We start from the raw sequence: 108,763 nt of genomic DNA on the forward strand, positions 1-108,763 counted from the left end.
ATGAGTGGTGGACACTCCACATATACGCCGAAGACCGGCATCGAAAAATGGGTCGACGAACGGCTTCCCTTGCCGCGTCTGGTCTATGATTCCTTCGTGGCCTATCCGACGCCGCGTAACCTGAACTACATGTACACCTTTGGTGGCATTTTGAGCTTCATGCTCATCTCGCAGATTCTGACCGGCATCGTTCTGGCGATGCACTATGCTGCGGATACGGGCATCGCGTTCAATTCCGTCGAAAAAATCATGCGCGACGTCAACTCCGGCTGGCTTCTGCGCTACATGCACTCCAACGGTGCATCCTTCTTCTTCATCGCCGTTTATCTGCACATTGCACGCGGTCTGTACTACGGCTCCTACAAGGCGCCGCGCGAGCTTCTGTGGATCCTCGGCGTGGTGATCTTCCTTCTCATGATGGCGACCGCCTTCATGGGTTATGTGCTGCCATGGGGCCAGATGTCCTTCTGGGGTGCAACGGTTATCACCGGCTTCTTCACGGCCTTTCCGGTCATAGGCGAGCCGATACAGCAGCTTCTCCTTGGCGGCTTTGCGGTCGACAATCCGACGCTGAACCGCTTCTTCTCGCTGCACTACCTGCTGCCGTTCATGATTGCCGGCGTTGTCGTCCTGCACGTCTGGGCGCTGCATGTCACCGGCCAGACCAACCCGACCGGCATTGAAGTGAAGTCGAAGACCGATACGGTTGCCTTCACGCCTTATGCGACCATCAAGGACGCTTTCGGCGCGCTCGTCTTCTTCGTGTTCTTCGCCTATTTCGTCTTCTACATGCCAAACTTCCTCGGCCACCCGGATAACTATATCCCGGCCGACTCGCTCAAGACGCCTGCTCACATCGTTCCTGAATGGTACTTCCTGCCGTTCTACGCGATGCTGCGCGCCATCACCTTCAATATCGGCCCGATCGATTCGAAGCTCGGCGGTGTTCTGACGATGTTCGGTTCGATCGCTATCCTCTTCGTGGTTCCCTGGCTCGATACGTCGAAGGTTCGTTCGGCTGTCTATCGCCCGTGGTTCAAGCTGTTCTTCTGGCTCTTCGTGATCAACGCCATCTTCCTTGGATGGCTGGGTTCGCGTCCTGCAGAAGGTTCCTATGTCTTCATGGCGCAGCTCGGTACGCTTTACTATTTCGCTTTCTTCATCGTCATCATGCCGGTTCTCGGCCTGATCGAGACGCCGAAGCGTCTGCCCAACTCGATTACCGAGGCGGTGCTGGCGAAGAGCGAAGGCAAGGCCGAGATTGCCCCCGTGGAAATCAAGGGCTGAACCAGCGAGAGATATGAAGGACGTAATGATGAAAAACATCCTCAAGAGCTTCGCTGCCTTTGGTATCGCTCCGCTGGTCGCACTTGGTCTTTCCATGAGCGGTGCCTTCGCTGAGGAGGGCGGCAATGCGGCGGAACCTACGCATTTCCCGATCCACCACCCGACGCAGGAAAAGTGGAGCTTTGCCGGTCCGTTCGGCACCTATGACAAGGGCCAGCTGCAGCGCGGTCTGAAAGTCTATAAGGAAGTATGCTCGGCCTGCCATTCCATGAACCTGGTGGCCTTCCGTACGCTGGAAGACCTCGGCTATACGCCGGAACAGGTCAAAGCCTTTGCAGCCGAGTATGAAGTGCAGGACGGTCCGAACGCCGAAGGTGAAATGTTCACCCGCAAGGCGCTGCCGACCGACCATTTCCCGTCGCCATTTCCAAATGCGGCCGCAGCTGCTGCCGCAAACAATGGTGCGGCTCCGCCTGACTTCTCGCTGATCGCCAAGGCGCGCGCCGTGGAACGCGGCTTCCCGACCTTCATCTTCGACATTTTCACGCAATATGCCGAAGGTGGGCCGGATTATATTCACGCGCTTCTGACCGGCTTCGATGAGCAGCCGCCAGCGGGGATGCAGATTGCCGAAGGTACGCATTACAATCCGTACTTCATTTCGGCAAAGGCGCTTGCCATGGCCAAGCCGCTGAACGATGGTCAAGTGACCTATGATGATGGCTCGCCGCAGACGGTGGACCAATATTCGCGCGACGTTTCGGCATTCCTGATGTGGGCCGCTGAGCCGCATCTGGAACAGCGCAAGCGCACCGGCTTCCGGGTGATTGTGTTCCTGATTCTCTTTGCGGGTCTGGCTTATATCGCCAAGCGGTCGATCTGGTCTGATGTGAAGCACTGAGCATTCAGCTGATCTTTGAAAAGAGGGCGCCAGAAATGGCGTCCTTTTTGTTTGTGCGGGGCTGAATTACAATCGGCATCAGCCAAACCTGGCGCCGGAGCTGCCGTTTTGGATAAGTCTGCCCGCTGATGCGCGAATAAGCTTGGCGTGGCTGCGATATCGTGGTTGAAAGAGCGTAATAGCAAGATGCGCGCTCAGAGATGTCCCAGTTGGGACATCTCGACCATGGGCCAGCGCTGGCAATGTTTCAACTGAAAGGACTGAACATGGAATCCGGGCTCAACGCCAGTTTGAAGGATGCCATCAGAACCATTCCGGATTATCCCAAACCCGGCGTGCAGTTCCGCGACGTGACGACCCTTATGGGCGATGCACAGGCGTTCCGCCGTGCGGTCGACGAACTGGTCTATCCCTATGCCGGTAACAAGGTAGATAAAGTCGCGGGCATCGAAGCGCGCGGCTTCATTCTGGGTGGCGCCATTGCTCACCAGATTTCCGCCGGTTTCGTGCCGATCCGCAAGAAGGGCAAGCTGCCGCGCGATACGGTGCGTATTGCTTACAGCCTTGAATATGGCATTGACGAAATGGAGATGCACCGCGACGCCATCGAGAAGGGCGAGCGCATCATTCTCGTGGACGATCTGATCGCCACCGGCGGCACGGCTGAAGCCGCTGCCAAGCTGTTGTTGCAGATGGGGGCGAATATCGTCGCCGCCTGCTTCATCATCGATCTGCCGGACCTCGGCGGACGCAAGAAGCTGGAAGCGCTCGGCGTACCCGTGCGCACGCTGGTTTCGTTCGAAGGCGATTGAGCACAAATATCTGCTTATGAAAAAGCCCGCTGCATGGCGGGCTTTTTCATGTCAGGCATCGAGCTTGGGCGGCAACTTGACCATGGCCGCATTGTCGAAGGACAGCACGTCTTCACCATTTTGATTATGCGCTCGCAAGGACATGGTCAGCATCGACCAGCCCGGACGCGACGCAAGCGCGCGCATCGCGTGAACGGTGCGCTTGAAGGTGATTGTGTCGCCCGCATAGACCGGCTTTGACCATTTCAGGTTTTCGAAGCCCGGCGAGGGGCCGAAAACCGGCGGGGTCTCGCCGCGCTTGAGGGCCTCGTTGGTCGCCTGCACGATGGAGGCGACATTCAGCTTCATGAATACAGCCGTCGTGTGCCAGCCAGAGGCGCACAGGCCGCCGAACAGACTGTTCTTTGCCGCTTCCGCATCGAGATGGAAAGGTTGCGGATCATATTTCGTGGCGAAGTCGATGATCTCTTCGGCGGTAAATGTATAGCTGCCGATATCCTGCTCGCGACCGAGATTGTCTTCAAGATAGCTCATCATGCCCCCGCCTTGGCTTCCTGTGCCGCAACGTAATCGCGGCGTCCCATCATACAGGGATGCTGCATTTCGCACACGGTTTCACCGCGCTGATTGACGAGCGCGTGGTGCAGCGTGACGAGACCGATTTCCGGGCGGCTCTTGGAAAGGCGACGGTCGATGACGGTGGTAACACCGCTCAGCGTATCGCCAGCCAGAACCGGGCGCTTCCAGCGGGTGAATTCGACGCCGGGGCCGCCTTGCGATGTGGAATTGGTGAGAAAGGCGTCGCAGACCAGACGCATGATCAGCGATACGGTCTGCCATCCCGAGGCGGCAAGACCGCCAAGTACGCTGGCTTTGCCCGCTTCTTCATCGAGGTGGAAGGGCTGCGGATCGAATGCGCTGGCGAATTCGATGATCTCTTCCTTGTTGATCGTGCGCGGACCGAAACGGATTTTCAGTCCCGGCACCATATCCTCATAGGCGTATTTCTGCTGGGGCTTGCTCACCCTCTATCTCCTCCAAATCGGTTTCAGGAAATGCTCTGAATATGCAAAGGCCGCCGGGAAACGGCGGCCTGATCGTATCAGGTGTTGAAGCGGAACAGCATCACATCGCCGTCATGGACGATGTATTCCTTGCCTTCGTCTCGGGCTTTGCCCGCTTCCTTGGCGCCGACTTCACCGTTGTATTTGACGTAGTCTTCATAGGCGATAGTCTGGGCGCGGATGAAGCCGCGCTCGAAATCGGTGTGGATCACACCGGCAGCGCCGGGAGCCTTGGTTCCGCGGCGGATGGTCCAGGCGCGGGTTTCCTTCGGTCCAGCGGTGAAATAGGTGATAAGGTCGAGAAGCTTGTAACCGGCGCGGATCAGGCGGTCGAGGCCCGGTTCCTCAAGGTCCATGCTTTCCAGATATTCCTTGGCTTCCTCATCGGGCAGCTGGGCAACTTCCGCCTCGATAGCCGCGGAGATGATGACCGTCTGCGCGCCCTGTTCCTCGGCCATCTTTTCGACGGCTGCACTATATGCGTTGCCCTTGGCGGCATCGCCTTCGGCGACGTTGCAGACATAGAGAACAGGCTTGGAGGTGAGAAGGTTCAGGCCCTTCAGCGTCAGCAGGTCTTCGGCTGCGATGTCTTTCAGCATCAGGCGCACCGGCTGGCCATTCTGAAGCAGTTCAAGCGCTGCTTCCATCACCGGCAGGATGGTCAGCGCTTCCTTGTCCTTGCCGGTGGCGCGCTTGCGGATCTGCACGATGCGGCGCTCGATGCTTTCGAGGTCCGAGAGCATCAGTTCGGTTTCAACGGTCTGCGCGTCCGATACCGGATCAATGCGGCCTTCGACATGGGTGATGTCGTCATCTTCGAAGCAGCGCAGCACATGCACGATGGCATCGACTTCGCGGATATTGGCGAGGAACTGGTTGCCGAGGCCTTCGCCCTTCGAAGCGCCGCGCACAAGGCCGGCGATATCAACGAAGTTGATGCGGGTCGGGATGATTTCCTTCGAACCGGCGATCTTGGCAATATCGTTCTGGCGCGGATCGGGAACGGCCACTTCGCCGGTGTTCGGCTCAATGGTGCAGAACGGATAGTTTGCGGCCTGTGCGGCGGCCGTTTTGGTCAGCGCGTTGAAAAGCGTCGACTTGCCAACATTTGGCAGACCGACGATGCCGCATTTGAAACCCATGATCGTACCTGTCAGACTAGAATAGAATTACCGTCGCTATGCGACATTGAGGTGTGAAGCGTCAAGAGGCGCAGCCGTCGCGAAGGATTAATCCTTCTTCCCCAGCAGCTTTTTCAGCATTTCAGCCATCGGGCCGCTTTCGGGAATGGCCGGCTTCTTCTGGTTCTGCCGCGCCTGACGGATATGGCTCTGCGCCTTGGGCGGGGCCTTTTCCAGTTGCGCGGGATCGGCCTTGAAACCGTTGGGCCGCTGATTGCCGTCGCCCATGGCGAGCGCAATGCGGTTCATGAAGCTGTTGTCATCGCCCGGCTTGGCGAGCAGGCCAATATTGTCGGCGACAGCGCCTAAGAGCGTGTCCAGCCATTCATTGTCGGCCTTGGCGAAATCGCCGAGAACATAATTATGCACCAGTTCCTTCGCGCCCGGATGGCCGATGCCAAGCCGCATGCGGCGATAATTCTGGCCGCCGGGGAAGGACTGTACATGCGCGTCGATGGATTTGATGCCGTTATGGCCGCCGGAGCCGCCGCCGGTCTTGATGCGCAGCTTGCCCGGAATGAGGTCGAGTTCGTCATAGATCACGACGAGATCGGCGGAGGTGAGCTTGTAGAAGCGCATGGCCTCGCCGATGGATTGGCCGGAAAGGTTCATGAAAGTCTGCGGCTTGATCAGCAGCACTTTCTCGCCGTCAATCACGCCATCGGCAATCTCGGCCTGAAATTTCTTCTGCCAGTTGGAGAAACGATGGCGGCGGAATATTTCATCCGCCGCCATGAAACCGATATTATGCCGGTTATGCGCATATTTGGGGCCTGGATTGCCAAGACCTGCGATGAGCAGCATGGTTCAGAGCCCCCAAAATACGGAAAGCGATTATTCGCCGTCCTTGGCTTCTTCTTCAGCGCCTTCAGCAGCAGCTTCGTCCGACTTCAGGCCGGCAGGAGCAGCAATGGTGGCGATGGTGAAGTCGCGGTCCTGAATGGCAGCCGACACGCCCTTTGGCAGCTTGATTGCCGAAATGTGGACGGAGTCACCGATTTCAAGGCCGGTCAGGTCGAATTCGAGCGCTTCCGGAATTGCATTGGCCGGAACGATCAGTTCAACGTCGTGGCGAACGATGTTGAGAACGCCGCCGCGCTTGATGCCCGGTGCAGCTTCTTCGTTCTTGAAGTGAACAGGAACGTTCACGTGAACGACCGACTTGGCGGATACGCGCAGGAAGTCGACATGCTGCGGGAAGTCGCGGACTGGGTCCAGCTGGTAGTCCTTCGGGAGGACCTGAATCTTCTTGCCGTCTACTTCGATCGTGGCAACCGTGGTCTTAAAACCACCGCCATGAATCTTGTAGAAGATCTCCTTATAGGAGACGGCGATTGCGAGGGGCTCCTGCTTGTCGCCATAGATGACTGCAGGAATCTGGCCGTTGCGACGCAGTTCGCGGGAGGACCCCTTACCAACCCGGGTACGCAGATCGGCCTTGAGCACGTAAGTCTCGCTCATGGCATTTCCTTTCAAAGTTACTGGAGTGTCGTTCGCTTTCTGCGCATGATCTTGTGCGAAAACCGGTTTCGACTTTTCGGGATCATGCTTCAACAAACGACATGAAACAGCCCGTATCGTCTGTCACAAGGTGAAAGACCGGACCGCTCCATTCCGCGTTGCCTCCAAGGGTGTCTACGCGGATGGCGGTGGCTATAGACCATAGCGTGCGGCAGCGCAAGTTTTTTGGGCTGCCAGCGGCTCCCGTGCCCGGCATCTGTGGGCATTTGTCTTAACGGGTGGCATTCGCCGCGCCAAAGATGTTAAGCGGATGCCTGATCGACTGCCGGTTTTACCGCGCGAGTCGTTTGTTCCTGCAATGTTGAATCAAGGAGGCGAGATGCAGGTCGGTATCGACATGGGTGCTGTTGCTGGAAGCGGTTCTGCCTCGGCAGCGGCGCTTGGCGGTGGCAAGCAGGCCATGCTTGATCTTGAGGAGCTTCTCGCCACGCGCCTGCTCGTGCAGGGCAATTCCGGCTCTGGCAAGTCGCATCTTCTGCGCCGCCTGCTGGAACAGAGCGCGCAATGGGTGCAGCAATGCATCGTCGACCCGGAAGGTGATTTCGTCACGCTGGCCGATCTTTACGGCCATGTCGTCGTTGACGCCGCCCGCACCGAAGCCGAATTGACCCGCATTGCCGGACGTATCCGCCAGCACCGTGTTTCGGTGGTGCTCAATCTCGAGGGCCTCGATGTCGAGCAGCAGATGCGCTCGGCGGCGGCGTTTCTCGGCGGTCTGTTCGATGCCGAACGAGACTACTGGTATCCGATGCTTGTGGTGGTGGATGAGGCGCAGCTTTTTGCGCCAGCCGCTGCTGGCGAAGTGTCTGACGAGGCGCGCAAGCTTTCGCTCGGCGCGATGACCAATCTCATGTGTCGCGGGCGCAAGCGTGGTCTCGCCGGTGTTATTGCAACGCAGCGTCTGGCCAAGCTTGCCAAGAACGTGGCTGCCGAAGCCTCCAACTTTCTGATGGGCCGCACCTTCCTCGATATCGATATGGCGCGCGCCGCGGATCTGCTGGGCATGGAGCGTAAGCAGGCGGAAATGTTCCGCGATCTGGAGCGCGGGCATTTCGTGGCGCTTGGACCGGCGCTGTCGCGGCGTCCGCTGCCGATCCGCATCGGCACGGTGGAAACTTCGGCCCGTTCGTCGTCGCCGAAGCTGATGCCGCTGCCCGATGCGCCGGAAGATGCGCTTGATTTGATCTTTACGCCCGCGCCACAGGAAATCCGCACCGTCGTGCGTCGGACGCCCCCACCTCCACCGCCGCCATCCACGGCGGAAATTCTGGCACAGGTGGCCAAGCCCAAGCCCGAGGCAGAGCCCGTGGAAGCGCCGCTTTTCCCCGGTATCGTGGAAGCGGAACGCGACGAGCTTCTCGATAAGGTCATGCGCGAGATCGTAGACGACCCGGAAGCCTCGTTCCGGTCTGTGGCGGTTCTCTATCAGGACTTTCTGGTGCGCTGTCGCATTCACCGCGTTCCGGGCGAACCGCTGGCACTGCCTGCCTTCCGCCGCAGGCTGGCGGTGGCGCAGGCCAGCATTGAAAGCGATGTGGCGAGCAGCGAAACATGGCAGCAGGCGCTGTCGCTGTCGGAAAGCCTCACCGACGATGTGCAGGGCGTGTTCCTGATCGTGGCGCAGGCGGCCGTCACCGGTGCGCCTTGCCCCTCCGATGCGGCGCTGGCGCGGGCCTATGGCACGCATTCGTTCAGCCGTGCCCGGCGTTTGCTGACTTATTTCGAGGAGCGTGGGCTGCTGGTGGTCCGCAATGATTTCAAGGGAATGCGCATCGTGAATTTCCCTGATCTTGGCTGCGAAACGGCACCGGGTGATCCCAATGCCCCGGACGATATGGTGGAAGAGGGTGCTGCCGCCGAGTAGACTGTGAAGACCGTCATGAACCTGTAATGTTTATCGCCGACAGCTTGCGGTGGAATCAATCAGGACGGTCACGTGACAGAGCCAGTAAAGCAGCCAGATTTCAGAGAGCTTTTCACGACTTTCGGCAAAGTGGGTCTGCTGTCTTTTGGCGGTCCGGCGGCTCAGATCGCCATGCTGCAACGTATCATCGTCGATGAGAAGAAATGGATGGATCAGGAAAGGCTGATCCATGCGCTGAACTTTTGCATGTTGTTGCCGGGGCCGGAAGCCATGCAGCTTGCGACCTATTCCGGCTGGGCGGTTAAAGGCTGGCGCGGCGGCCTGCTGGCGGGGCTGTTGTTCGTGCTGCCCGGCGCTGTCGTGATGCTTGGTCTCTCCGCGCTCTACATCGCCTTCGGGCATGTGGAGGTCGTGGCCGGCTTGCTGTTCGGGCTTAAGGCAGCGGTGCTGGCTGTGGTGTTCGAAGCGCTTTACCGCATGGCCAAGCGGACACTGGCTTCAGGCTTTTCCTACGCCGTGGCGATTGCGGCGTTTATTGCCATCGCGCTTTTGAAACTGCCGTTTCCGCTTGTTGTGCTGCTTGCAGCTTTGGCAGGCGGTCTGCGCCATATCGTGCAGGGCAGCGGGGCGGGAACTGGTCTGGGCGAGGCGAGACCCGGAGCATTGCGCGAATTCACGCAGCAAACGCTGGTCTGGGGCGGGCTCTGGCTCGTGCCGCTCATCCTTCTTTATCTGGCCTTCGGCGGCACGCATGTCTTCGTGCAGGAAGCCGCCTTTTTCTCAAAGCTTGCCGCTGTGACTTTCGGTGGCGCCTATGCGGCCCTTTCCTATACGGCGCAGCAGGCGGTCGAACATTTCGGCTGGATGAAGCCGGGCGAAATGCTGACCGGGCTGGGGCTGGCCGAAACCACCCCGGGACCACTGATCCTCGTGCTGGTTTTCGTGGGCTTTGTGGGGGCGGCCAACCTGTCCGGCCTGCCACCAATTCTGGGTGGCTTTGTCGGCGGCTTCATTGCGCTCTGGTTTACCTTCGTGCCGTGTTTTCTATGGATATTGGCGGGCGCGCCATTCGTGGAGCGGCTGCGTCAGGTGCGCTGGCTTTCGGCCATGCTGGGTGGCATCACGGCGGCGGTGGTGGGTGTGATCGCCAATCTGGCGCTGTGGTTCTCGCTGCATGTGCTGTTTGCACAGGTGCTGGATAAGACGGTGGGGCCGTTCAGCGTGCCCTTGCCGGTCTGGAGCACAATAGACAATGCCGCCGTCCTGATTGCAGGCGCGGCGGCATTGCTGCTTGTCGTCTTGAAACTCAACATGCCGCTCGTGCTGTTGCTGGCGGCATGCCTCGGAATTGCTATCCGACTGGTGTTTTAATCGAACAGGCTCGAAACGGACTCTTCCGCTGCGGTGCGCGCAATGGCTTCGCCGATCAGATCCGAGATCGAGAGAACGCGGATATTTGGTGCATCGTTGATCGCGGTGGTCGGCTGTATGGAATCGGTGATCACCAGTTCCTTCAGCTTCGACGCAGCGATACGAGCAACCGCGCCACCCGAGAGAACGCCATGCGTGATGTAAGCGGTGACGCTGTTCGCGCCCTTGGCCAGCAGGGCCTCGGCTGCGTTGCAGAGCGTGCCGCCGGAATCGACGATATCGTCGAACAGCAGGCAGTCCTTGCCAGCCACTTCACCGATGACGTTCATGACTTCCGATTCACCCGGACGTTCGCGACGCTTGTCCACGATGGCGAGCTGCGCGTCGATGCGCTTGGCCAATGAGCGGGCGCGAACCACACCGCCGACGTCCGGCGATACGACCATGCAGTTGCCTGTGGCGTAATTGGCCTTCACGTCGCGCGCGATAACCGGAACGGCATAGAGATTGTCGGTCGGGATATCGAAGAAGCCCTGAATCTGACCGGCATGAAGATCAAGGGTCAGAACGCGGTTTGCACCGGCTTCAGTGATGAGGTTGGAAACCAGCTTTGCCGAAATCGGCGTGCGCGGGCCGGGCTTGCGGTCCTGACGGGCATAGCCGAAATAGGGCAGGACAGCGGTGATGCGGCGCGCCGACGAACGGCGGAAGGCATCGATCATGATGAGCAGTTCCATCAGGTGATCATTTGCCGGATAGGACGTTGATTGCAGAACGAACACGTCTTCGCCGCGCACGTTTTCCTGAATCTCTACGAAAATCTCCTGATCGGCGAAGCGGCGAACGCTTGCCTTGCCGAGCGGGATGTTGAGATATTTAGCAACGGATTCGGCAAGTGCCCGGTTGGAGTTGCCTGCGAAAAGTTTCATTCTTTTTGCCTCTGAGCCGATGCGATAGGTTTGCGGTTTCGTTCTGTCGCAAAAAGTCCGTATAACGGACGTAATCTTGTTTCGCGCATGGACCGCAACGATGCGGGGCCCAGCAACGTCATCCTTTAAAAACTTTAAAGCCGCGTACTTTTGGCCGGTCAGGTTAAGTACAGCAGCTTACAAGGTTTTCTCGAATGTGGGGCCTATTGCAAAGAGTCACCGTCATTGCAAGGCCCGACTGTTCACAATTGTTGAAAAAGGCCGGAAATCCGGCCTTTCCGCGTGTCAAAAAGCGGGGATTCAGTAAGGGATTTCAGTTCCTTGCTGAAAATGCTCAAAGTTTATGCGCGATTTGCCGCAAGCCAGGTAGAATATTCCTGCATGGTGCGGTCGGCGATGGCCTGCATGGTGGCGGGCTGCACCACGCTCCATGAGTCTGCCGCTGCACCTTGCACTTTCTCCTGTCCCTGAATGCGGTGCAGCCGGTTGCCGGAAGCATCCAGTACATCCCAGACATAGAGAACGGTCGTCTGGTTGTCCTCGGAAAGAACCGAGAAGTACCCCTTCATGACATAGGCTGCGCTGGTGTCATTGGAGCCTGCCAGCTCGACGCCCTTGGCTTTGGCGTCGTCATTCATGCGGTGCGTCAGCGGCGTCACCACATTGACGGGCGCGCCGACAATGGGCGCGATGTGCAATTTGCCCGGCTTCAGTGTTGCCGTTCGCGCCGATGTCGTGGGCGGTGTTGTGGAAGGCGGTGTTGTCGTATTGGCAGTTGCGGGCGCAGTCGTGCCGGCGGGCGTGGTCGCCTGTCCGTTAGCTGGTTGCCCGGCAGTTTGGCCTGAGCCCTGCACGTTCAGCGCGGATTCGGTGCTGTTGCAGGCAGCGAGCGCTCCGGCAAGCAACAGCATCATCGAAATATGTGCCTTGTTCATGGTCGGCTTCATGCTCCTGAAAACACATGGTCCTGAAAATACAGGCGGTTCTCACGTCAGGCCGATTTATCGCCGATCGTGGGCCGTTTGACAATGATGTCAGGCGATAAGCATATCAAGAGAATGGCGGGATAATGGCTGAGCAGCACCATTTGTTGTGAGATATGTCTGTCCGAGCGTCATTGCAGCGCCGCTGTCGGAGTCCATGATGATCATGTGCGCAAAGAGCGTCATGTCCGGCTGGATGCTTTCCGGATTGCCCGCATAGAACATTTGCGGGTCCATCCAGGAGGGTGTGAAGCGTGCCCCGACCGAGTAGCCGCAGGCATTCAGGCGGTGGCGGGTCAGCCCGTGTGCTTCCATGGTGCGGGCATGGGCGTCGAACACATCACCGAATGTTGAAGCCGGTGTCATCGCCGCCTCGACGGCCTCCAGCGCCTCGCGGGCGGCATCGTAAAGCTTGACGTGGTGTTCTGTCGGCTGGCCAATCAGGATCGTGCGCATCATCGGCGCGTGATAATGGCGGAACACGCCCGACCATTCGAGCGTAAGCTGGTCCGTGGCAGCAAGCGTGCGGCGACCGGATTTATAGCGGCAGAGCAGGGCGTCTTCGCCGGAGCCGATGATATATTCATTGGCCGGATAGTCGCCGTCGCCGGAAAAATTGGCGCTCATCATGGCGGCCAGAATATCAGCTTCGCTTGCGCCCGCGCGGGTGGTTTTCAGCGCGGCGTCGAGCGCATCATCGCTCAGTTGCGCTGCGCGCTTGGCATAGGCGATTTCCGCCGGGCTTTTCAAAAGGCGTAGGCTGTCCACCATGCCGGATGCGTCGAACAATTTGGCAAAGCTCTGCAATTGCTCGTCGAGCCTGCGGGCATTCGCGCCGGTGAGGCCGTGGGTCTGGTATTCGATGCCGATGCGTGTGCCGAGCAGATCAAGCTCGGTCAGGATATTGCGCAAATCCGCTGCCGGATTGGCATTGTCGCGGTCGGTCCAGACAACGATGTTCTCGATATTGGATGTCTGGCGCGCCTGGCGCAGATCCGCCGAGCGCGTCATCAGCACCATCGAGCCGTCGGCCTTCACAACAAGGCACTGGAAGAAGCAGAAGCCGAACGTGTCATAGCCGGTCAGCCAATACATGCTTTCCTGTGCGAACAGCAGCAGGGCATCAAGCTTGTCCTCCTCCATCTTCAAGATCAGACGGTCGCGGCGTGCGGCGAATTCTTCCGGCTCGAAGTGAAGGGCCATGCGGTTCTCCTCAAATGGAATCTTTGGTGTCCAGAATAGCAATGGCTGCAATCTGGCGTCCATAATCCGGCTCTTTGCGGTGCGTCGTGCGCCGGTAGGAATAGAACTGGTCTTCGTCGGCATAGGTGCACTGGCGAAGGGATTCTGCCTGTACGCCCGCTTTGGTCAGACGGTCGGTGATGAAGGTCCACAGATCGAAAAGCTTGTGATCCGGCTTGTCCGAGGCGCGGAAATAGCGTGCATAGGCCGGGTCTTTGCTCAGAAACTCCGTATAGAATTCCGGTCCGACTTCATAATTGTCGGGGCCGATTGTCGGCCCAAGAACCGCGACGATGTTCTCGCGCTTAGCGCCAAGCCCGATCATCGCGTCAATGGTGTTTTCCAGCACGCCGCTGAATGCGCCCCGCCAGCCCGCATGGGCGGAACCGATGACACCGGCCTCGTGGTCTGCAAACAGGACGGGACCGCAATCGGCAGACAGCGCGCCGAGCGCAATGCCGGGAACATTGGTCACCATGGCATCGGCCTTGGGGCGTGGCGAATCAAAAGGCGCGGTCACATGCAGCACGTCGGGCGAATGAACCTGATGCACCGTCAGGAGATGATCCGGTGCGACGCCAAGCGATTCTGCCACACGGCGGCGGTTTTCCGCGACATGTTCGGCCACATCATCCGATCCGGCTCCGACATTCAGCCCGGCATAAATACCGTCCGAAACGCCGCCTTTTCGAGTGAAAAAGCCGTGCGCAATGCGCTTGCCGGCCTGACCGGCGGGCTTGTCGAGCAGAGGCGAGCGGAGCGGTTGCGGCATGTCGGTCATAGCATATTGGCCTTATTAAACGGCGGGATGGTGGGGGAGGCAGGGTGGCTTGTCAATTGCAGCTTTTTGAAGGGCAATTGGCGCTAGCTTTGTTCGAACGGTATGAGCCGGGTGTCGCGATCGCTGAACGCCAGCACCTTGAACAAGGTGCCCATCTGTTCAGGTGCTGCCAGGCGTTCCACATCCTGCCGGATCTTTTCCTGAAAAGCATTGTCGCGCCCGCTACCCAGACGACCTGCGCGGTCGAGCAGGCCCATGGCCAGCAGGAATTCGCCTTGGGTCATGGTGCCGGTCTTGCAACGCGAGGCGCGTGCTGTCTGCTCCAGAATATCGAAATCGACATGACTGGTCAGGTCGGCGTCCCCCGGGTGAGCAAAAACATCGTCATAGGCGTGTTTGAGCATGGCTTGCAGCGTGTCGCCAAAGCCGGATTGAAGATGGCCGTAATCGATGTTGAGCGCCGCGCCGCGCGTCTTAGCGATACGCTGCGCGATTTCCTGCAACAGAGCGGTTCGTGCGGGAGCGGCTTCGAAGATTGTGCCGTCAGGGGCCTGCGCATGGTCTTTTGGTAGAAGCGCCGGGTCGATCCCGCCCACGCCGCTGACAAAATGAAATTCATCATTTTCATCAAGCGAAATCAGCCGTTCCACAAAACGCCCGTTCGACTTGACGAATTGCCGGAACGGGATCGCGTCGAACAACTCGTTCGAAACGAGGACCAGTGGGCCGGTGGGGATGTCGGCAAAACGTTCGAACCAGGTGACGGAGACGCCCGTATCGGCGAGCTTCTGCTTCTGCTTTTCGACAAGGCGCGGACTGGTCTCGACCATCGCAACCTGCAGGCTCGCCAGCATTTGCGGGGCAAGCTTGCCAATGCTGCGTAACATGTCGCTCATCAGCGTCCCGCGTCCGGGTCCGATTTCGCACAGCACGGTGTTGGCAGGGCGGCCAAGCGCATCCCATTGCGCGACACACCAGATGCCGATCAACTCGCCGAACATCTGGCTCACTTCTGGCGCGGTGATGAAATCCCCCTCGCGACCGAACGGTTCGCGGGTCGTGTAATAGCCGGATTCCCGGTCACCGAGACATGCGGCCATATAGTCGGCAACGCTGATCGGTCCCGTCGTGGCGATCAGCCGTTTCAGCCGGTCTTTGAGCGAAGTTTCAGGCATCTTTGGCTGCTGCGCGGTTGGCGCGCCACATCGCCCACAGGCCGATCAGCACCATCGGCACCGAAAGCACCATACCCATGGTCAGCCAGCCGCCAACCAGATAGCCGAGCTGTGCATCCGGCTCGCGGAAGAACTCGACGGCAATGCGGCTGAGGCCATAGCCGGTCACGAAAGCGCCCGCGATGAAGCCCGGCTTCTTGAGCTTGCGACCGACCCAGACCAGCAGGAGCAGAACGAAAAACAGCACGAACCCTTCGAGGAACGCTTCATAAAGCTGGCTTGGATGGCGCGGCAGCGGTCCGCCATTCGGGAAATAGACAGCCCATGGCGCATCGCTGACGCGGCCCCAGAGTTCGGAATTGATGAAATTGGCGATACGCACCACGCCGAGGCCGACCGGCACACCGGCGGCGACTACATCGAACATGCTCCACACCTTGATGCCGCGTGAGCGGGCAAACAGGATCATGGCGATGGTGGTGCCGAGAATGCCGCCATGGAACGACATGCCGCCATCCCAGACAGCGGGAATGGCAAGCGGGTTGGAGAGATAATAGGAGAAATTATAGAACAGCACATAGCCGATGCGACCGCCCAGCACGACGCCGAGTGCTGCCCAGATGACGAAATCATCCAGCGCCTCTGGCGCCATGGGCGGCTGATTGTGCGCCCAGAGGCGATGGCTGCGCAGAAGCTTCTTGCCATACCACCACGCGAACATGATGCCGACGACATAGCCAAGCCCGTACCAGTGCACGGCCAGCGGTCCGATGGAAAAGATCACCGGGTCAATGTTCGGAAAGGCAAGGGCCGAAGCGGGCAGCAACGTCGCTAACATGAAATCACTCCATTTTGTGACGGAACATGCTGGACGAACCGGCAACGGTCAAGCTGTCCTGCAAACGCCTTACAACACGATCACTTTCTATAGCTGCGCTTGCATCGGAACTGAGACGGCCCTATTTCAATTTTATGTTTTCAACAGGTCTCTCCTGCAAATAAGGAACGATTGCCATGACCAGCGGACAGAACCGGGTTCTCGACGAACTCGCCAAGCTTGTGACGGATGCGGCAGGCGCTGCGCAAGGCGTGCGCCGTGAAGTGGAAACGGCCTTGCGCTCGCAAGGGGAACGTGTACTCAACACGCTCGACGTCGTGCAGCGCGAAGACTTCGAAGCCGTGCGCGAAATGGCCATCAAGGCACGTGCCGAAAACAGTGCATTGCTGGCAAGAATCGAAGCACTTGAAGCACGACTTGCCAAATTTGAAGTTGATTCTGATGCCAAATCGGCAAAATCGGCATCTTCGACGGCAAAATCCAAAAATAATTCCTGATTATTTATTAACAGGCCGCGGGCGGTAAAAACCCTTGTCTTAGAGTCGCTTAAGGCAATGCTCGCGGCCAGTCCCTTTCATGTTTCCACATGCTTTCATGTCTCTTTTCTGAAAAGGGACTGGCGTTCAGATTCAGCTTCAATAGACTGAAAACACTACATGATTCGAAGTGTGGTCATGTAGGCGGCGGCGAGGGGCTGTAGTTCTAGTTTTCGCGTCTTTCAGGCTGCTTTCCAGTATCAGTTGCGTATGTGCGTGTGCCATTGAGGCGCTTGCATGCTGTTTGGCATGCCGGTTCCTCGACCGATCAATTCGTGCCTGTTTTTCTGCGCTTGTTCTTGCGCGGCGGCGGGTGCGGGCGAGCAATTCTTGCACGCCGGGAATTTGAGATATCCAGCTTGAGGGTGTCTCACAGAACAGGAAACGGACATGAGCCTTCTTGAGCTTGAATTCGCACGCGAGGCGCATCCGGTGGATGTGATCGAGCAGGTTGCGCATTCAAACGACTGGACATTCGAGCGGACTGGCGACGATGAAATCGCAATTTCGGTTGCGGGCAACTGGACTGACTATCACATCTCATTTTCCTGGATGGAAGATTTCGAGGCGCTGCATCTGGCTTGCGCCTTCGACATCAAGGTGGCGGAACCGCGTGTGAACGAGGTGATGCGCTTGCTTTCGCTGATCAACGAAAAGCTTCTCATGGGGCATTTCGACCTTTGGCAACAGGAAGGCGCCATCATGTACCGCCAGTCGCTTCTGCTGGCGGGCGGTGCAGAACCGACCAGCCGTCAGGTGGAAGTGCTGCTGGCCGCAGCGCTTGAAGCTTGCGAGACCTATTTCCAGGCCTTCCAGTTCGTGGTCTGGTCGGGTGTCAGTGCGCGCGAGTCGCTGGAAAGCGTTGTGTTCGAAACAGTCGGACGCGCCTGATCAGAATCAAACAATAGCTCGGCGGGAAAAGCGCCGGGCTATGGACGTCAGACGAAAGCGGACGGATATGAGCGAAGACGCGACCATCACCTGGGCTGATTTCGAAAAGGTCGATATCCGGACGGGTACGATTGTGGAGGCGGTGCCCTTTCCGGAAGCGCGCAAGCCCGCCTATAAGCTGAAGATCGATTTCGGCGATAAGATCGGCGTGAAGAAGTCTTCCGCACAGATTACCAAACATTATCAGGCGGAAGAGCTGATCGGTCGTCAGGTGCTGGCCGTGGTGAATTTTCCACCGCGTCAGATCGGACCCTTCATGTCGGAAGTTTTGACGCTGGGACTGCCCGATGAAGCCGGTGAAGTCGTCCTCGCGGCCATCGACAAGAAAGTGCCGAACGGCGGCAAGCTTTACTGAAAAGACGCTTCTTCAGGCGTCGGTGCTTGATGAGATGCCTTGCAGGCGTTCAAAAACTTCAGAATATTCCTGAAGCGCGAGATCACGCAGACCTTTAGCGTCTTCGATGGATAGCCATGTGAGTTCGGTGTGCTCGTTATTGGCGATTTCCGGCTCGCTCTCCCAGCTGCTTACCACAAATATGTGAAAACTGACCGAACTCGTCGACGGATGGTCGATCTGCATCAAGAACTTGAAGCTCAGGGGCTTGGTGTTGAGTTCTTCTGCTATCTCGCGAATGAGGGCATCTTCCAGTGTCTCGCTGGCTTCGACATGGCCTCCCGGCAAACTCCATAAATCAGGGTAGGCCTTCTTATGCGGGCTCCTTCGGGCAAGAAGTATACCCTTCGGCCCGACGAAAACAGCATTCACGATGTCTACCATGGGGCGTTAGTCCCTTGTTACGCCGGAATGTGGATGATGGCGCGCAGGCCGCCGGTGGGGGCGTCGGCCAGCGTAATGTCGCCGCCATGGCTACGCGCAATGTCGAGCGCGATGGCAAGGCCAAGGCCGCCTGTGCCGCCCGAATCCTGCGTTCGCGCTTCATCAAGCCGCACGAAGGGCTTGAACACATCTTCGCGCCGGTCTTCCGGAATGCCCGGTCCGTCATCGTCCACCACGACCTTCAGCCAACCATCCTCATGCGAAATCGAAAGCTCGACATTTTGCGCATGGCGAAAGGCGTTGGACACCAGATTGCTGACGAGCCGTGAGAAAGCATTAGGGCGAACGTGGATTTCACTGTCGCCGTCGATGGAATATTTGAACCCGCGCTCACGCAGGCGCGCTTCGTTCTCCAGCTTCTCGCACAGGCGCTTCACATCGTAACTTGCGGTTTCTTCCGCGCCTTCGCCGCGCGCGAAGGCCAGATAGCCTTCCAGCATGGTCTGCATATCGGCGATATCCTGATTGAGCGGCTCGACGTCGATCGAGTGCCCCGTCAGCGCCAATTGCAGTTTGAAACGGGTGAGAATGGTGCGCAGATCGTGGCTGACGCCGGACAGCATCGCTGTGCGCTGTTCGATCTGGCGCTCGATGCGGGAACGCATCTGAATGAAGGCGATACCAGCCTTGCGCACTTCTTCCGCGCCGTGCGGCTTGAAACCTTCCGGCATGGAGCGGCCTTTGCCGAAACTTTCGGCAGCGTCTGCCAGTTGCTGGATCGGCTTGATCTGGTTGCGAAGGAAGGCAATGGCGATGATGAGAAGTACTAGCGCGGTGCCCACCATCCAGGTCAGGAAAATGCCGGTATTGGACGCATAAGCCTGACTGCGGCGGGCAAAAACGCGTAGCACCTTGTCATCGAGCTTGATGCGGATTTCGATCAGGTCGGAATCGCCCACCGTATCGACCCAGAAGGGCCTGTTGATCTGACGGGTGATCTCTTCACTGAGGAAGTAATCCAGAATGGCGAAGAACGGCTTCGGTCCTGGTGCGGGCAGGGGATCGGGCGGCAGGATCGAGATATTGAGCGCCAGACGCTGCTGCGCGAGGCGGATCAGATTCTCGTAGCCCGGTTCCTGCGGATAGGTTTCCAGAATGTCGATGATCGCCGAAATATCGCGCACGACAGCCGTGGAAAGCCGCTCGGTCACCATCTGCCAGTGGCGTTCCATGAACACATAGGCGATCACGGATTGCAGCAGAACCATCGGGGCGATGATGATGATGAGCGACCGCGCATAGAGACCTTTCGGCATCCGGCGCGCCAGCCAGCGCGAGAGGTTTTTCCAAAGCGTCATCGTCTCAGAACGTCCCAAACAGCGGCCGGTTGCGTCAAATCACAACTATTCGATGCTGAGCTTGTAGCCGATGCCACGCACAGTCTGGAGCCAGACCGGGTTAGCCGGGTCCTGCTCGATCTTGCGGCGCAGACGATTGATCTGAACATCGATTGTACGTTCGCCGACATCGCCGTCCTGTCCGGTCAGTTCATGACGTGGAATGGTTTCCCCCGCGCGTTCCGCGAAGATCGCCATGATGTCCTGCTCACGATCCGTGAGCTTGATGGTTTCGGTGCCCTTCTTCAATTCGCGGCGCGGAATGAAGAATGTGTAAGGCCCGAACACGATCTGTTCGATCTTGGGCTGGGCAGGCGGTGCGCCGCGGCGCAGAATATTGTTGATGCGCAGCGTCAGCTCGCGCGGATCGAACGGTTTTGGCAGATAATCGTCTGCGCCCGCGGAAAGGCCATCAATGCGGTTGTCGGTTTCCGACAGCGCAGTCAGCATCAGGATCGGCACGTTCTTTTGTTCGCGCAGCGAGCGGGTCAGAGAAACGCCGGTCTCGCCGGGCATCATCACGTCGAGAATCAGAAGGTCGAAATCGATACCTTCCAGCTTGCGGCGCGCTTCGGCAGCGCTTGCGGCAATGGTGACGCGGAAGCCGCTATTGGTCAGATACTGCGAAAGCAGGCTGCGAATTCGCGTGTCGTCATCGACAACGAGCAGATGCGGGGCGTCATCCGAGAGTGTTTTTTGTTCTTCTACGGTCATGGCGTCTTTCGATCCCATTCAGTTTCTGTTCGCTGACGACACAGGGCCGTCGGAGGCGCATATTATCGACTGGAATGTGGCGCGTCCATTCGCTGTGTTTGTGTATATGTTTTTACACAAGCACTTACTGCTACCTGTCGTAACACTTGGTAGCCCGAAGGCTATTCCTATCAAGACGGTTCTGAGTTGGAAAAGCTGTCGATCTGAGTGCGGCGTTCAGGATTGACCATATTATACAGAAAGCGCTCGATGATGGCGCGATCCTGCGGAGCGCATCCCTCAAGGGCGCGGGCAATGCGATGCGACTGCGGCAAGGCGAGGGCAAGCGTCAGCTGGCGTCCGCTTTTCGTGGGGTAGAGCTTGCGGTGGCGACGGTCGTGCAGGCCGGTCGCCTGAACCACATGGCCGGTGTCAATGAGCTGCTTGAGAACACGCGACAGGCTCTGCTTGGTGATGCGCAGAACTTCGAGAAGTTCAGCCACCGTCATGCCCGGCTTACGATTGATGAAGTAAAGCACCCGGTGATGGGCGCGGCCAAAGCTGATCTTTTCGAGAATGAGATCGGGATCGGCGGTGAAGTCGCGATAGGAAAAGAACAAAAGTTCGATGACGTTGAGATCGGCCGCCTCCTCGGCTGTCAACGGATTGCTTATATAATTCATGTCGTTCGTCGAATTCACATTGAGGCTCCGTACTGCTGCGATAAATATGTCAGCATTATTGACATAATTCAACCGCCCAGATAATTTTCGATAAGCGTGAGCTGGCTTTTTGGAACAATGTTTACGCTGGCGCATGCTGGAGGAGAGATAATTACGCGACCGGGTTTCCGATCACTGCCGCCAAGGCCGTGAAAAGGAAATCTGCAACCGCATGATCCCGCTGGTCGGGAGGATTATTTTTTGTCCATGCGTGCTCCGATAAGGTTTTGTGCAAAATCTTTGCTCAACCTCTAAGCATTTCGCACCAAAAGGCCAGTATTCGCGTGGAAAAAGGCGCCTGTTTTGCCGGTAATATCGATTTAACCGACAAAATGGGAATGCGGAGACGTTTGCCCGAGCAGAATCTGCCCTGAGACAGCGCCGCAAGTGTAATATTTAGGAGCAAGAAAATGGCTGCGATTCCATTCGATCAAAGGGACGGATATATCTGGCTGGACGGTGCATTCGTCGACTGGAAAGATGCGAAAATTCATGTCCTCACCCATGGCCTGCATTATGCAAGCACGGTTTTTGAGGGCGAGCGCGCCTATGGCGGCGAAATCTTCAAGCTGAACGAGCATACCGAGCGTCTGCATGAATCGGCACGGCTTCTCGGTTTTACGCTGCCTTACAGCGTTGAAGAAATCAACGATGCCTGCCGGGCGCTGATCAAGAAGATGGGCTATGTCGATGCCTATGTGCGCCCGTTTGCATGGCGCGGCTCGGATTCGCTCGGCGTTTCGGCCCAGAACAACCGTATTCACGTGGCAATCGCCTGCTGGGAATGGCCGAGCTATTTTTCGCCGGAAGAAAAGATGAAGGGCATTCGCCTCGACATCGCTGAATATTGCCGCCCGGATCCGCGCACCGCGCCGTCGAAGTCCAAGGCATCCGGCCTCTACATGATCTGCACGATCTCCAAACACGCAGCCGAAGCCAAGGGCTATGCCGATGCGCTAATGTTCGACTGGCGGGGCCAAGTGGCGGAAGCGACTGGCGCCAATGTGTTCTTCGTCAAAGACGGTGCGCTGCATACGCCAAAGCCGGATTGCTTCCTCGACGGCATCACCCGTCGCACTATTATCGATCTGGCAAAGCGTCGTGGTATCGAAGTCATCGAGCGCGCAATCATGCCCGAAGAAATGGCCGATTTCACTGAATGCTTCCTGTGCGGCACGGCTGCCGAAGTTACGCCGGTTTCGGAAATCGCCCAATACCGGTTCACCCCTGGTAAAATCACTGCCGTTTTGATGGATGCTTATACAGCGGAAGTGCAGCCAAAGCGCCAGGCGGCCGAGTGACTGGGTTTTAAACAGAAAAAGAGCGGCTTTCGGGCCGCTTTTTAGTATCTTTACTGCTTACTGTTTGACATTGGAAAGTTTCGGCTCAACATCTTTGTGCCGGAATCGCGTTGTTCCGGTATTGGAGCGGCCTCAGATCTGATGACCTCAAATCGACGCTCTGATTTTTGATCAGGCGCGCAAATATTCCGAACGGTTCATTCTTGTCGGAAAGCGCTCTAACAGAGATGGGGTGACGACTATGGAATCTCTATTGCCTATCATTCTCCAGCTGGTTGCCGGCGCTGTCGGTGGCAATATTGCTGGCGCTGCCAAGAACATCAGCCTTGGGACAACGGGTAACACCGTGGCTGGCGGTATTGGCGGGGTCATTCTCGGCCAGCTTCTTCCGATGCTCTCCGGCGGTGGTCTGGATTCGGTTCTCAATGGTGTTGTCGGCCAGCTCGCTGGCGGCGGTATCGGCGGTATCGTTCTGACTGCAGTTGTGGGGCTCATCAAAAACGCAATGGCTGCCAAGGCCTGAGGAATGCATTTGACCGGGTGGAAACATCGGGTCGCGCAAGAATGCACTTGAAATAAACAACTTGGAGCGCGCGCCAATTTCCGGCAAGCGCTCCGGGCAGACGGCACAGTTTTCAGAGCCACCGGCAAGACGAACTGTTTGAGAGGGATAGAACGGACGGCTATGCGCCGTCCGTTTTTTAGAGCGCATCCCGAAAAGTGTGAAACGCCTCCGCAGGGAAATCAGTTCACTGGACTGATTTCTGATCCTGCTTCGATCAGAAAAGATGCGCGTTAAAGCAAACATTTAGAGCGCCGATCTGATCCAATCAGATCGAAACGCGCTCTAATTGCGAGTTGAAATATCCGCAGCGATCGCGACGATTGTTGGGGCGGTGCGAGATTTTAAGCTCTTTCCGTATCGGGCCGGGGCCATTATGTGTGGAGCAACACAGGCGGCGGTTGATGCGATCTTCGCCGATCTACAGATGCGATGGAGTATCCACCATGGGCCAGCTACAGGCGATTATCGTCCCCGTTACCCCGTTTCAGCAAAACTGCACCATTCTTTTCGACGGCGAGACCAAGAAGGGTGTCGTCATTGATCCGGGTGGTGATCTGCCGAAGATCGAGGAAGCGATCCAGTCGCAGGACATCGAGATCGGGGCCATCTGGATCACCCATGGTCATATCGATCATGCGGGCGCTGCGGCTGATCTGAAGGAAAAGCTCGGCGTGGAGATTATCGGCCCGCATGTGGACGATCAGTTTCTGCTCGATAATCTGGTGGCGACCGGCCTGAAATACGGAATTGTCGACGGTGTGCGCAACGTCACGCCGGACCGCTGGCTGGAAGAGGGCGACAAGGTCACCGTCGCCGGACATGTCTTCGACGTGTTTCATTGCCCCGGTCATTCACCAGGCCACGTCGTCTTCTACAGCCCGGAAGCCCGCTTTGCGATTGTCGGCGATGTGCTGTTCAACGGTTCGGTGGGACGCACCGACCTGCCGGGCGGCGACCATGCTGCGCTGATCCGGTCGATCCGGGAGAAGCTTCTGCCGCTGGGCGACGATATCGGCTTTATCTGCGGACACGGCCCCGGTGGCCGGTTCGGCGAAGAACGCCGCAACAACCCGTTCCTGATCGGAATGGCGTAAAGGTTACAAAAAAGCCGCCCATTGGGCGGCTTTTTCCTTATCGATTTTGCACTTAAAGCGTATCGCGTTCAATCATATTCACGAGGCACGCTTTAAGCTTTTGTTTTTATGCATGTCTTTCTCCCGAAACCGGTTCCCACTTTCGGGAGGTATGCTTTAGTTGGCGGTGCAGAAATGGTCGCGACCATCATAACCGCGATAGGTGCCGCTGCGTGGATTGAACGAGCGGTAAGTTTCCATGCAGTAGTCCTGCCAACCCTCGGTCCATGGCTCCAGATTCCGCGGACGATAGTAAGTCACGCGGCGCGGTGGAGGTGCCGGATAGTAAGCACGTGGCGCTGGGTAATACGCAGGTGGCGGAGGCGGCGCATCATAGATCGGTTCCGGCTGCACATAGGTCGGCTGCGGCTGGCTCAGCGCGCTGCCGATCAGCGCACCGGCTGCAAGTCCGATCACACCGGCGGCAACTGCATCGCCGCTGCCATGGTGATGACGGCGGCCCCAGGAATCTGCCGAAGCGGAAGCAAGAGGAGCAGCAATCGCTGCCAAAGATGCAACGGTCAGAATGGTTGTCTTCGCAAATCGGTTCATTGTTCGCTCCTTCAGAAGCTCGACTGCAATTCCTCTGGTGCAGACCGCTCGAAAGACGGAGCACCAATCATGGATAATGGGTTAACTCTTTCGACATGAATGGAGGCTGAACAATGGTGAAATAGGGCGCCGAGCTCTCAATCGTCGGTAAAATACGCGCAGCGTCTGTAACAATTCGCGGGCGGGTTATGAGGAGGCCCTGGCTCGTTAATTGCCGGATGCGCTCTTACGGACCGCCGACACTCCATTGGAGAAACTTGGGCAATAAAAAACCCCGGCGTGAACCGGGGTCATAATTGGTATTGAGAACAATCAACCGGTAACGGTGATGTTAACGGCCTTCGGGCCCTTGCCGCGACGATCCGGTTCGGTTTCGTAGGAAACCTTCTGATTGTCTGCGAGGCCCGTCAGGCCCGAAGCCTGTACAGCAGAGATGTGCACGAAGATATCCGCGCCACCATCATCGGGCTTGATAAAACCAAAGCCCTTTTCATTATTGAAGAATTTGACCAGTCCGGTCTGTGCCATTGGATCCGTTCCTTTTCCTTGGCGCCACCATTTCTTTCAAAAACGATGGAATTACGTCTTCTGCCGAGCGCACCACACACCCGACAGAGGGTCATGCAGGCAGTTCTCGACATTGGGAAGGAACCGATCATTGTCTGGGTATTCCCAGACCCGGAACTTATAGCGGCCCCGGCGCGCCGTTCTTCCAGTCTTCCATTTGTTCGCTAAATGCCCGAACGAATGGAGACTGATCTATGACGCGAATTTTGGCAAGCAAATTCTTTGCGCCCCCGATGTTTTGTTATCTTTGAACCGGAACGCGGGTTTATTTTTCCGATTATTTCTAGAATTTCTGAAGCGGTATACCGAAATAGAACAGCCTATCCTTGATATATAAGAGATCTTATAGAGAAGCCGCGTGTTTAAATAGCCGGATTAATTGGTGCGTTTAATAAAGTGCCCCATCTTTGCGGGCGCAAAAATGGTCACTTTCATCGATGCCCTAGCGATTGCGCGAAACAATGCATGCGCCGCCGGCTGCGCGCAACTTGCTACAAATACCATCGGCTTCCGCCCGGCTGTTGGCGCCGATCCGCACCGCATAGATGCCGCGCCGCCCCATCGGGGTGCGAATGCGGCTGATGACCGGGCTATGGCCGCTCAGTACAGAGGCGAATTGCTTGCGCAGGCGGCTCCATTGATTGACAGCCGCACCGCGGCGGAAATTCCCCGCAACCTGTATTCCCCATGGCTTCGGCTTGACGCGCGACATGGGTATCGTCGCCGAGCGGATGATCGGCAGGCGGCGGCAGGCTTCCGTAAAGGAACGCCCCGAATCAAGTGGACGGTTCTGCACCTCCCTGCCGGAAGCGAAGTCGTCGGCGGGTGCGCCGGTAATATCCAGCACATAGTCCTCGGTTTCGAGCGGAAGGAAACCGCCCGAGCGCATCCAGCTGGAAACACGCCCCGGCCCGGCATTATAGGCCGCAGCGGCGAGACCCCAATTGCCGAAGGCTTTTTTGAGGTCGAACAGGAAACTGGCCGAGGCCGGAATTGCCTGCTCGATGTCGAACGGATCGGCCAGACCGCGCTCCTTTGCCGTATAGGGCATGAACTGTGCAATGCCTTGCGCGCCGACCGGGCTGACGGCCTGATGGTCGAACCGGCTTTCCTTCCAGATCAGGCGGGCGAAGAAATCTTTTGGTATGCCATGCGTGGAGGCACTGGTCTCGATCAACTGGCAGATGCGGTTAACGGTGGGCGCTTTCTTTTCCGGCGGTAATGGTGGCGCCGATATGCGCGGATTGGGTTCGCTAAAGCTTGCCGGTGCCGGTTCTGCCTCGGCGGGAATGAGTGAAAGCGGGACGATCAGAAACGATGCCGCCAGAAAAGTTCCGAAACGCCGCATGTCGTCTTTCTGTTCGCTTTTGCCCCATGCTGTGACCCGGATTGTTCGGGCCGAAAGCTTGACTGCAGAGTAACGCAACTTGGCGACTTGTCGATACGTGGCGTCCAATCTTCCCATTTAAATCTTGCCCTTCGGAACATCTGCTCCATTCTAGATGGGGACAAAAGACGGATAGACGTTTCTGGAGAGGAGGAAACATGTCGAGGGGTTTGTCGTGGACCGGCTTGATTGCCGGTGTTCTGTTGTTGAGCGGTTGTGTTGCGGAAGGTGGTCCCGATCACAGGCCGCCGCCGGTCCGGCCCGGTAATCCGGGCCATGTGCAGGCCTGCCCAATGATCTATTCGCCGGTTTGCGGCGAGAGCAGGGGTGTCCGGCGGACATTCGGCAATGCGTGTTCAGCACGGGCGGAAGGGTTCCGCGTGGTGTCGAATGGTCAGTGCAGCAGTCGCCCGGGTTCCGGCTGGAATGGCTCCGGCGTCGGTCCGGCTCGTCCGCCGCAGCACGGCGTCCGACCGGGCATGGGCGCATGCACGCGGGAATATGCACCGGTTTGCGCGCGGCGCGGCAGTGAACGGCGCAGCTTCTCCAATCGCTGCGAAGCGGAACGCGCCGGTTTCCGCGTCACGGGTGGCGGTCGCTGCTAGGTGAACGGCGAGGCGGATCAGCGTTCACGCGGCTCCGCCTCTCTATATCGCAAGGCGTCGACCAGAAGCGCGAAGGCCGGGGAAGATTGTCTCCGGCTGGGGTAATAGAGATGAAAGCCCGGAAAGGGCGGGCACCAGTCTTCCAGCACGCGCACCAGCGTGCCATCGGCAAAACCGTCCCGCATATAGTATTCCGGCAAGCTGGCGAGGCCGAAACCGGCTTTCGCAGCTTCGACGATCATGGTCGGGGAATTGAGAATGAGCTGGCCTTCGACGCGCACCTTCAGCTCTCGCCCGTTCTTTTCGAATTCCCAGGCATAAAGCCCGCCATAGGTGAGCAGGCGCAGATTGATGCAACGATGCGCGGTCAGTTCCTGCGGGGTGCGGGGCACCGGATGACGTTTGAAATAGGACGGCGCGCCGACCACGGCCATGCGCACGTCAGGGCCGATGGGCACGGCGATCATGTCCTGTGCGATCTGCTCGCCAAGGCGAATACCGGCGTCATAACGATCGGCTACGATGTCGCGCAGCCCGGAATCGACGGCCACTTCGACGTGGATATCGGGATAGTCCGGCAGAAGTCGTTCCAGAGCGGGCCACAGGATGGACTGCGCCGCATGTTCGGGAGTGGTGATGCGAATGGTTCCGGCAGGCTTGTCGCGCAATTCGCTCAGGGCGTCGAGTTCGGTTTCGATCTCTTCGAAACGGGGCCCGATGGTGCGCAACAGCCTTTCGCCAGCCTCGGTCGGGGAGACGCTGCGCGTGGTGCGGGTGAGAAGACGCAGGCCGAGCCGTTCCTCCAGCCCGCGCATTGTGTGGCTGAGCGCTGATTGGGAAACGCCAAGTTTTGCCGCCGCGCGGGTGAAACTGCCCTCGCGGGCAATGGCCAGAAAAGCTAGCAGATCGTGAATATTGTCGCGCCGCATTGATGAATCCACTTCATGAGTTCATGCCGATTATAGTGTCTAATCATCGGCAGCAGAAGTTTTTAAGTTTGCCGCGATTTCAGGCGGGGAAAGAAAGGAAACACATCATGCAGATCAAGCGCATCGGGTCTCAGCCTTCGACCAAGGGTTCCGCCGATTATTTCACCGGTACGGTCCGGCTCGACATGCCGTTCAGCACGACGGCACCGGCGCGTGTTGGCGGCGCTACCGTGTCATTCGAGCCGGGCGCACGCACGGCGTGGCACACGCATCCGCTGGGCCAGACGGTGATCGTGACCGCAGGGCTTGGCTGGGCGCAGCGCGAGGGCGGCCCTGTCGAGGAAATCCGCCCCGGCGATATCGTCTGGTTCGAGCCGGGCGAACGGCATTGGCACGGCGCGACGGCCACCACGGCCATGACCCATATTGCTATAGCGGAAGCGCTCGACGGCAAGGTGGTGGACTGGCTGGAACATGTCAGCGACGAAGATTATCACGCATAAGGATATTGACCATGAAGAAGAGAATATTGGGCTGTAGCGGCCTTGAGGTTTCAGCCATCGGTCTCGGCTGCATGGGCCTTAGTTTCGCCTATGGTCCGGCCATGGAAAAGGCACAGGCGGTCGGGCTGCTGAGAGCTGCATTCGACAAGGGCATCACGTTCTTCGATACAGCGGAAGTCTATGGACCCTATGTGAATGAGGAAGTTCTGGGCGAAGCGCTGGCGCCGATTCGCGACCGGGTGGTGATCGCCACCAAGTTCGGTTTCGAATTCGACGACAAGGGTGGTCAGAATGGGGTGAATAGCCGTCCCGAACATATTCGTGCGGTTGCTGAAGCATCGCTGAAGCGGCTGAAGACGGATGTGATCGACCTGTTCTATCAGCATCGCGTTGATCCGGCGACGCCCATCGAGGACGTGGCCGGAACGGTGCGCGATCTGATCCAGGAAGGGAAGGTCAAGCATTTCGGCCTTTCGGAAGCTGGTCCGCAAACCATCCGGCGCGCCCATGCCGTGCAGCCGGTCACGGCGTTGCAAAGCGAATATTCGCTGTGGTGGCGTGAGCCGGAACAGCAAATCCTGCCGGTTCTGGAAGAGCTGGGCATCGGCTTTGTCCCGTTCAGCCCGCTGGGCAGAGGCTTTCTGACCGGAACCATCGACAGCAAGACGAGCTTTGCGGCCAATGATTTCCGCAATGTCGTGCCGCGCTTTTCGACCGAAGCCCGTGATGCCAATCAGGCGCTGGTCGATATGCTTGGCCAGATCGCAGAAGCCAAGGGTGTTACCCGTGCCCAGATCGCGATTGCGTGGTTGCTGGCGCAGAAGCCATGGATCGTGCCCATTCCCGGTACGACGAAGCTGCATCGTCTGGAAGAAAACATCGGTGCCACCACCGTCGAACTGAGTGCCGAGGATCTGAACCGCATAGAAGCCGCGCTTGCCGACATCACTGTGCAGGGCGACCGCTATCCGGCGCATTTGCAACAGCGTGTCGACCGGTAGCCCCGTTCAACAGGAGACAGGACCATGCAGGGAATTCAGGACAAGGTCGTCGTTATCACTGGCGCAAGCAGCGGTCTCGGTGAAGCGGCTGCGCGGCGGCTGGCCGAAGGCGGGGCCAAGCTTGTGCTCGGCGCGCGCCGTCTCGATCGGCTAAAGGCGCTGGCCGGTGAACTGAAACTGGCCGAAGGCGCGGTTCTGCGAACGGACGTGACCGACCGCCTTCAGGTTCAGCATCTGGTCGATCAGGCAGTGAAGCTGCATGGTCGTGTCGATGTGCTGATCAACAATGCCGGGCTGATGCCGCATTCGATGCTCGAAATGGGCAAGGTGGATGACTGGGATCGCATGATCGACGTCAATATCAAGGGCGTGCTTTATGGCATCGCCGCCGCCTTGCCGCATATGCGCGACCAGAAGAGCGGTCACATTATCAATGTCTCGTCGGTGGCGGGACATAAGGTGGGACCGGGCGGGGCCGTCTATTCGGCAACCAAACATGCGGTGCGGGTCATTTCGGAAGGATTGCGTCAGGAAGTGAAACCGTACAACATCCGCACGACGGTGATATCGCCGGGCGCGGTGGCGACGGAGCTTCCCAACAGCGTCACAGACCCGCAGCAGGCCGAGCGCGTGAAGGCGCTTTATAACAATGTTGCTATTCCGGCGGAGTCTTTCGCGTCCATGGTGGCTTTCGCGATGAGCCAGCCGGACAATGTTGACGTCAACGAAATCCTGTATCGTCCAACCGCGCAGGAATATTGATGGCAAAATAAATGCGGCTCCGGGTGGAGCCGCATTTTTATCTTCCCGGACGACCGGTCTTGCCGGGCCGCCGCTTCTTGCGGGCGACGTCCACCGGGTCTTCGTAAGAGCCGATACCGGCGCGTTCGCGGCGGACCGGGGCCTCTCCACCGGCGGGCACTTCCGTCCGCTTCACCGTCATTTCATCCAGCGAGTTCTTGCGGAATTTCGTGTCCGGCGCTGCGGGCAGCGGGCCATCGTGGCGTGGCTTCGCCATGTCCGTGCCCGGTCCCATATTGTCCAGCGACGGCTTCTGGAACAGAGACTTTCCGCTGGTGTCATCAACCGTTCTATGCACCTTGCGCCCGGCATTGTGGCGGCCCTTTGTGCGCCCGGTGACCGGGCTTTCCAGTTCCACCTCCCGCGCCATCGGATCGTCGGCAATGGCGAGTTCCGTCTCGCGCAGGCGCTTGATTTCGTCGCGCAGACGCGCGGCCTTTTCGAAATCCAGATCGGCAGCGGCATCGCGCATCTGCTTTTCCAGATATTCCAGATGGGCTTGCAGATTGTTGCCCATCATGCCGCCTTCTTCGGCAAAACCCGAAATATCGGCGCGGACATGGTCGCGTTCGTAGACCGAGTTCAGAATATCCGAAATGTTTTTCTTCACCGAGGCCGGTGTGATGCCGTGCTCTTCGTTGTAGGCAATCTGCTTCTCACGGCGACGGCTGGTTTCATCCATGGCACGCTGCATCGAGCCGGTAATGTTGTCGGCGTAAAGGATAACCTTGCCGTCGACATTACGCGCGGCGCGACCGATGGTCTGAACCAGTGAGGTTTCAGACCGCAAAAAACCTTCCTTGTCGGCGTCGAGAATGGCAACGAAGCCGCATTCGGGAATGTCGAGACCTTCGCGCAGCAGGTTGATGCCCACCAGCACGTCAAATGCGCCAAGACGCAGATCGCGGATGATCTCGATACGCTCCAGCGTGTCGATATCCGAGTGCATGTAGCGCACCCGTACGCCCTGTTCGTGCAGATATTCGGTCAGGTCTTCCGCCATGCGCTTGGTCAGCACCGTGACCAGCGTGCGGTAGCCCTTCTTTGCCGTGTCACGGATTTCGCCAAGCACGTCGTCCACCTGCGTCTTGGCAGGGCGGATTTCCACGGGCGGGTCGATCAGGCCGGTCGGGCGAATGACCTGTTCGGCAAAAACGCCACCCGCTTCTTCCATTTCCCAGCTGCCCGGCGTTGCCGAAACGGCAATAGTCTGCGGACGCATCGCGTCCCATTCCTCGAAGCGGAGCGGGCGGTTATCCATGCAGGACGGCAGGCGGAAGCCATATTCGGCCAGCGTCGCCTTACGGCGGAAGTCGCCGCGATACATACCGCCGATCTGCGGGACGGTGACATGGCTTTCATCGATGAAAACCAGCGCGTTGTCCGGGATATATTCAAACAGGGTCGGCGGCGGTTCGCCGGGATTGCGACCCGTCAGATAGCGCGAATAGTTTTCGATGCCCGCGCAGGAGCCGGTGGCTTCCAGCATTTCTAGATCGAAAGTCGTGCGCTGTTCCAGACGCTGCGCTTCCAGCAGACGCCCGGCATTGTTCAATTCGACAAGGCGATGCTTCAGCTCGTCCTTGATCGACTTGATGGCCTGATTGAGCGTCGGTCGCGGCGTGACATAGTGCGAATTTGCGTAGATCTTGACCGATTTCAGATCGCCGGTCTTCTGGCCGGTGAGCGGGTCGAATTCGGTGATGGTTTCAATCTCGTCGCCGAACAGCGAAATGCGCCAGGCCCGGTCTTCCAAGTGGGCCGGGAAAAGTTCGATCGTGTCGCCACGCACGCGGAACGAGCCGCGCACGAAATTGATGTCCTGCCGCTTATATTGCTGCGCCACGAGATCGGCGAGCAGTTGCCGCTGGTCGAGCCGGTCGCCGATCTTCATTTCGAAGGTCATGGCCGTATAGGTTTCGACCGAACCGATACCATAGATGCACGAGACCGAAGCGACGATGATCACGTCGTCGCGCTCAAGCAGCGCGCGCGTGGCCGAGTGGCGCATACGGTCGATCTGCTCGTTGATCGAGGATTCCTTCTCGATATAGGTGTCTGAGCGCGGCACATAGGCTTCCGGCTGATAATAATCGTAATAGGATACGAAATACTCGACCGCATTGTTCGGGAAGAAGCTCTTGAACTCGCCGTAAAGCTGGGCCGCCAGCGTCTTGTTGGGCGCGAGGATCAGCGCCGGGCGCTGGGTCTCCTGAATGACCTTGGCCATGGTGAAGGTTTTGCCGGAGCCGGTGACGCCGAGCAGCACCTGTGTGCGGTCGTCATTGGTCAGCCCTTCGACAAGATCACGAATCGCCGTCGGCTGGTCGCCGGACGGTTCGAATGGCGTCTCCATCTCGATGGAAATGCCGCCTTCGGATTTTTCCGGGCGGGCAGGGCGGTGCGGTGTCCAGAGCTGGCCGTTTTTGAACAGCGGATTGCCAGATTCGATCAGATCGGACAGCGCCTGCACGGTGGCAGTGGCACCCGACGCATTGAGCCCGGCGGCATCTTCAAGACTGATATCAAGCCCGGCCACAGGATTGAGCCCTGCGGCTGCGCGCTCCTTGGCGGAAGCTGCGCCGCCCATCGAGGTGCCACGACCGCTGCGCGTCGCTTCCTTGCTGCGTTCGGGAATTTTCTTCGGCGTCTTGGCGGATTTCGATGCTTTGGCAGCAGGCTTTGCCGCTTCGTCGCCGATTTCCTTCGCCCAGTCGGCGATGGAGCCGGTCAACGGCGCGCCAGAAAGCTCGGCCTGCGGCATTTCGCTGAAGCCGTCAGCCGTATCGTGCGAATCCTGTGTGTATTTGTCTTTGGAGGAAGCCATGTCGCTAATATGGAATTTCGACATGCAAATGAAAAGAGCACGGCGGCAAAATCCGCCCTGTTGCCGGATCCTGGCAGGTGGCTCCTGACAGAAGGTTGTCAGGAAGTCGCGCCCGATAAATGCAGGTTGCGATGCCGCATGTTTTTCAGGATTGGTTTGTCCCATACTCCGGCAGAATCATTTGTGTTTAAAGGATTGATTGATGAGCGTTGCAGATAAGCCCAAAGGCGAACTGACCTTGCGCGTTCCGGCCATGCCGAAGGACGCCAATTCGGCATTCGATATTTTTGGCGGCTGGGTCATGTCACAGATGGACTCGGCCTCCGGCATTCGTGCGGAAGAACGCGCCCGTGGCCGCGTCGTCACCGCAGCCGTGCGTGAGATGTCCTTTGCCAAGCCGGTCAAGATCGGCGACGTTTTGTGCGTCTATACGGAAATCACCAAGGTGGGCCGCACTTCGATCACCTTGCGCGTCGAAGCCTGGGCGCAGCGCGCATCCCAGCAGCGCATGGAACTGGTGACGCATGGCGAATTCGTCATGGTGGCGCTGGACAAGGACGGCAAGCCGTCTCCGGTCCCGGAAGAATAGCCGCTCTCCATCTACATCGCAGAAAAGCCCGGTTTCGACCGGGCTTTATTTGCAGGCGCGATAGCCGCTTCGACGCTGCATCAGGTCGAAGTGAAAGTGATCTGCATGTTCAGGATTATAGCCCGGCCCAAGCACCGTGGTGAAATAATCGCAGGCGTCGGAACGAACGCTGTTGAGCAGGCCTTTTTCGCGGAAAGCGAAGAAACCGGGTCTGCGCACCGAAATATCCTTGCCGTTGTTCAGCTTGATCCGCGTCACGTCGATGGCGTTGCCGCGTGAATGTTCCGACATTTTCGCGCCGCGACGATGATTCATCGTGCGGCAGGAATAGCCGCCCGCATTATAGATCGTGTTGATGCCGGACAGATAGCGCAGGCGCGCCGCCGGTTGCAGATCGCCCTTGATCCAGCGCGCAAAGGCTTCCGTCACCTGACAGTTCAGCGTTGCCGCCGGTTTGAAGGCGATGGAGCCGCTGTTGAAGCCCGACACCTCAATCGGATTGCCGATATTGCAGGATGCGCTGCGATAGATCGGCGGCTTTTCCTTGAAGACGACGCCGAGTTTTTTAAGGCGTGTGCGGCACGCCGCTTCGGAATTCGACATGGTGTAGATGTTTTCAGCCGCCGTAACCGGGTTCTGAACCGGCGTAGCAAAGCCGTAATCGCCTGCATATTGCGGCTCGCTTTGTGGTGCTGGCTGCGCGGTGTGGGTTTCTTCTTCCTCGGCCAGCCCCACAACACGGTCTTGCTGCGGCGTATGCGTCATGGGAGGCTCGGGTATCGGCGAACTCATTACCGGCGCGGCTTGCATCGGTGCATCGGCCAAGGGAGCGGATGGCATCGGAGCGCCGGCCACGTCGGTGCTTGGCACCATGATATCCGAGTTTCCCACATCGGCTTGCGGGCGCGGCGGGCGGTCGCCGGAACAGCCAGCGGCCAGTATCAGCAGGAGCACGGACGCCGCCGGACCAAGACGGCGCAATCGCGAACGCGCATGATCGTGATCTGTTGTGGCGGACAACGCAAAACTCATGTCCTTGCCTTCTGCTTGTGGGGCGGTGTTTCCTGTATCCTATGAGAGAAGCGTAAAGGAAGAGTCAGTGCCTCTGTTAAGCGCTGTGGCGCAATCAGGGCAACGAAAGGGCGAGCTTGTGATGCTCTCTATCTTTTGACTGACGGCACGGCTGTTTTTTGCACTGCGCCATGTAAAATCGCTTCCCACTTTTGTCGGAAATGTTCTATCGCTTACCGCCGTGGTTCAGGGCCAAACCGCGCATCAGACCATCCTCCCGGTCCCAAAAGTTTCACCCATGTCAGCACTGATTTCGCCAAGCATCCTGCCGATCCTGCTTCTGGTCGGCTCGAATATTTTCATGACCTTTGCCTGGTACGGCCATCTGAAATTCACCAACACGCCGCTGGTCGCGGTGATTTTCATCAGCTGGGGTATCGCGCTGATCGAATATTGCCTCGCGGTTCCAGCCAACCGTATCGGGCACGAAGTTTATTCGGCGGCCCAGCTCAAGACGATACAGGAAGTCATCACGCTGGTGATCTTCAGCCTGTTCTCGGTGTTCTATCTGAAGGAAGCCTTCACCTGGCACCACCTGCTGGGCTTTGCCTTCATCGCAGGCGGCGCGGCGCTGATTTTCAAGGCTTGATGGTTATTCTGCCGGTTCCACTGCCGGGACCGGTTCCGCCTTGCGGTTCCAGAACATCGGGACAAGTTCGACGGCCAGCATGGCCGCAAAGAGCATGCCGCAGCCGATGAAGCCGATGAAGGTCAGCCGGTCGCCGAGGAAGATCGCGCCGAACAACGCCGCAAACAGCGCTTCCGAAGACAGGAAGATCGCAGCCTGCGCCGAGGTCGTATAACGCTGGCCGATGGCTTGCAGGGTGAAGGCAATGCCGGACGACATCACGCCGGTGAACAGGATTTCCTTCCATGTCAGGGCGATGGCGTTCCAGTTGAAGCCTTCGAGCAGCGATGCGCCAGCCAGACCGATAATGGCTGCGGTGGCAAACTGAACGCAGCTCAGCATGATCGGGCGTCCGGCGCGGTTGGCGCGACCAATCAGCAGCACTTGCATGGCCCAGAAAATTGCTCCGCAGATGACCAGCCAGTCGCCGGTCTTGAGCGCGGTCAGTTCACCGCCCGACAGCAGGAAAATCCCCGCCAGACAGATGACGGCGCAGGGCCAGACAACCGGGTGCGGCCATGTGCGGAACAGCAACACCCCCAGAACCGGCACCATCACGACATAAAGGCCAGTCAGAAAACCGGCATTGGTGACCGAGGTGGTGATGAGGCCAATCTGTTGCAGCAGCAGGCCGGTGAAAAGCACGGCGCCCACCAGCATGAAGGAACGATAGTCGGAAGGTTTCAGACGGGCCGACGAGCGGCGGCCTTCGGCAAGTGCCCAGGGCAGCACGGTGAGGGCTGCAATGCCGGAACGGACGCCGATGAACAGGAACGGGCCGATGCTGGCCATGGCGGTCGATTGGGCGACGAAGCCCATGCCCCAGATCACGCCAGCCAGAAGCAGGACAATATTGGCTTGCGTGCGCGTCATCATGGCCTCGGATTGCGAAGAAGAAGGTCCGGCCCCATAGGATCGCCGGAAATTGTTTGTCCTATAGGCATTAGCCGGGCCTCGCGGCAAGCGGCGTCTGTATTCTGCGACAATGCTGCAGATGCGGCCTTAAGCTGGCTTCTTGTCTGGAGATTTGACAGGGTTCGATTTTTTCCGCGTGAAAAGATCGCCAGAAATGCTATAGTTCGGCGAATTAGTCGTTTGAACGGTTCCGAAACGGGTGTTTCGGTGACCGTTTTCTTTTTGTGTATCGGGGGGTGTTGCAGCTCCCGGAAGGGCACCTTGCAGCGCGGTTGTGCAGGCAGGGTGCGGCGGGCAACCAAACTGCCGGCGCGTTCAGTTCTTGGGAAGAGACGGGCGCCGGGCGAAGGAAAGGACTGGGTATGGAAAAGTTCCCTATGACCCCTCGCGGTTTCGAAAAGCTCAAGGAAGAGCTCCGCTGGCGTCAGCAAAACGAGCGTCCTCGGATCATCGAGGCTATCGCCGAAGCGCGTGCCCATGGCGATCTGTCGGAAAACGCCGAATATCACGCGGCCAAGGAAGCCCAGAGCCTCAACGAAGGCCGCATCAACGAACTGGAAGATGTCGTTGCGCGTGCCGAAGTGATCGACGTTACCAAGCTGAGCGGCGACCGAATCAAATTCGGCGCGACGGTCACGCTGATCGACGAAGACACCGAAGACGAGAAAATCTACCAGATCGTTGGCGACCAGGAAGCTGACGTGAAGGAAGGCCGCATTTCGATTTCGTCGCCAATCGCGCGCGCCATGATTGGCAAGACCGAAGGCGATACGATCGAGGTCAATGCACCGGGCGGCTCGCGTTCCTACGAGATCGTGACACTGAAGTTCATCTGATCACCGTGCCCCATTCAAATCCGGTTCCGGTTGAGAGTGTCGAGGTTGTAGCTCCCAACTTCAAGCAGCGCCTTTCCGGCGTGACCTCGACGATTGTGCAGCTCATTCCTTTGCAACGTGCGAAGGGGCTGAACATTGCCACAATGGGACCGGGTTTGCCGGAAAGCCTGCCGCATTTGGGCTGGGGCGCGCTTTTGTCCTTCTGGTCAGCACCGAAAAACCGCCGCTTCCGGATCTGGCATGCGCGGCGTAATGTCGAAATGCTTGCCGGTATTTTCATGCGCGATGTCTTGCGCATGAAGCTGCGGCTGGTGTTCACCTCGGCTGCCCAGCGCAACCACAAGCCTTTCACCAAATGGCTCATCCGCCGCATGAATGCGGTCATCGCCACCAGCGGGCGCTCGGGCAGTTTTCTGGAAGTGCCACATGAAGTCATCATGCATGGCGTCGATCTGGAACGCTTTCATCCCCCGGTTGGTGAGGAAGACATGTTTGCCGCCTCTGGTCTTCCGGGCAAATATGCTGTCGGTTGTTTCGGGCGCGTGCGGCATTCCAAGGGCACCGATCTCTTCGTCGATGCGATGATTGCGCTTTTGCCGAAATATCCTGAATGGACGGCGATCATCACCGGACGAACCACCGCGGAACATCAATCCTTCGAGGATGGCCTCAAGGCGAAGATTGCCGCCGCCGGTTTGCAGGACCGTATTCTCATTCTCGGTGAAGTTCCCGATATTCGGGTCTGGTATCGCCGTTTGACGCTTTATGTTGCGCCGTCGCGCAATGAGGGGTTTGGGCTGACGCCGCTGGAAGCCATGGCGTCGAAGACCGCTGTAGTGGCAAGCGATGCCGGGGCCTATGCTGAAATGATCGTGGACGAAACCGGCGGTTTCGTGCCCGCCGGAGATGGCGAAGCCTTGCGCAAGGCCATTGAGCCTTATCTCGCAGACCCGGCCATGGCCGAGCGTGACGGCGAAACCGCTCTTGCGCATGTGCGCGCCAATTTCCCGCTCGAAAAGGAAGCCGCTGCGATCAGCGGTGTCTATGAGCGCGTATTCGCCGGGCGTGTCTGATCCAAAAGTCGCCATGCCGGTCTACAAATGGCGATTTCTGCGCTTCCGGTGCTCACTTACCCAAATGTACGCTGCGCTCCGGTTCTCGAAATCACCATTTTCGCCACGGCCTGCCGATTTTTGATTCAGACACTAAAGCATGTCGCGGAAAAGTGGGAACCAGTTTTCCGGTACCGACATGCGTAGAAACAAATAGATAAAGCGCGTCGTATGGGTGGGATAAACGCGACGCGCTTTAAGGGCCGTGGTGTTCAGAGAATCATCAGCGGTTCGTCCTTGACCGGACGAATGGTCAGCGCGGTGCGGACGGAGTCCACATTTGGTGCTGCGGTTAGTTCCTCGATCACGAAGGTCTGGAACGTGTTCAGATCACGTGCAACGCAATGAAGCAGGAAGTCGGACTCGCCCGAAACCATCCATGCGCGGCGTACCAGCGGCCACTGCTTGGTTTTCTCCGCAAAAGCCTTCAGATCGGCATCAGCCTGACGGTGCAGACCGACCGAACAGAATGCGACCAGATCCTGACCCAGCGCATTGCCGTTGAGAATGGCGCGATAGCCCCGAATGACGCCGCTTTCCTCGAGTTTACGGACCCGGCGAAGGCAGGGAGGTGCCGAAATGCCGACCCGTTCGGCCAGCTCGACATTGGTGATGCGCCCGTTGTTCTGGAGCTCCCGCAGGATTTTCCAATCGATTTCGTCCAGATCGGCCTTGATCGGCATGCATGACTCCGCGCGCAAGGAAATTTCATTCAAGGGTAATTATAGAATATGTGACGCCGTCATGGCGCAATCTAATCATGCTAATATCAAATGAATCCGTGGCGTGTAAACCGTCTAAAGCTCTGTCAACGCACCCAAAAAGCGCGTGTGAACAGGATATATACCGTCACAAGCTCCAGTCGTCCTGCCAGCATCAGGAAGGACAGCACCCAGAGAGCCGGGTCCTGGATGGTGGAAAAATTGCCAACCGGACCGATTGTTTCACCAAGGCCGGGGCCAATATTGGACAGGGCGGTCAGTGCGCCGGTGAAGGCCGATACGAAGTCGAGGCCGAGTGACGCCAGCAGCACCGCGCCGATCACCAGCGATGCGCAATAGAGGAAGAGATAGAGCAGCACGTTCTGGGCGATTTCGCCGGAGATTTCCGATGAGCCATAGCGCATCTTGGTGACCGCATGCGGCACGATGAGGCGCGACAGGCTCGCTTGTGTCAGGCTCCACAGGATGATGAGGCGGTTCATCTTGATACCGCCCGACGTGGAGCCCGCGCAGCTTCCCAGAAACGAGGCGAGGAGGAAAATGCCGAGAGCGGGTGGCCCCCAGAGCGAATAGTCTTCGGTCGCATAGCCGGTGGTCGTGATGACGGACACGAAATGGAACGAGGCCGAAATCAGCGCGTCGCCAAAAGGCACGTCCAGACCAAGCCGCAAAACGACGGCGAGGATGAAGCTGAAGCCGATGACGATGCTGAAGAACAGTTTGACCTGCGGATCTGCCAGCGATTCCAGCCGCTTGGGCATGAAAGCCTTGATGTAGAGCACGAAGGGCAGGGCCGAGAAAATCATGAACACCGTCGCGACAACCAGCAGCAGGCGGTTGCCGTGGTAGAAACCGAGCGAGTTGTCATGAGTGGAAAAGCCAGCCGTGGCCACCGTCGTCAGGCCATGATTGATAGCGTCGAACACGCTCATCCCAACCATGAAATAGCTGATGATGCAGGCAGCCGTCAGGCTCAGATAGGCGAGAATAATGCCAAGCGCGATCTGGTTCATGCGCGGCAGGATTTTTTCCGACTTGTCGGAATTTTCCATGTGAAAGAGCGCAAGGCCACCGGCGCGCAGCGACGGCAGCATCAGAAGCGCCAGGCCGATGAAGCCGATACCACCGATCCAGCAGAGCAGCGACCGCCAGAGCAGAATGCCGCGCTGCATATTATCCAGGCCGGTCAGCGCCGTTGCGCCAGTGGAGGTCACGCCGGACATGGCTTCGAAAAAAGCGGTGGCATAGCTGATCGGCAGATGCGAGAAATAAAGCGGTATCGAGCCGAGGAAAGCTGCGGTCAGCCAGATGCAGACCGTGAGCAGAAAACCGAGGCGGGGCGTGAAACGCACGGACTGGTTCTGCGTCGCAAAAAGGATGAGCGCGGAAAGCGCGCCCGTCGTTGCTGCCGAACGCAGGAAAATCAGCCAGTCGTCGCTGCCGTCGCGCAAGTCGATTGCGGCGGGCAAAAGCATGGCGGCCGCCATGATGAGGCCGAAGCGCGCGCATATGTTGGCGACAGTTTTATAGATGGCGGTCGTCTCCGGCCGTTTGTGGGGCGATTGGCGGACAGTTGAGCGTTGTTTTTCCTGTCTGTTTAACGCGAGATCGACCCGGTCGCAATGCGGGGAGGCGCTTCCTATCGCCTAACAGTCACAAGCTGTGGCTAAAGCGCAGCAAATGCCCGTCAAACCTTGCAAACGGAAAAGGGCAGACCTACCTTGGCCATAATATCAGGGCACAGTTAGGCCGGGTGCGCAGGCGATTCCGGTCAGTCGTGCACCCGCTGCTTTAAATCGATTTTAGGACCGGAGAGGAACCTCATGTCACAGCGTCATGCGCCCGTTATTGTTATCGGCTCAGGTCCTGCTGGTTATACCGCCGCGATTTACGCAGCGCGCGCCATGTTGAAGCCTATCGTCATTGCCGGTCTGCAGCAGGGCGGTCAACTGATGATCACCACCGATGTGGAAAATTATCCGGGCTATGCCGAGCCGGTGCAGGGCCCATGGATGATGGAACAGATGGCCAAGCAGGCAGAACATGTCGGCGCGGAAATCGTGCACGACATCATCACCGAGGTTGAAACCACGGTGCGCCCGTTCCGCCTGAAGGCCGATTCCGGCGCAGTCTATACCTGTGACGCGCTGATCATCGCGACTGGCGCGCAGGCCAAGTGGCTTGGCCTCGACAGCGAACAGACCTTCATGGGCGGTGGCGTCTCGGCTTGCGCGACCTGCGATGGGTTCTTCTATCGCGGCAAGGACGTGGTTGTGGTCGGCGGCGGCAATACGGCTGTCGAAGAAGCGCTTTACCTGTCGCATATCGCCAAGAGCGTGACCGTGGTGCATCGCCGCGACGGTTTCCGCGCCGAAAAGATCATGCAGGATCGTCTCCTGTCGCGCGCCAATGTCAGTGTGGTCTGGAACAGCGTGATTGACGAAATTCTTGGCACGGAGGCCAAGCCTCCGATGGGCGCGACCGTTACCGGTGTGCGGCTGAAGAATGTTGTGACGGGTGAGACCACGGAAGTCGATACACATGGCGTCTTTGTCGCCATCGGTCATGCGCCTGCCGTGTCGCTGTTCGAAGGCAAGCTGAAGCAGAAGCCGAACGGCTATCTGTGGACGGCGCCCGATTCCACCGCCACGGATGTTCCGGGCATTTATGCCGCTGGCGACGTCACCGACGATATCTACCGTCAGGCCGTGACCGCCGCCGGTATGGGCTGCATGGCAGCGCTCGAAGCCGAGCGCTGGCTGGCCGCACAGGAACCGCTGCACGAAGCAGCGGAGTAACGAGGGGGAAATCGTGGTCGCACCGCTCGACTGGGATAAACTGCGCATTTTTCATGCTGCGGCAGAAGCAGGGTCGTTCACCCATGCCGCGCAGACATTGCATTTGTCGCAATCGGCCATTTCGCGTCAGGTCAGTGCGCTGGAACAGGATGTCGGCGTGCCGCTGTTCCACCGCCACGCGCGCGGGCTGATTTTGACGGAACAGGGCGAAACGCTTTATCGCACGGCGCATGACGTGTTGATGAAGCTGGAAAATGTTCGCTCCAAACTGGCCGAGAGCAAGGAAAAGCCGACGGGACGCCTGCGCGTCACCACGACGGTGGGGCTCGGCTCCGGCTGGCTGATTGAGCGTATTCAGGAATTCGTTGAGCTTTATCCGGATATCCAGCTCCAGCTTATTCTCGACAATGAAGAGCTGGACCTGACCATGCGTCACGCAGACTGCGCCTTGCGTCTGCGTCAGCCGCAGCAGCCGGACCTCATCCAGCGCCGCCTGTTTACAGTGCATATGCACCTTTACGCTTCGGCGGGCTATGTCTCGAAATACGGCAAGCTGAACTCGATCGATGAGATCGACCAGCATCGCATCGTGACATTCGGCGAACCGGCTCCGAGCTATCTGACCGGCCTGAACTGGCTGGAAGTGGCAGGCCGCACCGATGGCAGCACGCGCATCCCGGCCTTGCAGGTCAATAATCTTCTGTCGGTGCGCCGCGCCGTACAGCGTGGCGTCGGCATTGCCGTGCTGCCGGATTACATGGCCGACAAGGAATCCGGTCTGGTGCAACTCGTGCCGGAGCTGGAGGAAATCCCGTCCTTCGATACGTTCTTTTGCTATCCCGAAGCATTGAAGAATTCCGCCAAGCTGCATGCGTTCCGAGACTTCCTGTTCTCTAAGGCACGCAACTGGACCTATTGATGCCATCTATATGAAATACAAAAGGCCGCGTTGGAGAACCCAACGCGGCCATTTGTTTTGGGATATCGATTGGTAGCGAGCGTACCGTAGCTCCCTCATCCTGAGGAGCCGCCGAAGGCGGCGTCTCGAAGGGCGAGGGAGCCTAGACTGGACCTCGCCCTTCGATCCTTCAACGGGCTCAGGATGATGCTGCGCTCCGCTCCGCACCTCACCCTTCGAGGCTTCGCTCCGCTCCGCACCTCACCCTTCGAGGCTTCGCTCCGCTCCGCACCTCAGGATGAGGGCGTGCGTTGACGCGGAGCGCCCGTTTGCCTGTTACTGGCGCGGCAGGAGGCGCTGCACGTCCTTGGCGGTGTCGGCGAGGACGTCTTCCGGGGTGGCGGACTGTTCGATCAGACGGGAGAGGCCGTCGACGATGGTCTGCGTTACCTTCACGCCGTTGGAGCCGGGGAAGGCATACCACGGCACCATGATCGACATCTGGCTGAGACCGGCCTTAAAGAGCGGGTTTTCTTCGTAGAACTTGCCGAGATATTCATCCGACTTGGCGGCGAGATCGTTGTTCGGCACGTAGCCGGTGCCCGGAACCACGACCGAAGCGCCGTAAGGACCGGCGGCGAACTTGGCGAATTTCCAGGCGGCATCGACCTTGGACTGGTCTTCGGTGAGGATTACGACCGCGTTGCCACCGGTCGGCAGACGACCCTTTTCCGGGTTGATGAGCGGGATCTTTGCGGTGCGCAGATCAAACTTGTCGCCGACATTCTTGATCGTGTTGCGCAGTGCGCCGGTGGTCTGGAAGGCAAAGCCCACCTTGCCAGCGGCAAAGGCCTGTTCGCCCGCAGCCTTGGTCAGAACCGGCATGCCGCCTTCCTTGACCATGCGGTCGACGAGCTTCAGCGCAGCAAGGCCTTCGGGTCCGTCGAAGGCGACCTTCTTCTCGTCTTCGGTTAGCATGGTGCCGCCTGCGCCGAATAGAAGAGCGGAGAACATCCAGTCATCGCCCTGCCAGCGGAAGTCGATGCCTTCATTGCCGTTGCCGAGCGCCTTGATCTTGCCGCCGAGCGCGATCACTTCGTCCCAGGTGGTGGGCGGCGTGTCGGGGTTGCCACCGGCAGCGCGCACCAGATCGGCATTGTAGTACATGATCGGGTTGGAGGTCGCGAAAGCAAGGCCGACCTGGCGGTCGCCGACGCGGGCGAGACTGAGGATATGATCGGTGAAGCCCTGCGCTTCCATATCCTTTTCCTTCTCGACCAGTGGCTTCATGTCGACGCCGATATTGCGTTCGGCCAGAACGCGCAGGCGATTGAGACCGGTGAAGGTGATATCCGGCATTTCCGACGTGCCAGCCTGACGCATGATCGTCTGGATGCCTTCTTCATAGGTGGCGGAAGGGCTGACGAAGTTGATCTTGATGTCCGGATTTTCTTCCATGAATTTTTTCGAGATGTCGGCCATGACATCCTTGAAGAAGCCGGGCATCGGATAATGCACATTGAGCGTGGTGTCTGCGAAAGCGGGCGAGCCGAGGCCGGTTGCGATGGCCAGAGCGGCAAAAGTGCTTGCGAGGCGTTTCATGGATAACTCCTGTATGTGAGATAGGCGAAAGAGGTCAGCCTTTGAGGCCGGTCAGGGTGATGCCCTCGATGAAGCGGCGCTGGGCGGCGAGAAAGGCCAGCAGCAAAGGCAAGGTGATGATGAGCGTTGCCGCCATCAGCGCGCCGTAGTCGTCACCGGCTTCGGCAGCGCGGAAATAGAGCAGGCCGAGCGGCGGCGTGGCGCGTTCCATGCCGTTGACGACGATCAGCGGCCAGAACAGATCGTTCCAGTGCGCAACAACCGAGAAGATCGAGAATGCCGTGATAGCGGGCCAGGCATTCGGCACGATCACGCGCATGACGATGCCTGCTTCCGACATGCCGTCGAGGCGGGCGGCGCTGATGAGATCGTCGGGCATGGCGCGGAAGAATTGCAGGAACAGGAATATGCCGAATACCGAGATGAAGAACGGTGCGCTGAGCGCAAAATAGCTGTTCAGCACGCCAAGCTGGTTGAAGCCGACATAGAAGGGCAGCGCGGTTGCGTGGATCGGCACCAGCAGTCCCAGCATGACGAGAACCATCATGGTGCGCTGGCCGCGAAAGTTGAGTTTCGCCATGGCGTAGGCGCATGGAATGGCGATCACCACCTGCACCACCAGCACCAGTCCACAGACCACAACGCCGTTGAAGAGCAGCAGCCCCATGGGTACGCGGGTGAGGGCTTTGGCGACATTGTCCCAAAGCGCCCAGTTCTGCGGGATCAGCGAGAGCGACGACGAGAAAATGTCCTGCTGCGACTTGGCTGCGGTGGACAGCATGAAGATGTATGGCGCGAGGAAAAGCAGCGCGCCGAACGAGAGAAGGCCGAGGCGAAACGAACGGGCAAGTGACATGGGAGGTCCCCTCAATAATGCGTGCGGCGGTCCAGCACACGGAACTGGAGCAGCATCAGGACAATCAGCACGGCGAGGAAAATCACGGTCATGGCCGAGGCGTAACCGACGCGGAGGAAGACGAAGCCTTCCTGATAGATGCTCCAGAGCAGCACTTCCGTAGCCTTGTTCGGACCGCCTTCGGTGAGCGTCTTGACGGTTTCGAACACCTTGACCGCATTGATGATGCTGATGGTCGTGACAAACAGCGTCGTCGGCCCGAGTAAGGGCCAGGTGACGAGGCGAAAGCGCTCCCAACTGCTTTTCACGCCATCCACTTCGGCGGCGGAATAAAGCTCGCGCGGAATGGCGGTGAGGCCGGCCAGAAACAGCACCATGTTGAAGCCGACGCTTTGCCAGACGCCTATCAACGCAAGGCTGACTAGAGCCGTATCGCTGGAGCCGAGCCAGTTCGGACCGGTAATGCCGATCATGCCAAGCAGTGCATTGACCGGGCCAAGCGTGGGGTGCAGCAGATATTGCCAGACGGTCGCCATGGCGACGAGCAGCGAAGCCACCGGCAGAAAATAGACGGTGCGGAAGAACGATTTCCCGCGCACTTCGCCTTCGATGAGAAGCGCGACGCCAAGGCCGAGAAACACCGAAGCCGGTGCAACAATCGCCGTATAGATCGCCGTGTTCTTCAAAGAAATGAGAAAGGTTCGGTCGCTAAACAGTTCGACATAATTGTCGAGGCCGATGAATTCGAAACCGGCATAGCCGAGTTCGTAATTGGTGAAGCTCCAGAACAAGACAGCTGCGGTCGGCAGCAGGATCAGCAGTACTGTCAGGAGAATGGCGGGGGAGGCGAGTTTCCAGGCCAGTCGCTCCTCGCGCCGCCGCGCATTTTCGGCGGCAGTGCGGGCGCTGACCGCGCCGGGCCGGGCAAGAGCGAGATCAGACATGAGCCGTAGCCTTTTCCGCCGGTGCGAGGGTCACCACATTTCCGGCAGGCTGGCGCAGGCGCGCGCCGTCATCGCCGAAGAGATAGGCGTTTTCCGCATCGAAATGCAGGCCAACAGGCAGACCGGGTGCAATGTGATCGGCCTTGACAGGGTCGAGCTTCACGATCAGTTCCTGCGCGGAGCCGGGCGCTTTCAGGTAAACCAACACTTCGGAGCCGAGGAATTCGATGCGCGAGACGGTTCCGCTAATGCCGGTCTTGTCATGCGGGTGCAGACGGAAATGTTCCGGGCGGATGCCGACGCGGATTGTCGTGCCCGCATAGGCGGCGACGTTTTGCAGGATCGGGCGGCCCGCGAAATGGACACTGCCCTGATCGCTGACCAAGGCGTCCAGAATGTTGATGCGCGGGGTGCCGATGAACTGGGCCACTTCGATATGGCGCGGATCGTTATAGATCGCGGTGGGCGTGTCGATCTGGAGCAGCTTGCCGCCCATCATCACCGCCACACGGTCGGCCATGCTCAGCGCCTCAGCCTGATCGTGGGTGACATAGATCGTCGGCACGCCAGCGCGGCGGTGCAGTTCCACAATCTCGGCGCGGGTATGAACGCGCAGATTGGCATCGAGATTGGACAAAGGCTCGTCCATCAGGAAAACGCCCGGCTGGCGCACGAGCGCACGGGCAAGCGCAACGCGCTGGCGCTGGCCGCCCGACATCTGGCCGGGTTTGCGGTCGAGAAGATGGTCGATTTTCAGGCTGGCGGCGGTGGTTTTCACCTGTTTCTGGATCGCGGCGCGCTTGGCGCGCTGGCCTGGAACCAGTGGTCCAACGACGGGCAGGCGTTCGGTCGTCGTCATGTCGCGCATGGCGAGCGGCACGGCGATGTTCTGCGCGGCGGTCAGATGCGGATACAAAGCGTAGGACTGGAAGACCATCGCGATATTGCGGTCGGCGGGATGCGCGCCGGTGATGTCGCGGCCAGCCAGCGCGACATTGCCTTCATCGGCATGGTCGAGCCCGGCAAGAATGCGCAAAAGCGTGCTCTTGCCGCAGCCAGACGGGCCGACGAGGGCGATGAATTCGCCCTCCGCCACGTCGATGCTGATGCCGTCCAGAATGCGGTTGCCGCCATAGGACTTCCCGATATCGCGGATGGCAAGCGTGCTCATTGGGTTGCCTCTTCCGTGACTTTCGCGCCGTCGCCCGCATGATGCGGATAGACCTCATGCACCACATCGTCGATCACGTAGGGCGTCAGTTCATCAATGCGCACGATGGCGCTGGTGGCTGCTTCGCCAAGTTCATGCACGACAGCGCCGAGAATACGGTCGCCCGGCAGATCGCGTTCCATCGCGCCGACGATGAAGGCCGCCGCCGGTCCCCAGACATAGCGGGTGCCGAACGCTTCGCCCTTCCATGCCCGGTGCAGGTGGCCGCTGGCGTGAAGCTGCACGTTATACTGCGCGAAGAGATCATAGAGACGCTGGCGCGCCACCGGGCGGATGCCCCAATAGCCGCTGTCGCCTTCTTCCGGATCGTCGACGAAGAGTGGCTTGTGCGCGAAAACGGCGACGGGCTTGCCGTCTGCGTTTTCCAGAACGTTTTCCAGCCACTGGAACTGGTCGTCTTCCTGTTCGCTGCCGGTGCCGATGATAAGGCTGTTGAGGCCGACGATCAGCCAGTCACCGAGGTCCTTGGCCCAGCGGTCTGGACCGATATGGCGTTGCCAGCGCGCAAGGCGCTCGGCATTGACCGGCTGGTGGCTTTCCGGCAGATGGCCGATGTCGTGATTGCCCGGCACGCTGAGGACGGGCGCGGAGAGCTGTTCGAAACAACTGCGGCAGAATTCGAGATCAGCTTCGATATCGGCGCCATCGACGGCAAGATCGCCGGTGTGAATGATGAGATCGGGCTTCTGCTGCTCGACCCACGACACGAGCGGTTCCCAGTTCGGGTTGAAATGTGTCTTGATCGGGCTGAGATGGGTGTCGGTGATTTGAACGATCCGCATGGGCGCGCTCCCTCATGGCTTGTGAGATGTTCGCAGCGATCACCGTCTTCTCCGGTGGCCGCTTCACGCCGGATGCGTTCTCCCCGCATCGGCTCTGCCGGGGCTTTTAGGCCTGTTTTGTGACAGTCCTGATGCGCCGCAATGACAGTTGGATGACATCTTCTGTGGGGAATCAGCGGAAGGTGATTTGCTGATTTTGCAGGCAGTTAGGTTGTATCGATGCCTGTTCCATAGGCGCTCAGATTTGCGGCCAACCGCTCATTGGGAGGGCAAGATTTAGCTAACTATTTGATTGTATTTAAAATAAGTGCCTGAACGAGCTATGCGCAGGATGCATGGCAGCTTTGCGCTAAAGTTGCATTGCAAAAATGATGAGCAGGGAGCATATAACAATCATCTCAGCGCCGCGTTTCCTCCTCCCATTTGCGCGGGCTGAGTGTTCCCCTCTGGAGGTTTGCCTCAAAGGCACCTTCAAAACTCAAAGCCAGACATTTGTCTGGCTTTTTTTTTGGCTTTTCGCCTGTTATTGGCCGCGACGGCTGAACACAACAAACTACAAATGCTGATCACCTTCCAGCTGTCTGTTCTGACAGGGCGAAGCCACGTGCTGTTTTTCCGTGAAAGTGCGGATACGACAAAGGGGCCTTGCGGCCCCTTTGTTATTCGCTATTCAGAAGCTTTTGTTCTTACGCATGTCTTTGTCTCGAAACCGGTTCCCACTTTCGGGAGAAATGCTTAGCGCAGGCTGGCGCAGAAGCGCTGGATACGGGTGCAGGCTTCTTCGAGCAGTTCATCGGACGTTGCATAGGAAATGCGGAAGTTCGGTCCAAGACCGAAAGCCGAACCGTGAACCACGGCAACGCCTTCTGCTTCCAGCAGTTCGGTGACGAAATCTTCGTCCGTTTCGATGACCTTGCCAGCTTCGGTTTTCTTGCCGATCAGGCCAGCGCAGGACGGATAGACGTAGAATGCGCCTTCCGGTGTCGGGCACTGGATGCCCTTGGCCTGATTGAGCATCGATACGACCAGATCGCGACGAGCCTGGAAAATTTCCTTGTTCTTCGGGATGAAGTCCTGCGTGCCGTTCAGCGCTTCAACCGCTGCCCACTGGGCGATCGAGCAGGCACCGGAAGTCTGCTGACCCTGCACCATGTCCATGGCCTTGATGAGTTGCAGCGGGCCAGCGGCGTAACCGATGCGCCAGCCGGTCATGGCATAGGCCTTGGAAACGCCGTTCATGGTCAGCGTGCGGTCATAGAGCGACGGCTCGACCTGAGCAGGGGTCGTGAAGACGAAATCGCCGTAGACCAGATGCTCATACATGTCGTCGGTCAGGATCCAGACCTGCGGGTGACGCACAAGAACGTCTGTCAGCGCCTTCAGCTCGGCTTCCGTATAGGCAGCGCCCGTCGGGTTCGACGGCGAGTTGAAGATCAGCCACTTGGTCTTCGGCGTGATCGCCTTTTCCAGATCGGCAGCGGTTAGCTTGAAATTGTCTTCGATCTTGGTGTTGATGAACACCGGCGTACCGCCGTTGATCGCAACCATTTCCGGATAGCTGACCCAGTAAGGGGCAGGCACGATGACTTCATCGCCGGGGTTCAGCGTGGCCATGAAGGCGTTGAACAAAATCTGCTTGCCGCCGGTGCCGACGATGACCTGATCCGGCGTATAGTCGAGGCCGTTTTCGCGCTTGAACTTGGCGACGATGGCCTTGCGCAGCTCAGGAATACCGGCCACAGGCGTGTACTTCGTTTCGCCGCGATTGATCGCGTCGATGGCGGCCTGCTTGATATTGTCCGGCGTGTCGAAATCGGGTTCGCCCGCACCAAGACCGATCACGTCCTTGCCTTTGGCTTTCAGTTCGCGTGCTTTCTGGCTGACCGCGATGGTCGCAGATGGCTTTACACGGGAAAGGGCGTCGGCGAGAAATGCCATGATAGATCTCCATAGATGGCAGGCTCTGTTAACCGCACTGGGAACGGCGCGGTTTTGCGGATTTTCTATGTCGCATCGGCACGGGAATCGCAACAGATGGATTGACTTTTCGCCCGTGAATCCGGGTTTTCTCGAAATTGTGTTGCGAAAAGTGTCGGATAGATCAGTCTTGCTGACATAATATCTCAATGAAACTGATTAGACAGGATGCTGTCCGCGCGTCGATATGGTTTTTTGAAACAGGAGATTTTCATGCTGACCATTTACGCCCAACCCGATTCAGGAAATTGCTACAAGCCCCGCCTTCTGCTTGCCTTGCTGGGCAGGCCTTTTCGGCATGTCACGGTTTCGTCGCTCGACGGCTCGACGCGCAAGCCGGACTATCTCGCCAAAAATCCCAACGGAAAGGTGCCATTGCTGGAGTTGGAGGACGGGCGACTGCTGGCAGAATCGAACGCCATGCTGCTCTATCTGGCGGAAGGAACGCCGTTTCTGCCCAAGGACGCCTATGAGCGGGGGCTTGTCTATCAATGGCTGTTCTTCGAACAATATAGCCATGAGCCCCATGTGGCCGTGCGCCGGGCGCTGATGCTCTATCCGGAGCGGGCACGGGATGCGACGCCGGAACGTCTGGCCTCAACGCTCGCCGGTGGCAACAAGGCGCTTGGCGTCATGGAAACACAGCTTGAAAAGACGCCCTATCTGGCGGGCGAGACTTATACGGTCGCCGATATCGCGCTCTATGCCTATACGCATGAGGCGCATCTGGGCGGCTTCGACATGCAGCAATATCCCGCGGTTCAGGCCTGGCTCAAGCGCGTTGCGGCCCATCCGGGCCATGTGGCGCTCGACTGGCTGCCTTGAGAGCCTGTTCTAAAAGTCGCCCTGTGTGGCTGCAAATGGCAATTTTCTCCATTCCGGTGCTCACGTACCCAAAGTACGCTCCGCTCCGGTACTCGAAAATCACCATTTTCGCACACACATGCCGCTTTTTGATTCAGGCTCGGAGAATTTTCTCTGATTCCAAAAAATTAGAGCGCCGGTCAGACCGGCACTCCAATGTTTTCATGTCACATTCGTGCACAAGCCAGATGAAACATCCGGCGGCAAAATGTCTTAGGCTGCGACGAGGTTGTCGGCAGACGAACGGCCCGAACGGCGGTCCTGCACGATCTCGTAGGTGACCTTCTGGCCTTCGTTGAGCGTGGCAAGGCCAGCGCGCTGAACGGCAGAGATGTGAACGAAAATGTCCGTGCCGCCCTGGTCAGGCTGAATGAAGCCGAAACCCTTGGTCGTGTTGAACCATTTAACTGTTCCCGTAGCCATGGGAATGTCCTTTGTAACGATAGTAATTTTTAGTCCGCATGCTCCGCATACGTCCCTGTGGATCGAATTTATGGACAGGAGATCGTCAGGAAGCACGGCAGGCCGCACGGGTCTCAAAGTCACTCGACCGAAAAATCGATTGCCGGACTATATGCGACAAATTTGACCAGCACAAGAGAGCTAGGATGTGTGTCTGGCCATGGTTTTGCTAAAAAAATCGCAGCTTTAACGTCAACGCTAGGTATTTTTTATCTAAAACGCCGCCGTATCAGCGATTGCGCGCATGGTCGCTCTTTTTTGAAGGTGTTGCGACCTTACTATTAAGACGGGCAATAGATCGGTCCTGCCAGAAAAGACAGATCTAAAGTCAGAGCCCGAACGAGACATCGCTTTTCTTTGACTTTTGCGTGATATGCATAATGCGCATGTTGCGAATGGCCCGCGATTTCGTCACAGGGATTCGCGAACGGCACGTGGCGAGGCAAATATGACGTCTGAACCGGAACAGAAGCAGCCGAAGCGCAGCGCGCAAAGGAAAAGCCGCAAGCGAGGGAAGTCCCAGCGCGTTGGTATCAAGGGCTTGCTCACCCGTCAGCCGGTCCGGGACGGCAATGATCTGTTCTCACAGGTCTCGATGATGACCGGCGCTTTCTGGAATTCGCCAGTGCGCACCACGCTGATTGCACTCGGAACCGGCATTTTCGTGCTGATCGTGCTGATTGCGATTGGGCAGGTGGCCATCAACCGCTGGAACGAGCCGTTTTACGATGCGCTGGCGCGCAAGGATTTGCAGGCGTTCTTCCAGCAGCTGATGGTGTTCTTCGGTATTGCGGGCACATTGCTGGTGCTCAATGTCGCCCAGACATGGCTGAACCAGATGTTCAAGCTGAAGATGCGTGAAGGGCTGGCGCGCGATCTCGTTGGTCAATGGCTGGTGCCGGGGCGCGCCTTTCGGCTCGCCAATGCGGGCGAGATCGGCATTAATCCCGATCAGCGCCTGCATGAAGATGCGCGCCACCTTGCCGAAACATCCTGCGATCTCGGTATCAACCTACTGCAATCGACCGTGATTCTGTTGAGCTTTGTCGGCGTATTGTGGTCGCTGTCGAGCGGATTTATTTTCAATATTGGCGGTTATAGCTTCCCGATTCCCGGCTATATGGTGTGGGCGGTGATCATATATGCCGCGTCCGCATCGTGGCTGACATGGATCGTCGGGCGCAACCTCGTCAATATCAATGCCAATCGTTATGCGCGCGAGGCGGATTTCCGCGCCTCGCTGATGCGCGTCAATGAGCATCTCGATTCGGTCACCCTTTCGCGCGGTGAGGTGGATGAGCGCCGCCGTCTCGATCTCGATATCGACGCCGTGCTGGCTGCGATCCGCAAGATCGTCTATGCGACCACGCGACTGACATGGGTGACGGCTGGTTATGGCTGGCTCACCATCGTCGCGCCGATTCTGGTGGCCGCACCGGTGTATTTCTCTGGTGGACTGACCTTCGGTGGTCTGATGATGGCCGTCGGCGCGTTTACGCAGGTGCATAATTCACTGCGCTGGTTCGTGGATAATTTCGGTGCCATTGCCGACTGGCGCGCCACACTGCTTCGTGTCGCCACTTTCCGTCAGGCAATTCTGCGCATGGATGAGCTGGGTCATCTCGACCGGCACGTCGATCTGGCCGTCAACGAAGGCGATACAATCAGTCTCGACGATGTGTCGATTGCGGCACCCGATGGCTGTTTGCGCCTGTCGAAGAGCGTCTTCGCGGTCAAGCCGGGCGAACGGGTGCTGGTAACCGGCGGCACCGAAACCCAACGCACCTTGCTGTTTCGGGCGCTTGGCGGTCTGTGGCCATGGGGCGAGGGGCGGATCGGCATGCCAGCCAATGACGGCGTAGCCTTCATGCCGCGTGCGCCTTATTTCCCGCCCGGGACATTGAAGAGCGTGATCGTCTATCCATTCGACCTGAAGAAATTCTCGCCCGAAGCGCTGGAGGGCGTGTTGCAGCGCGCCGGGCTTGACCGGCTTATCGGCAGTCTCGACTACGCCACACGCTGGGAACGGGTGCTGACCGATGACGAGCGGCAATGTCTCGCTTTCGCCCGCCTCATTCTGCAAAAGCCGCAATGGATCATCATCGATGGCGCGCTGGATGGTCTCGATGCCGAAGCCTATGATCGCATCCGGGACATTTTGACCACTGAGCTGAAAGACGCTGCTGTGATCCATCTGGGCAAGCCGCATCTGCATAACGGGTTTTTCTCCCGGCAGGTCAATCTGGAAGATGATCCCGATGGCAAGCCGCTGGAAATTCCCGCTTTAAAGAGCGCATGAAAAAAGCCGCCGGATCGCTCCGGCGGCTTTTTTCATTATCTGTAAAACAGATTATGCGCGGAAGTAATCCTGCAGCGGACGCACTTCCAGCGAACCGGCCTTCAGCGCCGCGATGGCTTCGGCCGCTGATTCTGCGCCTGCCATCGTGGTGTAGTAAGGCAGCTTCTGCATCAGCGTTGCGCGGCGGATCGACTTGGAGTCGGACACGGCGCTGGCGCTGTCGGTGGTGTTGAAGACCAGATGGATCTGACGGTTGCGGATCGCATCTTCCACATGTGGACGGCCTTCGATGACCTTGTTGACCTTGATCGCCTCGACGCCATTGTCAGCGAGGAAACGCTGCGTGCCGCCGGTTGCCATCACGCGGAAGCCGAGGCTTGCGAGCTTGCGCACAGGTGCCAGAACGCGTTCCTTGTCTTCGTCGCGCACCGACACAAACACCGTGCCTTCACGCGGCAGTTCCACGCCGGCACCAAGCTGCGCCTTGGCGAAAGCCAGTGCGTAGTCGTAGTCGAGGCCCATGACCTCGCCGGTTGAGCGCATTTCCGGTCCGAGCAGCGTATCGACGCCGGGGAAACGGGCGAACGGGAACACGGCTTCCTTGACCGCGATATGCGGGCGCGATGGGGCCTGCGGCTTGCCGCCATAAGCGCCGAGCGCTGCTTCAAGGCTTTCGCCAGCCATGATGCGGGCCGCGACCTTGGCAATCGGGGTGCCGATGGTTTTGGCAACGAACGGCACCGTACGCGAAGCGCGCGGATTCACTTCGAGGATGAAGATTTCGCCATCCTTGATCGCGAACTGCACGTTCATCAGGCCGCCGACATTGAGCGCCTTGGCCAATGCTTCGGTCTGACGTTCGAGTTCGGCGACGGTTTCAGCCGAGAGCGAGTGAACCGGCAGCGAGCAGGCGCTGTCGCCGGAGTGAATACCGGCTTCTTCGATATGCTCCATGATGCCCGACACAAAGCTGTCCTTGCCATCGCAGAGGCAATCGACGTCCACTTCGATGGCCTGGGTGAGATAGGTATCGAACAGCAGCGGGTTCTTGCCGAGCAGGGTGTTGATCTGGCCGGTCTTGTCGTTCGGATATTTCGCCTTGATGTCTTCCGGGACCAGTTCCGGCACGGTGTCGAGCAGATAGGCTTGCAGCGTGCGCTCGTCATGGATGATCTGCATGGCGCGGCCACCCAGAACATAGGACGGGCGAACGACCAGCGGGAAGCCGAGGTCAGCGGCGACGAGGCGAGCCTGTTCGACCGAATAGGCAATGCCGTTCTTCGGCTGGTTCAGGTCGAGCTTGACCAGCAGCTTCTGGAAGCGGTCGCGATCTTCCGCAAGGTCGATGGCGTCCGGCGAGGTGCCGAGGATCGGAATGCCGGCCTTTTCAAGTGCATTGGCGAGCTTGAGCGGGGTCTGGCCGCCGAACTGGACAATCACGCCGTGCAGGGTGCCCTTTTCCTGTTCAACACGCAGGATTTCCAGCACGTCTTCCGCCGTCAGCGGTTCGAAATAGAGGCGGTCCGAGGTGTCGTAATCGGTCGAAACCGTTTCCGGGTTGCAGTTGATCATGATGGCTTCGTAATCGGCGTCGCCGAGCGCGAAGGCAGCATGGCAGCAGCAATAATCGAACTCGATGCCCTGACCGATACGGTTCGGCCCACCGCCGAGAATGACGACCTTCTTGCGATCCGAAACTTCAGCTTCCGAACGTGGCTGGCCCACGAAGGGCGTTTCATAGGTCGAGTACATATAGGCGGTCGGCGAAGCGAATTCGGCAGCGCAGGTATCGATGCGCTTATAGACCGGATGCACGTCGAGATCGGCGCGCAGCTTAGCCACGTCCGCAGCGTCCTTGTTGGTCAGGCTGGCAAGGCGCGCGTCGGAGAAGCCCATTGCCTTCAGCATGCGCAGGTTTTCAGCGTCCTGCGGCAGACCATGTTCGCGAATGCGCTCCTCGGTCAACACGATGGCTTCGATCTGTTCGAGGAACCATGGGTCGATCTTGGAGGCGTCATGCACCTGCTCGACAGTCAGGCCGAGGCGCATGGCCTGCGCGACCATGCGCAGACGATCCGGCGTCGGCGTGCCGATGGCGGCGCGGATGGCGTTCTTCTCGTCGCCGTCCTCGATGCCGGGAATGGCGATTTCGTCAAGGCCGGTCAGGCCGGTTTCAAGACCCCGCAGCGCCTTCTGCAAGCTTTCCTGAAAAGTGCGGCCAATGGCCATCACTTCACCGACCGACTTCATGGCGGTGGTCAGGATCGGCGAGGAGCCGGGAAATTTTTCGAAAGCGAAACGCGGGATCTTGGTGACGACATAGTCGATCGACGGTTCGAACGAGGCTGGCGTCGCGCCGCCGGTGATGTCGTTGTCGAGTTCGTCCAGCGTGTAGCCGACGGCGAGCTTGGCAGCGACTTTGGCAATCGGGAAGCCGGTAGCCTTGGAAGCGAGCGCCGAAGAACGTGAGACGCGCGGGTTCATTTCAATGACGATCATGCGGCCATTGGCCGGGTTGATCGCGAACTGCACGTTGGAACCGCCGGTTTCGACGCCGATCTCGCGCAGCACCGCAATCGAGGCGTTACGCATGATCTGGTATTCTTTGTCGGTCAGCGTCAGCGCAGGCGCGACGGTGATCGAATCGCCGGTGTGTACACCCATCGGATCGAGGTTTTCGATCGAGCAGATGATGATGCAGTTGTCCGCCTTGTCGCGGACGACTTCCATTTCATATTCTTTCCAGCCCAGAACCGACTCTTCGATCAGAACTTCGGTGGTCGGCGATGCGTCCAGACCGCGTTCGATGATTTCGAAGAATTCCTGACGGTTATAGGCGATGCCGCCGCCGGTGCCGCCGAGCGTGAAGCTCGGGCGGATGATGGCCGGAAGGCCAACCACGTCGAGCGCCTGCGCCGCCTTGGCGAGCGCGTGGGTCATGTAGCGCTGCTTGCGTTCGACTTCGCCGAGCTGCCATTCGGTTTCCAGCTTGTCGAGGGCCTTGTCCAGCGCGTCGCCCGAATATTGCGACTTCACTTCAGCGCGCTTGGCTTCATGACGCTTGCGGTCTTCGTCCTTGATTTCGGTGGCGTTGGCGAGGCGGGATTCCGGCGTATCGAGGCCGATCTTGTCCATGGCTTCACGGAACAGCGCGCGATCTTCGGCCTTGTCGATGGCCTCGGCATTGGCGCCGATCATCTCGACATTGTAGCGCTCCAGCACGCCCATGCGGCGCAGCGACAATGCGGTGTTCAGCGCGGTCTGGCCGCCCATGGTGGGCAGCAGCGCGTCTGGACGTTCCTTGGCGATGATCTTGGCGACGACTTCCGGCGTGATCGGCTCGATATAGGTCGCGTCCGCCAGATCGGGGTCGGTCATGATCGTGGCCGGGTTGGAGTTGACGAGGATGATGCGGTAGCCTTCCTCTTTCAACGCCTTGCAAGCCTGCGTGCCCGAATAATCGAATTCGCAAGCCTGGCCGATGACAATGGGGCCCGCGCCGATAATCAGGATCGATTTGATATCTGTACGTTTCGGCATGGGCGCTCATCCTATCTTCTTCGCGCGCATGATCTTGTCCGAAAACCGGTTCCCATTTTCGGGATCATGCTCTTGTTTCACGCATGTCGTGGTCTCGAAACCGGTTCCCACTTTCGAGAGACATGCTGCTTAGCCTGCCAGAAAAGCCCGCACGGTTTTCCGGCGGGTTGGCAGCTTATGAATTCTGTGGGCTAAGCGGGCCTTATAGGCAATGATGACCCAAAGCGGAACCCCACAAATACGCTTATTTCAAAGAAAATGCGGGCATTCACGAAAAATCTTCGTCATTTATCTGTCTTATGCCGGTCGAGTTCGATCACGATCAGCCACCAGCCATGACAGATGGCGTATTAGCGTGCCATAATTGGTGTGGTTTTGTTACGCCGGAGTTGCCGTTTGTGATTTGCATGCCATTTACTTTTTATATTGCGGTGGCAACTCTTTATGCGACAATTATACGAGATAATATTTTGCGCCGCGGGGTTTACAGCGGCCGGTGTTGAGGGAGTGGGTGCATGCGCTGGCAAGGTCGTAGGCAAAGTGACAATGTGGAAGACCAGCGTAGCGGCGGTGGCGGCATAGGCGGTGGCCAGGGCGGCGGTTTCGGCGGTGGCGGGCCGGGCTTCAAGGTCGTGCGCGGCGGCGGGCTTTCCGGCATTCTCATTCTGGTCGTGATGTTCTTCGTGCTGCGCGCCTTCGGGATCGATCCGATACCGATTCTGTTCGGCAGCGGCGGCATGGACTCGTCCGTGCAGACGCAGCAGCAGTCCAGTGGTCGCACGGCTGCCGAGGGCGGCACCGTCGCCAATGACGAGATGACCCAGTTTGCCCGCACGGTGCTTGCCGAAACAGAAGATGTCTGGAGCGGTATTTTCCAGTCGCGTGGCCAGACCTATACCAAGCCGACCATGGTTCTCTTCAGCGGGCAGGTGCGTTCGGCCTGTGGTTTCGCTTCGGCTGCATCCGGGCCGTTTTACTGCCCCGGCGACCGCAAGCTCTATATCGATCTGAGCTTCTATGACGAACTGGCGAACCGTTTCGGCGCATCTGGCAATTTCGCGCAGGCCTATGTGCTGGCGCATGAAGTCGGGCACCATGTCCAGAATCTGCTCGGCATTCTGCCGAAGTTCAACCAGATGCGTCAGCAGATGAACGAAGTGCAGGCCAATCAGATGTCGGTTCGCGTCGAGCTTCAAGCTGATTGTTTCGCCGGGATCTGGGGTTATTACACCGAGCAGAAGGGCATTCTGGAAACGGGTGATCTTGAAGATGCGCTCAATGCGGCGCACCAGATCGGCGATGATACCTTGCAGCGTCGCAGTCAGGGCTATGTCGTGCCGGAAAGCTTCAACCACGGCACATCGGCCCAGCGCGCCAAGTGGTTCAAGCGCGGCTTTGATACAGGCAAGCTCGAATCCTGCGATACATTCAGCGGCGACGTCTAATCCGCTCGAAATATGCGGTAAAAGGCGGCTACGGCCGCCTTTTTCTTTGCAGCTTAAGCGGTGTTTGGCAGCAATTCTGCCGACTTTCATCAAGCAGGCTTGTCGTAGAATAATTTTCCCTATAAAGGGTCTGCATCGGCGCGGCCCTTTTCCAAATCATGCGTGACGCTCAGTTTTGAGCGGCGATGACGCGCGATCCTTTCCAACAATCAAAACATGATGCTGTCTGCGGCACATCCGCATGAGCATATTTCAGGTGTTCCAATGCTTGACCCCAAATTCGTAAAGCGGGGCCTTTGGCTGGTCTTCATGACGCTGTTTCTCGATATTATCGGGATCGCGATCATCATGCCGGTTCTGCCAGCCTATCTCGAAGAACTGACCGGCGCGGATGTCAGCACCGCTGCAGTCGATGGCGGTTGGCTGCTTCTGATCTATGCGGCGATGCAGTTTCTGTTCGCGCCGCTGATCGGAAATCTCAGCGACCGTTTCGGACGACGGCCCATTCTGCTGGCCTCCATTCTGACATTTGCAATCGACAATCTCATCTGCGCGCTGGCAACCTCATTCTGGATGCTGTTCGTCGGACGTGTGCTGGCGGGCATCAGCGGCGCAAGCTTTGCGACCGCATCCGCCTATATTGCGGATGTCAGCGATGACAGCAATCGCGCGCGCAATTTCGGCCTGATCGGCATTGCCTTCGGCGTGGGCTTTGCGCTCGGCCCGGTTCTGGGCGGACTGCTTGGCGAATTCGGCCCGCGCGTTCCGTTCTACGGGGCGGCGCTCTTGTCCTTCATCAACTTCGTGCTGGCCTACTTCCTGCTGCCGGAAACGCTATCCCTGCAAAACAGGCGCAGTTTCCAGATCGGACGCGCCAACCCACTCGGTGCGCTGAAGCAGTTGCGCAGCTATCCCGGCATCGGCTGGGTGATGGCGGTCTTCTTCCTGTACTGGCTGGCCCATGCGGTTTATCCGTCGGTCTGGGCCTTTGTCGGCGCCTATCGCTATAATTGGAACGAGGCACAGATCGGCCTGTCGCTTGGCATGTTCGGTATCGGTACCGCGTTCGTTATGGCAGTCGTGCTGCCGCGCGCTCTGCCTATCCTGGGCGAACGGCGCACGGCGATCATCGGCGTGCTGTTTGCCGGTCTCGGTCTGACGGGCTATGCAATCGCCTGGGAGGGCTGGATGGTCTATGCGGTCATCTTCCTGACCGCTCTGGAAGGCTTCGCCGATCCACCGCTGCGCAGTATCGCTGCGGGCAAGGTGCCGCCTTCCGCGCAAGGTGAGTTGCAGGGCGCGCTGACCAGCGTTTCGAGCATCACGACGATTATCGGGCCGCTGCTCTTCACGCAGTTGTTCAGCCATTTTACCGGCGCGAATGCCCCGTTCGACTTCGCCGGTATGCCCTATGCGGTTGCAGCTGGGTTGATCTTCATTGCGCTGGTCGTGGTGGTGGCGCGGGTGCATCCGAAGCCAAAGTCGAAGCCTGTGGACGCTTAGACGCCCACATTGGAGTATGAAAAAAGCCGGGGTGTTTGCCCCGGCTTTTTATTTTTCTCACAATAAGTTAACCGCGAAACCTCAGTTTTGGATTCACGCAGCCTGTTCGCGTTCCGGCAGAAGAGCTTCGCCCTTCTTTTCGCGGATCAGATTGATGAACCGGCGGAAGAGGTAGTGCGAGTCCTGCGGGCCGGGCGAAGCTTCCGGATGGTGCTGGACGGAGAAGACCGGCTTGCCGATGACGCGCAGGCCGCAATTGGTGCCGTCGAACAGCGAGACATGGGTTTCTTCGACATCTTCCGGCAGCGATTCGGAATCGACTGCAAAGCCGTGGTTCATCGAGACGATTTCCACCTTGCCGGTCGTGTAGTCCTTCACCGGATGGTTGGCGCCGTGATGGCCCTGATGCATCTTCTCGGTGCGACCGCCAAGCGCCAGTGCCAGCATCTGGTGACCGAGGCAGATGCCGAAAACCGGCAGGCCACTATCGACCAGTTTGCGGATGGTCGGCACGGCATATTCGCCGGTGGCTGCCGGATCGCCGGGGCCGTTCGACAGGAACACGCCATCGGGATTATAAGCCAGCACGTCGTCGGCGGTTGCCGTTGCGGGCAGAACCGTGACCTTGGCGCCGAGGCCCGAGAGCAGACGTAGAATGTTGCGCTTCACGCCGAAATCGAGCGCGACCACATGATATTGCGGGTTGTTCAGCTCGCCGAAGCTCTCGCCCTTGATCCAGGGCGTTTCGTTCCAGACCTGGCTCTGGCCGATGGTGACATCCTTGGCGAGATCAAGATTCTCCAGACCGCTCCAGCCAGCCGCGCGGGCTTTCAGGGCGTCAATGTCGAACTTGCCGTTCGGGTCATGCGCGATGACGGCATTCTGCGCGCCTCGTTCGCGGATCAGCGCGGTGAGGGCGCGGGTGTCGATGCCTGCCAGCGCGATGACGCCGCGCGCCTTCAGCCATGCGTCAAGATCTTCGCTCGAGCGATAATTGGATGGTGCGGTGATATCGGCCTTGAAGATCGCGCCGACTGCGCCGTGGCGGTTGGCTGGTGTCAGGTCTTCGATGTCTTCAATATTGGTGCCGACATTGCCGATATGGGGGAAGGTGAAGGTCACGATCTGTCCGGCATAGGACGGATCGGTCAGGATTTCTTCGTAACCGGTAAGCGCCGTGTTGAAGACAACTTCCGCTTCGATTGCGCCGGTCGCGCCGAGGCCCTTGCCTTCGATCACGGTGCCGTCGGCAAGAACCAGAACGGCGGTTCGCTTTTCGGTTGTCCAGGGTGCGGTTTTCGGGGTCGTTTCGGTCATGTTTGCACTCCTGTTTAAATTGCAGCACCTAAATCCGTGCCACGTTTAATGTTTTAGCTTCCGCACACGCTCGCGTTCCAACCCGCCGGGTCCACCCCTGTTACCGGGCGAATGGCTTGAAAGATGGGGCGTCAATGGTCATATACGCGCCAACGGGCGACGGGATCATATATGCGCCAAAAAGCAGCGGGGATTTCAAACCTCCCACTGCCAGCATGTACCGATGTCCTGCTAAGCCTTGATCAATAAAGAAACTTGGTTGCCGGGTCAATCGTCCGAGCGCACCCAATCGGGAAATAATCGCGATAATGATCGCATTATTGTTCTACGGGCGGGTAGTTCGGACAGCTCGTAGCAGCACGCGATTGCTTTATGGATCACGTTGCGGGTAAGAAGAGACAAACACCGTCAGGAGACATTCGATGCTTCGCCAGGAGATTTCCCAGGCCCTCACAACCGCGCTCAAGGCGCATGAAAAGCGCCGCACATCGACGCTGCGCCTCATCCTGGCCGCCGTGAAGGACCGCGATATCGCCAACCGTTCCGCCGGCAAGGACCCGGTCGGCGATGAGGAATTGCTGGGTATTCTCGGCAAGATGGTCAAGCAGCGCGAAGAATCGGCGCGCATCTATGAAGAAGGCAGCCGCATTGAGCTGGCGGAAGCCGAGCGTGAGGAAATCGTCATTATCTCCGAGTTTCTGCCGCAGCAGATGACCGAGGAAGAAGTGAAGAAGGCTTGCGAGGACGTTATCGCCGAAATCGGCGCGCAGGGGCTGCGCGACATGGGCAAGTGCATGGCGATCCTCAAGGAACGCTATGCAGGCCAGATGGACTTCACCAAGGCAAGCGCACTGGTGAAATCGCTTTTGCAGTAGAAAGCTGTTCTGATACTACAACAAGAAGGCCCCGTTCAAAGCGGGGCCTTCTTGTTGTTCGCGCTATCTGGATGTTATGCGGGCGCAATCGAAATCAGTCAGCGAGATTGTTTGTAATGGCCACCGCTCTGCTTATCATTGATGTCCAAAACGATATTGTAGCCGGGATGGGTACGCCTGAGCGTCAGCCTGTGATTGATCGCGCGCTGGAGGAAGTTGTCGCCCGATTGAGCGACGTGAAAGCGCGGGCGCGTTCTGCGGGCATTCCCGTGATTCTCGTGCAGCATGACGGCGGGCCGGGCGACGTGCTTGAAAAAGGTACGCCGGGTTGGGCAATCCGGACCGAACTGGCGCCGCTGACCAACGACATCGTGGTTGAAAAGACTAGCTGCGATTCATTCCACGAAACAGAGCTTCAGGACCGGCTGCGTGCGTTGGCGATAACGCATCTGGTCATCGGCGGTTGCCAGACCGAATATTGCGTTGATACAGCGGTTCGTCACGCGATCTCGCTCGGCTATGATGTGACATTGATTGCCGACGGGCACACGACGGGCGATACGGCGAGCTTGCAGTTCGCCGATATCGTGGCGCATCATAATGAAACGCTTAACGGGTTCCGGGCAGGAAGCACCCGCGGACGCACGGCCAACGCCGCCGATATTGCGTTTTAACGGCGTTAGCCCTGCTTGGCGGTCTTGAGCCGCGTTTCGCTCAGGAGGCCCTGTTCTTCCAGCACCGGATAGGCCATGGAAGCCAGCAGCGAATTGATCTGCTTCAGGTCGCGGATGGTATCGAGATGGATTGTGCTGGTCTCGATGCTGCGGGTTGAGCCTTCGCGCAGACGCGAGAAGTGGCGCAGGCTGGTCTGCTTTTCCAGTTCGCGCAGCCGATCCTTTTCCTGAACGAGCTGGCGCGCCGTGCGCCCGTCACGTGAGACGACCACGTTGAACGCCAGATGCGCATTGGCCAGTACCATGGCGTGGAAGTGGCTGAGTTCTTCCCAGCCTTCCTCGGTGAATTCCAGCTTGTGGTCCATCTTCTTTTGCACCTGCGCCAGCATGTTGCGCACGATGATGTCGCCCACCTGTTCGAGCTTCACGCAGGCGCCGAGCAGTTCCTGCATCCGAAGCGCCTCAAACTCGTTGAGATCATGCGAGGCAAGCCGCGTCAGATAAAGCTTGATCGCGGCATGTTTCTTGTCCACGCGATCGTCGAGGGCGGCGAGTTCGTTGATGCGGGCCTGATCCGGCTTTTCGTAGAGATCGATGATGCGGCGCAGCATCACCTCGACGGTATCGCAGACGCCGACGACTTCGCGGGTGGCGTTGGCCAGCGCCTGCGATGGGCGGTCGAGTACGCTTGTGTCGAGGGCGCTATATTCTTCCATTTCCAGCGGCTGCGCCGGTGCGGTCTTATCCGCATTGAGGCGAACGAGCGCTTCTGTGGTGCGCAGAACCAGCCCGGAGAGCGGGATACCCGCCACCATGACAATCACGTTGAACAGGATATGCGCGTTGACCACCTGCGACACCGGATCAGCGCCAAGAAAGGCAATCGACGGCTTGAAAGTCTCGTAAAGCACCAGCATCACCAGCGAGCCTGCACCGCGCATCAGAAGATTACCGAGTGGCACCACGCGGGTTTCCGGCGGAGCATTGCGGGTGAGGATCGGCGCGATGATCGAGGAACCGAGATTGACGCCCAGCACCATGACCACGGCCAGTTCCGGATCGATGAGGCCGCGCGATGCGAAGGTGGTCAGCAGGATGACGGCTGCGACGCTGGAATGGAACAGCCATGTCATCAGTGCGGCCAGCAGATAGGTGGTGATCGGATCGCTCGACAGATAATCGACGATCACTGGCAGAAGCTCGCTCTGACGCAGGGGCTCGGTCGCTTGCCCGGTCATTTCCAGCGACATGATCAGAAGGCCGATGCCGACCAGAATGCGCCCGATCTGCCGCCAGTCGCGGCGCTCGGTGGTCATGAAAATGCCGGTGCCTATCACAAGGCAGAGCGGAACGAGAATGGTCAGGTCATAGCTCAAAATCTTGACGACCAGCGCCGAGCCGAGTTCGCCGCCGCGCACCGCCATCAGTCCCGCAACGCCGCTGACGAAGCCAGATCCCACGAAGGAACCGACCAGAAGTGTCACCGCCGTCGAGCTTTGCAGCGCAACCGCAAGCACCAGACCAAAGGCGACCGACAAAAGCGGGTTCTGCATCTGGTTGCGCAGGCGTCTGCGCAGACGGTCGCCATAAGCGCGCTCTACCCCGGTTCGCACCATGCGGGTGGCCCACAAAAGAAGGGCGACAGCGCCGGCAAGATGCAAAAGGACCAAAGAACCGTTCACGGCGAAATCCCTTCGGTTGGCGGTTGACGTTGAAAGCTAGAATTATCTCATAAAACGAAGAAATTGTGTTCCGGCTAATTAAATATCCAAGAGATATGGGCTTATTCGCGCATAAAATCAACCGGCTTACGCTGAATGTAAAAGTTATATGACAGTTTTGTGACAGTTGCGTGACCGTGAGCAGGCTCGTCGAACAGGTTGTCAAACAGTCTGGGCAGAAGACTGTGATTAGCGGGGAGGGTTATGCGCGCGCGATGGACTGTCAGAGCCTGCGCGCCTATATACTCTATGGAAGACACGCCCGCTGTCGGGCCGAGCTGAAAGTGAAATCTGTAATGCGTTTCCCACCCTCCTTTCTCGATGAGATCAGAGATCGTGTGCCGATCTCGACGCTGATCGGAGCACGGGTTTCGTTCGACCGCAAAAAGAGCAATCCGCCGAAGGGCGATTTCTGGGCCTGTTGTCCGTTCCATGGCGAAAACACGCCGAGCTTCCACTGCGAAGACCGCAAGGGACGTTACCACTGTTTCGGCTGCGGCGTGACTGGCGATCACTTCAAGTTTCTGACCGAACTGGAAGGCTTGAGTTTTCCAGAAGCCGTGGAGCGCGTGGCCGATATGGCGGGGGTGCCCATGCCTGCGCGCGATCCTGAAATGGAAAAGCGTGAGGCTGAGCGCGCAACGCTTTATGACGTCATGGAACTGGCGGCGCAGTTTTTCGAGGCGCAGCTACAGAGTGCTGCCGGTGCCAAGGCGCGCGCCTATCTGCGCGACCGTGGCCTTTCCAGCGCGACGCAGCAGGCGTTCCGCATGGGCTATGCGCCGGAATCGCGCAATGCCCTGAAAGAGTTTCTGGCGGGCAAGGGCGTATCGCGCGATCAGATCGAGGCTTGCGGCCTCGTGGTGCATGGCGAGGGTATTGCCGTTTCCTATGACCGCTTCCGCGACCGCGTGATGTTTCCCATCGAGGATTTGCGCGGACGCATCATCGCATTCGGCGGCCGCGCACTTTCTGCCGATGCGCCTGCCAAATATCTGAACTCGCCGGAAACCGAACTCTTCCACAAGGGGCGGGTGCTTTATAACGGTCTGCGCGCACGCAAGGCCTGCCAGCCACAAAATGGCGAACCGGCCAAGCCGATCATCGCCGTCGAAGGCTATATGGATGTGATCGCGCTGGCGCAGGCGGGTTTCCACCACGTCGTGGCGCCGCTCGGTACGGCGCTGACCGAAGAACAGCTCGAACTTCTCTGGCGCATCAGCCCGGAACCGGTGCTTTGCTTCGATGGTGACGGTGCGGGGCTTCGCGCTGCCTATCGCGCCGCCGATCTTGGTCTGCCGACCTTGCAGCCGGGCAAGTCGCTGCGCTTTGCGCTGTTGCCGGAAGGACAGGACCCGGACGATCTGGTCAAGGCGGAAGGTCCGGCGGCGTTTCAGGCCGTGCTGCGTGACGCCAAGCCGCTGGTCGACATGATCTGGACCCGCGAAACCGTGGGCGGCGTGTTCGACACGCCGGAAAAGCGCGCCGAACTGGAAGCGCGTTTGCGCGAGATCACCAGCCGCATCGCCAATGAGGATATTCGCCGCCATTACGGTCAGGATATGCGCGAACGCGCCCAGGCATTCTTCGGGCAGGGGCGGCAGCAGGGCGGCCAGCGCAATGGGTCGTTCAACCGCCGCAACGACAATGGGCGCGGACGTGGCGCCCCTGGCATGGGCGGCGGCGGGCGATTGACGATCTCCGACAGCCTTGTTCGTTCCACGCTGGTCAAAGGCGGGCGTCCCGGTGCGGGCACCCATGCGCCGCTGCGGGAAACGGCAATCGTACTGACGCTGATGAACCATCCGCGCCTGATCGAAGAAGATTTCGAAACGATTGCCGGGCTTGATCTGGCGCATGATGCGTTGAAGACGCTGCATCTGGCCATGCTCGACGTTCTGGCCTCCGACCATGTGGACGATGGTCTGGCCATGCGTCACGCGCTGGTCGGCGCCGGGCATCGCGATCTGATCGAAACGCTGGAACAGGCGGTGAAGGGCGCAAGGCTCTGGACCGCATCCGCGCTTGCGGCGGAAGACGATGCGCGGGAAGCTTTGCGGCAGGCGCTTCACTTGCATCAGCGCGCCCGCACACTACATAAGGAGCTGCGAGCCGTGGAGGCCGCACTGGAAACCGATGAGACGGGCGAACTTTATGCGCGCCTCATCGATATACAAAATCAGATTTTAAAGGCAGATGCGACCGAAGCCCTGATCGACGGTTTCGGTCTGTCGTCCGGACGCTCTCCCGGCGGTTTCTGATTCGGATTGCCCGAATCACTTTATGGGAAAGTACCGGGAATAAGGGGTTGCGGACGGCCAATAGCGCTCTAATTAGAGCATTTCCAGCAAAAGTGCGTAGCGGTTTTGCGTAGGATAATGCGTAAAAACAAAAAGATAGAGCGGTTTCACGATTCCGTTTTAACCGGAACAGTTCTAGCCCGCGGATGGGCCGCGACAACAAATGATTCGCTTTTTGAGGGCGAATCAGGTGAGTCGCTCTTGACGAATGGCGTAAATGACGGAATCACGACAGTTCGAACAAGGATAGAACGGATACCGATGATGTTCCGATACCTCTGCTCCGTGGGAAGCGGGATGCGGAACAAGGGCAAAAAACCGTTGCGATGACGTGATGTCACCGGCTCTGCCCACAGAAAATCGATCACGATGGAGCCTGATACCGAGGGCAGGGTTAATCCGCCATTAACGGCAAATCAGCTACTCGCAGAATCAACCGGCGGCTTGCAGGCTCGCAAAACCGTTCGGACACTCTATATATCTTAAAAGCGACCGGGGTCGCCTGGAGAAGAACATATGGCAACGAAGGTTAAGGAAAACGAAGAAGCCGAAGTCGAGCGCGAAGGTGCTGCCGACGGTCCGCTTCTCGACCTTTCTGACGATGCTGTCAAGAAGATGATCAAGGTCGCGAAGAAGCGTGGCTATGTGACCATGGACGAGCTGAACGCCGTTCTTCCTTCCGAGGAAGTGACGTCGGAGCAGATCGAAGATACCATGGCCATGCTTTCCGACATGGGCATCAACGTCGTTGAAGACGACGAGCAAGACAACGATCGCGAAGAAAATAACAACGACGACGACGCGGAAGAAGGCGGCGATCTGGTCGAAGCCGGCGGCACTGCCGTTGCCACCACGACGACCAAGAAAGAGCCGACGGACCGCACCGACGACCCCGTGCGCATGTATCTGCGCGAAATGGGTTCGGTGGAGCTTCTGTCGCGCGAAGGCGAAATCGCCATCGCAAAGCGCATCGAAGCCGGTCGCGAAACGATGATTGCCGGGCTGTGCGAAAGCCCGCTGACTTTCCAGGCCATCATCATCTGGCGCGATCAGTTGAATGAATCCAACATTCTCCTGCGCGAAATCATCGACCTTGAAACCACCTATGCCGGTCCGGAAGCCAAGCAGGCGCCGGTGATCGAGCGTGTGGAAGAAGAACGCCCGCGCGACGACAAGCCTGTGCGCCGTTCGCGTGACGACGACGACATCACCAATGTCGGCGGCGACATGCCAGCGGAAGAGGAAGAAGAGGACGAAGACGAAGCCAACCTGTCGCTGGCGGCCATGGAAGCCGAACTGCGTCCGCAGGTCATGGAAACGCTCGACCTCATCGCCGATACCTACAAGAAGCTGCGCAAGCTGCAGGACCAGCAGGTTGAAGGCCGTCTGGCCGCGACCGGCGAACTCTCCTCCAGCCAGGAGCGCCGCTACAAGGAACTGAAAGACGAGCTGATCACCGCCGTGAAGTCGCTCTCTCTCAACCAGAATCGTATCGAACAGCTCGTCGAACAGCTCTACGATATCAATAAGCGTCTGGTTCAGAACGAAGGCAAGCTTCTGCGTCTGGCTGAATCCTTCGGCGTGCGTCGCGATGAGTTCCTGAAGGAATATCAGGGCCACGAACTCGATCCGAACTGGGTTGAGCGCGTCGGTCTGCTATCGGCTCGCGGCTGGAAGGATTTTGCCGCCAAGGAAGTGGGTACGATTGCCCGTCTGCGCAGCGAAATTCAGAACCTCGCCACTGAAACCGCGATTTCGATCGGCGAATTCCGCCGCATCGTCAATCAGGTACAGAAGGGCGAACGCGAAGCCAGCATCGCCAAGAAGGAAATGGTCGAGGCCAATCTGCGTCTCGTGATTTCCATTGCCAAGAAGTACACGAACCGTGGTCTCCAGTTCCTCGATCTCATTCAGGAAGGCAATATCGGCCTGATGAAAGCGGTCGACAAGTTCGAATACCGTCGCGGTTACAAGTTCTCGACCTATGCGACCTGGTGGATTCGTCAGGCGATCACCCGTTCGATTGCCGATCAGGCGCGCACCATCCGTATTCCGGTGCACATGATCGAAACGATCAACAAGATCGTCCGCACGTCGCGCCAGATGCTGCACGAAATCGGTCGTGAGCCGACGCCGGAAGAACTGGCCGAAAAGCTTGCCATGCCGCTCGAAAAAGTGCGCAAGGTGCTGAAGATCGCCAAGGAGCCGATCTCTCTCGAAACGCCAGTCGGCGACGAGGAAGATTCACATCTGGGCGATTTCATCGAGGACAAGAACGCGCTTCTGCCGATCGACGCCGCCATTCAGGCGAACCTGCGCGATACGACGACCCGTGTTCTCGCTTCGCTGACGCCGCGTGAAGAGCGCGTTCTGCGTATGCGTTTCGGTATTGGTATGAACACCGACCACACGCTCGAAGAAGTCGGCCAGCAGTTCTCGGTTACCCGTGAACGTATCCGTCAGATCGAAGCGAAGGCGCTGCGCAAGCTCAAGCATCCGAGCCGTTCGCGCAAGCTGCGTTCGTTCCTCGATTCTTAAAACGGGAGGAAACCATGTCGTTCCTGAAGCGTCTGTTCGGCGGCGGTGGTGAAGCCGCTGAGAAATCAGCGGAGCCGAAAGAGGCCGGTCGTACCGAGCACAAGGATTTTCTGATCGTCGCCACGCCTTACAGCGAAGGCGGTCAGTATCAGGTGTGCGGTGTGATTTCCAAAACGATCAATGGTGAATTGAAGGAATATCGCTTCGTTCGCGCTGATCGTTGCCCCGGCATCGAGGATGCCGCCAGCATTGCGCTGAACAAGGGTCGCCAGATCGTTGACGAGCAGGGCGAGCATATCTTCCGCTGATCGTCACGATTGCAAATGAAAGCGCCGCGCATGGACCCATGCGCGGCGCTTTTTATTGAGACTGTCCCGATGATCGGATCAATCTGGATGGCACACAAAGGCAACCATTTTGCGCACAATCGGCAGAAGCATCAGCAGAACCGGGAAAGCCACGATCCACGAAACCACCCATGAACTCATCCAGTTGGATGCGAGATCGGGATGGGTGAGGCCGAGGCTTTTCGCGGTTGCGATCAGCGAGACCACCAGTGTCATCAGCATCGAAAGAATGAGCGGCATGACGAAAGACGCATAATGCGCTGGCAGTTTCCTGCGACGCGGCGTGTCAGAATTTGGCATGATAGTACCTGGAATTCAGAGCGGAAAACGGAACACAACGTCAGTGCATCGGCGGCCGTTTCCGGTCGGTTGATGCGTTGCCTGACGTTAGACGCTTACGATCATGGGAATGATGCTTCTGACTTAGCCCAGGCAGGCCGGGCTTTCAATAGTCAATTAGCCGTACGCATCAGCTCCAGTCAGGGCGGCGATTTGTCCACGCTATTCCCGACATATTTCCGATATAGGCTCAGACATGACCGACAAACCATTCTGGAAAACCAAAAAGCTCAATCAGCTGACCCGCAGCGAGTGGGAAAGCCTGTGCGACGGTTGTGGCCAGTGCTGCCTGCATAAATTGCAGGACGACGACACCAACGAGATTTACTGGACGAGCGTGGCCTGCACTTTGCTCAATGCTGAAACCTGCCAGTGCCGCGATTATCCAAACCGCAGGGCCACCGTGCCGGATTGCGTATTCCTGACGCCGGAAATCGTCGATGAAGTGGACTGGTTGCCGGTGACCTGCGCTTATCGTCTCGTTGCGGAAGGCTCCGACCTTTACTGGTGGCATCCGCTGGTTTCCGGCTCGCGGGACACTGTGCATGAGGCGGGCGTTTCGGTGCGCGGCAAGGTAACCGCCTTCGATCATGACATGGAAGATGACGAGGATTATCTCGATCATATGGTCATGCCCGATTGAATGCGCATTCTTTATAACATTGCTTAAATTTAATAGAGGGCAGGCAGCACTTTTCTGTTCTCTTAATTCTTTGAATTTGAATGGGTTTTACCAGTGGTTTCCTGCCTTATCCGTCTCTCTCGTCTTAACTGAATGTCAGATGAACGGAGGCTTTTCGTTTCGTTCATCTTCCTCGTTCTAATTATCGGGTGTCTCAGGCGGAGGGCCTGACACTCAATTGGAAGAGGTTCAAAATGTCCGCTATTTCGCTCAAGTCGTTTGCCGTTACCGCTGCACTCGGTCTTGCCGCCGTCTTTTCGGCTGGCGCATCGGCGAATGCCGCGCCTGCAATGACAACACCGGCTGTCAGCACTGCCGCCCATGGCGCAGTTATCAATGTCGATTATCGCGGTCGTCCGCATCATGGACGTCCGGCCTATCGCGGCCCTGCCTGCTCTGTTGAAACCGCCAAGATGAAGGCGCATCGCATGGGCATTCGCAATGCGCGCGTCGCTTATCGCGGCAAATCCGTGCAGGTGCGCGGCTTCCGCCATGGCCGTCCGAGCGGCGTTGTATTCGCCAATGCGCGCGGCTGTCCGATCATCCGCTAATGTGATGTAAAGATAAAAGAAAAGGGGCGCCTGGCGCCCCTTTTTTGTTGGCCGAAACTGTCGTTATTGCTTGATCTCGTAGACGACATTGACCGAAACATTGAAGCTGTTTTCGCCAGCTGCGACCGGAACGGCATCTTCCGGAGCGGCGGCAGCCATGGTCTTGAACTGGCCGCGGGCGATTGGCATCGGCATGGGCGGACGGCCCTGTTCGGTGATTTCGATGACACGGCCGAGACCGACGCCTGCGGCATCGGCAAGCGTCTTAGCCTTGGCGGCAGCGTCGGCCACGGCGCGCTTGCGCGCTTCGTTGATGGTTGCAGCCGGATTGTCGTTGACGAAGCTCAGATCTCCGCCCTGATTGACGCCGAGTGTAATGGACTGGTCGAGTACTTCGCCGACCTTGGCAAGATCACGGACGCGCACGGTGAGGCTGTTGGTGACCGCATAGCTTGTGATGCTCGGTTCCTTGAGGCCGTTCTTGTCGTCAGGGAAAACATAGCGCGGCTGGATATTGATGCCGCCGGTCTGGAGGTCGCGCCCTTCGATGCCGGCTTTTTTCATGGCGTCGAGAACTTTGGCCATGGCTTCGTTATTGGCGGTCATCGCCTCGCGGGCCGTCTGGGCTTCGCGCAGAACGGTGAGATTGAGAATCGCCATGTCAGGTGCGGCTGTCGTGGTGCCTTCACCGGTCACGGCAATGCGCGCAGGCTGTCTCGACATCTGGTTCTCCTGGGCTGCGGCGGGCAGGGCGAGAGCGCCTGCGAGCATGATTGCCGAAAAAGAGGCTGCTATGAGCGTGGTAGCGCGGTTTTTCATGAAATCTCCTGTAGAGAATGTTGAGGCAGCTTATTGAAAGCAATCCGGGTTATCGGTTCGCTTTATCGTTGAAATCGTTTGTTTCTTAAGTTCCCTCTCATGCGCGTCGCCATGATATAAGAATGGAAATGCCCCTTTAATGCAACCGGGGGCTTCAAATCCTGACCATCGTGGCTTGCTGACGCCATCCATCGCAATCGAATATGTGCGCATTAGGGCGACTGGCAGATTTGACAGTTGTATCTTCCGTTTCTTTAGGGTACGTGCAGTGTTGCGTGGGGCCTGTAGCTCAATTGGTTAGAGCCGGCGGCTCATAACCGCTTGGTTGGGGGTTCGAGTCCCTCCGGGCCCACCATTCTTATTATAAGTCACTGTTTTTTATTGCGGTGCGGGGCATCTGGGATTTGGGTGCGGGATTTTTCGTCCTCTATTTGTTCGGAAACCCGCCTTGATGACCTGATGCCTAACCGTGCCCTGTCAGCATTTTTGGTGTAAATCTCTGCCTGCTTCAGATTGGTCCAGCCGTACTGAGCCATTAGCTCGTGCGCACCGGCTCCGGCGTTGGCTGCAAGGGTTGCAGACAGTTTGCGAAGCCCGTGAGCATTCAGGGGGAGGCCAGCTTCGCGGCACTTCTCACCGAACCAATTCCCGAACCCTTCTTTCACAAACGGCTTGCCATACTCGGTAACGAGAAATGCCAAATCACCCGTTGGCGTATTCTCGATTACGGACATGAGGGATTGCGGGAACTCAACGGTGATGACGGCCCCGGTCTTTTCGGTGCGCATCGTGAATATGTTTCCTGCCATATGCTGGCGACCGGCATGCACGATGTCAGAGCGCCGAAGGCCGGAATGAATTAACAGTTCACAGGCAAGGCGGGGCTTGGTGCCTATGGGCCACCGTTCACAGAACTTTTGATAATCAGCTATTGACCAAGCTTTAAAGCCTTCGGATCTATAACGGACGCGCTCAACATCATCGGTGGGATTGACGGCAACATGGTCGTTTAGCTTCGCCCAGGTAAAAAGGGCCTTCATCGCCTTCAGGAAGTTGTTTGCGAGCGCCGGACGGTCGGCACGGGCATCAATGGCCGCAATGATGGAACGCTTGTCTATGAGCCGGAAATCGGCGTTCTGCGATTTATCCAGCGCATCCTTGAAGAAGTTTTCCTGCTGCCGTCTCGTAGCCGCAGAATAGCTTTTCCACTTTGCGCTTTCCCTATATCGGTCAACAAGCCACCGCAAAGACTGCGCGGGGGCTTCTGGCGCTCGTGGGCGTAATTGAACGCCAGCCAACGCTTTCGCGTAAGCTAAGTCAAATTCAGCGCTATCGGGATCGGCTGGGAGCCGCACACGAGCGCCCTTGCCGCGCCGGAAGTACAGTTTAACCGTACCGTGGCGCGACACTTCTTTGACAACGTGCTTTGGCAGCTTCTTGGGCATGACGTTCACTAAAGCCGAATAATTTGAGGTTGAACAGTCTGTTTGTTGGATTGGTCATCGTCGTCAGGACTGACGCGATAAGTCCGGTCGCCTATCTCGACCTCAACTTTTACGCGCTCCCGCTTGGCGATAGTTGCCATGCGCCGAAGATCGGCCTGCTTGATTGCGGCTCTTTTTGTCATCGGTCGTACCTCCGAAGGAAGTCCTCATAGGAACGGTCAGCTTGCTTGCAGGCCCACAGCGCCAGCCACTGCCAGCAGCGGTTGCGGAATGAATAGAAGAGCATCATTACAGAACACTCCCGTATGCGAAGCCGGGGAAATACTCGGCAATAGCATCAACGTCAGCGATGCCCATTTCAGCAGCATCGATTTCGCGCTCCTCCTCGTATTCGCGGTCATCCTCGAAATCAGGATCACCATCCATGGTATCGAGAAGAGCGATTGCGTCCTCTATCCAACGTTCCAGCATGAGGCGGCGGTAGCGGTTAACAGCGGGACTAGGCATGTTTCGCTCCTTCCCGCTGTTCCTTCCGCAACGTGACGACTGCTTGAAGCAGATCGGAAAACTCTCCATCGAGGCAAACCTGAACGGGATAATCTGCCGCAGCGGATGGATAGATGATGATAACCTGATAATCATCAACATCATTCAGTGTCGCTGAAATCTCCTTGGCGAGCCGCCGAATGCGCTGCTCTGGATGTTCTGTTGCAGCGATGCCCATCGCAGCATTGAACGCCGCAACCGCCTCCTCTTGGGTAAGCTTCACGCCGCTGCGCAGGCGCATACACTGCCAGATCGCGTCATGATTGGTGAAATCATAATCTGGATTGACGTTCCCGGCCTTCACGCTCTTGGCGAGTTGTTCGGCGGTATTCTTAATCCGCTGTGCGCGGTCAATAGGCATACCTTCGGCGGTTGCCTGACTTGATTGTGTCGGCATTGCTGTTCTCCGAATTGTTTGAAATAGGCGCTTAGAGCGGTGCGCCGTCCTTGATCCAATCCTCGACAATCCCGTCGATCAGATCGGCAACGTTGTATTGGTTGATCGTGGCAAGCGCCGCATAGAGGACGAAATCCTGATCATCAGGCGTCAGCGCATCATATTCTGGAACGCGACCGCCATTGCCGAGCGCTATGCTCAGATCGTCGTCAGCGGAAAGCGCCAAGCCCAAGGCAACGACCTTTCGGACCACAGGGGCGAGGCGTCCCGGATTAACCGGGATGCCGAAAGCGGGGTGATCGACTGTCATGCTGCACCGCCTGCCGCGACGAAGGCATCCTCTGCAATCTGCACTTGCTCCATGAGGGCAACGAGTTCGATAGCTTGAGCGTCACCAGCCTGATACCGCTCCAGTACAGCTTTTTGCAAGTCAGCGCCTTCGGCCAAGGTCGAGCGGAACTTTTGAAGCGCACGTAGGAATTCAGCTTGAAGGTTATAGTACTCGCCTTCTGACTGTCGTTCATTGGCAAGCTCTAGGAGAGCTTCCGCAACATCATCACGTGTAGCCTCAGGCTCTCTTCCGATCAGATAATCGCACAGTTGATCACCGTCGCCAGCGAACCCTTTCAGGTCAGCAATTCGGATGTGGTCTTTCAAAGCGTCTTTCAGTGACATGTGTTTCTCCATCAGGCAAATCGCCCGTGGAGATATAAAGCCATACTTTAGTTTTTATATCAAGTGGTGCTTTACAAAAAACTCACCGTACTTAAGAGACGCGATAAAATCTCCGCTGTTCGCGCACAACGCCAATGACGTGCCCAGGCGTTTCCTTATCGAAGACAACAGAAGCGATACTTCGTTCTGGGCGTTCAATCATGATGATCGGTGCGCGGTTCTCATCCACCCCCAAGTGCTTGTATATCCCTAGAATTGCTATCTTTCTCTGCTCGACCTCTGCCACCACTATGTCACCATTCTCAGGTGCTCGACCCGTATCAATGATTATGACGTCCCCCTTGGCGAGGCTAGGCACATACAGCGAACTGTCGACACGCAGCGCGTAAATCTCGCCCACCGGCTTCCAATTTACGGTGAAATGATCCGTGGCGTATTTATACTCTTGCTCGTCTGTAAAATCATCAATTGCAAAGTCGCGATTATATAGATGCCAAGTGTCTGTCTCATTCCACTCGACTAGCGGTGCGACCACATAAGATTGCGTCCTATTAGTCAGCGGGACCATATCTAGGAGTTGCTGGGGTGTCTGGACCGACATCCCCAGATACTGGGATAGGTCCAACAAGTTCTTGGTGTTCGGTAGTGTCTTGTCATTTTCCCATTGGGAGATTGCCTGAACGCTGACCCCCAAGTGATCGGCAACATCTTGTTGCGTCTTATTGCTCCGCTTTCGTGCAAGGCGGATATCTCGGCCAATGGTCATCGCTTGCTCCTTTTCTTGAAAACATAAAGGAACTCTTGAGGTAAACAATCAAGCAGCACTTGAATTAATGGTAAAGCCATGCTTAATATGATCCAGTCGTTCAACCGGATTGGAGCCATGACACCATTAGAGAAAGCAAAAAAGGCCTTGGGCCGTTCAAAGAAGCTTGCCGAGCAGATCGGCGTTACGCCGCAAGCAGTCAGCCAGTGGAAGTCTGTACCAGCCGGAAGAGTTATCGCGGTCGAAAAGGCCACCGGCATTAGCCGGTCAGAACTCCGGCCAGACCTCTATCCGCTCGAAACTGCCTAACAGAAACGCCGCCCCTGTTGACGAGACAGGAAGCGGCGCTGGATGGGGAAACCTCTGCGGCGGTTTCAATCTGAATATACCAACTCCAAGAATATTTCGCAACCGTAACGATTAGGAAGCGAAGTTTCTAATTCTACAGCCTGCATTCGAACCATGTCTGCTCGGAGGTTCCCGGTGGCAAAAATGCAGAGATGTAACAAACGGGCGGTCTTTCACGATCTTGACCCTGCCTGTCGCCAAATCGGTGCTGATGAAGATCATCGGGCCTGCCGCAGCCCAAGCAAATCTGCGGAACAAAACAAACGCGGCTCTGGTGTGCCCATTCCATCCGCTGCCTTGAAGCCGGGCATCCCCCGGAACGGTTGAGAACGATTGGTTGATGTCATCGGGATGACGACCTGACCATTACTGATCGTGGTGGAGCCGAAAAAATCCACTGGCGGACGAGGTAGGGACAATGCCTCGGTCTCTCTGCGGAGGGAAAAGGATCACTTAGTACGCGGTGCTTAGGCACTCCCCATAGTCAGGGGCTTGGAGTGGGATTGTTTCCCATACTTCAAGGCGGAAAGGGCGGAAGCTATGCCTAAATGGTCAGAAAGGACGTGAAATGACCGAAGATGAAGCTATAGATTTCGTGATGTTCATGGATGAACGCATCCGGGGATGGGGAACCCCTTTGTCGGTTAATCCGCGAACGGGGTATGCGGATTTTCGAACGAGGGCTGCAAAGCAAAATCATGTATTCACTGTGGACCTGGCGTTGCAGGGCGTTTCCTTTGCCGATCTGCTGGCTTGCGTCCAGAGAGGCGGACACTACGCAGACCTTTATCCCGAACCAATGCGCGATGTCATTCGGTTCCGCACCGATCACATTGTTCCTCGCGATATAAATGAGCCTTCGTCGGCATTATCGATTAAGCACCGGGCTGAATATCAAGGCCTGCCGCCGCTCCCCGAATGGATATTGGCTTACGGCAAGTCAGCCACCATAGCCGACCATCCGCCATATCCAGAACCTTCGGACGCCTATAAGGCATGGAAAATATGGGCGGACGAAGAGCGGGCTGCGCCGTCGAATGTCATCCAATTTCCGATAAAAGGCGCAGCATGACCGAGAATAATCCCCGCGTGACCGAGGCAGCGAAATGGCTGGCGACAATCCCGGAGCACCATAAGCCGAGGCCCGTTATTCCGGAGCTTATGAAGCTGTTCAATCTGACGGCCTTGGAAGCTGGACTTGCAGCGACAGAGGCGCGTCTAATCCGTGCGAGGGCGAATTGACCAGACGTAACCGGAATAGACGTACCAGGACGGCAGCGGAGCGTCAGCGTGATTGCCGCGCCCGTCAACGCCGTGGGGATGTGATATTCCCTCTCGCGCTTCCGGGTGAGGCCGTCAGAGATTTCCTCATCGAAACCGGACATCTGAAGGAATGGGACGATGACGATCCGGAGCGGGTCAAGGAGGCTCTTGAAGTCGCCTTCCGCGATTATGTCACGCGTGACGGGTCGTGACGATGCAGGGTGATAGATTTGTCAGCAATGGCAAACAAGGCACCCAACATGACCCGAAACACCAAAGATCAGAAGGGCGCGGCATACTTCACCCGCGCTCTTCGCCTTCCAGAGAAGCCCCGCCAGCTTGTCGAGGCAGGACAGGCTTATGAGGCAACCCGGAACGCCAGAGCGCTAGCGGCGCGTGAGCTTTCCGATATGCGGTTGAGCCGCAGCAATGCCGAGCTAGGCGTAACCGTTCGGTCAATTCCCAGCCAGGTCCAGATCGATGATGCTGCTGACAATCTGGCCGAGCTCGTCAATCAGGATACCGAGACAAGCGGCACCTTCCAAAGCCTCCATCGCGAATACGTCCAGACGGCCAACCAGCAACTCCAGCCGGTTTATCAGGAATATGCCGCTGCGGTCCTCGAAGCGGTGGAGACGCTGGATACCCTTCTGAAAGCTGGCGAAGATTTCCATCGTGAAGCTCTGCGGGCCGGTCTCTCGCCCGATCACCCAGCAATCAACGGCAGCAAGGCCACACGCGGCCTTATCGACAACTCCCTGAAACTTGCCCGGAGTTGGTGCCGATGATCATCAGCATGTTTTCAGACGATGGCATCAGCCTGGAGCCGACCGAGGCCGTGAAGCAGCGCAATCTGAAGCTTGCCGAGCGTCACCGCGCCAAGGGCGATTACGTCCGTCATATCGAGATCAGTATCAAGGGATCGATTGACGAACTGATGTTCTGCGACACGGCTGAGAAGCTTGCATCTGCCCCGGCAGCCCATTCGATCGATCTGATTATCGACTGCCCTGGTGGCGAGTGCTTTCCGGCGATGTTGCTACACAAGCAGCTTCGCGACCATCCCGCAGAACGCAAGACGGCTCATATCGTCGGTAGCTGTGAAAGCGGTGGCCTGTTGATCGCATTGGCAGCAGATCGGCGTATCGCCAGCCGGACGGCCTCATTCCTCATCCATCAGTCGCGAAGTGGGGAATACTCGGTCACATCGTGGAAGGCCGGTGATTTCCAGCGTCAGGCTGATCAGTTCAGGGCGATTGACGCGGACATGTTCGCCCTGATCGCACAGCGCACCGGCATAGACGTTTCCATCATCAAGGCCATCGCATCCGACGAAAAACCTTCATCCATCGATTGGTGCCTTGAGAACGGGATCATTCACGAAATTGCGGAGGATCGGCCATGAGCCTGAGAGACCTAATCAAGAACGCGTCACCGGAGCTTTTGAAGTCATCCGTCCAAACTGGCGTCTTCTATGAAGCTCTAGCCGAAGTCATGGACGCATTCGATGCGATGAAGAAGCGACTGGATGCTCTGGAAGAAGGCGGCATCAAATACCGAGGCGCTTACCAGCGCGCACAGGACTATTCCAAGGGCGACGTGGTGACGTTCAACGGGTGCGCATGGATAGCCGTACGGACGCTCAAGGAAACAGAGGCACCGGCTTCATGTGATGGCTGGATGCTGATGGTGAAGAAAGGACGTGATGCGTGATGACCAATGACGAATTGGAAAAGCGCGGCGAGCGCATGGCCGAGGCCGTACTGAATACAATCGAGAGAAAGATCAGCGAACGTTTGGGCGACAAGATGCCCTTTCAGAAGGCTTTTGATGAAGCATTCGATGCTGTGAAGGGCTACATTGATCGATCCTTTGACGCGGTTCACGAGACACTTTCCGATGTTGAGAAACGCCTCAGTGCCGTTGAGGCCAAGGCCAATCGGGAGGAAGAGCGATGAGCAAGGTCACCAGCGACAAGAAGCTTTGCGCCGATCTTGAAAGGCATCTCAACCAGAAGATGGCGAAGTACCTCGCAGAAATCTGCGATGAGGTGATGATAGAGCATCCCCGCGCTGATCCCATTGCCGTCGCCCGCACCCTCGCTGTGGCGTTGTCATCGGTCGATGTGATCGCCCTCACCAAAACCATCACAAGCAAATCTGTAATGACCGAAAGGGCATCAGCATGACCACGAACGCACAAGAATTCGTCACGGCCATCATGGCCCAGATCAAGCCAGTCATCGATGAGAGCTTGGCAGTCATAGGCGAGAAGATCGCGGCTCTGGAAATGGCCCTGTCTCGACATGAGGCAGCGGCGAAACAGCAAGCCCGTACCGACGACAAGCCAGACGCGTTCAACACGCCGATTGTTGAGCTATTCGGTGACGATGCTGTGAATACGCTCCAGCGAGTTCAAGATGAGTTCGGCACCCGCGCCCGATACGAGACCGAGCTTTTCCTGCGATGCTATGCTCACGCAACCGAGATATTCGGACGCGTCCCCACCAGGGAAGAGCAGCGGACAATCTTCAAAGTCGTCAAGCGCAATACTGAAGGGATGACCTTCTGATGGCTAGACCTAAGCTCAAGATGATGAAACCACTGGTCTCGACCATGAAGCCTCGCCTCGGTCCTACACCTGGTAGTCAGAAGAGCCGAGACGCGCACCGCGTGAAGGTAGAGCCGTGGCGTCGGTGGTATCGCATCGCCCGGTGGCAGAAGCTTCGCATGAAGATACTCACCCGTGATCTGTTCACCTGTCAGATGTGCGGACTGCTTGAGCCTGACACATCCAAGCTGGTTTGCGATCACCGCGAACCACATGGCGGCAGTGAGACCAAGTTCTGGGATGAGACGAACCTGCAATGTCTCTGCAAGACTTGCCATGACGGCGAAAAGCAGCGTCTCGACCATCAGATGAGGGCCTATCAATGACCGGGGGGGCCATTTCGATCCTAAATCGGGCTTTGAGCGCGTACCCACGCCCGAGGCATCCGCATATTTTTTTCCCTCGGACCGAAATTGTTAAGCGAAAAGGCGGAATGACCGGAAAACCCTCCGCTCGCTTGATCCTGAAAATCCGGGTTTCTGACCGCGCCACGATGGCGGCGGCACCCCATTTAAATTTGGAGAGTTAACATGAGCACCGAAACAGCCAAGGCGTTAACTGTTGACGCAAAGATCAACGGCAAGCAGGTCAATATCGGTATCCAGCGCCATGCATTGCCATATTTCGAACTGGACCACGGCCCCGCCTTTCCGACGCTTCAGCGGCTAATGCACAATGGCTGGCGAGTGGATGACGTGACCAACGTTTTGAATTTCGCCGTCCGAAAGCAGCCCACCGAGGGCATGGACGCGATGCAATGGCAGCTATTCAACAATTCCGGATTGCTGAAGCGGCAGGACAAGCAGCCCACCATCATTGACGATGCAGTCAGAGTGAACGGCGTTGGCACATATGCGGTTCTCGCCTCCATGGTGCTCTATGCCAGCTTATTCGGCCTTCCGCCCGAAGATGCGCATTTCGATGACACGGAAACGCAGGGGGAAGCTCATGGCTAAAGGCTGGTATCTGAGCGGTGAATTTAAGCGGCGTATGCTTCGATTGCCTGAAAAGGTCCGCAAGGAGACCAATCGGGCAATTGAGCAGAACGCCGATGAATGGGTGCGTGTGTCGCGCAGCATGGCCCCGGTCGATCCGAAGGACGGCATACATCTGAAACCAAGCATCCGCCATTACGAGACCGAGACAGGCGGTCAGGTTGTGCGGGCTGGCGGCGAAGCCACCACGCGACCCGTCAAGGACGGCCAGAGCGCCACATTCGATTACGCTCTGGCGCAAGAGTTCGGCACCCAGGAGATGGCAGCCAATCCCTTCTTCTGGCCCGCTTATCGCCTGTTCAAGAAGAAGTTCGCGAGCCGCCGCAGCCGCGCCATGAACAAATCAGTCAAGGATTTCAACAATGGCCAATGAACCCGCATTGTATGCGCGCATGGAAATGCGTGTCGCCCAGGCCGAAAAGCAGATGGCGAAGTTTGCCAAGCAGCTTGACGGCGAAATGGGGAACATGGAGCGCCGCACCAACAAGGCGGCGAAGAATATGGAAAGCTCGCTGAGCCGTGGCTTCTCCAAGATGAAGGGCATCGTGTCCGAGTTCGGCAAGGGCTTGTTTGCGGGCATCGCTGCCGGTGGCGTGGTTGGTCTCGCCACAAGTGTACAGGCCGTCACAAAGTCATTTGCTGACCTAGGCCGCGAAGCTCAGACAGCCGGTATCAAAGTCGAGGATTTCCAGAAGTGGCGCTATGTTGCGGATCAGAACCGCATCGGCATTGACGCCATGATCGATGCTTTTAAGGAATTATCTATTCGTGGTGATGAGTATGCGAAGACCGGCAAGGGCGGCGGCGCTGATGCCTTTGCTCAGATCGGCATGGCACCCGCTGAAGTAAAACAGCGCCTGAAAGACCCTTCAGCGCTATTGCTGGAAATCATCGACCGTACACGAAGACTGAAGGACACAGCGGCAGGCGTCCGGATATTTGACGAGTTACTTGGAGGACAAGGGGGCGAGCAGTTCACCCGCCTCATTGAGCAGGGTCGCGAAGGCATCACTGCCACGCTCAACGAAGCCGAAAAGATGGGTGCTGTCTTCGATGCTGAATTCATCAAGAAGGCTGATGAGATCGACAAGGCTTTCAACCGTCTGGCGACCACGATGGGGACGGCTGTCAAAGGCGCTATCGTGGAAGCAGCAACCGCGCTGCAAGGTTTCCTGTCGTCGTGGCAGGGTATGGAAAACAAAACGCTGTCTGGCATCAATGCCGAATTGGACACGCTCACCAAGCGAAGAGAACAGCTTCTTGCTCAAAAAGGTGGATGGGAAGATAGCGTTCTCGGCGTCGTCGGCAAGGATGCTGCCACAGAGCTAAAAGCCGTAGACGAGCAGATGGCCCGCCTGCAAGCCCGCAAGGACGAGCTTACCGCCGTCAAACTCGACACCATCACAATCGAGCCGCCAGTAAAGCCATACATCCCGCCTGACACCACGAAGAAAGGCAAGTCAGATGAGGAAAAGGCGCGTGACCGGGCAGCTAAGGCCGCTGAGCGCGAACGCAAGGCCGTCACCGATCTGATCAAAGACCTTCAGTTTGAAGCTTCTCTTGTCGGTAAATCGGCGCTGGAAAAGGAGAAGATGACCGCTCTTCGCCAAGCAGGAGCAGCGGCCACGGCAGCAGAGCGCGCCCAGATCGAGCAGCTCGTAGAGGCAAACTACAAGGCAACCGAGGCTTTCGACAAGCAGCAGGCAGCTATTCAGGAAGTCAATGATGCTGGCCGTGAGTTCGCCGGTACGTTGGTATCTGGCCTTCTCAGTGGCGCAAAAGCTTCTGATGTTCTTTCCGATGCTCTGGGCCGACTGGCTGACCGTTTCCTGAATTCCGGTTTGGATGCTCTATTCGGAGGCGGCGGCAGTGGCGGGTTCGGCAGTATCTTCAGCAGCATATTCGGTGGAGGCAGTTCCGACCCATGGTCCGGTTTGAGGCTGGCAGGCGGCGGTCACGTAAGCGGTCCCGGTTCATCGACCTCTGACAGCATCTTTGCAAAGCTCTCCAATGGCGAGTTCGTTGTGAACGCCAAGGCGACGAAACAGAACCGGGGCATTCTGGAGGCGATTAACAACGGCATGTCCTTGGACCACTTCGCGACAGGCGGATACGTGCCAGGCGGTGAAGCTGGGGCTGAATGTATTCTGGCGATAGGAGGGCAGGCATGAGCGCGTTAGCTATCTCAGTTGGCACCGATGGCATTCTCGTCGCGTCAGACGGCGTTTGCTACACCTACGAGACTGGCGAGGTATCCGGCTTCGTCTCCAAAGTCATCCTCCTGCCAGAATATGACTGCTTCATTGGCGCGACGGGCGCGGGCGCGTTCGCCGTTGCCTTGCGGTGGGAAGTCAACCAGCAGATCAACAGCTTTGACGATCTGGTGGACGGCATAGCGGGCTTCTGCGAGACAGTTCATCGGAAGCTTTTCACCGACATCTGGGGCGAATGGCACCGAGGCCCGATTAGCGAAGTCTCATGTGTCATAGGCGGATGGTCTGATGAACGGCAGGCATACGAGGCTTATCGCGTGGTCAGCTACGAAAAGCCAAGTGTGCATTTGGGTAATGGGCGCTCTATGAAATTAGAGCCGTTCGTGCGCGCACCATTGCCCGCTGCGACGTGGTGCAACCTTCTGCCAGATACGATGCACGAGTTTGACCTGGTGCCCCCACTGCCGAACGAAGAGACAGCTGACATTCTCATGCGGCTGGTTTGCGCCTGCCGTGCCGATAGCGCCTTTGTCAAAGGTGAGGAAGAACGAGAGGGCGACAATCGTCATTACATGGCTGGCGGATTTATTCAGATGTCCGCCATTCAGCAGGGACACAGCCAATCGTGGATCGCTCATAGGTGGCCCGAAGATCAGATCGGCAAGCAGATCGACCCGAACGGGCCGGAACGTTACCCGGCGTGGCTGAAAGAGCGCTACGAGCAAGCCAAGGCAGTCAGCGAGGTAGCGGCATGACATCACCATCCCTTGAGCTTCAAAAGGCTCTGTACGACCGCCTCAGGACCGATCCGGCGTTGTCGGCGGTTATTGGTGGCCGGGTCTATGACACCGTGCCGGAGGGGTCGGAGTTCCCATATGTCTCATTCGGCTCCTTCGATGAATTGAGCGATGATGCGGAGTGCATCACCGGCTTCGAGATCACGATGCAGCTAGACGTATGGTCGCGAACACCTGGCTTCCCGGAATGTCGTCAGGTTGGTGATCTGGTCAGACGGGCCGTTCTCGGTGCCGAGATTGAACTGCCAGACAATCGGCTGGTCTCGATTTCGCACCGGCAGACAATGACGATGCGTGACCCCGACGGGCTGACCAGCCACGGCATCGTCAACTTTGTCGCTTTTGTAGAGCAAGCATGAGGTGACATGAACCGCGTCAATGAAATCCATATCGAAGGTGTCGGATTAGTCCGGCACCCTCGAATTCTGGCTTTTTGCGTTTCGTACTGATCTATAACACTTGTAGAATGGGCGGCCAGAAGGTCGCTTATTCAATCTGTTTCCGTTAGATATTCCCGCCTTACCAGTTCCGCGATATTCTCCCGCCAATTGGGGTTTGATGCTTGCATTTTGAACACCAATTCGGCTTCCAGCCTTATCGAAATGCTGACCTTTTCAATTGGGTTCTTGGGGCGACCACGGCGCTCTCGCTTACGGTTTTCACTCACTGATAATTATCCCCGCTTAATATTCACAGTTTACATGCTGCTAAATGAAACTTACGTGAAGGTTAAGCGGCTGCTGAAGCGATCCGACCTTTTATTAAATAAAAAGTCTGACGTTAGTGCTCATTCTGGTTTTATCTTTTCGGTGAAAATCGCTCCCATAAGCCATCAGATCATGAAAGGTCCCCTTCGCCATTAACTCGGATAGCGATATCCGAAATGGAATGATTGGACTGAAGGACTAGGGCCGCTATTTTACTAAATGTAATTTTTAGATGACAAAAAGAACCCCGCAACGAAAACCGCGCGGGGTTAAGCGACTGGTCCCCTCCCAAAAGGGACAGTTAAATTCTACCCATTTGGTCAGAAAAGTAAACCTGGAGTTGCCATGCTGCAACTCACGTTTGCTCGTTATCTATGACGAGGGTCATTTGATCCCTGACAAGCCTTCTGGCGATTATTCCGACAGCTACCGCTGCCTCCATCTCGCTCCAGCCAGCCTTTTTGGCACTTTCAATCAATTCGATCACATCATCAACAACTGCATCCTGGCAGTCAGCACCGCGATCTTGATAATCTCCGACCTCGCGAGGACGAATAATCCGCTCAGGCATGTGGCATCCTAACGTTTAATCTGATTTGAATGGCACCGAAAGGGTAATCAACGGTCGCGGCGTGGTGATCGCGTATGCGAAAACCCGCCATGTGCCCGCCGAAGGATATTCGCCAGCTTGGTCCAATCTTTTGATGTCACGACCATCTGCTGCTGCGCGCGCTTGAGTTCACGTTTGCTAGCAGCGTGGTTGTCATCGTGGCGCGGACGAACAGCCACTGTTACCTGCGGCATCTTGCCAATATGCACGGGCATGATCTGTTCCGATCTTAATGATCGAGCACACCTAATTGCGTGCAAGGAAATCAATATACCACCCCTGCGCGAAAACTACGCATAAATTCGACAACCCGCCCAAAATTGAGCGAAAGGGGGTGTGTCCAGATTTGGGCATACCTAATGCGACCAGATTTGGGCGCATCGGACTTTTCTCCAATTCTGGAGGAAAGGGTTTTTTCCAGTTTCGGAAAAAAGGTATCACCGAATTGTTGATACCTTCACGGGCATCTGCATCTCCGTTAAGGAGACGCAGATCATCAGACGAAATTCGTACGATGTGAGGTTCCGACGAAATACGTCGCGACCCTGCCAGTTTGGGCGACCGTTTAGATGCCGAAATATCCGGCATTCAAATATGGTTCTGGCCCATATTATGGGAAATTCCCACTTCGCCCTCGGTAGACTGTTCATCCACCAACGGCGGTTGGACCCGCAACGGACAACTTGTCCGCCATGTTCCCCAAAACGGGGGAGCGCAAATCCGTCACCGTGACGCTTTTCAAATCTGCCAACTTGGCAAGTTTCAACCCTTCGATTTGAGCGAAAGGTTGGTGCGGGGTGTCGATAAAATTATCAAATCAAATCAAAGTGGGCGAATTGGTGGGTGCGGGGCATCTAACTAACAGAAATTGCTTGATAATTACACAACCTCCGGGCCCACCATTTCCTTTAAAAGCAAAGACTTGCAGATCGGCTTTCGTGTTTCGAAAGCCGCGCGCCGACCACGTTCGTGCTGCTTCGCCCGTCATTTCCCGATCATATCCATTGTTCTGTCTGCCGGGCTGATATCGCGCTGCTGTGCCCTGTTTGAATTGCGGATTCTTATTCTCAAATTTTCAACAAATTTTTAGGTCTTTGTTAAGGAAATAGTAACGCAATGTTATAATTTTTTAACATGCGTGATTTTGCAATATTATGGAGGTTTTCGGCGATGAGGAAAAATGCAACCACCGTTGCGTTAGCACTGGCAGGGTTGGTGGCGAGTTCTCTCGTGGCTACGGCAAAGACGAATTATATCGGAGAATTCAAGGACTGGGGCGTTTATCAGAACACTGATCTGCCCGGTAACAAATGCTATGCTTTGACGGTTCCGGTTAAATTTCATCCCGTAGATGTCAGGCACGGCGATAATTTCATCATTATTTCCAAGTCGAGCGGACAGTACAGCCCGCAGCTTGTCATGGGCTATGATCTCAAGGCAGACAAAGCCGTGAATGTCATGGTGGATGGCACAGCATTTCCTTTCTTCAGTGAAGGCAATCGCGCCTGGGCGGAAAATGTCGCCGATGAAACGCGGATTATAAAGGCAATGCGTGCAGGCAAGGCGGTCAATGTGCAGGCGGTTTCAGCGCGTGGCACGCAGACGCGCTACACATTCTCGCTGATCGGCCTTTCGGCATCGCTTCAGCGCGTCGATGGCTGCTGACCGGAGCCTCAGTAAAGAAAGACCCCGCCATTGGGCGGGGCCTTGGAGTTCCATCAAAGTCCGAGGAACTTGAACGGTTCGGTTTCCTTGAACTGATCGTTGGCCATGCCGGAGAAGGTGTTGGTCTGGTCGGGCCCGAGATCGAGCTTCTTCACCTTGCCGGTTTCGGGCGAAAAATCGACCTTGTTGAGGTCGATCCAGAATGTATTCGGTGTCAGTGCGGATTCGAAGAAATAGAGCTTGCGCTTGTGGTCGGCCACGGTGCGCCAGCGGGTCGATGAAATATTCGGCTGATCGGGCGTGCTGATGCCGAACGGCACCGAGACATTTCGAATCACGCTGAACACGCTGGCGATGGTTTTCACCGGATCTTCCGTTTTCGGAATGGCATTCACGTAGAAAGAAGCCCGGGCGAAGCGGTCGGCGGCGCGGTTGGTGCCCGGCAGCATCACGGTGCCGCCGATATCCTTCCAATAGGCGTTGAGCGCCAGCTGCTGGTCAAAGGTCGGCGAATTGGTCATCACCGGATATTGCTTGCCGTGGTGGATGACCTGCTTGCCGTCGATATATTCGATGATGGCGCTGTCGCCGCTGGAATCCGACATGGCCAGATGTAGCGTGGCGAGGCGATCTTCCCCTGGCACCTTGTCGGTCACGACATTGAACGGATTGTCGCTCAGCGCTTTGACCGCTTCATCGACAGTTGCGAAATTGTCGAGGACATATTGCGTCCAGGCGGCGATGCTGAGGCTTGGATGCTTTTCATCGAAGGGCGGATATTCCGATTCCACCAGCCACAGCACGCTTGCCGAAAGCCCCGCTTCATTGAGGCCGTCCGTGGTTGAAATGTCATAGCCGGAGGCGATGACGCTGCCATATTTGGATTGCCACTGCACGGAATTCGGCCCGGCTTCACCGGAGCGTTTCATACCGCGTGGAAAAATCCAGAGATTGGTCGCCACGTCGACCTTCCAGTCCATGGAACGGGCCGTGATGATCTGGTCATTGGCACCGTGATAGACGAGGCGCGTGCATGCCTCGGCGACAGGAGCAGCAATCATGCTGCCCGCCACAAGCAATGCGGTGCATGTGGCAGCAAAAGAACGTTTCAATGTCGGCATGGAATGGCCCCTGATGTTCGTTTCAATGCGGGATCGGAACGGATCGGCGTTGCAACGCCCCGAGATCGATATAGGGCGGGGGCTGGCGAAGAAAAGCGCGTTAAAAACGTTGTTATGCCTTTTTGTTTAGTGATGATCGCCCGTGTCGCCGGGCTTGCGATTGACACCCTGAAGGATGACTTCGAGAAGCCACGGTTTCTTTTCAATGACTGCGGAAAGATCGTCGGCGCGAATGCTCAAGCCGGCTTCCTTGAGCATCGTATCAGCGGCTGCGCCCGAACCGTTTGTCTTGTCCAGAGCCAGACGGTGCGCGCGGCGCAGCAGCATTTCCGCCGGTGTAAAGCCGCCATCCGCGAGGCTTTTTTCTATCCGGCGTTGGAGCTCTTCAGGAATCACCATTGTGCAATTGCCCTCATCGATCTTTGATATTGTTTGAAGCTGCCCCGCTTCAGGGAGATTCCGCCCGAGACTTTATAGATAGGCCTGTTGAAGAATTTGAGAATATGAAAAGTAAAATCGCGGGATCGTTCGCGTCCGGCGTCTTTCCGCCACATGAACAAAATTTTGCCGTTGTTTCCCTTGTTTGGCGATTTGACGCCTCTTACATAAGGCAATAGCCCATCCGGGGAACGACGTCGTGATTTTGACCGGCGTCGGGAAGGGCTCTGTCTTTAGTGAAAACAATAAAACGGTTTGCAATGGCCACCCTACGCTATTTTACATGGCCCATGATCTTCACAGTCGTGGGTCTCGCAGCTGCTGTCTGGCTCGGATACGAGATGACCGGCACTTTCGGGGGAATGGTCTCCGTTTTCATCATCTGCGCCGTGCTGAGCGTTCTTGAGATTTCGCTTTCCTTCGATAATGCCATCGTGAATGCGCGCATTCTGCGTGACATGACACCCGAATGGCAGCATCGCTTCCTGACATGGGGCATCATCATCGCCGTTTTCGGCATGCGCATCATTTTCCCGCTGGCCATCGTTGCGGTGGCCATGTGGACGGACCCGATTTCAGCGCTCAAACTCGCCATCTGGCAGCCGAATGAATATGCCCGTGTGATCGCGGAAGCCCATACCGGGATTGCTGCGTTTGGCGGCACGTTCCTGCTGATGGTCGGTATGAAATATTTCTTCGACGTCGAGAAGGATGTGCACTGGATCAAGGCTATCGAAAGCCGCATGTCGAAATTCGCGTCCGTGCAGGGCGTTGAAATCGGCGTTGCCGTCGCGCTGATCTTGTTCTTCTCCTACCAACTGGATGCTGTTCATTCGCACACATTCCTCGTTGCTGGCCTGTTTGGTCTTCTGACCTTCCTGGCGGTTGAGGGACTAGGCGAGGTGCTGGACGCCACGCAGGAACAGATCGACATGGTCCATCGCGGTGGTCTTGGCGCTTTCATCTATCTGGAAGTGCTTGATGCAAGTTTCTCGTTTGACGGCGTCATCGGCGCTTTCGCGCTGACGACCAACCTCTTCATCATCGCGATCGGCCTTGGCATCGGCGCCTTTTATGTGCGCTCGCTCACCATCATGTTGGTGGAGCGCAAGACGCTCGGCCAATACCGCTATCTGGAACATGGCGCGTTCTATGCCATCCTCGTTCTGGCGGTAGTGATGTATGTGCAGACGCTGGTTCACATACCGGAAGTCATTACCGGCCTCATCGGTGCGGTGCTGATCGGCCTCTCCTTCATGTCGTCGCTGCGCTATAACCGGCTCAATCCGCACTGGCAGGACGACAGCGAAGAGGTCATAGGTCACTAAGCAATGACATCAATGACAAAAAGGGCGGCCTATGCCGCCTTTTTTATTGCCCTGGATGATATGGTTTGCCGGTAGCCGATTTGGCCGAATCGACAGAACCATCGAGGGGAACCCATGATCGTTACTCGCTTGAGCAAGACCGCTTTCGTGGCGGCAATCGCCTTCTTCGCAACCCTGGTCGCTTTCGGTAACATCACCGATTACGGCAGCAATTTCGCCTTCGTCCAGCATGTTCTGATGATGGATACGATCTTTCCCGATGCCACGATCAAATATCGCGCTATCGACAATCCCACCCTGCATCATGCGGGCTATATTCTGATCATCGCGGCTGAAACGCTGACCGCCATCCTGTGCTGGATCGGGGCTTTCGCCATGTTGGGGCGGCTCACGGATCGCGCGGCCAGCTTCAATCGCTCCAAGAAATGGGCCATTGCCGGGCTTTCGCTCGGCTTTCTGGTCTGGCAGGTGGGCTTCATATCGGTGGGCGGCGAGTGGTTCGGCATGTGGATGTCGCAGACGTGGAACGGCATCGAATCGGCCTTCCGCTTCTTCATCACCATTATCGCCGTGCTGATCTATGTGGTCATGCCCGATGGAGAGCTAGAGTAAATGCGCGGCTGAGGCAGGCTCATCGACCAGTTCGACGCCAGCCTGCTTCATCTTCTCCAGCATGGTGCTCATGGAGCCGTTGAGGTCGATGCCACGACAGGCATCGAGCCGCACACGCACCTGAAAACCTTGTGCTATGGCATCAAGCGCGGAATAGGCAACGCAGAAATCGGTTGCGAGACCCGCAAGCGTCAGCGAACCGATGCCGCGCTCGCGCAAATACCCGGCAAGGCCGGTCGGTGTTTCACGATCGTTTTCGAAGAAAGCCGAATAGCTGTCGATGCCGAAACGGAAGCCTTTGCGAATGACGAGCTGTGCGCGCGTCCATTGCAGGGCAGGGTGAAATTCCGCCCCGCGCGTGCCCTGTACGCAATGATCCGGCCACAGTGTCTGCGGCCCGTAGGACATGTCCACCATATCGAAGGGCGCTTTTCCGGGATGGGTGGAGGCGAAGCTCGAATGACCGGCAGGGTGCCAGTCCTGCGTCAGAATGACGTGTTCGCTTTCCTCGATCAGTCGATTAACGGCGGGCAGAATTTCATCGCCATGCGCGACAGCCAGCGCGCCGCCGGGGCAGAAGTCATTCTGAACATCGACGACAATAAGGGCATGACCGATCATAAGCGCACCTGCTTCATTTTCAGCTTTTTCACCGCGACTATAATCAGCCCGTTTCACTGAGACCAGCGAATATGCGCGTTCTGGTATAACATGGAGAAGGGTGCTAGGGACCGCGCTTAACAGTGACAGTAAAGGCAGGGATCACCATGACAGACGAAATCACGCGCGACAGCAACGGCACGCAATTGAATGACGGCGATTCCGTCACGCTCATCAAAGATCTGAAGGTCAAGGGAACCTCGACCACGCTGAAGCGCGGCACGATGGTCAAGGGCATTCGCCTGACCGGAAATCCCGCCGAAGTCGATTGCAGCACCAAACAGGTCAAGGGTCTGGTGCTGAGGACCGAGTTTCTGAAGAAGGCTTAAGTATCTGATCCAAAAGCCGCCATGCAGGACTGCAAATGGCGATTTCTACGCTTCTGGTGCTCACGTACCCAAATGTACGCTGCGCTCCGGTTCTCGAAATCACCATTTTCGCCGCGGCCTGCCGCTTTTTGATTCAGATACTGTGATTAAGCGTCGATCTCCACGCGACCGCGCGGACGGCTGCAACAGGCGAGAATGTAGCCTTCCGCGATTTCATCGTCGCGAATGCCGCCATTGTGGTTCATCTCCGTCTCACCGCCGAGGCATTTCACCTTGCAGGTGCCGCAAATGCCGAATTCGCAGGCGCTCGGTATTTTCAGACCGCCATTGCGGGCGGCAAGCAGGATGGTGTCGTTTTCGGTGCATTCCACTTCGACGCCCGAAAGGCTGAACACCACGCTGGCCGCAGCCACGGCTGGCGCTGCCGGAGGGGCGGCAACTGCGGCAGGTGAGGCGGGCGCAAGTGCGCTCGGCACGGGCACCGACGAGATTTCGCTCGCGGGCTGGAAGCTCTCCTGATGATAATTGGCCATGTTGAAGCCGGATTGTTCCAGCAATCCGCGCACGCCGTTCATGAACGGCTCGGGGCCGCAGCAGAAGACCTTGCGATGCTGGAAATCCGGCGCCAGCAATTCGAGCCGCGCCCGGTCGATACGACCGTGCAGGCCCGGCCAGACATGCCGGGCGGAGGACTGCTCGACAATGAAGGCGAGCCGCATCGCATCCATACGACCGGAAAGCAGTTCCAGTTCCTTGCGGAAAATAATGTCGTCCGGTGTACGGGCGCAATTGATGAATGCTATGTCGGTTCCAGGAGCGCAGTCGAACAGCCAGCGGGTCATAGAAACCATCGGCGTGATGCCGGAACCAGCCGAGATGAACAGGTATTTTTCACTCGGATGATTGGCGAGCGAAAAGTCGCCATTCGGCCCGTAGGCCTTGATCTTCATCGGCGGGCGCAGATTGTCGAGCATCCAGCGGGTGCCGATGCTGTCCTTCTGCGCCTTGACCGTCACCGAAATATGGTAGGGCCGCGATGGCGTGGATGACAGCGTATAGGTTCTGAGCACAGGGCCAAGACCGTCCGCCCGCTCCAGCGGCAGTTCCAGCGTGACGAACTGGCCCGGCGTATAGCGGAACCAGTTGCCTTCTTCGGTCCTGAACGAGAAGGTCATCACATCCGGCGCTTCTTCGATGGCCGAAATGCATTCCAGCATTTGCAGCCTGTCGTTCCACGGCAGCATCTCGTCCAGATATTTCAGAGGCTGCATGGCCTTCTCGCTTCTCAATTCGTATTTCGGTCTATGCCGATCAGGCCACGCGGCTAAGCTTGGCCGTTTCACCGCTGAGGCGCGGCGTCATCGTATTGGTGTACCATTCGAGGAACTGCATCACGCCGCCTTCATGCTCGACCGAATAGGGGCCGGGCTGATAGGCGGGCGAGCGGATGCCGACGGCATTTTCCTCGACGATCTGCCGATCCTGATCATTGGTCTGTATCCACACATGGGTCAGTTCGTCCAGATCATAATCGACGCCTTCAACCGCATCCTTGTGCACCAGCCACTTGGTGGTGACGAGGGTTTCTTCAGCGCTGATCGGCAAAACGCGGAACGATATGGCGTGGTCGGCCATCAGATGGTTCCAGGTGGACGGATAATTGAAGAGCAGCATCGCGCCGATATTGGTGTCGCCTGCAACCTGATCGCTCAGCGGCTTCTTGACGGCGGCCTTGCCCGACATTGTATAGCTTACCGCATCGCGCAGAAGCGGAATGCGGGTGATGCGATGACGACCGTCTTCGGACATTTTGAATTCTGCCGGCAGGCCGGCGCTGGCGCAGTTCTTCCAGAGCTGGTTGATTTCCGGGTCTTCCATCACACCCTGAACGCCGGTCGCCGATGGCGCTTCGGGATAGGTGCGGCAGAGTTCCGGGTGGTTCGCGGCGCAGTGATAGCACTCGCGATTGTTTTCCCAGACCAGCTTCCAGTTGCCCTTTTCGATGATCGAGCTTTCGAAAGCGACCTTGGCGTCCTTGATATTGTGCGGCGCGAGATAGGGTTCGACCAGATTGCGGAAGGCGGTGAAATCCGGGGCTTCGTCGGCGACGCAGATATAGATATAGCCTGCGACCGTCTCGCAATGCACCTGCTTCAAACCATATTCGGCGGGCTTGAAATCCGGGCCAACCTGACGCGCGAAGAGCAAGCGTCCGTCCAGCTCATAGGTCCACTGGTGATAGGGGCAGACGAGCTTCGCCGCCGTGCCTTTCTCGGCAGAGCAGATGCGCGAGCCGCGATGACGGCAGGAATTGTGGAAGGCACGGATACCGCCCTGCGCATCGCGCACGATGACGACCGGATAGGCGCCAACCTGCACGGTCATGTAGGAGCCGGTCTTCGGCAGCTCGCAATCATGGCCGACAAACAGCCAGTCACGATAGAAGATGTTTTCCAGATCCAGCTTGTAAAAATCCGGATCGGTGTAAAACTTCTGCTCCAGGCTGAAATTGGGGTCGCGCCCGGACAAAAGCCCCAGCATTTCCCCCAGCACTTTATTGCGAACGTCCATCATCACGACCCTTGCTTCATCTTCGTTAGGATCGGCATTTGCTGTTCTCCCAGCGACCTTGGCCTGATCCGGTGTTCCCTTAGCCTTCCAGAAGCCCGGCTTTTGCCGCTACATCAATGGCTTGTTCGCTTCCGTTTCGGATTTCGAACTGGCTTCCGTTGTCATGATTCAATCACTGAAATGTCCTAAACGCGCATTGGGATGCGACATGGATTTCGCGTAAAGACGACACGCCAAAATGTCGCTTTTGCGGCAGGCAGTCAGGACAGCAAATATGCGTGACAGCTGACATGCAAAGCATTTCCGGGATTGCCAACAGGCCGAAAAGATAGTTACCACACGAACCAGACAGAAACTGTTTCATTCCATGGGAGGCCCAGAGGTCATGAAGCGCTCAGAAATCAATGATATTATCCGCGAAAGCGATGCGTTTATCCGCTCATTCGGCTATGTCATGCCGCCCTTTGCCTACTGGACCCCGGAAGAGCTGAAGCAGCGAACCGGCAGCGATGCCGCAGCCATCCGCGATGCGCGTCTGGGCTGGGATATTACGGATTACGGTCAAGGCAAGTTCAAGGACCTAGGCCTTTTCCTGTTTACGACACGCAACGGCAATGCCGATGACCTGAAGCGCGGCGGCGGCATGCTTTATGCCGAAAAGATCATGATCTCGCGCGAGAACCAGCTGTCGCCGATGCATCGCCATGTGGTGAAGGCTGAAGATATCATCAATCGCGGTGGCGGCACGCTGGTGCTGGAACTGTTCAATTCGCTGCCGGACGGCAGTGTGGATGAGCATTCCGATGTTACGGTCGCGACCGACGGCCGTCTTGTGACGCAGAAGGCGGGCGCGCATCTGAAACTGTCGCCCGGTGAAAGCGTGACGCTTCTGCCCGGCAACTGGCATGCTTTCTGGGGCGAGGGCGGCGACGTGCTGATTGGTGAAGTTTCGACTGTCAATGACGACCTCACCGATAATATTTTCCGCGAGCCGATTGGCCGCTTTTCGAATATTGAAGAAAACGAAAAGCCGCTGCATCTGCTGGTCTCTGACTACGACAAGTGGCTCTAAGCCAAACTGAAGGACTGAACATATGAAGCTGGCGATGATCGGAACGGGCTATGTGGGTCTGGTTTCGGGCGTGTGTTTTGCCGAATTCGGCTTCCACGTCACCTGCGTCGACAAGAACCCGTCGATCATCCAACGCCTTGAGGCGGGCAAGGTAACGATCTTTGAGCCGGGCCTCGATGAACTTCTGACCCGCAACATCCGTGACGAACGGCTGGATTTCAGCACCGATCTTGCGACAAGCGTGGCCGATGCCGATGTAATCTTCATCGCTGTCGGCACGCCGTCGCGGCGCGGCGACGGCGAGGCGGACCTGCAATATATCGAGGCAGCGGCGGATGAAATCGCGGCAGCGATGAAGCCCGACGCCGTTGTTGTCATCAAGTCCACAGTCGTCGTCGGCACCAATGCGCGTATCCGCGACCGTATTGCCGCAGCACGCCCCGGTGTGCCTTTCTCCATGGTTTCCAATCCGGAATTCCTGCGCGAAGGCTCGGCCATCGAGGATTTCATGCGGCCCGACCGCGTTGTGGTGGGCGTTGAGGACGAGCGTGGCAAGGCTGCGATGCAGCGCCTCTATCGCCCGCTTTATCTGCGCGAGACGCCGATGGTCGTCACCTCGCTCGAAAATGCCGAGATCATCAAGTATGCCGCCAATGCGTTTCTGGCCATGAAGGTCACCTTCATCAATCAGGTGGCGGATTTGTGCGAGAAGACCGGCGGCAATGTGCAGGAAGTTGCACGCGCCATCGGCATGGATAACCGCATCGGCTCCAAATTCCTCCATGCGGGACCGGGCTTCGGCGGCTCATGCTTTCCGAAGGATACGCGTGCTTTTGCCGCCACCGGCAAACGTTACGACGCGCCGCAATCGCTGATCGAGGAAGTGATTTCCATCAACGAAACGCGCAAGCAGTCGATGGCGGAGCGGATCGTTTCCGCAGCGAAGGAAAGCGGCGCTGCGACGGTTGCGGTTCTGGGCATCGCGTTCAAGCCGAATACCGACGATATTCGCGAATCTCCGGCCCTGGATATCGTGACCGCGATCCAGAAGGCGGGCATTTCGGTGCGCGCGCATGACCCCGAGGCGATGGATGCCGCCAAGGCCGTTCTGCCGGATGTGATCTGGTGCAACTCGGCCTATGAGGCAGCGGAAGGGGCTGGCGTGGTGGCGCTTCTGACAGAATGGAACGCCTATCGGGCGCTGGACCTGAAGCGCGTCGCAAAAGCGATGGCTGGCAACGTGCTGATCGATTTGCGCAATGTCTATAAGGCGGAAGACATCGCCGATACTGGCCTCGACTACCGTTCGGTAGGGCGCCAGCTGAAAAGCTGATCTCGGGGCGAGTTAATCGCTCGCCACGATCCGCTTCTTTTCATTGGCGATAAGCCAGAGATTGCGGACATAGACCAGCAGGCCGAAACCCTGGCCAGCAATGAAGACCGGGTCTTTGCGCTGGACCGCATAGATCAGCAGCAATGCGCCGCCGAACAGCGAGAAAAACCAGAACGCCACTGGCATGACACTGCGTTTGGCTTTTTCGGAAGCCAGCCATTGCACCACGAAACGCATGGTAAAACAGGCCTGTGCTACGAAGCCGAGCACGATCCAGCCATCCCACTGCGCGATGAAGACTTCGTGCAGCCACTGCGACAGGCTGTTGAAAATATCAGTCATGGGTAATCTCCGTCACGCGCGGCACGACCTTGCGGCGCTTGCGCAGCCACCAGACGCCGTAAAGATCGAGTATGCCACGCAGTCCGCGATCAAGGATGCCGTAATTGGATTTGCCATGGCGGCGTTCGCGGTCAACCACATCCACATGCACGACATCGAAACCTTCGCGCAGCGCCAGCGACGGCAGATAGCGATGCCAGCCGTCGAAGAACGGCAACTGACGGAACAGGTGGGTATGCAGCGCCTTGAGGCCGCAACCGGAGTCGCGCGTCTTGTCCTTCAGGATCGCGCCACGCAGATTATTGGCGAAGCGGGACGACATTTGCTTCAGTTTGGTATCGGTGCGCTTCAGACGCTGGCCAGCGGCAATGCCATAGCCTTCGCCCGCCTCAACCAGCGCATCGACCAGAACCGGCAGATAGGCCGGGTCGTTCTGGCCGTCGCCATCCATCGTCACCACAATCTTGCCGCGCGCGGCAAAAACACCGGAACGCACCGCAGCACTCTGGCCGGATGAACGGTCATGGCGCAGATGGCGCAGCGGCTTGCCCGCATGGATGCGCCGGGCGATGACGTCGCTGGTCGAATCCGTCGAGCCGTCATCGACGACAATCACTTCATAGGCGCGGCCCTGCATCGCGGAATCCACCTCATCCAGCAGAAAGGCGAGATTGTCCGCCTCATTGCGGCAGGGGATGACCACAGAAATTGTCGGTGTTTCCACGCAGAGTGTTCCTTCGTTCCTTGCGCTATTCTTCAAGCGCAGGCTCCCCTTTTGCTGTTCGGAGCCCCGATATCGCGCAAGCCGCGCTAGTTTTTTGATCAGCATCGGCTTTTCCCGAAACCGATAATCACTTTCGGGGCCGATGCTCTAGCACTGAATACCCGGCGAAGCCAAGATGCTTCAAGAAATCGTGAGCCGAGCTCGATACAGAAGATAATAGCCGCTTTTTAACTGGACATGGTTGAAGACGGAAGGGTCTCCGCCAGCCAATCCAGAAATTTCTGTGTTACGTCGTCCCGGTTGATCTCATTCAGGCTTTCGTGGCGGGTGTCGGGCAGGATCGTGCAGGTGACCCGCGTGAATCCCATACGCCGCATCCGCTCCGCCAGTCGCGCGACGGCAGCGCCTTTGGCAGTAGCGGGGTCTTCGCTGCCGCCGACCAGATGAAAGGGCAGGCTGCGCGGGATGTTGCCGAAGGTGCGATCATCCGCGCCGCGTGCGGTCATGTGCACGAGATCGAGCCACAGCGATACAGTCGCATCGAAGCCGCAGAGCGGGTCGGCGACATAGGCATCGACCTCCGCCGGGTCGCGTGACAGCCAGTCGAAGGGCGTGCGATGGCCGGGGATGGAGCGGCCCCATGCACGAAAGGTCAGCTTCGGTAGCAGGCTGCTCGGAACATCCGACCCTTTCAGCATGCGCTCCATATAAAGAAGCGCGGCAGCGGCTTTGGCTTCAAGGCCGCCGTCGAAATTGGCATTCCAGATCGCAGCGGCATCCACCGTGTCGGCATGGTCCAGCACATAGTTCAGCGCGATCAGGCCGCCCATCGAATGGCCGAACAGCACCACCGGCAATCCGGGGTGCTCGAGATGAATATGGCGGTTCAGCGCCAGAACATCCTTGATCGCCACATCATGGCCTTGCTTTTGTGAAAACATTCCTCTCGGTGCATGGGTTCCGATATTCACGCCGTGTCCACGGTGGTCGTGCGCATAAACGTGATAGCCAGCCTGTGCCAGCGCGTCTGCGAACCGCCGATAGCGCACGGAATGTTCCGCAAGCCCGTGGCAGATTTGAACGACCGCGCGTGGTGCGTCGGCAAGCGCGTTTCGAAACGGCAGTTGCGCCGCGTCGGACAAGGAGAGGTGGTGGACGGTTTCAAACGACATTTCACCATCTGATTTTATGCCGCGCAAATAGTCAATTCCCCGGTTGGGCACGATATTAAAAGAGGCATGACAACGTTGTATGAGGGAATTTTAGGCAAAAGCTTTTTTTGTGCAAATTCTGCTTGAAATGCGGGAAAAGCTGGGCAAATCTAGCTTCAACGGGGAAATACAGGGGCTTTGACGGTTATAAAAGGCGTCATTTAGAGAAATTCAAGCCATCATTTGCAGGCCGTCCGATGAAAGGGAGGAAACTTTCGCGGACGGTGGCCAGAGGGGAAACCGGGTGACGGAAATATCCGCGCCCGGTTTCATTCTTTTAAGCTCAATTTTTGAAGCGTGTGCTGCCGGGGGCCATGCCTCAATCGGCATATTTGTTTTGCGTGATGGCGTTTGCGTCCGCTCACTATTTGGCCTACATACGCGTCAGCAATTTCCGCGCGGCTCGGCTTCGTTTGGACCGCCCGCGCTTTCCAACCAGTGGAGACGACGCGCTTTATGGCACGCCAATTCATCTATCATATGTCCGGGCTGAACAAGGCCTACGGCGCCAAGAAGGTTATCGAAAACCTTCACCTGTCATTCTATCCCGATGCGAAGATCGGTATTCTCGGCCCCAACGGTGCCGGTAAGTCGACCATCCTCAAGATCATGGCCGGTCTCGACAAGGAATATACCGGCGAAGCCTGGCTCGCAGACGGCGCCACTTGCGGCTATCTCGCGCAGGAACCGCATCTCGATCCAGACAAGACCGTCCTCGGCAATGTGATGGAAGGTGTGGCTGCGAAGACAGCCATTCTCGACCGTTACAACGAGTTGATGATGAACTATTCTGATGAAACCGCCGACGAAGGTGCGGCGCTTCAGGATATCATCGACAGCCAGAACCTCTGGGATCTGGAAAGCCAGGTTGAAATGGCGATGGAAGCGCTGCGCTGCCCGCCAGCCGACGCCGATGTCACCAAGCTTTCGGGTGGTGAACGTCGCCGTGTTGCGCTTTGCAAGCTGCTGCTGTCGAAGCCTGACTTGCTGCTGCTCGACGAACCGACCAACCACCTTGACGCTGAAACCACCGCATGGCTGGAAAAGCATCTGCGCGAATATCAGGGCGCTGTCCTGCTCATCACGCATGATCGCTACTTCCTCGACAATGTAACCGGCTGGATTCTCGAACTCGATCGCGGTCGCGGCATTCCTTACGAAGGCAATTACTCGGCTTATCTCGAAGCCAAGGCCAAGCGTATGATTCAGGAAGGACGTGAAGAAGATTCGCGCCAGAAAGCGCTTGAGCGCGAACGCCAGTGGATTGCGGCAAGCCCGAAAGCTCGACAGGCCAAATCGAAAGCCCGTATCAAGGCTTATGATCAGCTGGTCGAAGCTGCGGAAAACCAGCGTCCGGGCGATGCCCAGATTCTGATCCCGGCAGGCGAGCGTCTCGGTCAGGTGGTTATTGAAGCGGAAGGTCTGACAAAGTCGTTTGGCGATCGCATGCTGATCGAAAACCTGACCTTCAAGCTGCCTCCCGGTGGCATTGTTGGTGTTATCGGCCCGAACGGTGCCGGTAAGTCGACGCTGTTCAAGATGATCACCGGTCAGGAAAAGCCGGATTCCGGTTCGATCCGCATCGGCGACACGGTTCATCTCGGTTACGTCGATCAGAGCCGCGATCACCTCGATCCGAACAAGAATGTCTGGGAAGAAATTTCCGGCGGCAACGACATCATCAAGCTCGGCAAGTTTGAAATGAACTCGCGCGCTTATTGCGGCGCGTTCAACTTCAAGGGTGGCGATCAGCAGGCCAAGGTCGGCAATCTGTCTGGTGGTCAGCGCAACCGCGTGCATCTTGCCAAGATGCTGCAGGCAGGCGGCAACGTTCTGCTGCTCGACGAACCGACCAACGATCTTGATACGGAAACGCTGGCAGCGCTCGAAGACGCGCTCGAAAAATATGCTGGCTGCGCTGTTATCATCTCCCACGATCGTATGTTCCTCGATCGTCTGGCGACGCATATTCTCGCTTTCGAAGGCGACAGCCATGTCGAATGGTTCGAAGGCAATTTCGAGGATTATGAAGCGGATAAGGTCCGTCGTCTCGGACCGGAAAGCGTCAACCCGAAGCGGGTGACGTATAAGCCGCTGACAAGGTAATGATTTTAAGGCCGGTGCATCGCACCGGCCTTTTCATTTGATGAAAGGAAAGACGATGAAAGACTGGTCCGCAAAACAGTATCTGAAATTCGAAGATGAACGCAGCCGCCCGGCGCGCGATCTTCTGGCGCAGATACCTCTGGCAACACCGCGCAAGGTGGTGGATATCGGCTGCGGACCCGGCAATTCAACCGAGCTTCTGGTCGAGCGCTGGCCGGATGCGCAGATTTCGGGCTTCGACACCTCGCCGGATATGATCGACAAGGCGAAGGCGCGTTTGCCGGATGTCGAGTTCTTCATCAGCGATGCCGCCAGTTTCGAGCCGGACGCCGAAACGGACGTGCTGTTCTCCAATGCCGTCTTTCAATGGCTGCCAGACCATATCGAGCAATTGCAGCGGCTTTTGTCCTTGATGCAACCCGGCGCATTTCTGGCGATCCAGATGCCCGACAATATGGGCGAGCAAACCCATATCGGGATGCGCGACGTTGCCAAGACTGCGCCTTTTGCAGCCAAGATCGGCACGACGGGCAGGGGGCCTTTGCCGCCGGTCGCGACTTATTACGACGCTTTCGCTGGCGATGCGGCGCGGATCGATATCTGGCACACGATCTATAATCACCCGCTGGCGGGCGTGGATGCCATCGTGGAGTGGGTCAAGGGCACGGGTCTCAGGCCATTCCTCGACCCGCTGGATGCGGACGAGCAGGCGGCCTATCTTGCAGCCTATAAGGAGCGCATCACCCCGCACTATCCGACGACTCGCGACGGCAAGGTGCTGCTTCGATTCCCGCGTATTTTCATGCTTGTGGAGAAGCGATAATCATGCCGAACCCGGCCACTACACGGGGATGTGATTGACGCTCGCCGGGGCAGCGGTCGGGCGCATTTATGATTTTTCCAATTATTTCAAAGAACTGCGGTGGATGATGGCGGGCGGACTGCCATCGTCCGCCTTGCTATTGGTTACAAGTCAATAGATTGCATGCAAATGATTTTGCTCCTATGGTCTGATCGCATTCTGGAACCGATGCTAATTTAGTAAGTTAGCAGGCATCCTTATAACGCTGCGCTTCATCCAAAATTTTCGCTGTCGTTCGATGTGGGTAACAGAATCCGCTTTTGGGAGTTTTCAACATGAGCAATGCAAATACGCATGTCGATGCTAATGGCGAGTTCGAAGCGGCGCATGACGCCCACGATACACGCCGTCGCGTCTATGCGATTGTGGCCAGCGCCTCGGGCAATCTGGTCGAATGGTATGATTTCTATGTTTATTCGTTTGGTGCGCTTTACTTCGCGTCGCAGTTTTTCCCCGCTGAGGATCAGACCAGTCAGCTTTTGAATGCGGCTGCGATTTTCGCAGCAGGCTTTCTGATGCGTCCGATTGGCGGCTGGTTATTCGGTCGTATCGCCGACAAGCTGGGTCGCCGCACATCGATGCTCATTTCCGTCACCATGATGTGCTTCGGCTCGTTTGCCATCGCCATCCTGCCGACCTATGCATCGATTGGCGTGTTGGCGCCGGTGCTGTTGCTGATCGTGCGTCTGTTGCAGGGCCTTTCGGTCGGTGGCGAATATGGCACCACGGCAACCTATATGAGTGAAGTGGCGCTTGCAGGCCGTCGCGGCTTCTTCTCGTCGTTTCAATATGTCACGCTGATCGGTGGCCAGCTTCTGGCCGTGCTGGTGATCGTGCTTCTCCAGTTCTTGCTGACGTCTGAACAGCTTCACGCCTGGGGCTGGCGCATCCCGTTTGCAATTGGTGGTCTCGCGGCCATCGTGGCGCTCTTTTTGCGCCGCACGCTGCATGAAACCACCACGGAAGAAACCCGCAACAGCAAGGCTGCCGGCAGCTTCGCCACCATCTGGAAGCATCATCGCAAGGCGTTTCTGGTTGTTGTCGGCTTCACGGCAGGCGGTTCGCTCGCCTTCTATACGTTCACAACCTATATGCAGAAATATCTGGTCAATACGGCCGGCATGAGCAAGGAAACCGCCAGCGAAACCATGACCTTCGTGCTGCTGGCCTATATGCTCATGCAGCCGCTATTCGGCGCCTTGTCCGACAAGCTCGGCCGCAAGACCATGATGATCGGCTTTGGCGGCATCTCGATCTTGACCACGATCCCGTTGATGACATTGATTGGCTCGGTGCAGAGCTCGACCATGGCTTTCATCTATATCGTGATCGCGCTGGCCGTGGTGAGCATGTACACCTCCATCAGCGGCATCGTGAAAGCCGAGCTTTTCCCGGCGGAAGTGCGCGCCCTTGGCGTCGGTTTTTCCTACGCCATCGCCAATGCGATCTTTGGCGGCACGGCGGAATATGTCGCGCTGTGGTTCAAACAGCAGGGCATGGAAAGCGGCTTCTTCTGGTACGTGACCATCATGATGGTCATCGTGTTTGCGGTCAGCATCTTCATGCCGAACCCGCGTAAGCACGGTTATTTGCAGGGGCATGGGTCCGTCGATTAAACGGGCCGAGGTTCTCTAGGATCAAGACGCCGCCTCCGGGCGGCGTTTTTACATCTCCACGGCTTCGTCGTCTTCCGGCGACAGAAGCCGTGTCGCGCGCCATTCCGTCAGCTTTGAGTTGATCGCGTCCAGCACAAAGAAGCGTGCGGAATCCTTGTCATATCCGTCATCGCGCAGCGTATCATAATCCGTATGGGCGTGGCGCACATGCGCCACGGTGGCAAGCCAGACCGCCGTGGACGGCGGCAGCGTCTTCATATGCGGGGCGAGAGCCGCCGCTCTGATCGGTTCCGAATCCGAATAGGGAACTGCCGGAAGCAGCAATGTGAGCGATTTGGCTATTGCCTTTTGACGCGTTGTGCCCGCACGCATGGCGCTTTCCTTTCCGCATTCGCTGTGAACGAATCCCCAGCTCCCTTTCATTCTGCCATGAAAAGCACTTGCATAGGAATGCCTTTCCATATAAACATATCTTTATATGTTTTTGAGCGCAGCCAAGGTTGTGCCGCAACGGAAGAGCTGAGGACATGGCCGGTTTGCAATTGCAACTCGATCAGATGGTGGATGTGTTGAAGGCGGTGGCAGAGCCAAGCCGTCTGCGCATTCTGGCGCTTCTGGCGCGGGGCGACCTGACAGTTTCCGATCTGACGACAATTCTCGGCCAGTCGCAGCCGCGTGTATCGCGCCATCTCAAGCTGTTGGGCGAAGCCGATCTCATCGACCGCTATCAGGAAGGGGCATGGGCCTATTTCCGGCTGGCGGATAATGCGATCAGCGGCGATCTGGCGCGTGGCTTGCTGGCGCGCCTCGACCGCTCTGATGCGCTGGTCGAGCGCGATCAGGAGCGGCTTTCGCAGGTCAAATCCAGCCGTCAGGAAAAAGCTGCGGCCTATTTCAGCGCCAATGCTGGCAGCTGGGGCGAAATCCGCAAGCTGCATGTTTCCGAGAATGCGGTCGAAACCGCCCTCAAGAAGATCGTCGGCGAAAAGCCGTTTCAGGCCATGCTCGATGTCGGGACCGGCACCGGGCGCCTGCTGGAGCTTTTCGCGCCGCTTTATGCGCGCGGTCTCGGCATCGATATCAATCGCGACATGCTGGCGGTGGCACGCGCCAATCTCGATCTTGCCGCCATCGGCAATGCTCAGGTGCGCCAGGGCGATGTTTATGCCCTGCCGGTCGAACGCGAAAGCTTCGATCTGGTGACGATCCATCAGGTGCTGCACTTTCTGGACGATCCGCTTTCGGCAATCCGTGAAGGCGCGCGTGCACTGCGCCCGGACGGTCGCTTGCTGATTGTCGATTTTGCGCCGCATACGCTCGAATTCCTGCGCGAAGACCACGCGCATTTGCGCCTTGGCTTCAGCGACGAGCAGATGCTGAGCTGGATGAAGGAAGCGGGCCTTGAGCCTGAAAAGACGCTGGAATTAAGCCCGAAAGGCGCAAGCGGCGATGAGGGGCTGACCGTCAAGCTTTGGCTTGCACGTGATCCGCGTCTTCTCATTGCCGATCCGGCAACGAATGAATCAAGCATGACGGAGACAGTGTGATGGGTTTTTATGGTCTTTCCCGCCGACCGGATGTCGGCCAGACCACCCGGGTATCGTTCGAATTCTTTCCGCCCAAATCGGAAGAAATGGAACAGCGCCTTTGGGAAACGGTCACACGGCTGGCACCGCTGCAACCGGAATTCGTCTCCGTGACCTATGGCGCGGGTGGTTCCACCCGTGAGCGAACGATACGGACGGTGGCGCGTATCCTGAAAGAAACCGACATCAAACCTGCGGCGCATCTGACCTGTGTGGATGCAACACGTGAGGAAGTCGACCGCGTGGTGCGCGAGTTCGCCGATCTTGGCGTGAACCGCTTCGTGGCCCTGCGCGGTGATCCGGCAGCGGGGATTGGTGAAAAATATGTGCCGACAACCGGTGGTTATCTGAACGGTGCCGATCTGGTCGGCGGCCTGCGTCAGATTGCGGATTTCGACATTTCGGTTTCCGCCTATCCGGAAAAGCATCCGGAAAGCCCGGATTTCGCGACCGATATCGACATGCTGAAGCGCAAGGTCGATGCTGGCGCCACCCGCGCCATCACGCAGTTCTTCTTCGAGAACGATCTTTATGAGCGTTATGTCGAGCGCGTGCGCCGGGCGGGGATTTATATCCCGATCGTTCCGGGTGTTCTGCCGGTGCATAATTTCAAGCAGGTCAAGAATTTCTGCGCCCGTTCCGCGACGCATATTCCGGCCTGGCTGGCAGAGCGTTTCGACGGGCTGGAAAACGACCCGCAGACGCATCAGCTCGTGGCTGCGGCCATCGCCGCCGAACAGGTCATGGATCTGATCGAGCGCGGTGTGCAGGACTTCCATTTCTATACGATGAACCGTGCCGATCTGCCCTATGCGATCTGCCATATGATTGGCATTCGCCCGAAGACGGAAGCGGCACTGGAGCCTGCCTGAGAATAAAGAAAGCCCGCCGAAATGGCGGGCTTTCTGTTTCCTGCGAGACCGGTCTATCCTCGAAACCTGTATCGCCGTAATGGTCTGATGCGTCGCTCTCTACGGTATGACGCCTGCTATCAACGCTGCAACAAATGCAAATGCTGCACAGATCATGAGGACATTCAAAGATCGTGTCAGTCCCATCGGTCTGTCTCCTTCATATGCGCCAGACAAGCGTCCGGTGCGCGCTGGTAGAGACTGGAATCTAAGCGCAAAAAGCCGAGAACAAAAGAAGATTTCGTGCTGCAACCTGGCGTGATTGGAAAAAAAACCTTCTGTTTACCACCTAAGTTATTGAAATTTTTGACCTGAAAAATCTGTTCACATTTCATGAAAAAGACACAGAACTGACAGGATCTACAGGGAAATAGCCACAATTCCCACAATCCGCTCCTACAATGCGCCTATGCGAAATCCCGCTTTTTATCAGCGGATCAAAGCCAGATAGGCGGAGAGTGTTACCACCGAAATTACCGTCGAATAGAGAATGACGTTGGAGGTGATGGCCGCCTCGCGCCGGTAATGTTCGGCGAGCATGAAAGGGCCGGTGCCCGTCGGCAAGGCGGCGAGAAGGGCGGCACTTTCCGCCATCAGCGGCGGCAATCCGAAGACATAGACCGCGAGCAGCCATGTGGCGAGCGGCTGGACGATCAGCTTGATCGACACGAGGAATGCGATGGCGTTGACGCTTTCGCGTTCGACCTTGCGCGATTGCGCGAGGAACAGGCCAAGCGCCACGAGCGCGCAGGGCGATGCTGCGCCGCCGAGCATTTTCAGGAAAGTTTCGGCGGGGGCGGGGATCGTCAGCCCGAGGAAAGAAAATATCGCGCCAAGCGCCGGTGCAAAAAGCAGCGGATTGCGGATAAGCGAACGGACGACTTTCCAGACGAGATGAAACGGCTTCTTCTCGGTTTGCAGGCCGATCTCGATCAGCACGATTGCAAAGGCGAAAGTCACGCAAACGGTGATGATGATGGAAATGGTGGTTGCGGCCAGAACGCCGGAACCGAAAGCGATCATCGACAGCGGAATGCCCATATAGCCGGTATTGGGATAGGCGGCATTGAGGCCGTCCAGCGCGGTGTCGGCAAGCGGCAGCTTTCCGCGCAGCCGCACCAGAAAGGGCAGGACGAAGGCGACGGCGCTGCTCAAGAGGAAGACGGCGATGAAGCCCGGTTGCCAGAGTTCGCTGCCATGGGTGTTGGCCATGATGTCGAACAGCAGCGCAGGCAGCGCCAGATAAACCACGAAGCGGTTCAGCTCTGCTATGGCGTGCGGTCCCAGTATTTTCAGCTTGAACGCCCCCCAGCCGGAAAAAATCAGCGCAAATACGGGCAGGACGACGATCAGGGTGGTGAGCATGAGGCAGGCATTCGCGGTCAGGGTGTCGGAAAGGAAAAGGCGCGGGGATTAGCCCGCGCCCTCATTGTGTGACTCAGAGCTTGTCCAGCAGCTCCTGGGTTGGCCAGGAATCGGCCGGCATGCCAAGCCGCATCTGTTCGGCGCGCACGGCATCGCGGGTCAGGAGACCGTAAACGCCGTCGATCTTCGCGCCCATATCATAGCCGCGCGCCTGAAGCTTGGTTTGCAGCTCCTTCATCTGGTCCTGCGTCAGACCCGGAATTGGATTGCCGGGATCGAATGCAGGCGCACCCGCGAGGCGCGTCGCAAAATAGGCGGCGGTCGTGGCGTAGACGATGGATTTGTTCCATTCGACGAAGACGTCGAAATTCGCATAGGACAGGAAGGCCGGGCCCTTGCGGCCCAGCGGCAGCAGCAGCGAAGCATCGCCGTCATCCGGCCCAAGCGGACCCTTCAGGCCGGTCACTCCCTGCGCGGCCCACCAGGAGTGCGGCTTGCGGTTGGTGCGGATGGCTTCTTCCCAAGGCAAATCCTTGGTGATGCGCACTTCTTCCAGCCACGGCTGGCCGCGTTTCCAGCCAAGTTCCGAAATCATGCGACCGGCGGTCATCATGGCGTCGGGAACGCTGTTCTTCAGATCGACCTTGCCGTCACCGTCGCCATCGACGCCGCGCTCCAGATAATCCTTGGGCAGAAGCTGCATCATGCCGATTTCGCCAGCCCATGCGCCGGTCGTGCTCGCATCGACAACGCCCGTGTCGAACAGCTTGAGCAGCGCGATCAGCTGCGGACGGAAAAGGTCCGGGCGGCGGCAGTCGTAGGAAAGGGTAACAAGCGCATTCAGCGTGTCGAAATCGCCCTGAATCGCGCCGTAGTCGGTTTCAAGGCCCCAGAAGGCAGCGAGAACGGGACCCGGCACGCCATAGGTGTCTTCGACTTTCTTGAAGACATCGGCATATTTGACCAGATTTTCCTGGCCTTTTTTCAGGCGCGCTTCGGAGATGAGGCGCTTGGAAAATTCGGTGAAGGTCAGGTTGAAGACGGTCTGCTTGCGGTCCCGGTCGAGCACCTTCTGTTCAAGCGAGGCCTTGTGCAGCTCGCTGAT

At 57.6% G+C, this 108,763-nt stretch carries 116 protein-coding genes and 1 tRNA gene (1 of these 117 cut by a window edge); 60 read left to right on the forward strand and 57 right to left on the reverse strand.

Annotation, left to right across the window (positions count from 1 at the left end; genetic code table 11):
- The 3 genes from WIX40_RS00005 to WIX40_RS00015 form a co-directional block, all read left to right on the forward strand.
- On the forward strand, positions 1-1,287 hold a 1,287-nt coding region (locus WIX40_RS00005; RefSeq protein WP_109369504.1), incomplete at its 5' end, for a cytochrome b.
- A 28-nt stretch (positions 1,288-1,315) separates the two neighbouring features.
- Complete coding sequence (locus tag WIX40_RS00010) at positions 1,316-2,188, forward strand: cytochrome c1 (RefSeq protein WP_171318556.1); 873 nt, start codon at positions 1,316-1,318, stop codon at positions 2,186-2,188.
- Between the two features lie 266 nt (positions 2,189-2,454).
- The gene (locus WIX40_RS00015; protein WP_109369502.1) at positions 2,455-3,000 is read left to right on the forward strand and encodes an adenine phosphoribosyltransferase; all 546 of its coding nucleotides are present in this window, start codon (positions 2,455-2,457) and stop codon (positions 2,998-3,000) included.
- Between the two features lie 51 nt (positions 3,001-3,051).
- Here WIX40_RS00015 and WIX40_RS00020 read toward each other — a convergent pair whose 3' ends face one another.
- The 5 genes from WIX40_RS00020 to WIX40_RS00040 all read right to left on the reverse strand — a co-directional run bounded on the left by WIX40_RS00020 (position 3,052) and on the right by WIX40_RS00040 (position 6,706).
- Positions 3,052-3,534, reverse strand: a complete 483-nt coding sequence (locus tag WIX40_RS00020) for a MaoC family dehydratase (protein WP_109370275.1) — start codon at positions 3,532-3,534, stop codon at positions 3,052-3,054.
- Complete coding sequence (locus tag WIX40_RS00025) at positions 3,534-4,025, reverse strand: MaoC family dehydratase (protein ID WP_339437843.1); 492 nt, start codon at positions 4,023-4,025, stop codon at positions 3,534-3,536. The genes WIX40_RS00020 and WIX40_RS00025 overlap by 1 nt, the downstream gene beginning before the upstream one ends.
- Before the next feature lie 77 nt (positions 4,026-4,102).
- Positions 4,103-5,206 carry a redox-regulated ATPase YchF gene (gene ychF, locus WIX40_RS00030; RefSeq protein ID WP_339437844.1) on the reverse strand — a complete coding sequence of 368 codons (1,104 nt, stop codon included), beginning with the start codon at positions 5,204-5,206 and terminating at the stop codon, positions 4,103-4,105.
- An 87-nt stretch (positions 5,207-5,293) separates the two neighbouring features.
- Positions 5,294-6,049: an aminoacyl-tRNA hydrolase gene (gene pth / locus WIX40_RS00035; RefSeq protein WP_171318524.1), complete on the reverse strand. Its 756-nt coding sequence runs from the start codon at positions 6,047-6,049 to the stop codon at positions 5,294-5,296.
- A 30-nt stretch (positions 6,050-6,079) separates the two neighbouring features.
- Positions 6,080-6,706, reverse strand: a complete 627-nt coding sequence (locus tag WIX40_RS00040) for a 50S ribosomal protein L25/general stress protein Ctc (RefSeq protein WP_109369498.1) — start codon at positions 6,704-6,706, stop codon at positions 6,080-6,082.
- 379 nt (positions 6,707-7,085) lie between these two features.
- On the opposite strand from WIX40_RS00040, the gene WIX40_RS00045 reads away from it, so the two are divergent.
- Together WIX40_RS00045 and chrA are read left to right on the forward strand one after the other, a co-directional pair.
- Entirely contained in the window at positions 7,086-8,630 is a 1,545-nt protein-coding gene (locus WIX40_RS00045; protein WP_109369497.1) for an ATP-binding protein, read from the forward strand.
- A 72-nt stretch (positions 8,631-8,702) separates the two neighbouring features.
- Positions 8,703-10,001 (forward strand): chromate efflux transporter, encoded by a 1,299-nt coding sequence (gene chrA, locus WIX40_RS00050; RefSeq protein ID WP_339437845.1) that lies wholly within the window; start codon positions 8,703-8,705, stop codon positions 9,999-10,001.
- Here chrA and WIX40_RS00055 read toward each other — a convergent pair.
- The 6 genes from WIX40_RS00055 to lgt form a co-directional block, all read right to left on the reverse strand.
- Complete coding sequence (locus tag WIX40_RS00055; protein ID WP_109369495.1) at positions 9,998-10,930, reverse strand: ribose-phosphate pyrophosphokinase; 933 nt, start codon at positions 10,928-10,930, stop codon at positions 9,998-10,000. The genes chrA and WIX40_RS00055 overlap by 4 nt on opposite strands.
- Positions 10,931-11,271: 341 nt before the next feature.
- Positions 11,272-11,877, reverse strand: a complete 606-nt coding sequence (locus WIX40_RS00060) for a hypothetical protein (protein WP_140024222.1) — start codon at positions 11,875-11,877, stop codon at positions 11,272-11,274.
- 87 nt (positions 11,878-11,964) lie between these two features.
- The gene (locus WIX40_RS00065) at positions 11,965-13,116 is read right to left on the reverse strand and encodes a M24 family metallopeptidase (protein WP_339437846.1); all 1,152 of its coding nucleotides are present in this window, start codon (positions 13,114-13,116) and stop codon (positions 11,965-11,967) included.
- 10 nt (positions 13,117-13,126) lie between these two features.
- Complete coding sequence (pgeF, locus tag WIX40_RS00070; protein ID WP_109369492.1) at positions 13,127-13,936, reverse strand: peptidoglycan editing factor PgeF; 810 nt, start codon at positions 13,934-13,936, stop codon at positions 13,127-13,129.
- Positions 13,937-14,019: 83 nt separating this feature from the next.
- Entirely contained in the window at positions 14,020-15,111 is a 1,092-nt protein-coding gene (locus tag WIX40_RS00075; RefSeq protein ID WP_339437847.1) for a class I SAM-dependent methyltransferase, read from the reverse strand.
- The gene (gene lgt / locus WIX40_RS00080) at positions 15,104-15,949 is read right to left on the reverse strand and encodes a prolipoprotein diacylglyceryl transferase (protein ID WP_171318530.1); all 846 of its coding nucleotides are present in this window, start codon (positions 15,947-15,949) and stop codon (positions 15,104-15,106) included. The genes WIX40_RS00075 and lgt overlap by 8 nt, the downstream gene beginning before the upstream one ends.
- Positions 15,950-16,125: 176 nt before the next feature.
- Between lgt and WIX40_RS00085 the strand changes: the two genes are divergently transcribed.
- The 3 genes from WIX40_RS00085 (at position 16,126) to WIX40_RS00095 (ending at position 17,791) form a co-directional block, all read left to right on the forward strand.
- Positions 16,126-16,446: an accessory factor UbiK family protein gene (locus tag WIX40_RS00085; protein ID WP_109369489.1), complete on the forward strand. Its 321-nt coding sequence runs from the start codon at positions 16,126-16,128 to the stop codon at positions 16,444-16,446.
- Positions 16,447-16,875: 429 nt separating this feature from the next.
- Complete coding sequence (locus WIX40_RS00090; RefSeq protein ID WP_078338736.1) at positions 16,876-17,376, forward strand: type III secretion system chaperone family protein; 501 nt, start codon at positions 16,876-16,878, stop codon at positions 17,374-17,376.
- A gap of 67 nt (positions 17,377-17,443) precedes the next feature.
- Positions 17,444-17,791: a tRNA-binding protein gene (locus tag WIX40_RS00095; RefSeq protein WP_339440894.1), complete on the forward strand. Its 348-nt coding sequence runs from the start codon at positions 17,444-17,446 to the stop codon at positions 17,789-17,791.
- 12 nt (positions 17,792-17,803) lie between these two features.
- Here the strand turns inward: WIX40_RS00095 and WIX40_RS00100 are convergent, their stop codons facing one another.
- From WIX40_RS00100 to WIX40_RS00115, 4 genes are all read right to left on the reverse strand, one after another.
- Positions 17,804-18,214 (reverse strand): NUDIX domain-containing protein, encoded by a 411-nt coding sequence (locus WIX40_RS00100; protein WP_339437848.1) that lies wholly within the window; start codon positions 18,212-18,214, stop codon positions 17,804-17,806.
- Positions 18,215-18,231: 17 nt separating this feature from the next.
- Positions 18,232-19,572, reverse strand: coding sequence for an ATP-binding protein (locus WIX40_RS00105; RefSeq protein ID WP_339437849.1), 1,341 nt, complete (start codon positions 19,570-19,572; stop codon positions 18,232-18,234).
- Positions 19,573-19,617: 45 nt separating this feature from the next.
- Positions 19,618-20,325, reverse strand: a complete 708-nt coding sequence (locus WIX40_RS00110) for a response regulator (protein ID WP_339437850.1) — start codon at positions 20,323-20,325, stop codon at positions 19,618-19,620.
- A 170-nt stretch (positions 20,326-20,495) separates the two neighbouring features.
- Complete coding sequence (locus tag WIX40_RS00115; RefSeq protein WP_339437851.1) at positions 20,496-21,005, reverse strand: MarR family winged helix-turn-helix transcriptional regulator; 510 nt, start codon at positions 21,003-21,005, stop codon at positions 20,496-20,498.
- A 431-nt stretch (positions 21,006-21,436) separates the two neighbouring features.
- Here WIX40_RS00115 and WIX40_RS00120 point away from each other — a divergent pair, with 431 nt between their 5' ends.
- The 3 genes from WIX40_RS00120 (at position 21,437) to WIX40_RS00130 (ending at position 23,986) form a co-directional block, all read left to right on the forward strand.
- Entirely contained in the window at positions 21,437-22,327 is an 891-nt protein-coding gene (locus WIX40_RS00120) for a branched-chain amino acid aminotransferase (protein ID WP_339437852.1), read from the forward strand.
- Positions 22,328-22,568: 241 nt separating this feature from the next.
- The gene (locus tag WIX40_RS00125; protein WP_109369485.1) at positions 22,569-22,850 is read left to right on the forward strand and encodes a hypothetical protein; all 282 of its coding nucleotides are present in this window, start codon (positions 22,569-22,571) and stop codon (positions 22,848-22,850) included.
- Between the two features lie 485 nt (positions 22,851-23,335).
- Entirely contained in the window at positions 23,336-23,986 is a 651-nt protein-coding gene (locus tag WIX40_RS00130; protein ID WP_339440895.1) for an MBL fold metallo-hydrolase, read from the forward strand.
- Between the two features lie 156 nt (positions 23,987-24,142).
- Here WIX40_RS00130 and WIX40_RS00135 read toward each other — a convergent pair whose 3' ends face one another.
- From WIX40_RS00135 to WIX40_RS00145, 3 genes are all read right to left on the reverse strand, one after another.
- Complete coding sequence (locus WIX40_RS00135; RefSeq protein WP_109369483.1) at positions 24,143-24,577, reverse strand: BA14K family protein; 435 nt, start codon at positions 24,575-24,577, stop codon at positions 24,143-24,145.
- A gap of 312 nt (positions 24,578-24,889) precedes the next feature.
- Positions 24,890-25,105 (reverse strand): cold-shock protein, encoded by a 216-nt coding sequence (locus WIX40_RS00140; RefSeq protein ID WP_109369482.1) that lies wholly within the window; start codon positions 25,103-25,105, stop codon positions 24,890-24,892.
- Between the two features lie 481 nt (positions 25,106-25,586).
- A complete protein-coding gene (locus WIX40_RS00145) occupies positions 25,587-26,492 on the reverse strand; it encodes a lytic transglycosylase domain-containing protein (protein ID WP_235858887.1) in 906 nt (301 codons plus the stop codon).
- Between the two features lie 197 nt (positions 26,493-26,689).
- Here WIX40_RS00145 and WIX40_RS00150 point away from each other — a divergent pair, with 197 nt between their 5' ends.
- Positions 26,690-27,136 carry a Kazal-type serine protease inhibitor family protein gene (locus tag WIX40_RS00150; RefSeq protein WP_339437853.1) on the forward strand — a complete coding sequence of 149 codons (447 nt, stop codon included), beginning with the start codon at positions 26,690-26,692 and terminating at the stop codon, positions 27,134-27,136.
- Positions 27,137-27,153: 17 nt separating this feature from the next.
- On the opposite strand, the gene WIX40_RS00155 is transcribed toward WIX40_RS00150, so the two are convergent.
- Positions 27,154-28,065, reverse strand: coding sequence for a LysR family transcriptional regulator (locus tag WIX40_RS00155; protein ID WP_140024215.1), 912 nt, complete (start codon positions 28,063-28,065; stop codon positions 27,154-27,156).
- Positions 28,066-28,172: 107 nt separating this feature from the next.
- On the opposite strand from WIX40_RS00155, the gene WIX40_RS00160 reads away from it, so the two are divergent.
- Genes WIX40_RS00160 through WIX40_RS00170 form a run of 3 tightly spaced genes read left to right on the forward strand, consistent with a single transcriptional unit; the run spans position 28,173 to position 30,331 of the window.
- Positions 28,173-28,568 (forward strand): (R)-mandelonitrile lyase, encoded by a 396-nt coding sequence (locus WIX40_RS00160; protein ID WP_109369479.1) that lies wholly within the window; start codon positions 28,173-28,175, stop codon positions 28,566-28,568.
- Between the two features lie 11 nt (positions 28,569-28,579).
- Positions 28,580-29,569 carry an aldo/keto reductase gene (locus tag WIX40_RS00165; RefSeq protein WP_339437854.1) on the forward strand — a complete coding sequence of 330 codons (990 nt, stop codon included), beginning with the start codon at positions 28,580-28,582 and terminating at the stop codon, positions 29,567-29,569.
- A gap of 24 nt (positions 29,570-29,593) precedes the next feature.
- Complete coding sequence (locus tag WIX40_RS00170) at positions 29,594-30,331, forward strand: SDR family oxidoreductase (protein WP_171318536.1); 738 nt, start codon at positions 29,594-29,596, stop codon at positions 30,329-30,331.
- A gap of 37 nt (positions 30,332-30,368) precedes the next feature.
- Here WIX40_RS00170 and uvrB read toward each other — a convergent pair whose 3' ends face one another.
- Entirely contained in the window at positions 30,369-33,197 is a 2,829-nt protein-coding gene (uvrB, locus tag WIX40_RS00175) for an excinuclease ABC subunit UvrB (protein ID WP_140024211.1), read from the reverse strand.
- A gap of 202 nt (positions 33,198-33,399) precedes the next feature.
- Between uvrB and WIX40_RS00180 the strand changes: the two genes are divergently transcribed.
- Complete coding sequence (locus WIX40_RS00180; protein WP_109369476.1) at positions 33,400-33,786, forward strand: acyl-CoA thioesterase; 387 nt, start codon at positions 33,400-33,402, stop codon at positions 33,784-33,786.
- Positions 33,787-33,831: 45 nt separating this feature from the next.
- On the opposite strand, the gene WIX40_RS00185 is transcribed toward WIX40_RS00180, so the two are convergent.
- Positions 33,832-34,818, reverse strand: coding sequence for an extensin-like domain-containing protein (locus WIX40_RS00185; RefSeq protein WP_121536480.1), 987 nt, complete (start codon positions 34,816-34,818; stop codon positions 33,832-33,834).
- A 277-nt stretch (positions 34,819-35,095) separates the two neighbouring features.
- On the opposite strand from WIX40_RS00185, the gene WIX40_RS00190 reads away from it, so the two are divergent.
- Positions 35,096-35,446, forward strand: coding sequence for a DMT family protein (locus WIX40_RS00190; RefSeq protein WP_109370271.1), 351 nt, complete (start codon positions 35,096-35,098; stop codon positions 35,444-35,446).
- Positions 35,447-35,449: 3 nt separating this feature from the next.
- Here the strand turns inward: WIX40_RS00190 and WIX40_RS00195 are convergent, their stop codons facing one another.
- Complete coding sequence (locus WIX40_RS00195; protein WP_339440896.1) at positions 35,450-36,358, reverse strand: DMT family transporter; 909 nt, start codon at positions 36,356-36,358, stop codon at positions 35,450-35,452.
- Between the two features lie 404 nt (positions 36,359-36,762).
- Between WIX40_RS00195 and greA the strand changes: the two genes are divergently transcribed.
- Complete coding sequence (gene greA / locus WIX40_RS00200) at positions 36,763-37,236, forward strand: transcription elongation factor GreA (RefSeq protein ID WP_109369473.1); 474 nt, start codon at positions 36,763-36,765, stop codon at positions 37,234-37,236.
- A gap of 5 nt (positions 37,237-37,241) precedes the next feature.
- Positions 37,242-38,309: a glycosyltransferase family 4 protein gene (locus WIX40_RS00205; protein WP_339437855.1), complete on the forward strand. Its 1,068-nt coding sequence runs from the start codon at positions 37,242-37,244 to the stop codon at positions 38,307-38,309.
- A 251-nt stretch (positions 38,310-38,560) separates the two neighbouring features.
- On the opposite strand, the gene WIX40_RS00210 is transcribed toward WIX40_RS00205, so the two are convergent.
- Together WIX40_RS00210 and WIX40_RS00215 are read right to left on the reverse strand one after the other, a co-directional pair.
- Positions 38,561-39,031: an Lrp/AsnC family transcriptional regulator gene (locus WIX40_RS00210; RefSeq protein ID WP_095447076.1), complete on the reverse strand. Its 471-nt coding sequence runs from the start codon at positions 39,029-39,031 to the stop codon at positions 38,561-38,563.
- 125 nt (positions 39,032-39,156) lie between these two features.
- A complete protein-coding gene (locus WIX40_RS00215) occupies positions 39,157-40,557 on the reverse strand; it encodes a TrkH family potassium uptake protein (RefSeq protein ID WP_339437859.1) in 1,401 nt (466 codons plus the stop codon).
- Positions 40,558-40,893: 336 nt separating this feature from the next.
- On the opposite strand from WIX40_RS00215, the gene trxB reads away from it, so the two are divergent.
- On the forward strand, positions 40,894-41,868 hold the full coding sequence (trxB, locus tag WIX40_RS00220) for a thioredoxin-disulfide reductase (RefSeq protein WP_109369470.1): 975 nt from the start codon (positions 40,894-40,896) through the stop codon (positions 41,866-41,868).
- Positions 41,869-41,881: 13 nt separating this feature from the next.
- Complete coding sequence (locus tag WIX40_RS00225; RefSeq protein ID WP_109369469.1) at positions 41,882-42,787, forward strand: LysR family transcriptional regulator; 906 nt, start codon at positions 41,882-41,884, stop codon at positions 42,785-42,787.
- A 315-nt stretch (positions 42,788-43,102) separates the two neighbouring features.
- On the opposite strand, the gene WIX40_RS00230 is transcribed toward WIX40_RS00225, so the two are convergent.
- The 6 genes from WIX40_RS00230 to WIX40_RS00255 form a co-directional block, all read right to left on the reverse strand.
- Positions 43,103-44,368, reverse strand: coding sequence for an ABC transporter substrate-binding protein (locus WIX40_RS00230; RefSeq protein ID WP_121536474.1), 1,266 nt, complete (start codon positions 44,366-44,368; stop codon positions 43,103-43,105).
- Between the two features lie 34 nt (positions 44,369-44,402).
- The gene (locus tag WIX40_RS00235; protein WP_121536472.1) at positions 44,403-45,224 is read right to left on the reverse strand and encodes a carbohydrate ABC transporter permease; all 822 of its coding nucleotides are present in this window, start codon (positions 45,222-45,224) and stop codon (positions 44,403-44,405) included.
- Positions 45,225-45,235: 11 nt separating this feature from the next.
- Positions 45,236-46,168 (reverse strand): carbohydrate ABC transporter permease, encoded by a 933-nt coding sequence (locus WIX40_RS00240; protein ID WP_171318542.1) that lies wholly within the window; start codon positions 46,166-46,168, stop codon positions 45,236-45,238.
- A complete protein-coding gene (locus WIX40_RS00245) occupies positions 46,161-47,339 on the reverse strand; it encodes an ABC transporter ATP-binding protein (RefSeq protein WP_339437864.1) in 1,179 nt (392 codons plus the stop codon). The genes WIX40_RS00240 and WIX40_RS00245 overlap by 8 nt, the downstream gene beginning before the upstream one ends.
- On the reverse strand, positions 47,336-48,181 hold the full coding sequence (locus WIX40_RS00250; protein WP_339437866.1) for a metallophosphoesterase family protein: 846 nt from the start codon (positions 48,179-48,181) through the stop codon (positions 47,336-47,338). Before WIX40_RS00250 ends, WIX40_RS00245 begins: the two co-directional genes overlap by 4 nt.
- Before the next feature lie 735 nt (positions 48,182-48,916).
- Positions 48,917-50,119 carry a pyridoxal phosphate-dependent aminotransferase gene (locus WIX40_RS00255; RefSeq protein ID WP_109369463.1) on the reverse strand — a complete coding sequence of 401 codons (1,203 nt, stop codon included), beginning with the start codon at positions 50,117-50,119 and terminating at the stop codon, positions 48,917-48,919.
- A gap of 252 nt (positions 50,120-50,371) precedes the next feature.
- Here WIX40_RS00255 and WIX40_RS00260 point away from each other — a divergent pair, with 252 nt between their 5' ends.
- Positions 50,372-50,983 carry a glutathione S-transferase family protein gene (locus WIX40_RS00260; protein ID WP_109370269.1) on the forward strand — a complete coding sequence of 204 codons (612 nt, stop codon included), beginning with the start codon at positions 50,372-50,374 and terminating at the stop codon, positions 50,981-50,983.
- A 252-nt stretch (positions 50,984-51,235) separates the two neighbouring features.
- On the opposite strand, the gene WIX40_RS00265 is transcribed toward WIX40_RS00260, so the two are convergent.
- A complete protein-coding gene (locus WIX40_RS00265) occupies positions 51,236-51,445 on the reverse strand; it encodes a cold-shock protein (protein ID WP_109369461.1) in 210 nt (69 codons plus the stop codon).
- A gap of 487 nt (positions 51,446-51,932) precedes the next feature.
- Here WIX40_RS00265 and WIX40_RS00270 point away from each other — a divergent pair, with 487 nt between their 5' ends.
- Positions 51,933-53,783, forward strand: a complete 1,851-nt coding sequence (locus WIX40_RS00270; RefSeq protein ID WP_339437871.1) for an ABC transporter ATP-binding protein/permease — start codon at positions 51,933-51,935, stop codon at positions 53,781-53,783.
- A 51-nt stretch (positions 53,784-53,834) separates the two neighbouring features.
- Here WIX40_RS00270 and carB read toward each other — a convergent pair whose 3' ends face one another.
- Positions 53,835-57,323, reverse strand: a complete 3,489-nt coding sequence (gene carB / locus WIX40_RS00275; RefSeq protein ID WP_109369459.1) for a carbamoyl-phosphate synthase large subunit — start codon at positions 57,321-57,323, stop codon at positions 53,835-53,837.
- Between the two features lie 515 nt (positions 57,324-57,838).
- Here carB and ypfJ point away from each other — a divergent pair.
- Together ypfJ and WIX40_RS00285 are read left to right on the forward strand one after the other, a co-directional pair.
- Positions 57,839-58,768: a KPN_02809 family neutral zinc metallopeptidase gene (ypfJ, locus tag WIX40_RS00280; RefSeq protein WP_339437874.1), complete on the forward strand. Its 930-nt coding sequence runs from the start codon at positions 57,839-57,841 to the stop codon at positions 58,766-58,768.
- A 264-nt stretch (positions 58,769-59,032) separates the two neighbouring features.
- Positions 59,033-60,271, forward strand: a complete 1,239-nt coding sequence (locus WIX40_RS00285) for a TCR/Tet family MFS transporter (protein ID WP_339437876.1) — start codon at positions 59,033-59,035, stop codon at positions 60,269-60,271.
- A 93-nt stretch (positions 60,272-60,364) separates the two neighbouring features.
- Here WIX40_RS00285 and carA read toward each other — a convergent pair whose 3' ends face one another.
- Complete coding sequence (gene carA, locus WIX40_RS00290) at positions 60,365-61,588, reverse strand: glutamine-hydrolyzing carbamoyl-phosphate synthase small subunit (protein ID WP_339437878.1); 1,224 nt, start codon at positions 61,586-61,588, stop codon at positions 60,365-60,367.
- Between the two features lie 422 nt (positions 61,589-62,010).
- Between carA and WIX40_RS00295 the strand changes: the two genes are divergently transcribed.
- Both WIX40_RS00295 and WIX40_RS00300 read left to right on the forward strand, forming a co-directional pair.
- Positions 62,011-62,463: a GatB/YqeY domain-containing protein gene (locus WIX40_RS00295; RefSeq protein ID WP_109369456.1), complete on the forward strand. Its 453-nt coding sequence runs from the start codon at positions 62,011-62,013 to the stop codon at positions 62,461-62,463.
- A 116-nt stretch (positions 62,464-62,579) separates the two neighbouring features.
- Positions 62,580-63,137, forward strand: coding sequence for a cysteine hydrolase family protein (locus tag WIX40_RS00300; protein WP_140024199.1), 558 nt, complete (start codon positions 62,580-62,582; stop codon positions 63,135-63,137).
- Positions 63,138-63,142: 5 nt separating this feature from the next.
- On the opposite strand, the gene WIX40_RS00305 is transcribed toward WIX40_RS00300, so the two are convergent.
- Complete coding sequence (locus tag WIX40_RS00305) at positions 63,143-64,819, reverse strand: Na/Pi cotransporter family protein (RefSeq protein ID WP_339437882.1); 1,677 nt, start codon at positions 64,817-64,819, stop codon at positions 63,143-63,145.
- A gap of 335 nt (positions 64,820-65,154) precedes the next feature.
- Between WIX40_RS00305 and dnaG the strand changes: the two genes are divergently transcribed.
- The 3 genes from dnaG to WIX40_RS00320 all read left to right on the forward strand — a co-directional run bounded on the left by dnaG (position 65,155) and on the right by WIX40_RS00320 (position 70,004).
- On the forward strand, positions 65,155-67,119 hold the full coding sequence (gene dnaG, locus WIX40_RS00310; RefSeq protein ID WP_339437884.1) for a DNA primase: 1,965 nt from the start codon (positions 65,155-65,157) through the stop codon (positions 67,117-67,119).
- A 555-nt stretch (positions 67,120-67,674) separates the two neighbouring features.
- Complete coding sequence (gene rpoD, locus WIX40_RS00315; protein ID WP_171318230.1) at positions 67,675-69,696, forward strand: RNA polymerase sigma factor RpoD; 2,022 nt, start codon at positions 67,675-67,677, stop codon at positions 69,694-69,696.
- 14 nt (positions 69,697-69,710) lie between these two features.
- A complete protein-coding gene (locus WIX40_RS00320) occupies positions 69,711-70,004 on the forward strand; it encodes an HlyU family transcriptional regulator (RefSeq protein WP_078338696.1) in 294 nt (97 codons plus the stop codon).
- A gap of 78 nt (positions 70,005-70,082) precedes the next feature.
- On the opposite strand, the gene WIX40_RS00325 is transcribed toward WIX40_RS00320, so the two are convergent.
- Entirely contained in the window at positions 70,083-70,343 is a 261-nt protein-coding gene (locus WIX40_RS00325) for a DUF2798 domain-containing protein (protein ID WP_109369451.1), read from the reverse strand.
- Between the two features lie 235 nt (positions 70,344-70,578).
- On the opposite strand from WIX40_RS00325, the gene WIX40_RS00330 reads away from it, so the two are divergent.
- The gene (locus tag WIX40_RS00330) at positions 70,579-71,025 is read left to right on the forward strand and encodes a YcgN family cysteine cluster protein (RefSeq protein WP_109369450.1); all 447 of its coding nucleotides are present in this window, start codon (positions 70,579-70,581) and stop codon (positions 71,023-71,025) included.
- Positions 71,026-71,258: 233 nt separating this feature from the next.
- Positions 71,259-71,615, forward strand: coding sequence for an antifreeze protein (locus WIX40_RS00335; protein ID WP_339437889.1), 357 nt, complete (start codon positions 71,259-71,261; stop codon positions 71,613-71,615).
- Positions 71,616-71,678: 63 nt separating this feature from the next.
- Here WIX40_RS00335 and WIX40_RS00340 read toward each other — a convergent pair whose 3' ends face one another.
- The gene (locus tag WIX40_RS00340; protein ID WP_121536442.1) at positions 71,679-72,434 is read right to left on the reverse strand and encodes an SIMPL domain-containing protein; all 756 of its coding nucleotides are present in this window, start codon (positions 72,432-72,434) and stop codon (positions 71,679-71,681) included.
- A gap of 278 nt (positions 72,435-72,712) precedes the next feature.
- Here WIX40_RS00340 and WIX40_RS00345 point away from each other — a divergent pair.
- Positions 72,713-72,789 (forward strand) — tRNA-Ile (locus tag WIX40_RS00345).
- A gap of 13 nt (positions 72,790-72,802) precedes the next feature.
- Here the strand turns inward: WIX40_RS00345 and WIX40_RS00350 are convergent.
- The 7 genes from WIX40_RS00350 to WIX40_RS00380 form a co-directional block, all read right to left on the reverse strand.
- Complete coding sequence (locus WIX40_RS00350; RefSeq protein ID WP_339437891.1) at positions 72,803-73,879, reverse strand: tyrosine-type recombinase/integrase; 1,077 nt, start codon at positions 73,877-73,879, stop codon at positions 72,803-72,805.
- 8 nt (positions 73,880-73,887) lie between these two features.
- Positions 73,888-74,061: a hypothetical protein gene (locus WIX40_RS00355; RefSeq protein ID WP_339437892.1), complete on the reverse strand. Its 174-nt coding sequence runs from the start codon at positions 74,059-74,061 to the stop codon at positions 73,888-73,890.
- A gap of 106 nt (positions 74,062-74,167) precedes the next feature.
- Positions 74,168-74,386, reverse strand: a complete 219-nt coding sequence (locus WIX40_RS00360) for a hypothetical protein (protein WP_339441080.1) — start codon at positions 74,384-74,386, stop codon at positions 74,168-74,170.
- Positions 74,379-74,822, reverse strand: a complete 444-nt coding sequence (locus tag WIX40_RS00365; RefSeq protein WP_339437894.1) for a hypothetical protein — start codon at positions 74,820-74,822, stop codon at positions 74,379-74,381. The genes WIX40_RS00360 and WIX40_RS00365 overlap by 8 nt, the downstream gene beginning before the upstream one ends.
- Positions 74,823-74,853: 31 nt before the next feature.
- Positions 74,854-75,132, reverse strand: a complete 279-nt coding sequence (locus WIX40_RS00370) for a hypothetical protein (protein WP_339437896.1) — start codon at positions 75,130-75,132, stop codon at positions 74,854-74,856.
- Complete coding sequence (locus WIX40_RS00375; RefSeq protein WP_339437898.1) at positions 75,129-75,497, reverse strand: hypothetical protein; 369 nt, start codon at positions 75,495-75,497, stop codon at positions 75,129-75,131. Before WIX40_RS00375 ends, WIX40_RS00370 begins: the two co-directional genes overlap by 4 nt.
- 91 nt (positions 75,498-75,588) lie before the next feature.
- Positions 75,589-76,263, reverse strand: coding sequence for a helix-turn-helix domain-containing protein (locus WIX40_RS00380; protein ID WP_339437900.1), 675 nt, complete (start codon positions 76,261-76,263; stop codon positions 75,589-75,591).
- Between the two features lie 117 nt (positions 76,264-76,380).
- Between WIX40_RS00380 and WIX40_RS00385 the strand changes: the two genes are divergently transcribed.
- From WIX40_RS00385 to WIX40_RS00455, 15 genes are all read left to right on the forward strand, one after another.
- Positions 76,381-76,572, forward strand: a complete 192-nt coding sequence (locus tag WIX40_RS00385) for a transcriptional regulator (protein WP_339437902.1) — start codon at positions 76,381-76,383, stop codon at positions 76,570-76,572.
- 607 nt (positions 76,573-77,179) lie between these two features.
- Positions 77,180-77,683 (forward strand): hypothetical protein, encoded by a 504-nt coding sequence (locus tag WIX40_RS00390; protein WP_339437904.1) that lies wholly within the window; start codon positions 77,180-77,182, stop codon positions 77,681-77,683.
- Positions 77,684-77,933: 250 nt separating this feature from the next.
- Positions 77,934-78,086 (forward strand): hypothetical protein, encoded by a 153-nt coding sequence (locus tag WIX40_RS00395; RefSeq protein WP_162995359.1) that lies wholly within the window; start codon positions 77,934-77,936, stop codon positions 78,084-78,086.
- A 48-nt stretch (positions 78,087-78,134) separates the two neighbouring features.
- The gene (locus tag WIX40_RS00400) at positions 78,135-78,662 is read left to right on the forward strand and encodes a hypothetical protein (protein ID WP_339437909.1); all 528 of its coding nucleotides are present in this window, start codon (positions 78,135-78,137) and stop codon (positions 78,660-78,662) included.
- Entirely contained in the window at positions 78,659-79,279 is a 621-nt protein-coding gene (locus WIX40_RS00405; protein WP_339437911.1) for an ATP-dependent Clp protease proteolytic subunit, read from the forward strand. The genes WIX40_RS00400 and WIX40_RS00405 overlap by 4 nt, the downstream gene beginning before the upstream one ends.
- Complete coding sequence (locus WIX40_RS00410; RefSeq protein WP_339437913.1) at positions 79,276-79,587, forward strand: hypothetical protein; 312 nt, start codon at positions 79,276-79,278, stop codon at positions 79,585-79,587. The genes WIX40_RS00405 and WIX40_RS00410 overlap by 4 nt, the downstream gene beginning before the upstream one ends.
- Positions 79,587-79,832: a hypothetical protein gene (locus tag WIX40_RS00415; protein WP_339437915.1), complete on the forward strand. Its 246-nt coding sequence runs from the start codon at positions 79,587-79,589 to the stop codon at positions 79,830-79,832. Before WIX40_RS00410 ends, WIX40_RS00415 begins: the two co-directional genes overlap by 1 nt.
- The gene (locus WIX40_RS00420) at positions 79,829-80,062 is read left to right on the forward strand and encodes a hypothetical protein (protein WP_339437917.1); all 234 of its coding nucleotides are present in this window, start codon (positions 79,829-79,831) and stop codon (positions 80,060-80,062) included. The genes WIX40_RS00415 and WIX40_RS00420 overlap by 4 nt, the downstream gene beginning before the upstream one ends.
- A complete protein-coding gene (locus tag WIX40_RS00425) occupies positions 80,059-80,445 on the forward strand; it encodes a hypothetical protein (protein WP_339437919.1) in 387 nt (128 codons plus the stop codon). Before WIX40_RS00420 ends, WIX40_RS00425 begins: the two co-directional genes overlap by 4 nt.
- Positions 80,445-80,810: an HNH endonuclease gene (locus WIX40_RS00430; protein ID WP_339437921.1), complete on the forward strand. Its 366-nt coding sequence runs from the start codon at positions 80,445-80,447 to the stop codon at positions 80,808-80,810. Before WIX40_RS00425 ends, WIX40_RS00430 begins: the two co-directional genes overlap by 1 nt.
- Before the next feature lie 204 nt (positions 80,811-81,014).
- Positions 81,015-81,440, forward strand: coding sequence for a hypothetical protein (locus WIX40_RS00435; RefSeq protein ID WP_339437923.1), 426 nt, complete (start codon positions 81,015-81,017; stop codon positions 81,438-81,440).
- Positions 81,433-81,852, forward strand: coding sequence for an HK97-gp10 family putative phage morphogenesis protein (locus tag WIX40_RS00440; protein WP_158295723.1), 420 nt, complete (start codon positions 81,433-81,435; stop codon positions 81,850-81,852). Before WIX40_RS00435 ends, WIX40_RS00440 begins: the two co-directional genes overlap by 8 nt.
- Entirely contained in the window at positions 81,842-83,650 is a 1,809-nt protein-coding gene (locus WIX40_RS00445; protein ID WP_339437925.1) for a hypothetical protein, read from the forward strand. Before WIX40_RS00440 ends, WIX40_RS00445 begins: the two co-directional genes overlap by 11 nt.
- Complete coding sequence (locus WIX40_RS00450) at positions 83,647-84,447, forward strand: hypothetical protein (RefSeq protein WP_339437927.1); 801 nt, start codon at positions 83,647-83,649, stop codon at positions 84,445-84,447. The genes WIX40_RS00445 and WIX40_RS00450 overlap by 4 nt, the downstream gene beginning before the upstream one ends.
- Positions 84,444-84,848, forward strand: a complete 405-nt coding sequence (locus WIX40_RS00455; protein WP_339437929.1) for a DUF3168 domain-containing protein — start codon at positions 84,444-84,446, stop codon at positions 84,846-84,848. Before WIX40_RS00450 ends, WIX40_RS00455 begins: the two co-directional genes overlap by 4 nt.
- Positions 84,849-84,979: 131 nt before the next feature.
- Here the strand turns inward: WIX40_RS00455 and WIX40_RS00460 are convergent, their stop codons facing one another.
- The 3 genes from WIX40_RS00460 to WIX40_RS00470 form a co-directional block, all read right to left on the reverse strand.
- A complete protein-coding gene (locus WIX40_RS00460; protein WP_339437931.1) occupies positions 84,980-85,156 on the reverse strand; it encodes a hypothetical protein in 177 nt (58 codons plus the stop codon).
- Positions 85,157-85,551: 395 nt separating this feature from the next.
- Complete coding sequence (locus WIX40_RS00465) at positions 85,552-85,767, reverse strand: hypothetical protein (protein WP_319080719.1); 216 nt, start codon at positions 85,765-85,767, stop codon at positions 85,552-85,554.
- Positions 85,768-85,814: 47 nt separating this feature from the next.
- A complete protein-coding gene (locus tag WIX40_RS00470) occupies positions 85,815-86,021 on the reverse strand; it encodes a hypothetical protein (RefSeq protein ID WP_339437938.1) in 207 nt (68 codons plus the stop codon).
- Between the two features lie 955 nt (positions 86,022-86,976).
- Between WIX40_RS00470 and WIX40_RS00475 the strand changes: the two genes are divergently transcribed.
- Positions 86,977-87,471 (forward strand): invasion associated locus B family protein, encoded by a 495-nt coding sequence (locus WIX40_RS00475; protein ID WP_109369447.1) that lies wholly within the window; start codon positions 86,977-86,979, stop codon positions 87,469-87,471.
- A 53-nt stretch (positions 87,472-87,524) separates the two neighbouring features.
- On the opposite strand, the gene WIX40_RS00480 is transcribed toward WIX40_RS00475, so the two are convergent.
- Positions 87,525-88,532 (reverse strand): linear amide C-N hydrolase, encoded by a 1,008-nt coding sequence (locus WIX40_RS00480; protein ID WP_371834111.1) that lies wholly within the window; start codon positions 88,530-88,532, stop codon positions 87,525-87,527.
- Between WIX40_RS00480 and WIX40_RS00485 the strand changes: the two genes are divergently transcribed.
- On the forward strand, positions 88,531-88,722 hold the full coding sequence (locus WIX40_RS00485; protein WP_339441082.1) for a hypothetical protein: 192 nt from the start codon (positions 88,531-88,533) through the stop codon (positions 88,720-88,722). The genes WIX40_RS00480 and WIX40_RS00485 overlap by 2 nt on opposite strands.
- On the opposite strand, the gene WIX40_RS00490 is transcribed toward WIX40_RS00485, so the two are convergent.
- On the reverse strand, positions 88,719-88,991 hold the full coding sequence (locus WIX40_RS00490; protein WP_339437941.1) for a hypothetical protein: 273 nt from the start codon (positions 88,989-88,991) through the stop codon (positions 88,719-88,721). The two genes, WIX40_RS00485 and WIX40_RS00490, sit on opposite strands and share 4 nt — an antisense overlap.
- A 299-nt stretch (positions 88,992-89,290) precedes the next feature.
- Here WIX40_RS00490 and WIX40_RS00495 point away from each other — a divergent pair, with 299 nt between their 5' ends.
- Positions 89,291-90,358 (forward strand): DUF475 domain-containing protein, encoded by a 1,068-nt coding sequence (locus WIX40_RS00495; RefSeq protein WP_109369444.1) that lies wholly within the window; start codon positions 89,291-89,293, stop codon positions 90,356-90,358.
- 114 nt (positions 90,359-90,472) lie between these two features.
- A complete protein-coding gene (locus WIX40_RS00500; RefSeq protein ID WP_121536438.1) occupies positions 90,473-90,970 on the forward strand; it encodes a DUF2165 family protein in 498 nt (165 codons plus the stop codon).
- On the opposite strand, the gene pncA is transcribed toward WIX40_RS00500, so the two are convergent.
- Positions 90,962-91,591, reverse strand: coding sequence for a bifunctional nicotinamidase/pyrazinamidase (gene pncA / locus WIX40_RS00505; protein WP_339437944.1), 630 nt, complete (start codon positions 91,589-91,591; stop codon positions 90,962-90,964). The genes WIX40_RS00500 and pncA overlap by 9 nt on opposite strands.
- Positions 91,592-91,737: 146 nt before the next feature.
- Between pncA and WIX40_RS00510 the strand changes: the two genes are divergently transcribed.
- A complete protein-coding gene (locus WIX40_RS00510) occupies positions 91,738-91,959 on the forward strand; it encodes an alkylphosphonate utilization protein (RefSeq protein WP_121536434.1) in 222 nt (73 codons plus the stop codon).
- 146 nt (positions 91,960-92,105) lie between these two features.
- Here the strand turns inward: WIX40_RS00510 and WIX40_RS00515 are convergent, their stop codons facing one another.
- Positions 92,106-93,230, reverse strand: coding sequence for an FAD-binding oxidoreductase (locus tag WIX40_RS00515; protein WP_109369440.1), 1,125 nt, complete (start codon positions 93,228-93,230; stop codon positions 92,106-92,108).
- 40 nt (positions 93,231-93,270) lie between these two features.
- Positions 93,271-94,530, reverse strand: coding sequence for an aromatic ring-hydroxylating oxygenase subunit alpha (locus WIX40_RS00520; RefSeq protein ID WP_109370267.1), 1,260 nt, complete (start codon positions 94,528-94,530; stop codon positions 93,271-93,273).
- A gap of 385 nt (positions 94,531-94,915) precedes the next feature.
- Here WIX40_RS00520 and WIX40_RS00525 point away from each other — a divergent pair, with 385 nt between their 5' ends.
- On the forward strand, positions 94,916-95,602 hold the full coding sequence (locus WIX40_RS00525) for a D-lyxose/D-mannose family sugar isomerase (protein WP_109369439.1): 687 nt from the start codon (positions 94,916-94,918) through the stop codon (positions 95,600-95,602).
- Between the two features lie 22 nt (positions 95,603-95,624).
- Positions 95,625-96,935 carry a UDP-glucose dehydrogenase family protein gene (locus WIX40_RS00530; protein WP_339437946.1) on the forward strand — a complete coding sequence of 437 codons (1,311 nt, stop codon included), beginning with the start codon at positions 95,625-95,627 and terminating at the stop codon, positions 96,933-96,935.
- Between the two features lie 12 nt (positions 96,936-96,947).
- Here the strand turns inward: WIX40_RS00530 and WIX40_RS00535 are convergent, their stop codons facing one another.
- The 3 genes from WIX40_RS00535 to WIX40_RS00545 all read right to left on the reverse strand — a co-directional run bounded on the left by WIX40_RS00535 (position 96,948) and on the right by WIX40_RS00545 (position 99,173).
- A complete protein-coding gene (locus WIX40_RS00535) occupies positions 96,948-97,277 on the reverse strand; it encodes a lipid-A-disaccharide synthase N-terminal domain-containing protein (RefSeq protein WP_339437948.1) in 330 nt (109 codons plus the stop codon).
- Positions 97,270-98,001, reverse strand: coding sequence for a glycosyltransferase family 2 protein (locus WIX40_RS00540; protein ID WP_339437950.1), 732 nt, complete (start codon positions 97,999-98,001; stop codon positions 97,270-97,272). Before WIX40_RS00540 ends, WIX40_RS00535 begins: the two co-directional genes overlap by 8 nt.
- Positions 98,002-98,228: 227 nt before the next feature.
- On the reverse strand, positions 98,229-99,173 hold the full coding sequence (locus WIX40_RS00545; protein WP_339437952.1) for an alpha/beta fold hydrolase: 945 nt from the start codon (positions 99,171-99,173) through the stop codon (positions 98,229-98,231).
- Between the two features lie 495 nt (positions 99,174-99,668).
- Between WIX40_RS00545 and ettA the strand changes: the two genes are divergently transcribed.
- The 3 genes from ettA to WIX40_RS00560 all read left to right on the forward strand — a co-directional run bounded on the left by ettA (position 99,669) and on the right by WIX40_RS00560 (position 103,796).
- Positions 99,669-101,318 carry an energy-dependent translational throttle protein EttA gene (gene ettA, locus WIX40_RS00550; RefSeq protein WP_121536424.1) on the forward strand — a complete coding sequence of 550 codons (1,650 nt, stop codon included), beginning with the start codon at positions 99,669-99,671 and terminating at the stop codon, positions 101,316-101,318.
- 55 nt (positions 101,319-101,373) lie between these two features.
- The gene (tam, locus tag WIX40_RS00555) at positions 101,374-102,141 is read left to right on the forward strand and encodes a trans-aconitate 2-methyltransferase (protein ID WP_339437954.1); all 768 of its coding nucleotides are present in this window, start codon (positions 101,374-101,376) and stop codon (positions 102,139-102,141) included.
- Between the two features lie 314 nt (positions 102,142-102,455).
- Positions 102,456-103,796 (forward strand): MFS family transporter, encoded by a 1,341-nt coding sequence (locus WIX40_RS00560; protein ID WP_109369432.1) that lies wholly within the window; start codon positions 102,456-102,458, stop codon positions 103,794-103,796.
- Positions 103,797-103,844: 48 nt separating this feature from the next.
- Here the strand turns inward: WIX40_RS00560 and WIX40_RS00565 are convergent, their stop codons facing one another.
- Positions 103,845-104,168 carry a DUF2293 domain-containing protein gene (locus tag WIX40_RS00565; protein WP_109369431.1) on the reverse strand — a complete coding sequence of 108 codons (324 nt, stop codon included), beginning with the start codon at positions 104,166-104,168 and terminating at the stop codon, positions 103,845-103,847.
- A 155-nt stretch (positions 104,169-104,323) separates the two neighbouring features.
- Here WIX40_RS00565 and WIX40_RS00570 point away from each other — a divergent pair, with 155 nt between their 5' ends.
- Positions 104,324-105,343, forward strand: coding sequence for an ArsR/SmtB family transcription factor (locus WIX40_RS00570; RefSeq protein ID WP_109369430.1), 1,020 nt, complete (start codon positions 104,324-104,326; stop codon positions 105,341-105,343).
- Complete coding sequence (gene metF / locus WIX40_RS00575) at positions 105,343-106,254, forward strand: methylenetetrahydrofolate reductase [NAD(P)H] (RefSeq protein WP_339437957.1); 912 nt, start codon at positions 105,343-105,345, stop codon at positions 106,252-106,254. The genes WIX40_RS00570 and metF overlap by 1 nt, the downstream gene beginning before the upstream one ends.
- Positions 106,255-106,722: 468 nt before the next feature.
- Here the strand turns inward: metF and WIX40_RS00580 are convergent, their stop codons facing one another.
- Together WIX40_RS00580 and WIX40_RS00585 are read right to left on the reverse strand one after the other, a co-directional pair.
- On the reverse strand, positions 106,723-107,658 hold the full coding sequence (locus WIX40_RS00580) for an AEC family transporter (protein ID WP_140024188.1): 936 nt from the start codon (positions 107,656-107,658) through the stop codon (positions 106,723-106,725).
- Positions 107,659-107,731: 73 nt separating this feature from the next.
- On the reverse strand, positions 107,732-108,763 hold the 3' portion of the coding sequence (locus WIX40_RS00585; protein WP_109369427.1) for a lytic murein transglycosylase. 207 nt of this gene lie beyond the right edge of the window; only the last 1,032 of its 1,239 coding nucleotides appear in the window; the start codon falls outside the window, past its right edge; the stop codon is at positions 107,732-107,734.

Origin of the sequence: Ochrobactrum teleogrylli, from assembly GCF_037482325.1 — a bacterium.
GTDB lineage: Bacteria > Pseudomonadota > Alphaproteobacteria > Rhizobiales > Rhizobiaceae > Brucella > Brucella teleogrylli.

What these genes read in the sequence shown, in the direction of transcription:
- WIX40_RS00515 (WP_109369440.1), bottom strand. Translation starts at nt 93,230, where the DNA reads ATGCAGCCTCTGAAATATCTGGACGAGATGCTGCCGTGGAACGACAGG.
- metF (WP_339437957.1), top strand. Translation starts at nt 105,343, where the DNA reads ATGGGTTTTTATGGTCTTTCCCGCCGACCGGATGTCGGCCAGACCACC.
- WIX40_RS00495 (WP_109369444.1), top strand. Translation starts at nt 89,291, where the DNA reads ATGGCCACCCTACGCTATTTTACATGGCCCATGATCTTCACAGTCGTG.
- WIX40_RS00370 (WP_339437896.1), bottom strand. Translation starts at nt 75,132, where the DNA reads ATGACAGTCGATCACCCCGCTTTCGGCATCCCGGTTAATCCGGGACGC.
- WIX40_RS00440 (WP_158295723.1), top strand. Translation starts at nt 81,433, where the DNA reads ATGGCTAAAGGCTGGTATCTGAGCGGTGAATTTAAGCGGCGTATGCTT.
- pncA (WP_339437944.1), bottom strand. Translation starts at nt 91,591, where the DNA reads ATGATCGGTCATGCCCTTATTGTCGTCGATGTTCAGAATGACTTCTGC.
- WIX40_RS00270 (WP_339437871.1), top strand. Translation starts at nt 51,933, where the DNA reads ATGACGTCTGAACCGGAACAGAAGCAGCCGAAGCGCAGCGCGCAAAGG.
- WIX40_RS00065 (WP_339437846.1), bottom strand. Translation starts at nt 13,116, where the DNA reads ATGGCCCTTCACTTCGAGCCGGAAGAATTCGCCGCACGCCGCGACCGT.
- WIX40_RS00160 (WP_109369479.1), top strand. Translation starts at nt 28,173, where the DNA reads ATGCAGATCAAGCGCATCGGGTCTCAGCCTTCGACCAAGGGTTCCGCC.
- carA (WP_339437878.1), bottom strand. Translation starts at nt 61,588, where the DNA reads ATGACCGAAACGACCCCGAAAACCGCACCCTGGACAACCGAAAAGCGA.
- WIX40_RS00100 (WP_339437848.1), bottom strand. Translation starts at nt 18,214, where the DNA reads ATGGTAGACATCGTGAATGCTGTTTTCGTCGGGCCGAAGGGTATACTT.
- WIX40_RS00390 (WP_339437904.1), top strand. Translation starts at nt 77,180, where the DNA reads ATGACCGAAGATGAAGCTATAGATTTCGTGATGTTCATGGATGAACGC.
- WIX40_RS00020 (WP_109370275.1), bottom strand. Translation starts at nt 3,534, where the DNA reads ATGAGCTATCTTGAAGACAATCTCGGTCGCGAGCAGGATATCGGCAGC.
- WIX40_RS00135 (WP_109369483.1), bottom strand. Translation starts at nt 24,577, where the DNA reads ATGAACCGATTTGCGAAGACAACCATTCTGACCGTTGCATCTTTGGCA.
- tam (WP_339437954.1), top strand. Translation starts at nt 101,374, where the DNA reads ATGAAAGACTGGTCCGCAAAACAGTATCTGAAATTCGAAGATGAACGC.
- pth (WP_171318524.1), bottom strand. Translation starts at nt 6,049, where the DNA reads ATGCTGCTCATCGCAGGTCTTGGCAATCCAGGCCCCAAATATGCGCAT.
- WIX40_RS00075 (WP_339437847.1), bottom strand. Translation starts at nt 15,111, where the DNA reads ATGCCTGAAACTTCGCTCAAAGACCGGCTGAAACGGCTGATCGCCACG.
- WIX40_RS00420 (WP_339437917.1), top strand. Translation starts at nt 79,829, where the DNA reads ATGAGCAAGGTCACCAGCGACAAGAAGCTTTGCGCCGATCTTGAAAGG.
- rpoD (WP_171318230.1), top strand. Translation starts at nt 67,675, where the DNA reads ATGGCAACGAAGGTTAAGGAAAACGAAGAAGCCGAAGTCGAGCGCGAA.
- greA (WP_109369473.1), top strand. Translation starts at nt 36,763, where the DNA reads ATGGAAAAGTTCCCTATGACCCCTCGCGGTTTCGAAAAGCTCAAGGAA.
- WIX40_RS00380 (WP_339437900.1), bottom strand. Translation starts at nt 76,263, where the DNA reads ATGACCATTGGCCGAGATATCCGCCTTGCACGAAAGCGGAGCAATAAG.
- WIX40_RS00320 (WP_078338696.1), top strand. Translation starts at nt 69,711, where the DNA reads ATGTCGTTCCTGAAGCGTCTGTTCGGCGGCGGTGGTGAAGCCGCTGAG.
- WIX40_RS00165 (WP_339437854.1), top strand. Translation starts at nt 28,580, where the DNA reads ATGAAGAAGAGAATATTGGGCTGTAGCGGCCTTGAGGTTTCAGCCATC.
- WIX40_RS00560 (WP_109369432.1), top strand. Translation starts at nt 102,456, where the DNA reads ATGAGCAATGCAAATACGCATGTCGATGCTAATGGCGAGTTCGAAGCG.
- WIX40_RS00535 (WP_339437948.1), bottom strand. Translation starts at nt 97,277, where the DNA reads ATGACTGATATTTTCAACAGCCTGTCGCAGTGGCTGCACGAAGTCTTC.
- WIX40_RS00235 (WP_121536472.1), bottom strand. Translation starts at nt 45,224, where the DNA reads ATGTCACTTGCCCGTTCGTTTCGCCTCGGCCTTCTCTCGTTCGGCGCG.
- WIX40_RS00125 (WP_109369485.1), top strand. Translation starts at nt 22,569, where the DNA reads ATGGAATCTCTATTGCCTATCATTCTCCAGCTGGTTGCCGGCGCTGTC.
- ychF (WP_339437844.1), bottom strand. Translation starts at nt 5,206, where the DNA reads ATGGGTTTCAAATGCGGCATCGTCGGTCTGCCAAATGTTGGCAAGTCG.
- WIX40_RS00500 (WP_121536438.1), top strand. Translation starts at nt 90,473, where the DNA reads ATGATCGTTACTCGCTTGAGCAAGACCGCTTTCGTGGCGGCAATCGCC.
- WIX40_RS00155 (WP_140024215.1), bottom strand. Translation starts at nt 28,065, where the DNA reads ATGCGGCGCGACAATATTCACGATCTGCTAGCTTTTCTGGCCATTGCC.
- WIX40_RS00400 (WP_339437909.1), top strand. Translation starts at nt 78,135, where the DNA reads ATGACCCGAAACACCAAAGATCAGAAGGGCGCGGCATACTTCACCCGC.
- WIX40_RS00355 (WP_339437892.1), bottom strand. Translation starts at nt 74,061, where the DNA reads ATGACAAAAAGAGCCGCAATCAAGCAGGCCGATCTTCGGCGCATGGCA.
- WIX40_RS00475 (WP_109369447.1), top strand. Translation starts at nt 86,977, where the DNA reads ATGAGGAAAAATGCAACCACCGTTGCGTTAGCACTGGCAGGGTTGGTG.
- uvrB (WP_140024211.1), bottom strand. Translation starts at nt 33,197, where the DNA reads ATGGCTTCCTCCAAAGACAAATACACACAGGATTCGCACGATACGGCT.
- WIX40_RS00250 (WP_339437866.1), bottom strand. Translation starts at nt 48,181, where the DNA reads ATGCGGATCGTTCAAATCACCGACACCCATCTCAGCCCGATCAAGACA.
- WIX40_RS00465 (WP_319080719.1), bottom strand. Translation starts at nt 85,767, where the DNA reads ATGCCTGAGCGGATTATTCGTCCTCGCGAGGTCGGAGATTATCAAGAT.
- WIX40_RS00260 (WP_109370269.1), top strand. Translation starts at nt 50,372, where the DNA reads ATGCTGACCATTTACGCCCAACCCGATTCAGGAAATTGCTACAAGCCC.
- WIX40_RS00335 (WP_339437889.1), top strand. Translation starts at nt 71,259, where the DNA reads ATGTCCGCTATTTCGCTCAAGTCGTTTGCCGTTACCGCTGCACTCGGT.
- WIX40_RS00130 (WP_339440895.1), top strand. Translation starts at nt 23,336, where the DNA reads ATGGGCCAGCTACAGGCGATTATCGTCCCCGTTACCCCGTTTCAGCAA.
- WIX40_RS00325 (WP_109369451.1), bottom strand. Translation starts at nt 70,343, where the DNA reads ATGCCAAATTCTGACACGCCGCGTCGCAGGAAACTGCCAGCGCATTAT.
- WIX40_RS00040 (WP_109369498.1), bottom strand. Translation starts at nt 6,706, where the DNA reads ATGAGCGAGACTTACGTGCTCAAGGCCGATCTGCGTACCCGGGTTGGT.
- WIX40_RS00215 (WP_339437859.1), bottom strand. Translation starts at nt 40,557, where the DNA reads ATGGCGGCCGCCATGCTTTTGCCCGCCGCAATCGACTTGCGCGACGGC.
- WIX40_RS00180 (WP_109369476.1), top strand. Translation starts at nt 33,400, where the DNA reads ATGAGCGTTGCAGATAAGCCCAAAGGCGAACTGACCTTGCGCGTTCCG.
- WIX40_RS00365 (WP_339437894.1), bottom strand. Translation starts at nt 74,822, where the DNA reads ATGCCGACACAATCAAGTCAGGCAACCGCCGAAGGTATGCCTATTGAC.
- trxB (WP_109369470.1), top strand. Translation starts at nt 40,894, where the DNA reads ATGTCACAGCGTCATGCGCCCGTTATTGTTATCGGCTCAGGTCCTGCT.
- dnaG (WP_339437884.1), top strand. Translation starts at nt 65,155, where the DNA reads ATGCGTTTCCCACCCTCCTTTCTCGATGAGATCAGAGATCGTGTGCCG.
- WIX40_RS00195 (WP_339440896.1), bottom strand. Translation starts at nt 36,358, where the DNA reads ATGACGCGCACGCAAGCCAATATTGTCCTGCTTCTGGCTGGCGTGATC.
- WIX40_RS00045 (WP_109369497.1), top strand. Translation starts at nt 7,086, where the DNA reads ATGCAGGTCGGTATCGACATGGGTGCTGTTGCTGGAAGCGGTTCTGCC.
- WIX40_RS00525 (WP_109369439.1), top strand. Translation starts at nt 94,916, where the DNA reads ATGAAGCGCTCAGAAATCAATGATATTATCCGCGAAAGCGATGCGTTT.
- WIX40_RS00410 (WP_339437913.1), top strand. Translation starts at nt 79,276, where the DNA reads ATGAGCCTGAGAGACCTAATCAAGAACGCGTCACCGGAGCTTTTGAAG.
- WIX40_RS00545 (WP_339437952.1), bottom strand. Translation starts at nt 99,173, where the DNA reads ATGTCGTTTGAAACCGTCCACCACCTCTCCTTGTCCGACGCGGCGCAA.
- WIX40_RS00015 (WP_109369502.1), top strand. Translation starts at nt 2,455, where the DNA reads ATGGAATCCGGGCTCAACGCCAGTTTGAAGGATGCCATCAGAACCATT.
- WIX40_RS00150 (WP_339437853.1), top strand. Translation starts at nt 26,690, where the DNA reads ATGTCGAGGGGTTTGTCGTGGACCGGCTTGATTGCCGGTGTTCTGTTG.
- WIX40_RS00445 (WP_339437925.1), top strand. Translation starts at nt 81,842, where the DNA reads ATGGCCAATGAACCCGCATTGTATGCGCGCATGGAAATGCGTGTCGCC.
- pgeF (WP_109369492.1), bottom strand. Translation starts at nt 13,936, where the DNA reads ATGACCGACATGCCGCAACCGCTCCGCTCGCCTCTGCTCGACAAGCCC.
- WIX40_RS00415 (WP_339437915.1), top strand. Translation starts at nt 79,587, where the DNA reads ATGACCAATGACGAATTGGAAAAGCGCGGCGAGCGCATGGCCGAGGCC.
- WIX40_RS00405 (WP_339437911.1), top strand. Translation starts at nt 78,659, where the DNA reads ATGATCATCAGCATGTTTTCAGACGATGGCATCAGCCTGGAGCCGACC.
- WIX40_RS00565 (WP_109369431.1), bottom strand. Translation starts at nt 104,168, where the DNA reads ATGCGTGCGGGCACAACGCGTCAAAAGGCAATAGCCAAATCGCTCACA.
- WIX40_RS00385 (WP_339437902.1), top strand. Translation starts at nt 76,381, where the DNA reads ATGACACCATTAGAGAAAGCAAAAAAGGCCTTGGGCCGTTCAAAGAAG.
- WIX40_RS00530 (WP_339437946.1), top strand. Translation starts at nt 95,625, where the DNA reads ATGAAGCTGGCGATGATCGGAACGGGCTATGTGGGTCTGGTTTCGGGC.
- WIX40_RS00170 (WP_171318536.1), top strand. Translation starts at nt 29,594, where the DNA reads ATGCAGGGAATTCAGGACAAGGTCGTCGTTATCACTGGCGCAAGCAGC.
- WIX40_RS00425 (WP_339437919.1), top strand. Translation starts at nt 80,059, where the DNA reads ATGACCACGAACGCACAAGAATTCGTCACGGCCATCATGGCCCAGATC.
- WIX40_RS00300 (WP_140024199.1), top strand. Translation starts at nt 62,580, where the DNA reads ATGGCCACCGCTCTGCTTATCATTGATGTCCAAAACGATATTGTAGCC.
- WIX40_RS00060 (WP_140024222.1), bottom strand. Translation starts at nt 11,877, where the DNA reads ATGAAGCCGACCATGAACAAGGCACATATTTCGATGATGCTGTTGCTT.
- WIX40_RS00105 (WP_339437849.1), bottom strand. Translation starts at nt 19,572, where the DNA reads ATGACGCTTTGGAAAAACCTCTCGCGCTGGCTGGCGCGCCGGATGCCG.
- WIX40_RS00485 (WP_339441082.1), top strand. Translation starts at nt 88,531, where the DNA reads ATGCTGCCCGCCACAAGCAATGCGGTGCATGTGGCAGCAAAAGAACGT.
- WIX40_RS00490 (WP_339437941.1), bottom strand. Translation starts at nt 88,991, where the DNA reads ATGGTGATTCCTGAAGAGCTCCAACGCCGGATAGAAAAAAGCCTCGCG.
- WIX40_RS00360 (WP_339441080.1), bottom strand. Translation starts at nt 74,386, where the DNA reads ATGCCTAGTCCCGCTGTTAACCGCTACCGCCGCCTCATGCTGGAACGT.
- ettA (WP_121536424.1), top strand. Translation starts at nt 99,669, where the DNA reads ATGGCACGCCAATTCATCTATCATATGTCCGGGCTGAACAAGGCCTAC.
- WIX40_RS00570 (WP_109369430.1), top strand. Translation starts at nt 104,324, where the DNA reads ATGGCCGGTTTGCAATTGCAACTCGATCAGATGGTGGATGTGTTGAAG.
- WIX40_RS00470 (WP_339437938.1), bottom strand. Translation starts at nt 86,021, where the DNA reads ATGCCCGTGCATATTGGCAAGATGCCGCAGGTAACAGTGGCTGTTCGT.
- WIX40_RS00245 (WP_339437864.1), bottom strand. Translation starts at nt 47,339, where the DNA reads ATGAGCACGCTTGCCATCCGCGATATCGGGAAGTCCTATGGCGGCAAC.
- WIX40_RS00095 (WP_339440894.1), top strand. Translation starts at nt 17,444, where the DNA reads ATGAGCGAAGACGCGACCATCACCTGGGCTGATTTCGAAAAGGTCGAT.
- WIX40_RS00375 (WP_339437898.1), bottom strand. Translation starts at nt 75,497, where the DNA reads ATGTCACTGAAAGACGCTTTGAAAGACCACATCCGAATTGCTGACCTG.
- WIX40_RS00295 (WP_109369456.1), top strand. Translation starts at nt 62,011, where the DNA reads ATGCTTCGCCAGGAGATTTCCCAGGCCCTCACAACCGCGCTCAAGGCG.
- WIX40_RS00265 (WP_109369461.1), bottom strand. Translation starts at nt 51,445, where the DNA reads ATGGCTACGGGAACAGTTAAATGGTTCAACACGACCAAGGGTTTCGGC.
- WIX40_RS00340 (WP_121536442.1), bottom strand. Translation starts at nt 72,434, where the DNA reads ATGAAAAACCGCGCTACCACGCTCATAGCAGCCTCTTTTTCGGCAATC.
- WIX40_RS00580 (WP_140024188.1), bottom strand. Translation starts at nt 107,658, where the DNA reads ATGCTCACCACCCTGATCGTCGTCCTGCCCGTATTTGCGCTGATTTTT.
- WIX40_RS00480 (WP_371834111.1), bottom strand. Translation starts at nt 88,532, where the DNA reads ATGATTGCTGCTCCTGTCGCCGAGGCATGCACGCGCCTCGTCTATCAC.
- WIX40_RS00510 (WP_121536434.1), top strand. Translation starts at nt 91,738, where the DNA reads ATGACAGACGAAATCACGCGCGACAGCAACGGCACGCAATTGAATGAC.
- WIX40_RS00210 (WP_095447076.1), bottom strand. Translation starts at nt 39,031, where the DNA reads ATGCCGATCAAGGCCGATCTGGACGAAATCGATTGGAAAATCCTGCGG.
- WIX40_RS00010 (WP_171318556.1), top strand. Translation starts at nt 1,316, where the DNA reads ATGAAAAACATCCTCAAGAGCTTCGCTGCCTTTGGTATCGCTCCGCTG.
- WIX40_RS00120 (WP_339437852.1), top strand. Translation starts at nt 21,437, where the DNA reads ATGGCTGCGATTCCATTCGATCAAAGGGACGGATATATCTGGCTGGAC.
- WIX40_RS00350 (WP_339437891.1), bottom strand. Translation starts at nt 73,879, where the DNA reads ATGCCCAAGAAGCTGCCAAAGCACGTTGTCAAAGAAGTGTCGCGCCAC.
- WIX40_RS00255 (WP_109369463.1), bottom strand. Translation starts at nt 50,119, where the DNA reads ATGGCATTTCTCGCCGACGCCCTTTCCCGTGTAAAGCCATCTGCGACC.
- WIX40_RS00190 (WP_109370271.1), top strand. Translation starts at nt 35,096, where the DNA reads ATGTCAGCACTGATTTCGCCAAGCATCCTGCCGATCCTGCTTCTGGTC.
- ypfJ (WP_339437874.1), top strand. Translation starts at nt 57,839, where the DNA reads ATGCGCTGGCAAGGTCGTAGGCAAAGTGACAATGTGGAAGACCAGCGT.
- WIX40_RS00085 (WP_109369489.1), top strand. Translation starts at nt 16,126, where the DNA reads ATGACCAGCGGACAGAACCGGGTTCTCGACGAACTCGCCAAGCTTGTG.
- WIX40_RS00110 (WP_339437850.1), bottom strand. Translation starts at nt 20,325, where the DNA reads ATGACCGTAGAAGAACAAAAAACACTCTCGGATGACGCCCCGCATCTG.
- WIX40_RS00140 (WP_109369482.1), bottom strand. Translation starts at nt 25,105, where the DNA reads ATGGCACAGACCGGACTGGTCAAATTCTTCAATAATGAAAAGGGCTTT.
- WIX40_RS00435 (WP_339437923.1), top strand. Translation starts at nt 81,015, where the DNA reads ATGAGCACCGAAACAGCCAAGGCGTTAACTGTTGACGCAAAGATCAAC.
- lgt (WP_171318530.1), bottom strand. Translation starts at nt 15,949, where the DNA reads ATGTTAGCGACGTTGCTGCCCGCTTCGGCCCTTGCCTTTCCGAACATT.
- WIX40_RS00240 (WP_171318542.1), bottom strand. Translation starts at nt 46,168, where the DNA reads ATGTCTGATCTCGCTCTTGCCCGGCCCGGCGCGGTCAGCGCCCGCACT.
- WIX40_RS00285 (WP_339437876.1), top strand. Translation starts at nt 59,033, where the DNA reads ATGCTTGACCCCAAATTCGTAAAGCGGGGCCTTTGGCTGGTCTTCATG.
- carB (WP_109369459.1), bottom strand. Translation starts at nt 57,323, where the DNA reads ATGCCGAAACGTACAGATATCAAATCGATCCTGATTATCGGCGCGGGC.
- WIX40_RS00455 (WP_339437929.1), top strand. Translation starts at nt 84,444, where the DNA reads ATGACATCACCATCCCTTGAGCTTCAAAAGGCTCTGTACGACCGCCTC.
- WIX40_RS00450 (WP_339437927.1), top strand. Translation starts at nt 83,647, where the DNA reads ATGAGCGCGTTAGCTATCTCAGTTGGCACCGATGGCATTCTCGTCGCG.
- WIX40_RS00520 (WP_109370267.1), bottom strand. Translation starts at nt 94,530, where the DNA reads ATGGACGTTCGCAATAAAGTGCTGGGGGAAATGCTGGGGCTTTTGTCC.
- WIX40_RS00055 (WP_109369495.1), bottom strand. Translation starts at nt 10,930, where the DNA reads ATGAAACTTTTCGCAGGCAACTCCAACCGGGCACTTGCCGAATCCGTT.
- WIX40_RS00090 (WP_078338736.1), top strand. Translation starts at nt 16,876, where the DNA reads ATGAGCCTTCTTGAGCTTGAATTCGCACGCGAGGCGCATCCGGTGGAT.
- WIX40_RS00145 (WP_235858887.1), bottom strand. Translation starts at nt 26,492, where the DNA reads ATGCGGCGTTTCGGAACTTTTCTGGCGGCATCGTTTCTGATCGTCCCG.
- WIX40_RS00330 (WP_109369450.1), top strand. Translation starts at nt 70,579, where the DNA reads ATGACCGACAAACCATTCTGGAAAACCAAAAAGCTCAATCAGCTGACC.
- WIX40_RS00185 (WP_121536480.1), bottom strand. Translation starts at nt 34,818, where the DNA reads ATGAGTTTTGCGTTGTCCGCCACAACAGATCACGATCATGCGCGTTCG.
- WIX40_RS00230 (WP_121536474.1), bottom strand. Translation starts at nt 44,368, where the DNA reads ATGAAACGCCTCGCAAGCACTTTTGCCGCTCTGGCCATCGCAACCGGC.
- WIX40_RS00430 (WP_339437921.1), top strand. Translation starts at nt 80,445, where the DNA reads ATGGCTAGACCTAAGCTCAAGATGATGAAACCACTGGTCTCGACCATG.